The 115,343-nt window shown below is 60.5% G+C and carries 84 protein-coding genes and 7 pseudogenes (1 of these 91 only partly in view); 55 read left to right on the top strand and 36 right to left on the bottom strand.

Annotation, left to right across the window (positions count from 1 at the left end; genetic code table 11):
- Positions 1-746: 746 nt before the first annotated feature.
- The 6 genes from B0G71_RS07030 (at position 747) to B0G71_RS07005 (ending at position 10,275) form a co-directional block, all read left to right on the top strand.
- Positions 747-1,910 carry an ABC-three component system protein gene (locus B0G71_RS07030; RefSeq protein ID WP_116140676.1) on the top strand — a complete coding sequence of 388 codons (1,164 nt, stop codon included), beginning with the start codon at positions 747-749 and terminating at the stop codon, positions 1,908-1,910.
- Positions 1,907-2,416, top strand: a complete 510-nt coding sequence (locus tag B0G71_RS07025; RefSeq protein WP_116140674.1) for a three component ABC system middle component — start codon at positions 1,907-1,909, stop codon at positions 2,414-2,416. The genes B0G71_RS07030 and B0G71_RS07025 overlap by 4 nt, the downstream gene beginning before the upstream one ends.
- Positions 2,416-4,371 (top strand): DUF3732 domain-containing protein, encoded by a 1,956-nt coding sequence (locus tag B0G71_RS07020; protein WP_116140672.1) that lies wholly within the window; start codon positions 2,416-2,418, stop codon positions 4,369-4,371. Before B0G71_RS07025 ends, B0G71_RS07020 begins: the two co-directional genes overlap by 1 nt.
- Positions 4,372-4,833: 462 nt before the next feature.
- Positions 4,834-7,503: a KAP family NTPase gene (locus tag B0G71_RS07015; RefSeq protein ID WP_258875512.1), complete on the top strand. Its 2,670-nt coding sequence runs from the start codon at positions 4,834-4,836 to the stop codon at positions 7,501-7,503.
- 29 nt (positions 7,504-7,532) lie between these two features.
- Positions 7,533-8,767, top strand: a protein-coding gene (locus B0G71_RS07010) for an IS3 family transposase (protein ID WP_181916731.1) whose coding sequence is annotated in 2 segments (ribosomal slippage) — positions 7,533-7,887 and positions 7,887-8,767 — 1,236 coding nt in all. Because the reading frame shifts where the segments join, the coding sequence is not laid out codon by codon here.
- 20 nt (positions 8,768-8,787) lie between these two features.
- Positions 8,788-10,275, top strand: coding sequence for a hypothetical protein (locus B0G71_RS07005; RefSeq protein WP_258875511.1), 1,488 nt, complete (start codon positions 8,788-8,790; stop codon positions 10,273-10,275).
- Positions 10,276-10,374: 99 nt separating this feature from the next.
- On the opposite strand, the gene B0G71_RS07000 is transcribed toward B0G71_RS07005, so the two are convergent.
- Positions 10,375-11,040: a hypothetical protein gene (locus tag B0G71_RS07000; RefSeq protein WP_116140670.1), complete on the bottom strand. Its 666-nt coding sequence runs from the start codon at positions 11,038-11,040 to the stop codon at positions 10,375-10,377.
- 191 nt (positions 11,041-11,231) lie between these two features.
- Here B0G71_RS07000 and B0G71_RS06995 point away from each other — a divergent pair, with 191 nt between their 5' ends.
- From B0G71_RS06995 to B0G71_RS06985, 3 genes and pseudogenes are all read left to right on the top strand, one after another.
- Positions 11,232-12,209, top strand: a complete 978-nt coding sequence (locus B0G71_RS06995; RefSeq protein WP_116140668.1) for an IS5 family transposase — start codon at positions 11,232-11,234, stop codon at positions 12,207-12,209.
- 556 nt (positions 12,210-12,765) lie between these two features.
- A complete protein-coding gene (locus B0G71_RS06990; protein ID WP_116140666.1) occupies positions 12,766-13,599 on the top strand; it encodes a DUF932 domain-containing protein in 834 nt (277 codons plus the stop codon).
- Between the two features lie 124 nt (positions 13,600-13,723).
- A pseudogene (locus B0G71_RS06985) lies at positions 13,724-15,941 on the top strand (ParB N-terminal domain-containing protein).
- On the opposite strand, the gene B0G71_RS06980 reads toward B0G71_RS06985, so the two are convergent.
- The 4 genes from B0G71_RS06980 to B0G71_RS40895 all read right to left on the bottom strand — a co-directional run bounded on the left by B0G71_RS06980 (position 15,936) and on the right by B0G71_RS40895 (position 18,934).
- Positions 15,936-16,706: a hypothetical protein gene (locus tag B0G71_RS06980; protein WP_116140664.1), complete on the bottom strand. Its 771-nt coding sequence runs from the start codon at positions 16,704-16,706 to the stop codon at positions 15,936-15,938. The pseudogene B0G71_RS06985 and the gene B0G71_RS06980 overlap by 6 nt on opposite strands.
- On the bottom strand, positions 16,699-17,391 hold the full coding sequence (locus B0G71_RS06975; protein ID WP_116140662.1) for a protein mobD: 693 nt from the start codon (positions 17,389-17,391) through the stop codon (positions 16,699-16,701). The genes B0G71_RS06980 and B0G71_RS06975 overlap by 8 nt, the downstream gene beginning before the upstream one ends.
- Before the next feature lie 10 nt (positions 17,392-17,401).
- Positions 17,402-17,863: a hypothetical protein gene (locus B0G71_RS06970; protein WP_116148386.1), complete on the bottom strand. Its 462-nt coding sequence runs from the start codon at positions 17,861-17,863 to the stop codon at positions 17,402-17,404.
- A 768-nt stretch (positions 17,864-18,631) separates the two neighbouring features.
- Entirely contained in the window at positions 18,632-18,934 is a 303-nt protein-coding gene (locus B0G71_RS40895; protein ID WP_147308660.1) for a hypothetical protein, read from the bottom strand.
- A gap of 389 nt (positions 18,935-19,323) precedes the next feature.
- Between B0G71_RS40895 and B0G71_RS06965 the strand changes: the two genes are divergently transcribed.
- The 3 genes and pseudogenes from B0G71_RS06965 to B0G71_RS06955 all read left to right on the top strand — a co-directional run.
- Positions 19,324-20,424, top strand: coding sequence for an IS5 family transposase (locus B0G71_RS06965; protein ID WP_116140660.1), 1,101 nt, complete (start codon positions 19,324-19,326; stop codon positions 20,422-20,424).
- Positions 20,425-20,684: 260 nt separating this feature from the next.
- Positions 20,685-21,857 (top strand): annotated as a pseudogene (locus tag B0G71_RS06960) (tyrosine-type recombinase/integrase).
- Positions 21,858-22,037: 180 nt separating this feature from the next.
- Positions 22,038-22,766 (top strand): annotated as a pseudogene (locus B0G71_RS06955) (IS6 family transposase); the annotation flags it as partial.
- Between the two features lie 246 nt (positions 22,767-23,012).
- Here B0G71_RS06955 and B0G71_RS06950 read toward each other — a convergent pair.
- The 3 genes from B0G71_RS06950 to B0G71_RS06935 form a co-directional block, all read right to left on the bottom strand.
- Positions 23,013-23,468, bottom strand: coding sequence for a hypothetical protein (locus B0G71_RS06950; RefSeq protein ID WP_116140656.1), 456 nt, complete (start codon positions 23,466-23,468; stop codon positions 23,013-23,015).
- Positions 23,469-23,805: 337 nt separating this feature from the next.
- Positions 23,806-25,224 (bottom strand): DUF2252 domain-containing protein, encoded by a 1,419-nt coding sequence (locus B0G71_RS06945; protein WP_220377318.1) that lies wholly within the window; start codon positions 25,222-25,224, stop codon positions 23,806-23,808.
- Between the two features lie 911 nt (positions 25,225-26,135).
- Positions 26,136-27,092 (bottom strand): Na/Pi cotransporter family protein, encoded by a 957-nt coding sequence (locus B0G71_RS06935; RefSeq protein WP_116140651.1) that lies wholly within the window; start codon positions 27,090-27,092, stop codon positions 26,136-26,138.
- A gap of 1,015 nt (positions 27,093-28,107) precedes the next feature.
- On the opposite strand from B0G71_RS06935, the gene B0G71_RS06930 reads away from it, so the two are divergent.
- From B0G71_RS06930 to B0G71_RS06905, 6 genes are all read left to right on the top strand, one after another.
- Positions 28,108-29,205 (top strand): efflux RND transporter periplasmic adaptor subunit, encoded by a 1,098-nt coding sequence (locus B0G71_RS06930; RefSeq protein ID WP_116148384.1) that lies wholly within the window; start codon positions 28,108-28,110, stop codon positions 29,203-29,205.
- Entirely contained in the window at positions 29,202-32,273 is a 3,072-nt protein-coding gene (locus tag B0G71_RS06925) for an efflux RND transporter permease subunit (RefSeq protein ID WP_116140649.1), read from the top strand. The genes B0G71_RS06930 and B0G71_RS06925 overlap by 4 nt, the downstream gene beginning before the upstream one ends.
- Positions 32,266-33,747, top strand: coding sequence for an efflux transporter outer membrane subunit (locus tag B0G71_RS06920; protein ID WP_116140647.1), 1,482 nt, complete (start codon positions 32,266-32,268; stop codon positions 33,745-33,747). The genes B0G71_RS06925 and B0G71_RS06920 overlap by 8 nt, the downstream gene beginning before the upstream one ends.
- Positions 33,748-34,044: 297 nt before the next feature.
- Complete coding sequence (locus B0G71_RS06915) at positions 34,045-35,127, top strand: patatin-like phospholipase family protein (RefSeq protein ID WP_258875509.1); 1,083 nt, start codon at positions 34,045-34,047, stop codon at positions 35,125-35,127.
- Between the two features lie 270 nt (positions 35,128-35,397).
- Positions 35,398-36,900, top strand: a complete 1,503-nt coding sequence (locus B0G71_RS06910; protein ID WP_116140645.1) for a GntP family permease — start codon at positions 35,398-35,400, stop codon at positions 36,898-36,900.
- 362 nt (positions 36,901-37,262) lie between these two features.
- Complete coding sequence (locus B0G71_RS06905; RefSeq protein ID WP_116140643.1) at positions 37,263-38,828, top strand: carboxylesterase; 1,566 nt, start codon at positions 37,263-37,265, stop codon at positions 38,826-38,828.
- Between the two features lie 337 nt (positions 38,829-39,165).
- Here the strand turns inward: B0G71_RS06905 and B0G71_RS06900 are convergent, their stop codons facing one another.
- Positions 39,166-39,681, bottom strand: coding sequence for a hypothetical protein (locus tag B0G71_RS06900; RefSeq protein WP_116140641.1), 516 nt, complete (start codon positions 39,679-39,681; stop codon positions 39,166-39,168).
- A gap of 1,168 nt (positions 39,682-40,849) precedes the next feature.
- Between B0G71_RS06900 and B0G71_RS06890 the strand changes: the two genes are divergently transcribed.
- From B0G71_RS06890 to B0G71_RS06880, 3 genes are all read left to right on the top strand, one after another.
- Positions 40,850-41,284 (top strand): hypothetical protein, encoded by a 435-nt coding sequence (locus B0G71_RS06890; RefSeq protein WP_147308659.1) that lies wholly within the window; start codon positions 40,850-40,852, stop codon positions 41,282-41,284.
- Between the two features lie 538 nt (positions 41,285-41,822).
- The gene (gene nuoN / locus B0G71_RS06885) at positions 41,823-43,292 is read left to right on the top strand and encodes an NADH-quinone oxidoreductase subunit NuoN (RefSeq protein WP_116140637.1); all 1,470 of its coding nucleotides are present in this window, start codon (positions 41,823-41,825) and stop codon (positions 43,290-43,292) included.
- A 530-nt stretch (positions 43,293-43,822) separates the two neighbouring features.
- Positions 43,823-44,434 carry a hypothetical protein gene (locus tag B0G71_RS06880; RefSeq protein ID WP_147308658.1) on the top strand — a complete coding sequence of 204 codons (612 nt, stop codon included), beginning with the start codon at positions 43,823-43,825 and terminating at the stop codon, positions 44,432-44,434.
- 41 nt (positions 44,435-44,475) lie between these two features.
- On the opposite strand, the gene gltS is transcribed toward B0G71_RS06880, so the two are convergent.
- Both gltS and nhaA read right to left on the bottom strand, forming a co-directional pair.
- Positions 44,476-45,678: a sodium/glutamate symporter gene (gene gltS, locus B0G71_RS06875; RefSeq protein ID WP_116140633.1), complete on the bottom strand. Its 1,203-nt coding sequence runs from the start codon at positions 45,676-45,678 to the stop codon at positions 44,476-44,478.
- A gap of 24 nt (positions 45,679-45,702) precedes the next feature.
- Positions 45,703-46,893: a Na+/H+ antiporter NhaA gene (gene nhaA, locus B0G71_RS06870; protein ID WP_116148381.1), complete on the bottom strand. Its 1,191-nt coding sequence runs from the start codon at positions 46,891-46,893 to the stop codon at positions 45,703-45,705.
- 507 nt (positions 46,894-47,400) lie between these two features.
- Between nhaA and B0G71_RS06865 the strand changes: the two genes are divergently transcribed.
- Entirely contained in the window at positions 47,401-48,567 is a 1,167-nt protein-coding gene (locus tag B0G71_RS06865) for a radical SAM protein (protein ID WP_116140631.1), read from the top strand.
- Positions 48,568-50,130: 1,563 nt separating this feature from the next.
- Positions 50,131-50,718: a YSC84-related protein gene (locus tag B0G71_RS06860; RefSeq protein ID WP_116140629.1), complete on the top strand. Its 588-nt coding sequence runs from the start codon at positions 50,131-50,133 to the stop codon at positions 50,716-50,718.
- A 213-nt stretch (positions 50,719-50,931) separates the two neighbouring features.
- Here the strand turns inward: B0G71_RS06860 and B0G71_RS06855 are convergent.
- The 6 genes and pseudogenes from B0G71_RS06855 to B0G71_RS06830 all read right to left on the bottom strand — a co-directional run bounded on the left by B0G71_RS06855 (position 50,932) and on the right by B0G71_RS06830 (position 54,894).
- A pseudogene (locus tag B0G71_RS06855) lies at positions 50,932-51,651 on the bottom strand (IS6 family transposase).
- Between the two features lie 61 nt (positions 51,652-51,712).
- Positions 51,713-51,859, bottom strand: a pseudogene (locus tag B0G71_RS06850) (IS6 family transposase); the annotation flags it as partial.
- Positions 51,860-51,950: 91 nt separating this feature from the next.
- On the bottom strand, positions 51,951-52,826 hold the full coding sequence (locus B0G71_RS06845) for a lipid A biosynthesis lauroyl acyltransferase (RefSeq protein WP_116140627.1): 876 nt from the start codon (positions 52,824-52,826) through the stop codon (positions 51,951-51,953).
- A 535-nt stretch (positions 52,827-53,361) separates the two neighbouring features.
- Complete coding sequence (locus B0G71_RS06840) at positions 53,362-53,937, bottom strand: hypothetical protein (protein WP_116140625.1); 576 nt, start codon at positions 53,935-53,937, stop codon at positions 53,362-53,364.
- A 330-nt stretch (positions 53,938-54,267) separates the two neighbouring features.
- Positions 54,268-54,498, bottom strand: coding sequence for a hypothetical protein (locus tag B0G71_RS06835; RefSeq protein WP_116148380.1), 231 nt, complete (start codon positions 54,496-54,498; stop codon positions 54,268-54,270).
- A gap of 192 nt (positions 54,499-54,690) precedes the next feature.
- Complete coding sequence (locus B0G71_RS06830) at positions 54,691-54,894, bottom strand: cold-shock protein (RefSeq protein ID WP_025527573.1); 204 nt, start codon at positions 54,892-54,894, stop codon at positions 54,691-54,693.
- A gap of 531 nt (positions 54,895-55,425) precedes the next feature.
- Between B0G71_RS06830 and B0G71_RS41260 the strand changes: the two genes are divergently transcribed.
- Positions 55,426-55,866 (top strand): hypothetical protein, encoded by a 441-nt coding sequence (locus B0G71_RS41260; protein ID WP_181916730.1) that lies wholly within the window; start codon positions 55,426-55,428, stop codon positions 55,864-55,866.
- A 59-nt stretch (positions 55,867-55,925) separates the two neighbouring features.
- On the opposite strand, the gene B0G71_RS06815 is transcribed toward B0G71_RS41260, so the two are convergent.
- Positions 55,926-56,162, bottom strand: coding sequence for a hypothetical protein (locus tag B0G71_RS06815; protein ID WP_116140620.1), 237 nt, complete (start codon positions 56,160-56,162; stop codon positions 55,926-55,928).
- A gap of 500 nt (positions 56,163-56,662) precedes the next feature.
- Positions 56,663-56,911, bottom strand: coding sequence for a DUF1488 domain-containing protein (locus B0G71_RS06810; RefSeq protein ID WP_116140618.1), 249 nt, complete (start codon positions 56,909-56,911; stop codon positions 56,663-56,665).
- Positions 56,912-57,313: 402 nt separating this feature from the next.
- Between B0G71_RS06810 and B0G71_RS06800 the strand changes: the two genes are divergently transcribed.
- The 6 genes from B0G71_RS06800 (at position 57,314) to B0G71_RS06775 (ending at position 61,195) form a co-directional block, all read left to right on the top strand.
- On the top strand, positions 57,314-57,853 hold the full coding sequence (locus tag B0G71_RS06800) for a chemotaxis protein CheB (protein WP_116140614.1): 540 nt from the start codon (positions 57,314-57,316) through the stop codon (positions 57,851-57,853).
- A gap of 499 nt (positions 57,854-58,352) precedes the next feature.
- Positions 58,353-58,976, top strand: a complete 624-nt coding sequence (locus B0G71_RS06795; protein WP_116140612.1) for a response regulator transcription factor — start codon at positions 58,353-58,355, stop codon at positions 58,974-58,976.
- A 50-nt stretch (positions 58,977-59,026) separates the two neighbouring features.
- Positions 59,027-59,338, top strand: coding sequence for a hypothetical protein (locus tag B0G71_RS06790; RefSeq protein WP_116140610.1), 312 nt, complete (start codon positions 59,027-59,029; stop codon positions 59,336-59,338).
- Positions 59,339-59,536: 198 nt separating this feature from the next.
- Positions 59,537-59,803, top strand: a complete 267-nt coding sequence (locus B0G71_RS06785) for a hypothetical protein (RefSeq protein WP_116140608.1) — start codon at positions 59,537-59,539, stop codon at positions 59,801-59,803.
- Positions 59,793-60,239, top strand: a complete 447-nt coding sequence (locus B0G71_RS06780) for a hypothetical protein (RefSeq protein WP_116140606.1) — start codon at positions 59,793-59,795, stop codon at positions 60,237-60,239. Before B0G71_RS06785 ends, B0G71_RS06780 begins: the two co-directional genes overlap by 11 nt.
- Positions 60,236-61,195, top strand: coding sequence for a tyrosine-type recombinase/integrase (locus B0G71_RS06775; RefSeq protein WP_181916729.1), 960 nt, complete (start codon positions 60,236-60,238; stop codon positions 61,193-61,195). Before B0G71_RS06780 ends, B0G71_RS06775 begins: the two co-directional genes overlap by 4 nt.
- Before the next feature lie 68 nt (positions 61,196-61,263).
- Here B0G71_RS06775 and B0G71_RS06770 read toward each other — a convergent pair whose 3' ends face one another.
- Positions 61,264-62,016 (bottom strand): IS6 family transposase, encoded by a 753-nt coding sequence (locus tag B0G71_RS06770; protein WP_116140604.1) that lies wholly within the window; start codon positions 62,014-62,016, stop codon positions 61,264-61,266.
- A gap of 178 nt (positions 62,017-62,194) precedes the next feature.
- Between B0G71_RS06770 and B0G71_RS06765 the strand changes: the two genes are divergently transcribed.
- Positions 62,195-62,611, top strand: coding sequence for a universal stress protein (locus tag B0G71_RS06765; RefSeq protein WP_116140602.1), 417 nt, complete (start codon positions 62,195-62,197; stop codon positions 62,609-62,611).
- A gap of 23 nt (positions 62,612-62,634) precedes the next feature.
- On the opposite strand, the gene B0G71_RS06760 is transcribed toward B0G71_RS06765, so the two are convergent.
- A complete protein-coding gene (locus B0G71_RS06760; RefSeq protein WP_258875506.1) occupies positions 62,635-63,087 on the bottom strand; it encodes a cation:proton antiporter in 453 nt (150 codons plus the stop codon).
- Positions 63,088-63,133: 46 nt separating this feature from the next.
- A pseudogene (locus B0G71_RS41845) lies at positions 63,134-63,367 on the bottom strand (IS6 family transposase); the annotation flags it as partial.
- 293 nt (positions 63,368-63,660) lie between these two features.
- Here B0G71_RS41845 and B0G71_RS06750 point away from each other — a divergent pair.
- The 4 genes from B0G71_RS06750 (at position 63,661) to B0G71_RS06735 (ending at position 67,834) form a co-directional block, all read left to right on the top strand.
- Entirely contained in the window at positions 63,661-64,179 is a 519-nt protein-coding gene (locus tag B0G71_RS06750) for a hypothetical protein (protein ID WP_309546252.1), read from the top strand.
- Positions 64,176-66,182, top strand: a complete 2,007-nt coding sequence (locus tag B0G71_RS06745) for an integrase (protein WP_116140599.1) — start codon at positions 64,176-64,178, stop codon at positions 66,180-66,182. Before B0G71_RS06750 ends, B0G71_RS06745 begins: the two co-directional genes overlap by 4 nt.
- A gap of 25 nt (positions 66,183-66,207) precedes the next feature.
- On the top strand, positions 66,208-67,185 hold the full coding sequence (locus B0G71_RS06740; protein ID WP_116140597.1) for an ATP-binding protein: 978 nt from the start codon (positions 66,208-66,210) through the stop codon (positions 67,183-67,185).
- Between the two features lie 97 nt (positions 67,186-67,282).
- Positions 67,283-67,834, top strand: a complete 552-nt coding sequence (locus tag B0G71_RS06735) for a hypothetical protein (RefSeq protein ID WP_147308657.1) — start codon at positions 67,283-67,285, stop codon at positions 67,832-67,834.
- A gap of 115 nt (positions 67,835-67,949) precedes the next feature.
- On the opposite strand, the gene B0G71_RS06730 is transcribed toward B0G71_RS06735, so the two are convergent.
- Positions 67,950-68,735, bottom strand: coding sequence for a hypothetical protein (locus B0G71_RS06730; RefSeq protein ID WP_116140593.1), 786 nt, complete (start codon positions 68,733-68,735; stop codon positions 67,950-67,952).
- A 977-nt stretch (positions 68,736-69,712) separates the two neighbouring features.
- Here B0G71_RS06730 and B0G71_RS06725 point away from each other — a divergent pair.
- From B0G71_RS06725 to B0G71_RS41840, 11 genes and pseudogenes are all read left to right on the top strand, one after another.
- On the top strand, positions 69,713-70,300 hold the full coding sequence (locus B0G71_RS06725; protein ID WP_116140591.1) for a YSC84-related protein: 588 nt from the start codon (positions 69,713-69,715) through the stop codon (positions 70,298-70,300).
- A 399-nt stretch (positions 70,301-70,699) separates the two neighbouring features.
- The gene (locus tag B0G71_RS06720) at positions 70,700-71,554 is read left to right on the top strand and encodes a DUF2092 domain-containing protein (RefSeq protein WP_258875505.1); all 855 of its coding nucleotides are present in this window, start codon (positions 70,700-70,702) and stop codon (positions 71,552-71,554) included.
- Positions 71,555-71,803: 249 nt separating this feature from the next.
- Complete coding sequence (locus tag B0G71_RS06715) at positions 71,804-72,091, top strand: hypothetical protein (protein WP_404935322.1); 288 nt, start codon at positions 71,804-71,806, stop codon at positions 72,089-72,091.
- A 452-nt stretch (positions 72,092-72,543) separates the two neighbouring features.
- Positions 72,544-73,311 (top strand): hypothetical protein, encoded by a 768-nt coding sequence (locus tag B0G71_RS06710; protein WP_116140585.1) that lies wholly within the window; start codon positions 72,544-72,546, stop codon positions 73,309-73,311.
- Positions 73,312-73,650: 339 nt separating this feature from the next.
- The gene (locus tag B0G71_RS06705) at positions 73,651-75,549 is read left to right on the top strand and encodes an ATP-binding protein (RefSeq protein WP_181916728.1); all 1,899 of its coding nucleotides are present in this window, start codon (positions 73,651-73,653) and stop codon (positions 75,547-75,549) included.
- Positions 75,546-76,169: a response regulator transcription factor gene (locus B0G71_RS06700; protein ID WP_116140581.1), complete on the top strand. Its 624-nt coding sequence runs from the start codon at positions 75,546-75,548 to the stop codon at positions 76,167-76,169. Before B0G71_RS06705 ends, B0G71_RS06700 begins: the two co-directional genes overlap by 4 nt.
- 93 nt (positions 76,170-76,262) lie before the next feature.
- On the top strand, positions 76,263-76,640 hold the full coding sequence (locus B0G71_RS06695) for a response regulator transcription factor (RefSeq protein WP_181916727.1): 378 nt from the start codon (positions 76,263-76,265) through the stop codon (positions 76,638-76,640).
- A gap of 498 nt (positions 76,641-77,138) precedes the next feature.
- A complete protein-coding gene (locus tag B0G71_RS06690) occupies positions 77,139-86,705 on the top strand; it encodes a YDG domain-containing protein (RefSeq protein ID WP_116140577.1) in 9,567 nt (3,188 codons plus the stop codon).
- A 100-nt stretch (positions 86,706-86,805) separates the two neighbouring features.
- Positions 86,806-88,506, top strand: a complete 1,701-nt coding sequence (locus tag B0G71_RS06685) for a ShlB/FhaC/HecB family hemolysin secretion/activation protein (RefSeq protein ID WP_116140574.1) — start codon at positions 86,806-86,808, stop codon at positions 88,504-88,506.
- Positions 88,507-88,585: 79 nt separating this feature from the next.
- Positions 88,586-88,720 (top strand): annotated as a pseudogene (locus B0G71_RS42595) (hypothetical protein); the annotation flags it as partial.
- Positions 88,721-88,787: 67 nt separating this feature from the next.
- On the top strand, positions 88,788-88,946 hold the full coding sequence (locus B0G71_RS41840) for a hypothetical protein (protein WP_258875504.1): 159 nt from the start codon (positions 88,788-88,790) through the stop codon (positions 88,944-88,946).
- Positions 88,947-89,112: 166 nt separating this feature from the next.
- Here B0G71_RS41840 and B0G71_RS06675 read toward each other — a convergent pair whose 3' ends face one another.
- Both B0G71_RS06675 and B0G71_RS06670 read right to left on the bottom strand, forming a co-directional pair.
- A complete protein-coding gene (locus tag B0G71_RS06675; RefSeq protein WP_258875503.1) occupies positions 89,113-90,585 on the bottom strand; it encodes a DUF1254 domain-containing protein in 1,473 nt (490 codons plus the stop codon).
- Positions 90,586-90,618: 33 nt separating this feature from the next.
- A complete protein-coding gene (locus B0G71_RS06670) occupies positions 90,619-92,136 on the bottom strand; it encodes a DUF1254 domain-containing protein (RefSeq protein ID WP_258875502.1) in 1,518 nt (505 codons plus the stop codon).
- A 1,019-nt stretch (positions 92,137-93,155) separates the two neighbouring features.
- On the opposite strand from B0G71_RS06670, the gene B0G71_RS06660 reads away from it, so the two are divergent.
- The 6 genes from B0G71_RS06660 (at position 93,156) to tnpC (ending at position 99,678) form a co-directional block, all read left to right on the top strand.
- Positions 93,156-93,452 (top strand): hypothetical protein, encoded by a 297-nt coding sequence (locus B0G71_RS06660; protein ID WP_147308655.1) that lies wholly within the window; start codon positions 93,156-93,158, stop codon positions 93,450-93,452.
- A 492-nt stretch (positions 93,453-93,944) separates the two neighbouring features.
- Complete coding sequence (locus B0G71_RS06655) at positions 93,945-95,060, top strand: transglutaminase-like domain-containing protein (RefSeq protein WP_116140568.1); 1,116 nt, start codon at positions 93,945-93,947, stop codon at positions 95,058-95,060.
- A gap of 439 nt (positions 95,061-95,499) precedes the next feature.
- Complete coding sequence (locus tag B0G71_RS06650; RefSeq protein ID WP_116140566.1) at positions 95,500-97,083, top strand: EAL domain-containing protein; 1,584 nt, start codon at positions 95,500-95,502, stop codon at positions 97,081-97,083.
- Positions 97,084-97,496: 413 nt separating this feature from the next.
- Positions 97,497-97,913: an IS66 family insertion sequence element accessory protein TnpA gene (gene tnpA, locus B0G71_RS06645; protein WP_116138916.1), complete on the top strand. Its 417-nt coding sequence runs from the start codon at positions 97,497-97,499 to the stop codon at positions 97,911-97,913.
- Positions 97,907-98,254: an IS66 family insertion sequence element accessory protein TnpB gene (gene tnpB, locus B0G71_RS06640; RefSeq protein ID WP_116138918.1), complete on the top strand. Its 348-nt coding sequence runs from the start codon at positions 97,907-97,909 to the stop codon at positions 98,252-98,254. The genes tnpA and tnpB overlap by 7 nt, the downstream gene beginning before the upstream one ends.
- 65 nt (positions 98,255-98,319) lie before the next feature.
- The gene (tnpC, locus tag B0G71_RS06635; RefSeq protein WP_116140564.1) at positions 98,320-99,678 is read left to right on the top strand and encodes an IS66 family transposase; all 1,359 of its coding nucleotides are present in this window, start codon (positions 98,320-98,322) and stop codon (positions 99,676-99,678) included.
- 699 nt (positions 99,679-100,377) lie between these two features.
- Here the strand turns inward: tnpC and B0G71_RS06630 are convergent.
- The 4 genes from B0G71_RS06630 to guaB form a co-directional block, all read right to left on the bottom strand.
- Entirely contained in the window at positions 100,378-101,667 is a 1,290-nt protein-coding gene (locus tag B0G71_RS06630; protein ID WP_116140562.1) for a site-specific integrase, read from the bottom strand.
- Between the two features lie 222 nt (positions 101,668-101,889).
- Positions 101,890-103,473 (bottom strand): glutamine-hydrolyzing GMP synthase, encoded by a 1,584-nt coding sequence (gene guaA, locus B0G71_RS06625; protein ID WP_106279670.1) that lies wholly within the window; start codon positions 103,471-103,473, stop codon positions 101,890-101,892.
- A gap of 203 nt (positions 103,474-103,676) precedes the next feature.
- On the bottom strand, positions 103,677-104,414 hold the full coding sequence (locus tag B0G71_RS06615; protein ID WP_116140558.1) for a hypothetical protein: 738 nt from the start codon (positions 104,412-104,414) through the stop codon (positions 103,677-103,679).
- A 6-nt stretch (positions 104,415-104,420) separates the two neighbouring features.
- On the bottom strand, positions 104,421-105,881 hold the full coding sequence (gene guaB / locus B0G71_RS06610; RefSeq protein ID WP_106279664.1) for an IMP dehydrogenase: 1,461 nt from the start codon (positions 105,879-105,881) through the stop codon (positions 104,421-104,423).
- A 271-nt stretch (positions 105,882-106,152) separates the two neighbouring features.
- Here guaB and B0G71_RS06605 point away from each other — a divergent pair, with 271 nt between their 5' ends.
- A complete protein-coding gene (locus tag B0G71_RS06605) occupies positions 106,153-107,130 on the top strand; it encodes a DMT family transporter (protein ID WP_116140556.1) in 978 nt (325 codons plus the stop codon).
- Between the two features lie 43 nt (positions 107,131-107,173).
- On the opposite strand, the gene B0G71_RS06600 is transcribed toward B0G71_RS06605, so the two are convergent.
- Together B0G71_RS06600 and B0G71_RS06595 are read right to left on the bottom strand one after the other, a co-directional pair.
- Positions 107,174-107,506: an RnfH family protein gene (locus B0G71_RS06600; protein ID WP_116140554.1), complete on the bottom strand. Its 333-nt coding sequence runs from the start codon at positions 107,504-107,506 to the stop codon at positions 107,174-107,176.
- Complete coding sequence (locus B0G71_RS06595) at positions 107,503-107,940, bottom strand: type II toxin-antitoxin system RatA family toxin (protein WP_012433427.1); 438 nt, start codon at positions 107,938-107,940, stop codon at positions 107,503-107,505. Before B0G71_RS06595 ends, B0G71_RS06600 begins: the two co-directional genes overlap by 4 nt.
- 100 nt (positions 107,941-108,040) lie before the next feature.
- On the opposite strand from B0G71_RS06595, the gene smpB reads away from it, so the two are divergent.
- Positions 108,041-108,487, top strand: a complete 447-nt coding sequence (smpB, locus tag B0G71_RS06585; RefSeq protein ID WP_012433428.1) for an SsrA-binding protein SmpB — start codon at positions 108,041-108,043, stop codon at positions 108,485-108,487.
- 326 nt (positions 108,488-108,813) lie between these two features.
- Here the strand turns inward: smpB and B0G71_RS06580 are convergent, their stop codons facing one another.
- The 3 genes from B0G71_RS06580 to ppsA all read right to left on the bottom strand — a co-directional run bounded on the left by B0G71_RS06580 (position 108,814) and on the right by ppsA (position 112,835).
- A complete protein-coding gene (locus B0G71_RS06580; protein ID WP_106279656.1) occupies positions 108,814-109,746 on the bottom strand; it encodes an SPFH domain-containing protein in 933 nt (310 codons plus the stop codon).
- 61 nt (positions 109,747-109,807) lie between these two features.
- Entirely contained in the window at positions 109,808-110,263 is a 456-nt protein-coding gene (locus tag B0G71_RS06575) for an NfeD family protein (protein WP_116140552.1), read from the bottom strand.
- Positions 110,264-110,429: 166 nt separating this feature from the next.
- Positions 110,430-112,835: a phosphoenolpyruvate synthase gene (gene ppsA / locus B0G71_RS06570; RefSeq protein ID WP_116140550.1), complete on the bottom strand. Its 2,406-nt coding sequence runs from the start codon at positions 112,833-112,835 to the stop codon at positions 110,430-110,432.
- Between the two features lie 541 nt (positions 112,836-113,376).
- On the opposite strand from ppsA, the gene B0G71_RS06565 reads away from it, so the two are divergent.
- Positions 113,377-114,192 carry a pyruvate, water dikinase regulatory protein gene (locus tag B0G71_RS06565; protein ID WP_012433432.1) on the top strand — a complete coding sequence of 272 codons (816 nt, stop codon included), beginning with the start codon at positions 113,377-113,379 and terminating at the stop codon, positions 114,190-114,192.
- Between the two features lie 154 nt (positions 114,193-114,346).
- On the opposite strand, the gene B0G71_RS06560 is transcribed toward B0G71_RS06565, so the two are convergent.
- Entirely contained in the window at positions 114,347-115,132 is a 786-nt protein-coding gene (locus B0G71_RS06560; protein ID WP_116140548.1) for an RNA methyltransferase, read from the bottom strand.
- A gap of 74 nt (positions 115,133-115,206) precedes the next feature.
- Positions 115,207-115,343, bottom strand: partial view of a ribonuclease HII gene (rnhB, locus tag B0G71_RS06555; protein WP_116140546.1) — the 3' end only. It continues 610 nt past the right edge of the window; only the last 137 of its 747 coding nucleotides appear in the window; its start codon lies off the right edge, out of view; it ends in the stop codon at positions 115,207-115,209.

Here is a 115,343-nt window from a genome sequence, read left to right as displayed (position 1 = left end):
CGAACTGCTCGCACTCAATACCCTCTCCCGCTATATGCTGCACAGCCAGGGCAGCCAGCCGGGCGGCCCGGCATGATGTCGACGCACATCTAAGCAAGGATGCGATCCGGGGGGGCATCGATTATTGGATTGACAACCACGAACCTTCAATACGCCGATTTACACCGCATCATCTTCGTTCGACCATGAAGTCTCATATGCAGAAGCTAAGCATCAGCCGCGACGTATCGGAGATGTGCCTGCATCACAAGCTTCCCGGCGTCGAAGGAATCCACGATCAATACACGTACTGCGGCCAACGACGCCTTGCCCGGAACGATGGGCAGCATTCATCGAAGACTGCCGACAATCAAAGGCGGAGCTTGCCGAGTCCACAACAGAGACAGATTGCGACGACAGCGATCTTGATCTCATCGACGCGTTATCGGCGTGAGGGAGAGCATTCAACTCGCCAACGAGGCGCCGGCCCAGGTAGTCGGCGCGCCCACAATGATGGCGTTCGCCCACACCCCGAACACTGCTCCGTATCATGAGCTAAAGTCTCCCCCTACCAGGCCGTTAACCAAAGTGTGGCCGTTTAATCGGATATGATTCGATCGCAGGAGACCTAGATTGAGTGCCCTATGCGTAACAAATCGTGCAGACCAGCCGTAAGCTGAATTGCGCTGAGATTCGGGGAACATCATGGAGTTTACGACTTGCAGATGGGAAGCATTTCATAGTCGGGCAGGCCTGGGGCGGAGCGGATGACAGCCTTAGTCAAGCACAGCGCGCCTGGCCCCTATCTGGGTTTCTCATTGCAGCCAGTCCGGCTCTGCTACCACCTCCTCAGCAGCCCATCGGATTCGAGCGTTTCCTTAGAGCTTCTGGATGATGTCGCCGTTCACTACTCGGACGGAAATGTTCTTTTGGAACAGTGCAAGAGCGCACTGTCCCACAATGCACTCTCTGATTGGTCCGAGGACCTTTGGAAAACCATTGCGAATTGGCTTGTCGCGGTCGAGTCCAAGAAGGTGGACGGGAGCAAAGCAACATTTCGCCTGTACGTGACACCACCGAAGGCCGGAAAGGTAAGCTCTGCCATTCATGACGCAATGTCTGCCGATGCCGTAGACCGGCTGCTCAAACAGGTCAACGACAAACTCAGCAAGAAGGCCGAACCGCCGAAGTGCATGCCTCACGTGCAAAGATTTCTTGATGTGGCAACTGCTCTTCGCAATCAGGTCATTTGCAAGACGTCCATTTTCAGCAACGATGCAGATCCCATACAGCCTCTGCGAGCCCTGCTAGAGCCCACTGTTCCGGACGGGTCAATTGACGTCATTTGCGAAGCTGCCATTGGCATGGCACAGGCGAGAGCAGATCGCCTCATCCGTGACGGCATGCCGGCTCTGATTGGTGTCGGAGAGTTTCGGAAGAGCTTTCACGCCTTCGTTCAGCAGAACAACATGCCCGGCTACCTTGCCTCGCTATCCGCGGTTCCAACGACGGTTGACACGAAGGCAGTACTCTTGGGTAGACCGATGTTCGTGCGCCAACTTCAGTTAATCGAAGCTACAGAGGCGCAGCAACTTCGGGCGGCAAGTGATCTCATGCGAACGTCCGGCGACAAGGTGAAGTGGGCCGAAGCCGGATTCATCTACGACGACACCTTTAAGGATTGGGAAGACTCATTGCTGCGTCGGCACGAAGCGTTTGCCGGCGAGGTCAAAGATCTCTATTCAGACAAGCCGGAAGTCGTGCAAGGCCGACTCGTCTATGGCCGATGCTCGGTCTTGGAGGTGCCCATAGGTAGCCGCACGGTGCCGAACTATTTCACCCATGGAGCGTTCAACGATCTGGCGGACAAGCGAGAGCTTGGCTGGCATCCGGAGCACAAATCCCTTCTAGATGAGGATAACGAAACATGAGCGAAGTCGTTCAACTACGCCGCCTTAGCGAGGCTGCACTGGTTCAGAACGAGGCGCTCGGTGCATACGCCCTTTGGACGTTCGGACTTGGATACCAAGATCGTAATGGACACGCAGCGACGCTGCCCCTCGCATTCCTTGTCCTTCCGTTGATCCTGCATAGCCCAACCTTGGCGATGGTGCTGAGTACGCATAAAGCATCGGGCTTGCATCTGTTCGCCGGCAAGCTCGGGGATAAGCGGGAAGATCTCATTGCGATTCACAGTCGAGCAATGGCGCTAAGACGACTGACCTTGGACTCACTAGTGTCTGCGGAGCGAGCCGGTCTCGTTCGGATCGATCCGATGACAGCCACGATCTGGTCAAATGGCCCGTACGACGACTTGCGCATACCTGTGCTGCCGGAGCGAATTCGACGCCTTGGGCCTGCTTGCGAAAGAATCGGCTACTGGTTTGCTGGCCTCACCGATCAGCAGGTAGTGCACACACTGAAAGTGGGATTTTGATGTATTTTCAACTGCGACAACTCATTTTATGGCCACGACGCGGTGGCGAACCGCGCGTAGTGACGTTCGAGCCCGGCGTGGTCAACGTCATCAGCGGGGCATCGAAGACCGGCAAGTCGTCGGTGATACCGATAATTGACTACTGTCTGGGATCAGAAAAATGCACTATTCCAGTCGGCGTGATTCGCGAGAGTTGCTCATGGTTCGGTGTGCTGATCGATACCCTTGAGGGACAAAAGCTGATTGCCCGCCGGGAGCCTGGCGATTTGAAGGCCTCTGGCGACATCTTGCTTTTGGAGGGAGCGGAAATCGAGCCGCCGGCTGTCATCCAAGAGAAGAACCAGACAGTTGACTACGTCAAGGCAGTCCTGAATCGCCTCGCCAGCCTGTCAAACTTGCAATTTGAGCCTAGTAGCGAGGATCGGTTCAAGTCACGGCCAAGCTTTCGAGATCTGATGGCTTTCATTTTTCAGCCTCAGAATATCGTCGCGAACCCCGATGTCATGTTCTTCAAGGCGGACACCACGGAGCATCGCGAAAAGCTAAAAACCATCTTCCCTTACGTGCTTGGTGCAATCAGCCCAGAACTTCTGCAAGCGCGCCACGAATTGGAACGCATCGCACGACTGCTTCGCCGAAAGGAAGGCGAGTTGAAAGCCCGGCAGGCTTCCGGAGCTTCTTGGCAACGCGAGGGCTTCGCTTGGGTACGTCTTGCGATTGAGTACGGACTACTGCCGGCGGACACAACTGTACCGAACGACTGGTCCTCGATCGTAGACCTACTTCGAGCCGCAATGCAAAGCGACGCTCAAGCCGCGACTCCAACGCTCGCTTCTATGGACGTCATATTAGCGCGGCTCACTGAGCTACGGGTGGCTGAGTCCAAGCTCGTGATGGATCTTGATCAGTCTCGTAATCGTCTGCACGAATTGCGGCGCCTAGATGAGAGTAGTGATACGTTTCGGGATGGCCTCCACGTCCAGCGTGATCGGTTGGAATTGTCGAGATGGATTCGTGAATTGGCCACCGAACGTCCGGCGTCGGTACTTGAACCGAGCGATGCGGGACGAGCGCGGATTGATCAGCTTTGCGAGGCGCTTGACGGCATAGAACTTCGGCTGCGATCGCATCCGGGAGTTACGGAATCTTTGGGAAGAGAAACGCTTCGTCAGCGCGAAGGAGTGGATACGACCCTTGCAAATCTCGCGGCAGTTCGCCAAGAAATAAGGACACTGGAAGGTCGATCGGAAAAAGCGCGCAAGGTGACAACTCGTGGCGAGGAAATCTCCCGTTTCCTCGGCCGCCTAGAAGAAGCCCTGAGGTTGTACGAAACGCTCGACACGTCTTCAACACTTAATGAAGATATTTCCTCGCTAAGGACACAGGTTGAGGACCTGAACAAACTGATATCTGAACATGAGATAGGTCGGAAAACGGAAAACGCTCTGGATACGATCCAATCCATTTCATCACGACTAATTCCACAGCTTGATGGCGAGTGGCCAGATGCCCCTATTCGACTCAATATCCAAGATCTCACGGTAAAGGTTATTCGTGGTACGCGCGATGATTTCCTTTGGGAGATCGGTAGCGGTGCAAATTGGCTCGCATACCATGTCGCGCTCACCCTTGCTCTGCAAGGCTTTTTTCTGAGCAAGCTGAATCATCCAGTGCCGGGTTTGCTAATCTATGATCAACCAAGCCAAGTCTACTTTCCAACCCTACGAGCAGGAAAGGCATCAGATGCGAACTTAGACCCAGAATGGGACAACGAGGACGTAGCTGCTGTACGAAAAGTATTTACGCTTTTCGACGGCATCATCACAAAAACCGCAGGCCGATTGCAGATCGTCGTACTTGATCACGCTGATGAAGAAGTCTGGGGTGGACTCGCCAACGTCCATCGCGTCGAAGAGTGGCGCGGACAAGGCCTAGTGCCGACTGAATGGATCTAGATTCTCGGTATCACGGCGATACGTACTGCGATGGCCAGCCGCAACAGTAAATTCCGGCTTCTGAGAAACGCGCAGCCAATCACTTGCGCGGAGTGGCAAATACATGCGTTCAGCAAAAGGCTACGGTGGGCGCGCCTAGCGCCCGTCGGCTCCGCGACGACTCGGTTGTTTCCATCAGCGACGACAGACCGCAGTTTATGGCTGTCCATGTTGTCAGCTCATCGAATCCGGAGCCTCGTGGTGCGTTTATCGGGGCCCGCCGGAGTATTATGCCGTGTGACATACTTTGGCTCACACCTCCTGTACTGTCAAAACCTTTCGGGAGCGACTAGGTTCAAGCCGGGACTTTCGTCTGCCGGATGAACTGGGTCGCTCATTTCGATCGAGATCAAGTGGGCACAACCGAATCGAGCAGGTTTTCGATCGGTCTTCATGTCAAAAACGGCGCTAAAAAAATAGACCATGAAAAGAGAAACTCCCGCCTCCAGTGAAATGCCGTCCGTTTTAGACCGGGAAATCGCGGACGCGCAACTCGACGCGTTTGGTCACCGTCATTTCGCGCTTGCGTTACGCAGTCTGATCGAGTCGGAGGATCACCCGACCCCTTTCAGCATTGGCCTTCTCGGTGGCTGGGGCACGGGTAAGAGCAGTATCAAAGAGATGTACATGGCCGAGCTTCGAAACGATGCCACAAAGCATCAGGGCACGAGGCGATCGGAGAAGATCCAGTGCATAACTTTTAATGCATGGCGCTTTGGCGGGCGTGACCAGGACATCAAGCGGGCGCTCCTGCGCCACGTATTCCTTGAACTCGGAGGGCACGAGGAAAACCTGCAGGACAGGCTCTTCCGCCAGATCAGCCACATCACGGAGCAACCCAAACCGACGCTCAAATACTTTTGGGAAACGCTTCGCTCCTGGATGCTGCCGATTCCCGCTGTGCTGGCAGTCATGGTCGCATTCATCATCGTTCTCGCCGCCAGCAACTTGGTTTTTGGCGCCGGTCACGACGTGACCAAGGCGACGTTGACGTTGTGTGTGGCGATTCTCTTTGGATACGTGTTCAAGCACGTGAAACCACCAGAAGTGAAGGCAACGTCTGCCATGACGCGCGTGATGCTTCCGAGCACCAGTTCGGAGCAGTACGAGGACATGTTGGTTGGACAGCTTGCCCGCTACAAGGACGGAAAAGACGAGTCCCCTGACGGGCGGAGCGGGAAGAAATGCGAACGGCTGGTTGTCTTCGTTGATGATTTGGACAGGTTGTCGGCGGAAGAGATGGTGCTCGGTCTGGATGGCGTGCGCACGTTCATGGAGATTCCGAAAGGTCGCCTGCCGAAGGGACTAGGTCTCGTATTCGTCATCTCATGCGACGAAGGGAAGATTGCGGATGCGCTGGCCAAAGGCCGGCGCTCGGCCGACTTGCCCGCAACAGTGTTCAACCGCTTTGATGCCCGACGGTATCTCGACCGGATCTTCCAGTTTCGCCTGGAGATTCCACCGTCACCGCGTAACGACATGCGAGACTTTGCTACCCGGAAGCTGGAAAGCATGGGGGGCGTTGCGGCCGATCTCGCAGCGCGCGGCGTGCCTCTGGCGCCCGTTGTTGACCGAATGATTCACGCGGGCGTGCAGGATCCGCGAAATGCGCTGCAGATCGTCAACGCATTCGAGCAGTCGTGGTGGCTGGCAAAGAAGCGTGAAGCCGACGGGGTAGGAAGCGATCGCGCCGGTGGGTTGCACGAAGGGGCCGTCACCGATCATCCCATATCGCTAGGCGCGCTTTCAGCCCTGAAGGTGAGTTTTCCGGATTTTTATCGCGAGCTGCAGGACGACCCCGAGCTTCTTTTTCACTTCACAGAAGTGGTCGTGAGAGGGCAAAGTCTGTCGGAGCGCCCGGAATCCATCCAGCGAATCCTCGCCGACAAATACTTGTACGAGCCCGGTTCGGGTGGGCAGCAGGCTGCCGCTGAGCAGAAACCGCAACTGCGGCCGGAATACCGGCCACTACGTCAGTTTCTCGCCGGGCTCGTGGGCGTTCGATGGCCCCAGCCACTGGAAAGCCTGCTACTGCTCTCCGAAGACCCTGTCTCGCGACGACTGGGACCGAAGATTGCGCCCCTGCGAAACGCGTTTGTATCCGGCGACACAAACGGCGTTCTGGAGGGACTGGGCAGGCACCATGATGTTTCGCCATTGAGTTTGGAGCAGGCAAAGAACCTTTACAACCTCTTTGAAGATCTGAGAGGCGAAACGGAAGCACGCCGCACGAATGGCGCACGCGTGATGGCGGACGTAATCGAGCGGATTCCAGACCCACCTCTCACACAGGTGCTAAATGAGCTTTGCAGGACGCTTGACGACAGTCCGGACCTGCGTGCGCAACTGGGACCTGCACGAATCAGGGGGCTGCTCACCAAAGCGGCAGGCTCCGACCAACGTGCCGTGACTTCCCGACTCATTGGCGATGCGATGGTAGACGACGATCTGAGCCTCAAGCTTGACTCTGGCCAGACGCCGAGCTTGGACGAGGCAGTTGGGATGGTGAGAATCATTGTTGCGCTTGCCATCCGTGCGCGTGCGGAACAAGGCCTGGAAGCGAGGGAAGATGCGCTGTTCCTGGACTGGTTGCTTGCCCGAAATGTTCGTGTTCGCAACGCATCCAGACAGCTCGGTTTTGAGGAACTGGAGGCTTGGCTTTCTGACGACGCAGGCAGCATCGCCAGTTCGCTGGAGACGCGCTATGTGGACGCGCTTGCCGGTGAACTCGAAAAGGAAGAGCCGGCGACATTCGATATGGATGCCGCGATGCGACGCGCTGGCGGTGTGTTCTCCGAACAGATGGCGCTGGGAGAAGAGGCACGGCGCACAACGTGGCCAATGGTGTGCCGGTTTGTGGCCCTCACTCAGTCAGTTGCAGCGAGAACCGCCTGGCAGGTCACAGTATCTAATGAGGGGCTCGCCACGGACTTCGAAATCTCGTCGTTCGTCAGCGCCTTCGCCGCCCGCCTGCTGCACGACCTCACAGACAACAGTTCCGAGGTCGATGTTCATGAGGCATTCCCCGAACTGAAGAAGCTGGTTGTCGCACGGATAGTGGGCCGGCCCCCGCGAAAACCGGACACGAGGTAACGCTTAAACTTTGAGGTAGTCTTACGCCTATGTTTAAGCCCAGCTCTAACGTGGAACCCATTGAAGTTTTGACCCAGCCCGAACAGCGCCGCCGGCGCTCTGTCGAGGAGAAGCTCGCGATAGTGCGCGAGACCTTCGAGCCCGGCGCAACCGTTTCCGGAGTTGCCCGTCGTCATCAGGTGAATGCAAACCAGGTGTTCGCCTGGCGCAAGCTCTATCAGGACGGAAGTCTGTCAGCAGTCAGTGCCGGCGAGCAGGTGGTACCGGCATCCGACCTGGCCGAGGCGATGAAGCAGATTCGTGAACTCCAGCGACTGCTGGGCAAGAAGACGATGGAAGTGGAAATCCTCCGCGAAGCAGTGGAGTACGGCCGGGCAAAAAAATTGATTGCGCGCTCGCCATTGCTGCCGGGGGACGACCGATGAAGACGGTCTGTGAAGTCCTGGGTGTGTCGCGCTCTAATCTAGCGGTGAAATCAAAGCGCGAAGCTGAATGGGTCGACAAGCGCAAAACGCCCGCCCGTGACGACATGCCGCTCGTCGCGGAGCTTCAGGGGCTGGTTGCTGATTTGCCTACTTACGGCTATCGGCGTGCATGGGCCCTGCTGCGGCGAAACCGGGACGCGCAGGGACAGCCTCGCGTTAATGCAAAACGGGTTTATCGGGTTATGCATACCCACGGTCTGCTGCTCCAACGCCGGCCTCGCCATGCCCAGTCAACGCGCCGGCACGACGGCAAGGTCGCGGTGGACCGGAGCAATGCGCGCTGGTGCTCGGACGGCTTCGAATTCCGTTGTGATGACGGCTCGCCGTTGCGCGTCATCTTTGCACTGGACTGCTGCGACCGGGAGGCTATGAGCTGGGCTGCGACCACTGGAGGCTATACCGGTGACATGGTGCGTGATGTCATGCTTCAGGCTGTGGAAAACCGTTTCGATGGTGCGCTGAAGGCCGACAACGAAATCGAATGGCTCAGTGACAACGGTTCCTGCTACATTGCCGAGGAGACGCTGACGTTCTCGAAAAAAGTGGGCCTGAAACCCATCACGACGCCGGTCAGAAGTCCGCAGAGCAACGGGATGGCCGAGAGCTTCGTCAAAACTATGAAGAGAGACTACGTCTCGTGGATGCCCAAGCCGGACGCGAGAACGGCGTTGCAGAACCTGGCCATCGCGTTTGACCACTACAACGAGTCGCATCCGCACAGCGCCCTGAAATACTGCTCACCACGCGAGTTTCGCCAACGAGCAAATTCATCAACCTAAGCGTGACTGCATGTCCGGTCATGCAGGGGCAAGTCCAGATAGAGTCGCTCGACGACAGCGCGCTGCAGGGTCTGGTCGAGCTTGCAACAGCGTGGAGTCGCAACGATGCTCACGCCCAGCTCGCGTGCGACCTCGTCTCTCAACTGCGTCGGGTGAACACGGCGAAAGCCACGGCGGTGTTGATCACCTGGGCGCCGCGGATTATTTCGGACCTTCCGCTGCCGTGTCTTGAGATGCTGACCGAGCTTCTGCCCAAAGAGGATGACAGCCTCAAGGCCGCAGCCACCAACACAGTGACCACCATATTGAGCAAGGACACGATTAACGATTCCATGGCAGACGGTTACTCAGCATTCGTCACCGGGCTTCCCGCCTCCAGCTGGGGCAACGCCCCATTCAAGGCGCACCTAGACAATGCCTTGAGCAATCTTGCCAACCGGGCCTCGAACGAGAACTATCTTAAAGCGATCTTTCCGCCCATCGCAAAAGTGCTTGCTCATGCAACACCGACAACGCTTGGAAGCTCGCTGCAGCAACTCTTCCAGCAGGCCAGAAACTATCCGGGTCACTACGCGCTGCTACATCGACAGATGGTCGGTCGCTGGCCCGTGTCGGCCCCGACGCTCGCACCGTACGACCCCTCTGTCTTGTTTGAAGAGGCCTGTGCCACTTCAATCAGCCAGGCGGCCACCGTGAAAGACGATGTGCTCGCCTCCGTTTCCGACATGTTCGACCGCGGTGTGGTCGGGCAGGACAAGCGCGCGCGTCTCATCGAGGCCGCATGCGCCCTCTGGAAGGTCGAGCCGCGACTTGCGCTACCGTTCGTCTGTCGATATCCAGGCCTGTCGGTCGAGCAAATTGATGCGCTTGTGAGCACGTTGAATACCAACGAGCCGGAGCAGATAGCGACACTGAACGAGGCATGGCAGATCGTGTCACGACACATCGCGGATGATGCGCGTCGGGCGGTTACCGTTGCGCTGCTTCGTCGCGGAGCCATTCAGGCCAGTGGGGACGCAGACCTAGCCCTGAATGTGTGGCTTTCTTCTCAGGATGACAGCGGACGTGCGTTGCTGAACGACCTGCTCGTCGATGCCACCATTGCTGATGAACAACGGGCAAGACTCTGGCGACAAGCCATCTCACGCTCTGAGATATTTGGCAAAGGATTTTTTGTTGACGTGATTCCACGTTCCTTGGGCGTGCAGAACAGCGAGGCCACCTCGGCCGCTATTTTCGACAGCGAACAGACAGTTGAGAAGCTGATGCACGATGGCGAGGCACGTTGGGACCTGGCCCGTTGCCTGATGGGCCGGTTCCATGAGTTCGGAACGGAAACGATCAAGGGCGGCGCAAGTGCAATGGCAAATCGGCTGGTCGGCAACGTTGCGCTGAAAGGGCTGAGCATCGAGAGTCTAACGTCAAACGATGTTGCAATTCTCTCTGGCGCGTTTGGATCGTCCAAGGAGCTAGACCGGATCGGAGACAGGATCCATAAAGACACTTAGAAGCGTGCCGGCTCTCGCAAACTGTTCACGACTTTATCTGATCGTCCGAGCTAATCCGGTTTGTTAGAAACCAGATTGGCTCGTTAAACGATGGGAAAGTCACAGCACGTTAGAGTCAGGTCCATCGACAGTCATGTCGGCCGTCACCGCCTGCTGTTTCTTCTGGCAAGCCTCGCGCTTCTCACCTTGCGCTGCGATGTACTGCGTGAGTTCTCTTTCCAAATCAACATCCGTCACGCCGGGATCCCATGACGCAACGCCGTGCTTCGCACGCGTCAAACGTGAGAGTTCGAGCGCCTGTTTCGCCGCTTTTGCACACTCGAATTCCACCTCCACGCACCAATCGAGCGGATCACCATACTCCCATTCCGCAGCCAAGGACTGACGAACCGAATGCAGCGTGGCCGGAAACTCCCGGAGTTGCGAGGCCACCTTGTGGTTCAGCCATTTCCAGTCAATCGGCTCCGGAAATGTGAATTCGACAACGGAAACGCCTTTGAGCGGATCATAGCGTTGTTCGCGCGCGGCCTCCTGCCTTGCCCAATCTGCCCGATGCATCATCAAACGCGCGTCCCGCGCATAGCTCTCCAGCGAAATGGCTACGGTCAACGCCACATGCCGCACTTCGCGCCTGGTGGCCCTAGCTTCCCGAACGCCATTCCAGCCCAGCGTGATAACCGAACTGATGATGCTTGCGATACCCCCAACTTTCAGCAGATCCATCCAGCCGCTCTGCTTCAGATACCCCATCCACTGAAGCGCCATATCCGCTCCCCTGTTTTCACGTCGCTAACAGTATAAGGGGCGCCTGCTGTCTAGCCGTCCACCGCGCTCACGAGAAAAAGATATTCACCTCGTTGACGCCCAAAGTCTGATTAAGGCAACGCTGATTAAGTCCACCGATCCGGTACGTCAAGCGTTATAGAGATCGGATTGAATGAGGAAGGCGAACCAGGATGAAGCAGCAGACGCTGGCGATGGCAGCCGATCAAGGTGCGGGTTTTGAGACGCACCGCAAACGCACGCGGCGCGACGAGTTTCTCGACACGATGAATGCGATCGTGCCATGGGCGCAGTTGTGCGCGGTGATCGAGCCGCACTATCCGAAACGCGGCAATGGCCGCCCGCCAATTGGTCTGGAGCGCATGTTGCGGATTCACTTCATCCAGCACTGGTTCAATCTGGCCGACTTCGCCTGCGAAGAGGCACTGTACGACAGTGCTAGCCTGCGTCGCTTTGTGGGTATTGATCTGGGCTGCGAAGCCGTGCCGGACGCGACGACGCTGCTCAAATTCCGGCGCCTGCTGGAGACCCACCAACTGGGTGAGCAGCTCTTCGCCGAAGTGGGCCGGGTACTTCAGGCCAGCGGCATGAAGCTCAGGAGCGGCACCATCGTGGACGCCACGATCATCGGTGCGCCGAGCTCGACAAAGAATGAACAGAAGGCGCGCGACCCCGAGATGCATCAGACCCGCAAGGGTAAGCAGTGGTACTTCGGCATGAAGCTGCACATTGGTGTCGATAGCCAAAGCGGGCTGGCGCACAGCGCAGTGCTCACTCCGGCCAACGTGCATGACAAGCACCCGCTGCCGCAATTGCTGCACGGCCAGGAGCAGCGCGTCTACGGCGACAGCGCCTATGCGAGCCAGAAAGACCTGATTCACGGCAAGGCGCCGAAGGCACGCGACTTCACCAATCAGCGGACGCGTCGTGCGGGCGGAGAAGTCGACGAGGTGCAGCGCGGCAGGAATCGCAACAAGTCGAAGATCCGGGCCCGGGTCGAGCATGTCTTTGCGGTCGTGAAGCGACTATGGGGATTTACGAAGGTGCGCTATCGCGGGTTGGCAAAGAACGCCAACCGGGCGTTCGTCGCGCTCGCGCTGGCCAACGTCTACCTGTCGCGCAGGCAACTGACGGCATCGGTACGCCCATAGTGGGCCAAAGGCGGGCAAAGTGCCCGCCCACAAGGCCCGCGAGGGCCGCAAAGCAACGGCGCAAGCTCGGCCTCATGACTTGACGACGTTCAAATTGCTAACGCGTCGCCAATTTCGCGGCTTGTTCAGTGTAGCCTTAATTTCGTACTTGCGACTAACCTCGCAGGCAAATCCCATATCACTCAATTACTTGCGGTTTCGTCCATCAAGTTATCCACAGCGTTGCCCCCAAAAACTGTGAATAACCGAGGCTTCGCAGTCGTTCCCGCCGCACTCGTGCTCCGGCATCTGCCCGGCACCCAGTTTCCTGCCCTATCCCGCGACCGTAGTCGAAGGCGGGGCGGCGTCAAGGGGCGAGGGACCGTGTTGCCCGCACCCCTCCCTCGCCTCTTTCCTTGACACCGCCCCGCCTTCGACTCCTTGGGTCGCACGGGCAGGAAACCGGGCACCAGGCAAAAGCAGAAGCCAACCCCGAGTTCCACCGGGAAGGTTTCACGCGCAAGCGACAAGACCATCCCACAGCCCGTAATCAAACCCTTTTGCTGTGGAGAATGCCATGCAACTCGCTTCCTCTTTCCGTCACGGCTCCCCGATGCTGCGTGCCAATGCCCCCCTGTCGGATGACCAGATCCGCAGCGTCGCGCCGTCGATCTTTGCGGATGGCAAGCACGAAAGCCGCTCGGAACGCTACACCTACATTCCGACCATCGATGTGCTGCGCGGCCTGCGCAATGAAGGTTTCCAGCCGTTCATGGTCTGTCAGACCCGCGTGCGCGATGAAGGCAAGCGCGAATACACGAAGCATATGCTCCGGCTTCGCCACGCCGAGCAGATTATCGGCGACGAGGCCAACGAAATCGTGCTGCTGAACTCGCACGATGGCACGAGCAGCTATCAGATGCTAGCAGGCGTGCTGCGCTTCGTCTGTCAGAACGGAATGGTGGCGGGCGACAATGTCCGCGATATACGCGTGCCGCACAAAGGCAACATCGTCCAGAACGTCATCAATGGCGCATTCGACGTGCTCGACGGCTTTGATCTGATCCACGAGCAGAAGGACGGCATGCGTGCGGTCGAACTGAACCGCGACGAGCAGCACGCCTTCGCCCGTTCCGCGCTCGCACTGCGCTACGACCCGAGCGACGCCGAGGCACCAGCCCCGGTCACCGAAAGCCAACTACTCGCCCCGCGCCGCTTCGAGGATCGCCGCGACGACCTCTGGACCGTCTTCAACCGCGTCCAGGAAAACCTCACGAAAGGCGGCCTTCCTGGCCGTTCGCGCACGGGTCGCTCGATGTCCACCCGTCCCATCACCGGAATCGACCAAAACGTGAAGCTCAATCGTGCCCTCTGGATGCTCGCGGACGCAATGCGCCAGATGAAAGCGTAGCCACGACAGGGGCGGGAAAGCCGCCCCTTATTTTCATCTATCAGGACTCCTATCCGGGCCAAGTCCTGATGGAATCCTGTAGTGCCCGGCCCGGAACCTTCTTTTCTACTCTCTGGAGTCAGTCATGCAAGCCAAGTCCGAAACCACTATGGTAGACACCGCCGAACAAGCCACCATGCTCGAAACCCGCTTCGGTAACGAGCAACCCATCGTGACCGTGCCGTATTCCAACCTGCGACCGTCGCCACTCAATGCGCGCACGAAACCCCTGTCGGGCATTCCCGGCCTTGCCGCCAATATCCGGGCAAAGGGTCTGCTGCAAAATCTCATCGTCCACGAGATCAAGAGATCGCGCGGCAAGCAGCGCAAATATGGCGTGTGTGCCGGTCAGCGCCGCGAAGCCGCCCTCGACCTCCTGTTCGAACAGAAAGACATCGCCGCCGACTACCCGGTCCCCGTGCGCATCGTCAGTGAAGGCGAAGCCCTCGCCGGTTCTCTGATCGAAAATACCGAGCGCGAAGGACTCGATCCGTTCGACGTGCTGCGCGCGTACCGGCTGCTGGCAGAGGAAGGGCGAAGCGTCGACTACATCGCCGCGCTCTTTTCTGCCTCGCCGCTCACAGTCAAACGGCGCATGAAGCTCGCCAGCGTATCCCCAAAGCTGTTGGCCCTGCTGCGGGAGGACGCGATAACGCTAGACCAGCTTGCCGCACTCGCCCTCGCTGACAACCACGAAACGCAGGAACACATCTGGTTCGATGCGAACGAGTGGCAGCGCCAGCCCAACTATCTGCGGCAGGCGATCACGCGGTCCGAAATCGATGCGAGCCGCAGCCGCCTCGTGCGCTTTATTGGCCTCGACACCTACGAAGCAGCAGGCGGGTATGTACGCCGTGATCTCTTCAGCGACGACGGGAATGCGGGCTACATTGCCGATGCCGAACTGCTGCAGCGTCTCGTCGCGCAGAAACTCGACGTAGCCGCAGACGAAGTGCGCGCCGAGGGTTGGGGCTGGACAGAAACCCGAGTCGAGCGTGACATGCTGGAGCTTAACCGCTACGGCAAGCTGCGCCCCGTCCAGCGCCCCTTGACGGACGACGAGCAGCGCGAAGTGGATGCGCTTACCGCAGAAACTGGCCGGGAAGCTGGAGGCACTGTCCGAGGACGACGAAAGTGCCTATGAGGAAGCCGACCGCCTCGATGCTGAAATCGAACGAGTCAACGCCGCGATCGTCGCACTCGAAAGCCGCGCTCTCGTGTGGGATACACAGCAGATGGCGGAGGCGGGTGCGTTCGTGATCATCGATCCGCAGGGAAAACTGCTCATTGAGCGCGGTCTCGTGCGGCGCGAGAACAGTGCGGCACTGGACGCGACGGGTGCGACTGTCACCGGCACGCCGCAGGCGGAAGCGGCGGACCCGGCAGATGGTCCTGTACCAAGGACCAAACCAGTCCACAGCGCGAAACTCTGCCAGCGACTCACCGCGCACCGCACGGTCGCAGTCCACGCCGAAATGGTCGCGCAGCCCGCCGTCGCGCTCGCCGCCCTGTTGCGGCATCTCGTTCCGCAGGCATTGCCCGAGCACTATGGCTACACGTCCGCGCGCGATTATCTGGCGCTATCTGGCGACAACAATCGCGACAGCCTGCTGCGCGCGGCGGACGACCTGCCCACCAGTGCTGCATGGAACGCCGTCGAGGCACAACGCGCCCGATGGACCGCCGAGTTGCCCGCGAAACGCGCCGACCTGCTGCCGTGGCTCGCGAAGCAGGATCCCGGCACGACGCTGCTCGATCTGCTCGCCTTCTGCACCGGCACCCTGCTCGACGGCATCGCGGGCGAGGAAAAGCCGCAGGCGATCAGCGCGCTCGCGGGCGCGCTGAATCTGGACATGACCCGGTACTGGACGCCGACCCGCGCCACGTATTTTCATCACGTCAGTAAGGCGCGCATCGGGGAAGTCGTGTCCGTAGCCGTCTCCCCCAAGGTTGCAGCCGACCTCGGGAAAATGAAGAAGGTCGACGCCGCTGCCGCAGCCGAATTACGTCTGGCGAAGGTCGCATGGCTCCCGGAAATCCTCACCGATACGGAAATCCCTGTCACGCCGTCATGGGAAGCCCACGACGACGACGACGGAGAGGCCGGGGCGGACGAACACGACACGGACACCGGCAACGGTCCCGACGACGCTCAGGAGGATGACGACGGTGCCGCCGAGCCCGGGACCGATCATAGTGGCATCAACAACACGGCTTACGATGTGGTCGTATCTCCTGCCACAGCCGGCACGCAGCCGCCGTGGCCTTTCCCGACCGCAGCCGGCCTCGCTCATGCTTCATGATGCCCTCGCGTTCGTGAAAGGCGACACCGACGACGCATGACCCGCGCGTGCAGACGGCGAACCGTCTGCACGCACCGGATGACTGCCGGTGTACCGCCCCGCCAGCCCACCCACTGTCGCCGCGAATAGAATCGCGATCAGCGCCCCGACCACCAGTGCGCGGAACGCCTTCGTCGTACGTCGCGCGGCAATCTGGTCGATCTTCGCGGCACGCGCCGCCGCCGCGTTCATCTCGCGTTCAAACAGAGCTACCGCTGCGTCGAGTTGCCGCCGATGCTCGCGAGCCGCGACGGCTACCGCGCCCACCACGCGGTTTCCCGCGATGCGCGCAATACGATCAGCCGCGCGCCCCGCCTGCGCAACCAACGCCTGTTCATTCATTGCCGCGAGCGTCGCGCGATACCTCGCCTCGTGTTCAACGGCCATGCGTTCCGCGAGTTCGATTGTCGCCTTGCAGCGCGCGAGCGCGTCACGGTGCTGCGCCATGAGCGCGTCCGTCGCCTCACGTGCCTCATCGCGCATCGCGCCCAGACTGCCTTTGCCTGCCTGCTCAATGCGCTCCGGCATCGCTTCGTAAAGCCGCGCATAGTATTCGAGCACCGCCAGCACCGACCACAGCGCATCGTTGTCGCGCAGATTCAGAGCCGTCGACACCCGACGCATACGCAGCAGGATCGCGTCGTCCGGCTTTTCCCCGGTGACGTCATAAAAGAGCCGGGCGAGTGGATCGACAGGACGCCCGCGCCGCGCCCGCCGCTCAGGCATTGCCCGTCACCCCGACGAACATCGCGTCATAGAGCGCCCGCCAGCGCAGTAGTTCCGCGCGTTGCCCGATGGGCAGCGACTCCGCCGCCTTGCGAACTGACAGGCGCTGACTGCGCAGATCGTCCGCCACGCGATCCGCGAGTTCGGGAAAGTCGAGCGACTTGCCCTTCGCCTCGATACTCTTGCGGATTTTCGAGTCCTGATACAGCACGAACCTGTCCGGTGTGCCGTAGTGGCCATTGCGCACAACGTGTGTCATCGCGTCCGGGAAGGTTTCACCGAACTGACGCAGCAACTCCAGACTGTCGCGCTGCCGGTTGATCACCCAGAACACGACGAGCCGCCTGCCAAGCTCGCTCAGCGTGCTGGCCAGCGTCGCGCCGTAGCGGGCGATTCCATCCTGGTTGCGGGCTGCCGTGCTGACCACCACAACCGCGTCGCGATGCTCGTCGCAGTAGTTCACAAAATTGATCCACCCGTCCGCCTCGTCCAGATCGAACGCGGCGCAATCAATCTCGCCCTGCACGGCCTTCATCACGTCCGGGTTTGACGTGTCATTCTCAACCAGCACGGGCTTGACGCCGCGCCGCTGAAGATGATCGACCAGCGCGAGTGCGACGAGGCTCTTGCCAACGCCGCCCTTGCCGCCGCCCACGAGATAGATGGGATTGACTGCCGTATCCATCGCGACTCCTCTACAGATCGTCGGTATCGGGCCGGATCGCAAATCCGAGTGCACCCTGCACTGGCCCGGATTGCAGTCTGGCTTCCGTCTTTCCCCCATCCTTGCGAACATGCTTTGTCTGAGACGTCGCATCCTGCGCGCGCGATTGCGCCGTGAACACCTTCTCAGCGCCGGGCGCGCATGCACCTGGTGCTGGCCGCGCGGCTCCACCTGCGCTACCGCCTTTTCCGGTCGAGCGGAGCGCATAGCGAATGGTCCCAGCCGTGATGTCGAGTCCTTGCTGCTGCGCCTGCTCCGCGATCTGCTCAAGCGTATAGCCCTTCGCCTGCGCAGTCCGCACGCGCACACGCATGTCCTTCATCGCATCGCGCACCGTCACGCCACGTTCGGTATCCGGCTTCTCCGGCAGCGCGTCGAGTGCGCGACCAAACGCCTCCCATCGCGACTTCGTATAGACCTTCGCAACAGGCATCATTACCCTCCTGAACATCGCCTACGCATCGATGTGACACCATCGTGCGCACGTCCTGAGCGCGCGTCAACACGGTTTTTGCGCACGACTTTCCCGCGTAGGAACACACTGGCAGCGAAGGGAATGTTGGAGAACAACGCACTTTTTTACGTATGTGGTGCGCGCGCGACACGCTTCACCAACGCATCTAGGAACGCCGGGGTAGCGCTTGCCGTTCACTCCGGAAGCCATCACGTTGACGTCGGATTCTGGTTTCGGTGGTGTCACATGTGGGGATGCGGACTGTACACACCTAGCCGGGAACTGCTCACTGTGTTTCGCGCTCGCCTGCCCGTTCGATGCTCGCCCCATAGCGCACCGCTTGAATCGCACAGTCAACATGTTTTCACTCGTTCCGAGCGTTGCATCGGCTCCCAGCACACTCTCGTTTTGTATTTTCATGCGCCTTGCGAAGCGCAGCCATCAGCACATTTACCCAGCAAACCATTCGCATTTTGGTGAGCACCCAACGGGTGGCAGCGCGCATACTTCACACATTGAGTTCGCCACTGGTTGGCAGTTCATGACGCACTGGTTGCGCATCCCGTAACGCATCGTTTTACGCAATGCGTTGACTCACTCATCAACCCCACCTCGCAACGTCATCGCAATGACAACGCACGGCGTTTACTCTGGACCGCAAAAAATGCACTGAAAACAAGGGATGGCAGGATAGGCTTGCGCCGGTTTTGGGCGCCGACGGCGAGACTAGCAAGATTGATCTGGACACTAAAGCCATCGGCTTATACACAATATGAAGCGCGACCGCCGGCGCGTAACTTCTGCAATGTCCTGGCGGCGACATGAACCTCTTTGAATGCCATCCAAATAGCTTTCGCGCCGTGTTCGGCGTCGTACTTGCGGTCGAGGGATCTGCCCGAGCAAGCGACCATGCAGGATCTCGTTGGGCTCGGACCCGGCCGGCAGCTTGACGTCGGTCAGCACAGATGCGTCACGAATCTTGTCGATATCGAAGAATAGTTCGGCATCCAGATCGCGCAACCGCGGTGCTTCCCGGATCAGGGCGTTCACACAACGCAGCCGGAAAACGCTTGCCCCCCGCTAACCGGCTTTCACCGTAGACGATGGACTTACAGCAATAGTCTTGCGCCGTTGCGCCGGCACGTAAGAATGGCAACTCACATGTGCTTGCCCTGCCGAAAAGGAAAACCGCGCGCACAGACCTTGCTGCACTTCGGGAACCGGATCTTGAAATGGCCGACCTCGACGGCCAGCGCTGTATCGGGAGGAGCCATCGGGTCACTCACAAAGCACTTCGGCGGAACAGTTTCGCTAAAAATTACTACATAAACCACTCAGTTTTCTACGCCCTAGCAGGATGCGGAAATACCTCGGACTGAAGTCATCGCAGGAGATGACAAAAGCATTGATGTAAGAAGCTCACCCGCCCCCAGGAAACCATGCGCAGCACCGACACGTTCACCGAAAGTCTGTTTTCCGTACGCAAGCTGGACGATTTCGTTCCGACCTTGCATCCGCTGCGCTCGATTCGCGTCATGGCGAACGAGGCGCTGGCGAAGATGGATCGGATGTTTGCTGGGATGTACGAGGCCGACATCAAGGGAGGCCGGCCGAGCATCGCGCCGGAGAAGCTGCTCCGGGCGATGCTGCTGCAGGTGCTGTACAGCATCCGGTCTGAACGTCAGCTCATGGAGCAAACGCAATACAACCTGCTGTTTCGGTGGTTTATTGGTCTGTCGATGGACGATTCAGTCTGGGTGCCGACGGTGTTCACGAAGAATCGCGAGCGTCTTATCCGGCACGATGCGGTGGTCGAATTCTTCAACGAAGTGCTGTCCATCGCGCAGAAGAAGAACTGGTTGTCGGGCGAGCACTTCAGCGTGGACGGCACGCTGATCCAGGCGTGGGCGGGACACAAGAGCTTTGTGCGCAAGGACGGTGACGACCGGGATAACGACGGTGGCAGCGGCGAGAGCGACTTCAGGGGCAGCAAGCGGAGCAACGAAACGCACGAGTCGAAGACCGATCCCGATGCACGGCTTTACCGCAAGGGCAAAACAGCCAGCGAATTGCGCTACATGGGCCACACGCTGACCGACAACCGCCATGGGCTGGTCGTCAACGCCCGCGTCAGTTGTGCTGACGGACATGCCGAACGGGAAGCGGCCAAGGTCATGATCAACGATGCGCGGCAAGCAGCGACCGATGCGGCGGCGCAAATCACGCTGGGCGCGGACAAGGGTTACGACGCAGAGGAATTCATCGAAGCTTGCCAGCAGATGAAGGTCACGCCGCACGTGGCGCAGAACACGTCGGGTCGCCGTTCTGCCGTGCCCGACGAGATTGCGCGCAGCGTGGGCTACGCGATATCGCAGCAAAAGCGCAAGCTGATCGAACAAGGCTTTGGGTGGGCGAAGACCGTGGGGCGCATGCGTCAGGTGATGGTGCGCGGGTTGAAGAAAGTCGACCAGATGTTCGTGTTGAACATGGCCGCCTACAACCTCGTGCGCATGCGTTCGCTAGGACAGGTCCGCCCGTAGTGGCAGCAATTGCAGTAATCAGACGAGACCAGGCCTCAAACCGTCGAAAAACAGGCTGGATTTGCGTCGAAATTTCGCAATGCAGAAAATTGTGCAGCGGTAGTCGCGCAGAGCGAAGGATGTTGCTTCTGGATGGGTGTATTTCCGCAGCCTGCTAACTCAACATTTTTTACATTAATCCTGTAATGTTGAGATTCCGAGTGAGCGTCCGTGCATAATTACGTCACACCGCGAATTCTGCATCCGCCGCATCGTCGCTCATGAAAACTGCCGTGCCCGCCCTGCATCCTATTGATTCGGTCGAATTGCCCGCCGGTCTCGATGGCCACCACGGCACGACCCACGCAACCGTCGCATGCAGGTGGCCGCTACAACCGATCTCGACGCGATCCGCGTGTGGCTCGCCCGTTTCATCGATACGAAGCGACGTTCGACAATTAACGCAAGGAAGCCGAACGGCTGTTGCTGTGGTCTGCCCTGCAGATGGGCAACCGCTCTCCTCGCTCACGCACGAGGACCTGCTTGTCTATCAGCACTTTCTCGCCGATCCGCAACCCGCGGCCCGCTGGACCGCCGACGGCGGACCCAAGCATCCGCGCAACGATCCGCGCTGGCGGCCGTTCTATGGCCCCCTGTCGGAATCGAGCCAGCGCCAGGCCATGGTGATCCTCAACGTTATGTTTGCGTGGCTGGTGCAGGCCGGCTATCTGGCCGGCAATCCCCTGTCGTTATCGCGCCGGCGGGCACGCCGGGCCAAGCCGCGCATCGTCCGGTATCTGTCGCCCGAGTTGTGGCTTGACGTCAAAACGTTCATCCAGGGGATGCCCACGCAGAGCAGTCGCGAGCGTGAACATCACGCCCGCGTGCGCTGGCTTTTTACACTGCTTTATCTGGGTGGTCTGCGCATTACCGAAGTGGGCACCAACACGATGGGCCGGTTTTTCCGCCGGGGCGACGAAAACGGCAAGGATCGCTGGTGGCTCGAAGTGATGGGCAAAGGTAACAGGGATCGGCTGGTGCCCGCCACCTCGGAAATGATGACGGAACTCGGCGCGTACCGGCGAACCCGCGGATTGCCAGCACTCCCCTCGCCAGGCGAGGACATGCCGCTCGTGCTGCCGATCGGGCAGTCACGAAAACCCCTCACGCGCGCCGCGTTGCACCGGATCGTGAAGGACGTCTTCAGCGGCGCCGCAGAATCGTTGCGCGCGCAGGACGACGACCATGTGCAGCGCGCAGCCCGCCTTGAGCAGGCATCGGCACACTGGCTCCGTCACAGCGCAGGCTCCCACATGACAGACCAGCAACTCGATCTGCGACTCGTGCGCGATAACCTGGGGCATGCGTCACTGACGACAACCAGTCAGTATCTGCACATGGACGATGATCGCCGGCATCGCGAGACCGACGAGAAACACCGCATTGAGTGGTGACGGGCGGCAGCCAGAGGCCTACCGCCTGATCTCAAAATCCTCGGGAGTGAGCCTGACCGGTTCACCTGGACGCAGGCAGATTTTTCTCTCGGCAGCGGCGATAATTCGACGCCGTCCGTCAGCAAATACCTTGAGGCATTGTCACGTTACTGAGGCGGTCGCGTAAGATGTCGCGATGAAAAGACGAACTCGCTCTATCACGGTCACCGCTTTCCCGCCGCAGTCATCAGTTGCGCGGTGCGTTGGTATTTCCGCCTCCGACTGAGCCTGCGCGATATTGAGGAATTGCTGTTCGAACACGGCGTGGTCGTGAGCTACGAGACGATCCGCCGATGGTGCGACAAGTTCGGCGTGGGCTTCGCGCATCCCGTCATGGTTGCGCGCCGCAAACCGGGCAGCACCTGGCATCTCGATGAGATGTTTGTGACGCTGCGCGGTGAGCCATACCTGCTGTGGCGGGCCGTCGATGAGCATGGTGCCGAACTCGAGATCCTGTTGCAGAAGCGGCGCGACAAGGCTGCAGCCAAACGTTTCTTCAACCGCGTACTTCGCTCATGCCCTGTGCCGCGCAAGATCGTGACCGACCAGTTGCGCAGCTACCCGGCCGCAAAGGCCGACATTCCCGAATTGGCGAACGTCAAATACGTGTTCGTTAAAGCCGCCGCGCGCGTGAACAATCGAGCGGAGAACAGCCACCAACCTACCCGCGAACGCGAGCGTCGCATGCGGGGATTTCGCGACTGCAAACGCACGCAGGCATTCCTCTCGTGTTTCGGTCCGATACGGCAGCATTTCGCGCTCAAGCAGCATCTGCTGCGTGCTTCGCTCTATCGAAAACACCTCGCGGCTCGATTCGCGGCGTGGCACGAATTCACCGACCTCACCCAGAATCCGTCGAATGCTTGCTGAGCAATGATGACCTCTGCCACCATTTCGTCCCGCTACCGGCAAGTTGACAAAGCCCCATGTGTGATCGCGTGACAAAGCAAAGTGATTGACGACGCCGATTTCTACTTCCTTGAGCTTGGCCCGGTGAGTTGGTGCCGTCCCGCCGCCCGCCTTGTTACTTGAGGCGCCGGCGGAGCCTGTGCGCCGCGCTGTCGCCGTCGCTGAACCCATTGCCGGCACCGATTCACCAATAGTGGGCGGCGACAATTATCTCGGCTGGCGCATTGACTCAGGTTTTTTGTTACCGAGCTTGCCGTTCCTGAATATAAATGTCACCTGATCCTCGCCAGAGCCGCCGCCGGAATATATCCACCACGTTGCACCGTCCGCAGAGAGTTCCCTGAACGGATTGCCCATCTTCGCGAAGACCTTTTTTCTGTCGGTCCCGGCCGGAAACTGCCGTTCGATGCTGTCGCGCGTCCATCCATGCGCCTTAACGCTGTTATACGTTTGCGTGGTCACGCAGCCAGTCACGCCTGCAAGGCAGGCCCCGACCAAGGCTGCCTGTGTGATCCTCGCTTTCATCGCCAGCACATAGATTGCCGTCGCGGGATGACTCGCGCGCAAGCCTGCCCCGGAAAACCGGGCAGTTCCTTCGGCTTGCCTGCGACCAAAGGTACTCGACAGCGGCACAGCCAACGGGTTGGCACATACGCGAGACATTGGTTGATCTCCACTCGCAAAGCATCGACCCATCGCAATCACCTTGGATAGAAAATTTCAGCTGTCGTGAAAACCGACGGAGACGACCAAGTTCCCTAAACCAGAACGGACTTCGCTGGAGCAGATCGATGGTCGGTCCCGTCCATGCTCATGAGAAATGATCCCATCGTGGACATGCCGGTTGCGGGTCCATTCGCAGCTACAAGTGCCCTGTCGAGGCCATTCTTAAATGTTGTAGCGCTGGGGGCACCGGAACAAGCGAATTGGTCCCTTTCCCCGTGCCACCATCGGCAATACCGTTGAGGCAGGTGTGGCCCGGTGGGTGCTTACCCGCGATTCATCTCGGCTCGTCGAAGACGGCCCTGACCTTGCCGTTGTCGACCGCGCGCTTTAGCACTGCGTGGTCCGCTTCAGTCTGATCGGCGTACGTGACCGAAAAGGCTGCAAGCGCCTTGTCGAACGCGTCGCTCTTGCCCAGATATCCGCTGATCACGGAGGGATCCCCAGAGCGCGCGTGAGAAAGCGCAAGCGACCATCCGCACCAGTCAGCGAAAATGGTCATCTCGGCCTTACCAAACGTCTGGACTGCAAATTTGATCTTGACGTCCCGGAGCTGGCGCACATAGTAATTGCGCCCGCCCCTTCCCCCCGTCCACCCCAGAAAGATGTCACTCGATGGCTGCATGAGCCGGTGGCCATTTACGACGCGCTGGCCGTCGTATGGGTAGATACTTTTGCCCGCATAGGCCTCCAGAACTGACGCTCGCGCCTCCTTGACCTGAAGAAAGAGCGGATCGCCCGCGCCATCCATCAGCAGAAGCACCCAGCAGCGGTTGCCGACGCTCCCTACGCCGACCACCTTGAGCGCGGCATCCAGCAGCCTGTAGTGATCAAGCATCACGCGGCAGGCTGGCGTCAGACTTTCGCGGTAACGGACAAAGTCACTCAACATCCCGGGATGGATTTTCCCTGCACGTTGCCCTCTCAGGCGAAAGAGGGTTGGCGGCTGTTCCTTGAAGACCGCCGCGTGGCCCGAACCCTCCACGAGCTTGGGAAAGATGTCTTCCGCCAGGCTCGTCTCCCGTTCCTTTTCGAGCCCCCTGATGGCGCCGCGACGGATGGCCGGATCCGCTATTGTGGAGAGCAGCCTCCCAGCATCGAGGGCAAAGTACCAGCGGTCCAGCGATGTCATTCCGCTGAATTCGGCCATATGTTCGCGATAGGACCTGACACAGGTAAGGACCGTGTCCCTTGCCGTGGATTCGCTGAGACTATTCTCCCGGCAGGCGAGCACGAAGCTCGCGGCGAGGCGCTTCACATCCCACTCCCAGGGGGCGGGGAGAGTCTCGTCGAGATCGTTGATCGCGAAGATGACATTGCGCTCCGGTGTGGCAAAACCACGGAAGTTAACCAGGTGCGCGTCGCCGCAGCACTGGACAAGCGCGCCGGTACTCGGCATGGACGCCAGGTCCTCCGCCATGTTGAGGGCGGCCCCGCGGTAAAAGGTGAAGGGAGACAGGACCATGCGCCCATGGCGCAAGGGAACCAGGGCCGGCATACGCCCCTTGTCGGATTCCTGCACCAGCCGCACCGGGTCCGGCCGCCCGGACGGTGCGTTCCACGTCGCATGCAGCTCACGCGGAATTTTCTTTCGCAGGGTCTTCCCGATGGTATAGCGTTCCGCCCGCGAAAGATGGTGGGTGACGGCCGACGGCGGTTCCGATTCGCCCTGCTCTATGCCTTCAGGCAGTTCCAACGACTCCGTTTGCATTGCAAACCCCTGGGGCTTCCCACAACAATATAAGTCTAGGCTACGCTCCGGAATCGACGCAGATCTAGCGAACGGATGCACGGACCGCGTCGGGCCGCTGTCCACAGATGCGGACGGTTGTGCCAGCAGGACAGTTTCGCGGCCCCTTAGCGCTCAAGGCACGCCGCGAAAGCGGGAAGCGATATCCCGACCCCGAAGGCAAGTTGGTTCCGTCTTGCGTAGTCAAGGCTGCCTCCATCGGCGAACTTGCCCGTTCGCTGCAGCATCCCGCGCTCGGGAAAGCCCATGACCGGGTGCCCGGGTCGCACACATAATCGTCCAGGTTGGTGCGCCAATCAACGCAGACACACGGGGATAGCCATGGCGCACGTCGCTCGCAACATCGGGGGCGACCTGATGGGCCGTTTGCTGATCATCGGCGGGTAGCGAACGCGCATGCAGCGGATGGCGGGAATGGCCAAAGCGAAGGTGCGCGCGACCCGCGCTGTGACCTGAGGGAAGGCCTCGCGGAATTTTTGGCCCAGGAGGCAGCACGCGTCTGGGGGGCATCGACGTCGATTTCCGCGATCCGGTCGGGGCTGCTGACTCGGCAGTGCGGACAAGGTGGCCTCCGTTTCGCTTGGGCATCGCAGCCCTCTCCCTCCCTCGAAGACAGCGTGATCGACCTGCTCGGCATTCTGCAAGGGCAGGCCGTTGGTGAGGCATCCCGCATTTCGGGCGGCCGATCGGCCTGCTGTTTGGCGGCATGGTCGTGGGGCGCATTCTCGCTACGACCGGCGTGTTCGATGCTATAAAGCGCACGCGCAACCCGTCTGTCTCTGCATCGGTCGATGTGACGGATCGCATCGCATCGCCTCGCCTGAATCTCAGTGTGAGAAGTGGACACGGAGACCCAATCACGGCACGGATCCAAGGCCACCGGATTTCACATCGGCGCCGAGCCAGCTGCGCAGCGGGGGTTCAATCCAGTTCAGCGTGAGAAGGAAAATCAAAGCGACAGTAAGATTAAATATGAGGTGTGCCCACGCCACCGCCATTCCCGGGTTAGCGGTCAAGTCCGCGGCTGCTCGCGAAAAAGATCTCAGGAACGGGAGGTACACCAGCACGCCGGCGGCGTTAAACAGGAAGTTGGCAATCGCGGTCGCCCGGGCAACAGGGCGCATTCCGAGGCCCGCGATCAGGGCTGTCGACGTAGAGCCTACATTTGAACCAATCACGATTGGTATTGCCGCCTCTGGCGGAAGCACGCCTTGCTGGACGAGCAGAATGGCCAGCCCCGTGGTGACGCTGCTAGATTGAACAAGCGCGGTGAAGACAGCACCCGCAAGCACGCCCATCAGCGGAGCCTCGGCGAGGGCCAACCAATCCTTTAACTGCGCGCTGTTCTGCAGAGGTTTCAGCTCCGTCGAGATGAGATCGAGCGCGAAAAAGACCAATCCAAAGTAGCAGACAGCCTTCCCGATGACCTTTGCCCTGACGGGCAATATCGACAGCACAGCGCCCAATACAATGAACACCGGTCCAATACCGGTGAGTTTGAAGGAAACCAGCCAGGCGGTCGCCGTCGTCCCCACATTCGCCCCGAGTAAAACGCCCAGACTGGCCCGAAAGGGGATGACTGCCGCATCGACCAGGGTGACAGCGAGCGCTGTAGTTGCGCTGCTCGACTGCACGACGGCGGTGGCCAGAGCGCCGACGAGAAAACCGCGCCATCGACTTGCCGTCACGCGCGCCAGCCATGTCTGCAACGCGGTGCCTCCGACCGCCTGGAGCTCGCGGCTGAAGCCCTGAAGACCGTACAGGAAGAGAATCACTGCGGATATCGCGGAGAACAGTCCCTGCAATGGGCTCATGGCAAGCTCCTGGTCTGTGGGCAGTCGTTCCTAAAAAGGGGGACCTGCCTAATATTATGCGTCCATGGCAGATGAGCGATTGCGATAGTTCCGTCTTGTCCGCGTTTGCCCTGGTCGCAGCGGACAACTGGCACGGCCTCGGTCCTGCGAAAACGCCTGCTGCGGAGATTAATAGAGTGCGCGCCAAATGCAGCGCGTCCGACAATAGGTGCTTACCTGCTGGTCCCAAAGACGCCGACGCACAATCTTGCTAGCTGGCTTGATTCGGCGGATCCTCGTTGCCCGAGCGAGCGCACCGCCCGTGGCACCGAGCGCATGAAGGAACGCATCTCGAAAGCAGGATTGTCAGTTGAATCAAAACCGACATAGGCCAAAGATGCATATCGCCGCGGATGACGGCCAGAACTATGAAAGCACGCCATCCCAGTCATGCGCCATTGGACCAAAGTCCGATTGTGTGAAGGAGTCTCATCGGCAATACTTTATTTGGACCACACCGTACGGCCAGCGTTTTGACCGCCGTTCGGGAGACGAAAGCGGCGAACCGCACAATCAGTTCCCGTATGTGCCAGATAATTTATGAGTGACGCTGCATCAATTCAGGCAACAGATGACAAATGCAAAGTCCTCGGGGGCAGCTCGAAACGGCTTTGACGAAACGTCGACTTGAAATCGGTGGAGGCGTCTAATCAGGCGGGGCGGAGACGACGAGTTCGGGGCGTGCGATGGGTACCAGACCCGTCATCAGGGCCAGATATTGGCCCATGTCATCGCAGCCGTCAGGCCTTAGTGGCGTCAGCCCGAGAATGAACTGCTGTTCCACCGAACCTGCATTGCAAATTGTAAGTCTGGATGACCGGCGAATTGCCTTACCCAAAGGTCAACGTTTAGACCTGCTTGTGGCTGCTCGCGGTAAGCCGGGATCCCAGAGCCGGGAATCGCTGTGGCGTCGACCATGCGCGAAATGAGGCGTCTCTTGGAGAGGGATCAAGAGATTGCTCAACGAGGCCCCCCAATGCGCCAACAAACAGCACCGTTCACTTCTCTCCGCCCGGCGTTCCGCTTTAAAATCGCTGCCATTGTGGTATGTGGGCTATTGACTGCATGCGAGAAACAACCGGAAAAGGCAGCGACGACGGCTCCTCAGTTGGTGCAACTCGTTTCAGTAATGCCGACGGATTCACAAGCGTTGCGGGAATTTTCGGGTCGCGTTGAACAGACAAGTATTTCGCCGCTGGCGTTCGAGGTGACAGGGCGTATCGTACAGATCGCTGTCCTTGACGGTAGCATCGTTCGCAAGGGGCAACTGATCGCCCGAATCGATCCTGAGCCGTTTGAGCTGCAACTGCGTCGCGCGGAAGCCCAATATACGCAACTGTCTGACGACCTCAAGCGTAAGGCAGTCCTTCATGACCAGGGGATATTGTCGGGCGCTGCGTTCGACCAGTTGAAAGCCGCAGCAGACATGGCCGGTGCGCAGCGCGATCTTGCCCTCAGGGACATGCGCAATACACGTCTCATTGCGCCGTTCGACGGTCGCCTTTCACGACGTAATGTCGAAACACAACAGACAGTTCAGGCTGGGATGCCCGTCTTCGATCTGGAAAATGTCGAGCGCATCGCAATCGGCATTGAACTACCGCAGGGTATCGCGGAGCGTCTGTCCAACGAGAACACACTGCACGCTCAGGCGTGGTTGCCCGAGCGGCCGCGTGACGTATTCGATCTTGTCTATCGCGAGCGGGCGATGCAGGCGACGGCATCATCCAATTCCTACCGGTTTTTGTTCAGCGTTAAACAGCCCATAAACCTATCGCTACTGCCCGGCATGGCCGTGCGGGTGCGCATGGAGGTCGCACAGCCGCAGGCGGCGAACACTAGATTTTCCGTTCCGGTCTCCGCGCTGTCGCTGACGCCAGACGGCCACGATAGATTGTGGCGCTACGACAGCAAGAGCGGACACGTACATGCCGTGCCGATTACCCTGCAGGAGATCCGCGACGACTCAGCCGTGGTTGAGGGAGCACTGCAACCGGGGGATCAGGTCGTTGGAGGCGGATCGCAGCTCGTTACAGAGGGCCAGGCAGTTCGGTCAACGGACGCGAGCCCATGAAGCTCGCACGCCGGCTCATCGAAAAGCCGTTGATCGCGTGGGTGATCACGCTGCTATCCCTACTGGGCGGAGTATTCGCCTATTTCAACATTGGTCGCCTTGAGGATCCGAAATTTACCATCAAGACAGCGCTTGTTGTCACGCAGTATCCCGGTGCGAGTGCTGCGGAAGTCGAAAACGAGGTGACCGACAGGCTCGAGAGCTCGATACAGCAGATGGAGCAGGTGGATTTTCTCCGTTCACGATCGATGCCCGGCTATTCGGAGATACAGGTCCAGATCAGGGACCGGTATCCGTCTGCGGAGTTGCCTCAGGTTTGGGATGAACTGCGGCGTCAGGTCAGCGACGTACAACCCCGCTTGCCGCCGGGTGCCGGACCCACCCTGGTGCTCGACAGATTCGGCGACGTCTATGGACTGTTCTACGCGCTCACTGGCGACGGCTACACGCCCGCCCAACTCTACGAATATGCGCGCGAGCTGCGCAAGCAGCTACTCACCTTGCCGGATGTTTCGGACGTCGTGATCTCCGGAAACCTGCAGGAACAGATCACGGTGGCGGTCGACCAGTCCCAGCTGATTGCGAACAACCTCTCGACCGATAGTCTGTCGCAAGCACTGCTTGTGCAAAATGAAGTCCGTCCCGCAGGACGCGAGCGGGTGGGCGATCTGATGATGCGTGCCGCACCGACAGGGGCGCTTGACTCGTTGCAGGCGATCAGATCGTTGCCCATTGGCGCGACGTCAGGGCCGCTTTTGCTTGGCGATCTGGCGCAGGTATCGCACGGCTATGCAGGGATTCCCACCCAACTGATTCACTATGACGGCAAGCCGGCGCTGACCGTCGGAATTAGCGCCCGCGCCAAAGTGGACGTGGTGAAAGTCGGCGAGCAGATCAAGGCAAAGCTGGGCGAACTGGAGCAGACCGCCCCGCCCGGTATCAGGTTGCATGCACTCTACGATCAGCCGGATATCGTCGATGCCAGCGTCAAGGGCTTTATTTTCGATGTATTCCTATCGGTCGCGATCGTTGGCATTTCGCTTGGGATTGCGCTTGGCTGGCGAGCCGGATTGATTCTCGGTGCGGAACTCATGTTGTCCATTCTCGGCACGCTGGCAGTCATGTATGCGGCGGGAATTGAACTGCAGAGAATTTCGCTGGGGGCACTGATCATCGTAATGGGAATGCTCACCGACAACACGATCGTTGTATGCGAGGGCATGCTGGTACGGGTTCAGAATGGAATGTCGCATATCGACGCCGCCGGCGAAGTGCTTGGGCAAGGCACCTGGATTTTGCTGGGTTCGACGGTCGTCGGGATTCTTGCATTCTCAGGAATCGGTTTGTCTCCCGATGCCGTCGGCGAGTTCTGTTCGTCGCTGTTTGCTGTCGCAGCGATCTCGTTATTGTTTAGCTGGGTCGTGGCGATCGGTCTGACTCCGTTGTTTGGCAGCTATCTCTTCAAGCCTGTCCACGGGGAGCAGCCGGATCCGTTCAAGTCGCGCATTTATCTGGCATTCAAGCGGTTGCTGATACGGGTTGGGCATTTCCGTGTGCCTGTCGTGGTGCTTCTTGCCGTGATAACGGCCTTTAGCGTCTGGGGCTTCCGCTTTGTTGGACGAAGTTTCTTTCCCGCTTCGACCACCCCGGTATTCTATGCGGACATGCGATTGCCGCGCGGCTCGGATATCCGCGCTGTCCAGGCGAAAAGCCGGGGCGTGGAGCAGTACCTTCTGGGGTTGAAGGGCGTGACGAACGTGGGCACGTATATCGGTGGCGGCGCCACCCGGTTTTCACTGATTTACGGTCCAGAAACGCGCGACGAAACCTATGCGCAATTCCTCATAACTGTGGACGATGTGAAAGACATCGACAGCCTGATTCCCACCGTCCTCAACCAGCTCGAAAGACGGTTTCCTGACGTGCGCTGGTCGGTAACCCGTCCAAACTTTGGACCCAATAACGGAGCCAAGATTCAGGCGCGCTTTCTCGGTCCCGATCCGACCGTACTGCGCAGCCTGAGCCGCCAGACGCAAAAGATCATGCAGGCTGACGGAGGGATCGTCGCTATTCGCGATAACTGGGAAGAACCCGTTCATGTCTTGCGTCCAATTTTCGACGATGCGCGCGCTCGTTCCATGGGGGTCACACGTCGCCAGGTCAGCGATGTCCTGGCCTATTCGACTGACGGTATTACAACCGGAATCTATCGCGAGCGAGACCAGCTATTGCCGATTGTCCTTGAGGCCCCGCCAGCCGAACGAGGGATGGAGCGTTTGCTCGACGTGCAGGTCTACAGCGCCGGTTTGCAGCGCTATATCCCGATCGCTGACGTGCTCGACGGGATTGTGCCGCAAACGGAAGAGGGCATGATTTCGCGGGAAGATCGCATTCGCGCGTTGACCGTATCTGCCGAAGCGACCTACGGCACCAGTAGCGCTCAGGCGTTCGGGCGTATCAGCCACGCGGTGGAAGCGATACCCCTGCCACCTGGCTATCGATTCGAGTGGGGCGGCGAGCAGGAATCTTCAAGCAAGGCACAGGCGAGTCTTTTTCGCCAGTTGCCCATCGGATTCATCGGTATGGTCTTACTGGTGCTAATGATGTTCGGCCGTCTCAAACCGGCGCTTGTTGTGCTACTGGTTGTCCCCATGTCGATTTGCGGCGTCACGCTTGGGTTGCTCTTATTCCGGGGAGCGTTTGGCTTCATGGCGTTGCTGGGCCTGTTGAGTCTCGTCGGTATGCTGATCAAGAACGGGGTCGTACTGGTGGAGGACATAGAAGCCCGAATCGCTGACGGTGCCCCACGTATGCAGGCGGTGACATTCGGTGCGATGAGTCGGCTGCGGCCTGTTGCGCTCGCATCCGGGACAACGATACTTGGCATGATTCCGCTGCTATGGGATCCCTTTTTCAAGGACATGGCGATTACCCTGATGGCCGGCCTCGCTTTCGCGACGGTGCTCACGATGATCGCAGTTCCTGCGCTATATGTACTGCTCTTCTCGATCAAGGACTCCGAATGGGACGCGGGTTTGCAGCCCGGAGGTCGAGATGGGAATGGCTGATCGTCACTCGCTCATTGCCGGCTGTCGCCAGTTGCTGGCATTTCTGCTCGCGGGAGTCCTATGTGCCTGTACGGGGTCATTGAAACTCAACGAGCCAACGCAACTCCCCGAACGTTTCTATGAAGCGACGCGCGCTCCGTCTGAAGGTGCCGTGTCCATCAGTGATGCACAACTGGCGCAGTGGTGGACACAATACGATGACCCTGTGCTTTCGGATCTGATCGGTCGGGCGCTCGAACGCAGTTACGACATCGCGATCGCGGCTACCCGGATCGATCAGGCCCGTGCGGGGGTGGTTGCCGCTCGATCCCAGCTGTTGCCATCGGTCGGGGCCGGTGTTGAAGGGGGCGCATACCACGGGGGGCCGGTGGCGCTTGAGTTTCAGGAACTGTTGGGCGTCAACGACCTCAATGCAAGCTACTGGCGCGCAGGTCTGCAAACCCAATGGGAAATCGACGTGTTCGGCCGTGGCCGCGCACGTCTGGCCGCCGCGCATGCGTTGACCTCCGCAGCAGCCGGCGACGCACAAGCCGTGAGGCTCAGCATCATTGCAACCGTTGCGGACCTGTACATGACCTACCGGGGACTGCAGCAGCAGCGTGCGCTGCTCGTGCAGAGCCATCAGATTGCAGCTGATTTTGTTGTCATCGCCGAGCGGAGCTTTACGGCCGGTGTGACGCTGAGCACGGATACCGATGTCGCTCGCGCCGGTCTGGCGCAAGTTCAAGCGCGGCAGCAGGATGTCGAAGCGGCGATTTCAGGAGCGCGGCTCGCAATCGAGAATCTGTGCGTTGTCGCACCGGGTAGCTTGAAAGACGAACTCGAGTCGAACTCAGCGCTTCCGAAGTTGCTGCCTGACATCACGCCCGGCCAGCCGGTCGATCTGTTGATGCGTCGTCCCGATCTGATCGCGGCCCGGGAGCGTCTGCTGGCCAGTGTGAAGCAATCGGATGTCGCCCGCCTGAACTACTGGCCCACCGTCTCGTTGAGTGGGCTGCTTGCGCGCAATGGCTGGATGTTGGCAGGTCAAAATCTCGGCGCGAGTACATTCTGGCTGTTCGGCGCGGCGCTATCGTTGCCACTGATCGATTTCGGAGCCCGCGAATCGCAGGTACAGGCTTCCGACGCACAGGCGCAGCAGGCGCTCCTCGCCTATGAAAAAGCCGCCTCAGAGGCGTTGTATGACGTGGAGCAGGCGCTGGCCCGTCTAAAACAGCGCCAGCAGTTGCTGGCAGCGCGCAACGAGGAAGTTTCCCGGCGTCAGGAAGTATTGAGGAAAACCACGCAGCAATACAAAGTCGGGGATCTCGGGCGCGTCGATATCGATCAGGCCCGCGTCGCTCTGCTCGAGAGCCAGACGGCCCTGGTAAGGGAGGAGGTTGAACTGGTTCGATCCCAGGTCGCTTTATTTCGTGCCATGGGAGGAGGTTGGCAGGTGGCTGGCACAACTACCGAGGTATCTCCTGCGCAGTAAGTGCCGGGACGCTCTGCGGCGACTCGCATACATGCAATGCGAAGTAGTTGTTTTGAGGTCGATGCCTGAAGCGAGTGAAGAGCATATCTTCAGCTAGTGCTGGACGTGGCGCGCCGACGGTTGCAACGCTTTGCCCTGGCCTCGGGCGATCAGTGTTTTGGGTGCCGCGCATCCTTAAATATCTTTGACATGGTGTCGCGTGTCCAATAGCTATGGCGCGCGTCCCGCCTGGACCTGACAGGCAGCTGGCTGCTGATATCCCGCAACGTTCGGATCAAGACGAATAAGGTGAAGACAATGGTGATGCAACAGCACGACGGCCCTGAAGCATCTGCGACAAGCCGCAATCCCCTTCCGATCGATCTTGCCTTGCAGGGCGGCGGTGCTCATGGTGCCTTTACATGGGGAGTGCTTGATCGGGTGCTGGAGATACCGTGGCTAAAAATTGAAAGCATCACCGGTACGTCTGCCGGAGCGATGAACGCTCTCGCTCTCGTCGATGGATATACGCGGGACGGCGCAGAAGGCGCGAAGGCGGCTCTTGAGCAGTTCTGGCGGCGGGTGAGCGATTCGGCGCGGTACAGCCCAATCCAGCGGACGCCAGTCGACGTGCTGAGGGGCAACTGGTCACTCGATAACAGCCCAGCCTACGTTTTCTTCGATCTTTTCAGCCGGCTGTTCTCTCCGTATCAGACCAACCCGGCGAACTACGATCCGCTACGGACTCTCCTGGAGGAAAGCATCGACTTCGATCGGTTGAAAGGATCGCCGATCAAGCTGTTCGTCACCGCGACCAATGTCCGCACGGGCCTCCCGCGCGTTTTCCGCAATGCGAACATCACTGTCGAAGCGGTGCTCGCTTCAGCATGCCTGCCGCTGGTACATCAGGCAATCGAGATAGATGGCGATCCCTACTGGGATGGCGGCTTTTCCGGTAACCCGTTGCTAACGCCGGTTATCCGGGAAAGCAAGGCGCGCGACATTCTGCTTGTCCAGATCAATCCGATTGAGCGGCCTGGCGTACCCAGAACGGCGTCCGAAATACTTAACCGGTTAAACGAGATTTCATTCAATTCGAGCCTCAAGAAGGAGCTGCGCGGCATCGCGATGTTCCAGCGTCTTTTTGTAGACGAGGGCCCGGGGCATGCCGACTGGGCAGAACAGTGGGCTTCCACGCGCATCCACCGCATCGCGAGCCCGCGAATGATCGAACTCGGTGTGTCGTCCAAGCTCAACGCAGAGTGGGAGTTTCTCAGCATGTTGCGAGAAGAGGGGCGCAATTGCACGGACGTCTTCCTGAAGGAGCATGCCGGTGACCTCGGCAGTCGATCGACTTTCGATCTTGACGCCCTTCTCGATTCGGTTCTTGAACAGACATGAAACCGCCGGATCTGCAGTTCGTCTTTCGTGTTGCGGCGTGTTCGATGGGGCCCTTGCACATGGAGTCAAGTGCGCTCGTCTTGCGCCCGGGGACACCAGGCAACCGGATGAACTGTTCGTGACGTAGCGCGGCGAACGTTAGCTGCGGCCTGTCAGGGGGACCTCATTCTGAACGCGGAGGCCGGCTGGACCGAGCGGCATCGAGCCCGTCCGCCGCGCCTGAATGTCCTCGACGATTTGATCTGAACGAGCTCTTGCTGGAGCCTGACCATGAACGCTGTCGCACTCACTCCTCTCGCCCTGGGCCTCGGACTGGCCGGCATGCTGGTCAGCCTTGGCCTGCTGATCTTCTTCGCCTATCGCGGCTGGAGTGTGCTGCTGCTAGCGCCGTTCGCCGCGATGCTGGCGGCCGGCATCTCCGGAGAGCCGGTCCTTGCACATTGGACCCAGACTTTCATGAACAGCGGGGCGCGATTTCTCGCGCAGTTCTTTCCGCTCTTCCTGCTTGGTGCACTATTCGGCAAGCTGATGGAAGATAGCGGATCCGTGCAGGCCATCGCGGGCTTCATGAACAGGCGGCTCGGCGCGCGCCGCGCAATCCTGGCGGTGGTGATCGGCGGTGCGCTCGTTACCTACGGTGGCGTGAGTCTCTTTGTCGCCTTTTTTGTGCTGGCACCCATGGCGCAGGCACTCTTTCTGGAAGGGAATATTCCGCGCCGGCTGATGCCTGCGACCATCGCGCTCGGCACGTCGACCTTCACGATGTCGGCGTTGCCGGGCACGCCGGCAATCCAGAACGCGATTCCTATGCCGTTCTTTGGCACGACACCGTTTGCCGCACCTGGGCTCGGCGTGATCGCGAGCCTGGTAATGGCGGGGTTTGGACTGTGGTGGCTGGGTAGACAGGAAGCCCGGGCGCGCGCGCTGGGTGAAGGCTTTACGACCGACAAAGCTGAACCCGCCATCGCGGAATTGGGGGCTTCGCATGACCAGGAACTGGTGCGCGAACGAGCAACCGTCTCGCAGAGCTTTGACCCTGTGGAAATTGGTCACGGCCACGTATCCCCAATCCTGCCGTCGATCGGAATCGCCATTGCCCCGTTGGCGCTTGTCGTCGGCGTGAACTTCCTCATGAATGTCGTCGTACTGCCGCGGCTGGATGCGTCGTATCTGGCCGAAGCGCGTTGGGGGGCGACATCGCTGGCGGCTGTTGGTGGTGTGTGGGGCGTTTGCGTCGCACTGGGCGTGGCAATTGTTGCTCTCGTACTGCTCAATCGGGCGCGGCTCCCAGCGCTGCGCGAAAGCGTCGATGCCGGCGCGAACGCGGCGGTGCTACCGGTGCTCAGTGTTGGCAGCCTCGTCGGATACGGTGCGGTCATTGCGGCGCTCCCCGCATTCGCGCTGGTCCGCGAATGGGTGCTCGGCATCGGCGGCGGTCCGTTGGTGTCGCTCGCGGTGGCGACCAACCTGCTGGCCGCCCTCACCGGGTCGGCGTCAGGCGGCATGACGATCGCGCTCGATGCACTCGGTAGGACGTACCTGGAACTGGCTGCGCAGCATCACATCGATCCGGCGTTGCTGCATCGCGTCGCAGTGATTTCCTCCGGTACGCTCGACAGCCTGCCGCACAATGGTGCGGTCGTCACCCTGCTGGCAGTGTGCGGCTCGACGCATCGCGAGAGCTATCGCGATATCGTAATGGTGGGCATCGTCGGCGCGCTGCTCGCGCTTATCGTGGTGATCGCAATCGGATCGGCGGTGGGATCGTTTTAGTGATGCTTTCCGCTCTACGGCAACGCTCCCCGCGGGGAGCGACATCGCGAACGTGATGCCGGGATATTTCCACGCTCACGTCTTCGTGCAATGGGTCGACGCGGGACGAAGTCGTAGCGGCGCCTGACAACCTCGCAGCCGGGTCCGATTCGCAATTCCAGCACAAAAGGTGTCGTCACATCATCCGCAATTTCGGCCGTTGCACGATGTCCGGTCCCGTGCGCCGGAAACAGGCAGTCTTGACCCTGTTGAATCACCTGGTTCAAAGTTGACCCACAGCCCGCTTTCTGCATGATGGCTAGTCTCGTTACAGGCAAAATTGCGATGTGAGTCATCGGTGCGACCTCAATGAGAGGGCATGAATGCGACGCACTTCACTCAAGTGGGCAAAGATAAGCGTACTCGCCGTTGTCCTGCTGCTCATATCAGCGCTTGGTTCACGCGCGTGGTATTCGCTGCGAGGACCGGGCCTCGCGGTCTGGCATACCTACGTGCCGCGCGAAATGACGGTCAGGGAAATGGACGCCAGCAACTGGAACGGGTACATGGCGGCGGAGTCGAGGGTCTTCGACGACGTTCACACAAACGTTGTCGAGAAACTGGACGCGGCTTCGCGGGTCCCTACAAACCGCTACTACGAGGGCTCGCCCGTGTACCCGGAGCACTTCGCCCAGAACTGGAACCGGTCATACGTGCTCGAACCGGACGGTAAACCGGTGGGTGCAGTTGTACTGCTGCACGGCCTCACCGATTCGCCATATAGTCTGCGTCACATCGCACGGCACTACCGGGATCGTGGTTTCGTGGCTATCGGGATCCGCCTGCCGGGACACGGAACTGTTCCCGCAGCACTGACCGAGGTCGAATGGCGCGATTGGGCCGCTGCGACGCGACTCGCCGTACGTGAGGCACGCCGGCGCGTCGGTCCTGATGTGCCGCTGGAACTGGTGGGATTTTCGAATGGAGCAGCACTCGCACTGCAATATTCTATGGACGCCATCGAGGATAAATCTCTCACACGCCCCACCCGCCTCGTGCTTATCTCGCCGATGATTGGTGTGACCCGCTACGCCCGCTTCGCAGGGCTCGCCGGGCTTCCTGCATTTTTCCCGGCGTTCGCGAAGGCGGCCTGGCTCGGGATCATCCCGGAGTTCAATCCCTTTAAATACAACTCGTTTCCCGTCAACGGCGCACGTCAGTCGTACCTGCTGACGCATGCCATAAAGGTGCAGATCCTAAGGCTGCAGCGCGAGAACCGGCTGGCCGATTTGCCGCCCGTGCTGACGTTCCAGTCAGTCATCGATTTCACCGTGAGCGTGCCTGCCGTGATGTCGGCGCTCTACGATCAACTCCCCGAGAACGGCAGCGAGATTGTGCTGTTCGATGTCAACCGCAGCGAGAAATTCCGCACGTTTCTGCGCGCATCGTCATACGGCGCGCTCGATCGGCTTCTACGTACCGGGCCGCAGAACTACCGGACCACCGTCATTGCTAACGCAAGCCCGGACTCGTGCCAAACCGTTGAACGTACCATCGAGCCAGGTGAAGTGAAAGAGCACATGCGGTCATTGGGAATCGACTATCCGCAGGATATTTTTTCGTTGTCACACGTCGCCATTCCATTCCCGGTGACTGATTCGCTTTACGGAACGTCACCCGGGACGGACGAAAATTTCAACGCGAACTTTGGTACGCTCGCGCCTCGCGGCGAGCGTGGCACATTGATCGTGACGCTCGATTCGATGTTCCGCATCGCATCTAATCCGTTTTTCCCGTATGTCGCGCAGCGGATCGACGAAGGCGCGGGAAAGATGCCGGGCCCCGTCATCAAGGCGCCTGTACGATCTCACGAAACCGCAGTAGGCGTGACGGACGAACCGACCGACGAATTGCACGACATCGAGCCGGAGGAGTCGTATGAGCCGTGAAAACGTGAAGCGATCCTTGATTGTATGTTTCGCTTGAGCACGGTCTATGTTCGGCGAACTAGCTTGCGATGAACTCGGTTCTGCCAAGGCCCGTCTCAATGCAGCTTGCCCGAAATCCAATAGGCAAGGACCACACCGCCCCTTAATGCGCTTCAACCGGCTCGCGTGCATGTCCCGACCCTTCGTCCACGAGCGCTGGTTAAGGGGCTAAGGATACGAACGGGACGGTGATGGGTGCGAGAACACGTACCGTCCATACGGCGGCAGTACGAGCCGTTTGCGAGTGATTCGCCACTCCGGATACCCAATTTAGCTGCGGTCAGCCGCATACTTCAGATTAAAAGCCGTGGCGGACGGAAAGGGTCGCGCCCGTACTGTGCGAGTGGAGAACCGCTACACGCGCCGTTGCAGAGAAGTCCCAGTCGTCAACAGTCAACGACAGCCTTCGCTGCGGTTGTGAACCGATCGCTAATGTCGCGTTCGGCAAATCGACGATTGATAAGTGCCGCGCCGTCGACGAACCAATGTGGAAAGAATCCGATGCCGGCGGCGCTACCTCGGGCGCTGTCGTGGTTCTTCCGGCGCCGAACCGGAAGTCATGCGTCACCTGCGCGCTGTAGAAGTTCTCGCTTTGCGGGTAAAACGGTCCACCCTGACTCGACTGATATTCCATTTCATAGCGCTGCAAATAGCGTTGCGGTCCCGGAATGGGCGGAGCAAGTTCCAGTTGCAGAGGCGCGATGTTCTCAACCGTCATCTCTTCGTGCGAGTCGACGACAAGGCCACCTGCGAACGAAAATCCGCTCAGCATAAAAAGGATCGTGCCGACAATTCTTTCGTCAGGGTGGGTCATAGGCGCGCCTCCAATGAAAAAATTGAATCGTGATCCTTATGTCCAGACTAGCCGAGTCTAAACCCTGCATCTGAACAATCGCCTTTGCGGGCTTCGCTTGCACACTTATTGTAGTCAGTGTTTTGCGTGTGGCCACCTCAATGTCTGGATCGTCCGCCATGCTCCGGGCGATCCATGCTCGGGACACCTTACTGCGTGGTCTGCGGATGAAGGGCCGACGAACGACGTCGAGAGTGGCAGGACGGCCGCGCCGTCCATGACAACACGGTCATAACCGCGTGGTTCGGCACACCGAACGGAGAACGATTTGCAATCAGCGATTGACCGCAGGTGCGCCGCGGCGGTCCTGGTCGACCGGTGATGACCGGTGGACGTGAGTGGCAGCGGGAGTACGCGCCGGCTAGATGGCTGTTACACGCGCACGACGTCAGTCGGTGGCTGTCATGGCGCGAGTTCAACGGCAGCAGATCGCTGATGTCGGCGTCCGGCGCACGATGCGGCAGTTCGTTCAGCGCGTACAGCAGGTATGCGAATGGCGCCGCTCAGATCGGTTGAATTACTTCGCCGCGACTGGTAATTTCCATCTCGGGCGTCAATGCAACCGGATTTAGACGGGACTGAAAGCCGATCGGCGGGTCGTCGGGAAATTCACTTCACGCGTATCTTTCGCCTCACCAGCCGATGGAAGGAGGATGGATGTCTTGATGCCACGTTCAAACAGCCCGTGTTCGGGAGTCGTCAAGACGGTCGCCCGGACAAAAATGCGTCGTCGATGGGAATGGCACCACGAACTATCAAGAGACGCTTGACTATGGTGAGAGGCCGCCGATTTGGAATGCAGCAGCGCCGTTCCACGCGCGCCCACTGGCTTCCGCCACGTAGCTGCGGGGGGTTATACGAGCGGGCGATGTGCATGTGAAAAAGACGTTTACTTCCTCCTTGTCCCGGCTTATTTTGACCCGGTAGGATTCGAGTCCCTCGTGCGTCCGGTTTTCGTTCGTCTGCCGGCTCGACTTGACACCTTACAAACTTTGCGCACGCCGGGCAGCACAGGTTGAGATTGGTGCCGTCGCGCGAAGCTGTGCTTATTCCCCGGAATCAGGTATCCCAATGCGGAATGTTGGGGATTCGAGCGTACTAACAGGGCAACAGGATGCACGGGAGATTGATGACAGTATTGTTTGTCGCTTTTAGCGGCATGCTGTCGGCGTGCGCAGGCCGCCTGTCTCCCAGCGCAGAGGTCATGCGTAACGCCGACTATGGCCCCTACCCGGCCGACTACAGAACGATCATCGAGAGATATCGCGAGGCACGGTTCGAGAACACAACAACCGGAAACGTACAGTACCTCAGCGTGCCGCAAAAGTCGTGGGGCGGGTTCAGTTTCCATCCGTACTTCGGTTATGTCGTGTGCCTGGCCGTGAACGCCAAGGACGGTTTTGGCAGTCTCAAAGAAAGCAGGTTGACGGGCGTGTTTATCAGGGATGGGCAGGTGGTGGCCTATCGTTCTGCAGACCATACGCCCGACGGCACGGACCTGGCCGTGCGCGACATGTGCAAAGAAGTGATCGGCAGATTCGATACCCCCGCTAACTTGAATTGACGGGGCAAATTAACTTCGGACTAACCTGGAGTGGCATCGGAGATGCCCGTGCAAACTCCATGAACAGACCTCCCGGCGAGTTCCTTCAGCCTGCAAACGTTTCTCCAGCCGGTCCCATGAGATTACTGTAAATGTCCGTCGCACGGCCTGGCGGGCGATCCGGCCTACATGGCAGGTTGGATCTCTCACTGTACGGGCGTCGAAGAAGCTTGATGCGGGACAGCAAGTCGAAGTCAGCTAATGCGCGCCCAGCCGGATCCGCCAGATGAACGGATATCGGTGACCCGGGTTGATGTCGGCTCAGTCGTGGCAGTGATGAGAATTCCTCTTTACTGCCGCTTGCGTGATACTTTCATCAAGTGCTTTCGCTACCTGCGGCACTAACCTGCGGGGCGCCACGGCATGGACGGATTAAAAAGCCTTCAGGCCACATCCGGGGTGCATGACGGAGAAATTCTGCACGGACAGGTCCCATCTTCTCCTTGACCAGTTCGCATGTGGCGTAACCGACTCTAACTTCCCAAGAGCCATAAAGATCATGCAAAACGCACATATGCTGCTGCCTGACGCGCTTGTAGTGCTCGGCTTCGTAATCGCCTCCCGGGTCGGGGATTTCTGCTCTGAAGCAACGAACCGGCGTCTTACTTACCTCATCGCCCTCCTGTCGTCGACCGCGGCGGGCGTCTGGTTCGCGATCCAGTCGTCAGATCCGCATCACTACTATTTCTTCTCGCGGATGATCGTGATTGATCCGTTCGGCAGCGTGATGAAGGCAGCGGTTTCGCTCGGCTTCGCTATCTCGCTTGTCTATTCGCGTAGATATCTGGAAGATCGCGACCTGTTTCGCGACCACGTGTTCCTGCTGGGCATGTTCTCGCTGCTCGGCCAGTTGGTCATGATCTCGGGCAACCATTTCCTGATGTTGTACCTCGGTCTTGAACTGATGTCGCTGTCATTGTACGCAATGGTGGCACTGCGTCGCGACGTCGCGCAATCGAGCGAAGCGGCGATGAAGTACTACGTGCTTGGCGCACTGGCTACGGGTTTCCTCCTTTACGGCATCTCGATGCTTTATGGCGCCACGGGCTCGCTTGAATTGGACGAGGTGCTGAAAGCCGTCGCTTCCGGCCACATCAACGACGTCGTGCTGCTGTTTGGCGTGGTCTTCATCGTTGCAGGCGTTGCATTCAAGATGGGCGTGGCGCCGTTCCATATGTGGGTGCCGGATGTCTATCAGGGCGCGCCGACCGCGATGACGCTGTTCGTCGGCGGCGGTCCGAAGGCCGCGGCGTTCGCGTGGGGTCTGCGCTTCCTCGTGATGGGGCTGCTGCCGCTCGCCGTTGGCTGGCAGGAAATGCTGGTGATACTCGCGGCACTTTCGCTGGTTGTCGGCAACATCACGGGTATCGTGCAACGCAATGTGAAGCGGATGCTTGCCTATTCGACCGTCTCGAATATGGGCTTCGTGCTGCTCGGCCTGCTGGCTGGCGTCGTGGACGGCAAGACGGGTTCGGCGGCAAGTGCCTACGGTTCGGCGACCTTCTACAGCATCATCTATCTGGTCACGACGCTCGGTTCGTTTGGCGTGGTGATGCTGCTCGCGCGCCGCGATTTCGAAGCCGAGTTGCTCGACGACTTCAAGGGCCTCAACCAGCGCAGCCCGGTGTCCGCGTTCGTGATGATGGTGATGATGTTCTCACTCGCCGGTATTCCTCCGACCGTCGGCTTTTACGCCAAGCTTGCCGTGCTCGAAGCGACGGTGAACGCGGGCCTGACGTGGCTCGCAGTGCTGGCCGTGGTGACGTCGCTGTTCGGCGCGTTCTACTACCTGCGTATCGTGAAGCTGATGTACTTCGACGACCCGCAAGACACGTCGCCGATCTCGGCCGGTGTCTGCAACCGTGCGCTGCTTGCGCTGAACGGCGTGGCCGTGGTGGTGCTGGGTATCGTGCCGGGTCCGCTGATGACGGTCTGCCTGAAGGCAATCACGCAGACGCTGCCGCTGTGATGCCGAAGGTGGGCTGGTGTCAGCACGCTGCTGGCGCCGGTCGGCGTCAACCTGCCATTCGTGAATCAGTTGCCGCTGGAACGAACCCTAGGCGCACCGGACAGGAAGCCATGCTGGCATGGGTGTCAGGAGGAGCGCCGGAACGGGATTTCAGGGAAATTCTTCGCCGAACTGCCCCCCGTCGTGCGACGCGTCCAGCGGCGCGCATCCCCTGAGCGACAAAGGTCACCGGCGCGTGGCCCGGTCGATGACTTCGATTCCGGTTTTTTGGGCCGATGGATTGCTGTTCTGCCTTGTGGAAGGTCGCCTAAGCTATACAGTACAAAGTGCGTCGTAAAACCGTGTGGCGAGAAGCGATCAGGAGGATCGGGAGATTCGCGTGCCGGCCGATCGCCGTAAGCTGGGCCGCCGCTTTCGCCTTTTATTGCGCCCCTAAGCCAAGGCTGCCGCAGCGGCCCGGAATGTTTTTCACGCGATATCGCAGTCTCGCTTACGGATCGATTCTAAACACACACACCTATCGGACTGCCATGGCCTTCACCTGCGGAAAATGGAATCTGAAGTCTGTGCTGCTTCGCGCAATGTTGGCCGCAATACCCGTTCTGAGTTTGAGCTTACCGCCAGTTGAAGCATCGGCGCAGGTGCCGGCGGTCACTGAAGAAATCTGCATGCCTGCAGGAACGTACGCCATGGCTGGCGGTGGGACCACCGTCTTCTCGCGCGACAGGACCTGCTTTAGCCGCCCTGCAACGACTCCTTACCCGTGGGAGAAGAAAATCGCGCGCGCGAAGCAGAGCGCCCCGGACCGTTTCAATGGTGCCCGGGTGGTGCGGTACGACTACCACGACGCGCTGTATCACTGTGCGAAGCGCCGGATGCGGCTACCGACGGTCGAAGAACTGAAGGCGGTCTTTGCCTTCGCAAACTCGGGTAACGGTACAGCGACCGGAAACAGATACGCGATCGTCGCGCCAAAAGACGATTTGCGTTATCCCGGTGGCCTCTATGGCTGGGGAGGCGGTAGCACGTATTGGTCACACACCTTCGCCGGTAACCGGGTTCACAAGGTGGTGAATCTTGCCGGCGGTCAGGTGAGCATAGATCACGACGCGCACAGGAATTATGTATCGTGCGTGCGCTGAAGGACCGCGCCGCGCTCCGCGTGACGGCCGAACGGGTGCCGTTACCCGTAAATGGGCAGCAGCAGAAACAGCTTGATGACGATTGCGTTGGCGATGTCGATAAAGAATGCGCCCACCATCGGCACCACCAGAAAGGCCAGATGGGACGGTCCGAAGCGCTCCGTAATGGCTTGCATGTTGGCGATCGCAGTCGGCGTGGCGCCGAGGCCGAACCCACAGTGCCCGGCGGCCAGCACCGCGGCGTCATAGTTGCGGCCCATCACGCGGAAGGTAATGAAGATCGCATAGGCTGCCATCGCGAGCGCCTGCACGACCAGGATCGCGAGAAGCGGTAGCGCAAGCGAAGCGAGATCCCACAAACGCAGACTCATCAGCGCGATGGCGAGAAACAGCGCAAGGCTGACGTTGCCCAGCAGCGACACGGCAAGTTCGAAGGGCTGATACCAGCCGGGCAGCGCCAGACCATTGCGCAGAATGACGCCGACGAACAAAACACACACAAACGTGGGTAGCTCGAACGCGGTGCCGGTCAACCAGGACGAGAGCACCGCGCCGACCGAGAGACAGACCGCAATCAGCGCCACGGTTTCGATGACGGCCTCCACCGTGATCGGCCGCACTGCCTTGGGTTGTTCAAACCCGGTTGTGTCCACGGCGCTGGCCTCGGGGGCGGGGGCGAGGCTATGCCGAGTAATGAGAAAGCGTGCGACCGGGCCGCCAATCAAACCCCCGAGGATCAGGCCGAACGTTGCGCAGGCAAGCGCAATCTCCGTTGCCGATGCGAGCCCGTGGCGCTCCGCGAACACCTTGGCCCATGCCGCGCCGGTGCCATGACCGCCCGACAGGGTAACCGACGCTCCGAGCAGGCCGAGAAGGCGTTCCTGTCCCAACGCCCAGGCGAGGCCGATTCCGAGCGCATCCTGCATCACGAGCAGGCCGACCACCACCCCCAGAAAGACAATCAGCGCCCGCCCACCCGCTTTAAGGCTCCCCAGATCGGCGTTAAGACCGATGGTGGCGAAGAAAGTGAGCATGAGGGGCGCCTGAAGGGTCGTGTCGAAATGCACTTCGATTCGCAAGGCGCTACGTAACGCAAACACGAGCAGCGCGACGAGCAAGCCGCCGACCACCGGTTCGGGGATGGTGTAGACGCGCAACACGCGCACCCTGGCAAGGATCAGCCGCCCAAGCAGAAGAACCAGGGCCGCGGCCATCAGCGTTTCCGGCGTGTCGAGTCTGAGCATGTTCGTCTCCAGTCGGGAGGTCGATCAGCCAGCCCCGTGAGGTGGGGCTGTACTGGAATGACCCGACGCGAACCTGAGAAGCAGATAGCCGGTAACGCCCGATAGCACTGAGCCTGCGATCACGCCTAACCGGAGTGGCGTGAAATACTCGGGGCCTTCGAAAGCGAGGGAGCCAATGAACAGGCTCATGGTGAAGCCGACCCCGCACAGTGCGGCGACGCCGGCAAGCTGGGGCCAGTTTGCGCCCTCCGGAAGTCTGGCCAGGCCGAACCTGACCAGCGCGGCGCTCGCACCGAAGACACCGACGAGCTTCCCGACGAAAAGCCCTGCAGCGATGCCGAGCGGCAGCGGCTCTGCAAGCGCGGCAAGCGTGACGCCAGCGAACGAGACGCCGGCGTTGGCGAACGCGAAGATCGGCAAAACCGCAAACGCTACCCAGGAGTGGAGGCCGTGTTCAAGCAGGTGCAGGGGAGCGTGACCTTGGCCGTCCTTCGCCTTCAACGGTATAGCGAACGCGATGGCAACTCCTGCCAGGGTTGCGTGGACGCCGGATTTCAGAACGAATACCCACAAGATCACGCCGACAACAACGTATGGCGCGATACGGGTGACTTTCAGCAGGTTCAGGATAATTAGCGCCGCGATTGCCACAACCGCGAAAATCAGCATCTGGACAGAAAGATCGGCCGTATAGAACAGTGCAATGATGACGATTGCGCCCAGGTCATCCGCAATTGCCACGGCGGTCAAAAATATTTTCAGCGACACGGGCACGCGGCGACCCAGAAGGGAGACGATGCCGAGTGCAAACGCGATGTCCGTGGCGGTAGGGATGGCCCAGCCGTTCAGGGCCGCTGCGTTTCCGCGACAGATCAGGAAATAGATGAGTGCCGGCACCACCATTCCGCCGGCTCCGGCCGCAACGGGGAGCACGATCTGGGCGGGCGTCGATAGTTCGCCTTCGAGCACCTCGCGCTTGACCTCAAGGCCGACCAGGAGGAAGAAGATGGCCATCAATCCGTCGTTGATCCAGAGCAGGAGCGGCTTCGCGATGACGAATGATCCGAAGCGCATCTCCACAGGGATCTTCAGAAGATCGTCGTAAGCCTGTCGAAGCGGTGAGTTGCTGCAGATCAGCGCGAGTATCGCGGCGGCGGCAAGCAGCAAGCCGCCTGCCGATTCCAGTCGGAGAAACTCGGTCAGGCGATCGGTCATCTTTCGAATCGCGTTGTCGATCACGATGCCGGATCCGTTCTGTGTTTGTCTGTTTGTCTGCATCCAGCGGCGGCCGACGCTGAATGCCGTTGTTCGCTTCGTCAACGTGCGCCTTCTCAAATGATCATAGTCGGCGCGCGGGGCCATTGAAACCCAATTTTGGATTCTGGTCGAGATGCGCCGCCAACATCGAATGATGGAAAAACGAAAGACGGACCGTTATTGGTCGCATGTAGATTGCCGGGCGGACAGGCGCCCAGAACGTTCCGGCGTCGCAATCGGGCCGGCGAACGAAACCGCTCGCGCGGTAGAGAGCCCCGGCCAGGAAGAGACGTCCGTCAGCGGACTCCGGATGGCCGTCTTCCGCTTACACCGTTCCCCCGCAGTCTCCACCGCTTCAGTCCGCCCCTAGCTGACCCCATACCCGCATCTATCGCGCACAGGCTAGCGTGTGAAGCGTATGCTTGGATCCTTCGTGCCGGATTCGTCAGCCGACTGTGAGGGTTCATGGATATGACAGAGCGGATCATTAAATGGCGCAATCTGCGTCACGCAGACGGCGTTGCCAGCGAGTCGCGCAATCCATTGCCTGCGGTCTGCGACGTATCGGTAACGAACGTTTGCAACGCCGCATGCGACTTCTGCGGGTTCTCGCGCGACAAAAACCTGGCAGGCCCCCGGCGCTATCTGGATCCTGATGAGTTCGCGCGTGCGCTGCCGATCCTGCGCAGACGCCGGATTCGCTACATGACGCTCCAGGGGGGCGAGCCGCTGGTTCACCCGAAGATCGAATCGCTAGTGGCCTCGGCCACGAAAGCCGGCATCGATTGCGGTCTGATCACGAACGGCTGGTTCCTCCCCCGCCACATCAAGCAACTGGCCGCGGCCGGCCTCAAGCGTCTCCTGATATCGATCGATAGCGCGGACATGGGCGAGCACGAGCGCAATCGTGGCCTGCGCGGTCTGGAGGCCCGCATCCGCGATGGAATCGCCCAGGCGCGCGCCTTTGGCATCCCGGTCTGCGCATCGGTCACGGTGAGTCGCCTGGTCCATTACGCGTCGCTTCCAGAGACGCTCAACCGGCTTGGCTTCGATGCCGTCGCGTTTTCCTATCCAAGGCGCGAAACGCTCGGTTCCACATCGCTCGTTTACGACGAAACATCGGCGCTCGTCGACCTAAGCCGTGACGAACTACTCGAAGCGTTGAGCGCAATCGGCCGCCTCAAAAAGCGCTTCCGTGTAATGGACCCGAGCGCTGCGCTGGCCGAGGTCGGGCGGTTCGTGCGCGGTGAACAGCAACTGATCCCATGTATCGGCGGCAGCAAGTATTTTTATATCGACTGGAACCTCGATGTCTGGCGTTGTGAGGCGTGGCCCGAGCCAATGGGTTCCGTCTTCGACCTCGACCGCCTGCCCGATCAACGGGAGCCCTGCAATGACTGCATGATGGGGTGCTACCGGCATGCCAGCGTCCTGATGCACGGCGCCATTGCCGTGACCGACTCGGTATACGCGCTGGGCAGGGGCGAGCTTCGCGCTGCTGTCGGTACGTTGTTCCAGCGCAGCGTCGCATATTCGCTGTGGGCGCTTTCAGTTGAAGAATTACCCCGAGCGGCGCTTACCTCATTAGCAGGACGGAATGGCGGACGCCGTTCGCCACCGCAAAGCTCATAAGCCCGATCTGCCGCAACTGAGGCTCCGGATGGGAGGCTGCGTCGCCGGTTCGAATTCAAACGGACGTTCTTGGGGCGATCGTGGTCGTCTTTAACGGCCGGCCTAAGGTTGCTATGCGCCGGCGGTCACGCGGCCACTTCCCAGAGCTCAGCCATTCGAAGACCGGTAGTCAATCTGGCTCCAGGAAACCTCAAGGAAACTGATGCGATCGGACTCGCTCAGCTTCCTTATTGGGCCTCATCTAACAGCCCCTTGGCCGGGAGCCTCGATTTCAATCTGATCAAGGCGGACGGCAGGTGCTCAGCGGCACAGGCAACGTTCTTGCGCGAAGGCTGCCGATACAGGGATACGAAAGCACGGTCGCACGTGCACATCTCCCTGCGCGGGGGGAGATGTGTCTAGCGCGCCGCGATCCCTTGTGCCCCCGGCGGTACGCCGGTGACTGAACCAAGTGGCTCGAGTGTTCCGTCTGGCATCACGCGAAAGCCACTTACAGCGCCGTTACCTTCCCGAACGTAGAGGAATTTGCTGTGACGACTGAGCGCCATGTCAGGGGGACACTGAGCGTGCCCGCAGTCGGATTGAGCAAGCGTACTGTACCGTCCGCCGCAATCCGCAGACTGCTGATCGAGCCGCTACCGGCATTGGCCGTGTAGGCAAAACGTCCATCGCGCCGTGGTGACAAGCCAGTAAGGGGCGCTCTGGCCCAAGGGACTTGCTGCACTGATCGAAGTCAGATGTTTGCTGTCCTCACAACAGCGGCTTACGGCGGGGACCCGCAGCCCCCGAAGGTCGTCGAGGGCTTTGCCACGATAAAAAAGACGAGCCGAATAAATGCCGATATGATGAGGACTCCTTACACGGATAACGAATCGAACTGCAGGCGGACGTCTGCGCGAAGCACCGGTCTTTCATCTGGCTTTCGACGACCATGTGCATGAACTCAATCCCGCCTAGAATAACGCATGCGTGTAGTCACCCATATGAGCGTCGGGTTCAGACGCCAGATAAGCGCTACTGCTCCTCTCTCGGGTGTCAGCGAGTGCGGACGTCATGGCAAAAGGGGGGTTGCGTGTTGATTGGGACTACCGTGAGAATCAGGCGAGAGCATGAGCGACATGGCTCGAGCGCAATCCGGAATACTGGGACAAGTATCGGGAGGCGCGTCCCGACTACGTGAAGAAGACCAGACAGCAGCAAAAAAGTCCGCAACGCGCAACGGTCCATTGTTGCAAATACGGACGCGGCGCTTCAATGACAGTAACGAAGCATCGCTCAGGATGTGCTGAACCGGTTGTTGTTGTGCGCGACTACGCTTCGAAGCTCCTGTAGAACGCCGCAGTGTCAACCTTGCCAACGTATCGCGACGCCCCAGAGAACCATGCGCCTGCGAGGCGGGTTCTGACCTTTTGCACGTCCAGACGGCAAGCGCTTGAAGTGAGTGAACGGAACGCTGAACCGTGTCGCGCTGAGTCTTCACAGTGTTGGGAGAACTGGATCGAAGGGCGTAGCGGCCAGATCATGTACCGGGGATTCGCCTCGGAACCATGATGGAGAACGACAATGAACAGACGGAACTTTGCGCTTAAAGCGGCGGCTGCCATGGCTGCGGCGGGTCTGACGCTGACTGGCTGTACGATGACCGCTGGCGGTGGAAAGAGCCCGGAAACCGATGCATCGAAGCGCCAGGCGATCGACGCGAGCGTGGACGGGACGATGTCGCGGCTCTTTTCGACCGTGGGGGGCTCGCATGAACTCGTATCGAAGGCCGAAGGGGTGTTGGTGTTTCCGTCGGTGAAGAAGGCGGCGTTCATCGCCGGCGCCGAGTACGGAGAAGGGGCATTGAGAGTTGGCGGCGAGACAGCCGGCTATTACAGCACGTCCTCGGGTTCATTTGGATTCCAGGCCGGGGTGCAGTCGACGGCAATCATCTTCCTTTTCATGACGAAAGACGCGCTCGACAGTTTCCGCAATTCCGCAGGCTGGTCGGTTGGGGGGAATGTAGCGGTTTCGATCATAAAAGTGGGCGCAAATGGTTCGATCGACACGACCTCAGTTTCCTCGCAGGTCGCGGTCATCGTGCTCACCAATACCGGTCTGATGGCCGATGCTTCGCTTGCCGGGACGAAGGTGACCCGGCTCAACCTGTGAACGCGAAGTCGGGTTTGCCCTTAACCTCGCAAACCGCCTGAGCGCTACGGCGCAAGTGCCGATCAGCGCGTACATCGCGGCTGTCCGTTGTCCGTCGCTGCAGGAGCCAGCAAATTGAAATGTTTCCGACAATGCAATTATGTGCATTGTCGGAAGCGCGGTTGTGGTGCAAATTCGGCAGGCGGGCGAGAAATCGCCCACTTTTCAGGGACCTCAACCATCTGAAAGAACCGCCATCCAGATCGAGGGCGAAGTGGTATCTTTGAGGTGCACGCCGGTGAGATCAAACTGGCCTTTGCGAATGCGATGCATCAGTTCGATGCCGGAGAGGGTCACGACCGCGTTCCGGAACCGCTTGAACCCGAGCATCACGTTCACCCGCGATTTGATGTGGCGGTGATCCTGTTCGATCAGGTTATTCAGGTACTTCGAGGATCGCTATTTCGTTGGCCTGGGTAGCGACCCGTCAGTCTTCATCTCGCGGACTGCCCGATGAGATGCCGCGTAGCCGTCCAGTGTGATCGTTCCAGGAGCGCGTCCCTGAGTTCTGATTGCCTTCGCGAAGAACGCCTTTGCTGCCGCCACGTCGCGCCTCGCGCTGAGGCGAAAATCGATCGTCTTTCCCGCTCGGTCAACAGCGCGGTAAAGATAGGCCCATTTGCCACGAATCTTCACGTAGGTCTCGTCGACTCGCCACGACTGACCGGCTGTCGTGGCCAACCGATTCCAACGTTTGACGAACTCCGGCGTGTAGCGCTTCACCCAACGCAGGATCGTCGTGTGCGCCATCGACAGACCGCGCTCGGCCATCATTTCAGCGAGATCTCGAAAGCTGAGCTTGTAACGCAGATACCAACGCACGCAAAGGACAATAACTTCGCGATCGAAGTGGCGCCCGTTGAATAATCCGTCAATGTCTTTCAGCTTACGCATTGGCACGCCCGTCAAAAACTCGAGCGTAACAGACCAGCGCATCCCAATTGCACCACTACCCCAGCGACAAACCGCGCTCGGCCATCATCTCGACCAGATCGCGCAGGCTGAGCTTGTAGCGAAGGTACCAGCGCACGCAGAGAATGATGATCTCCCGATCAAAATGCCGCCCATCAAACAACGCCTCCAGGCCTTTGCTCTTGCTCATCACCGACCACCAGAGTGTTGGACTGAATACTTTAACCGATTCGTCGAGCCTATTTGCACCACAACCAAAACGAGCCCGGCCCACTGCACTATCAATACACCGCAGGCATTCCCGGTGGACGATGTTTGAAGCGTCGATGCACCCAGTAGTACTGGGCTGGGAATTTCAGTATCTGTGTCTCGAGAAACGCATTCATGCAACGCGCGTCATCCGTGTCGCTTTTCGATGGGAAATCGCTGAGCGGCGCAAAGACGGTCATCCGATACCCTTTGAAATCCGGCAGTACTTCCGTGACGAACGGCACAACCCGCGCGCCCCCCATTCTCGCAAGTCGCGAGACAGAAGTCAGAGTGCACGCAGGGACGCTAAAAAAAGGCACAAAAACAGAATTTTCGATGCCATGGTCCATGTCCGCAGCAAGCATGACCGGCTTGCCCTGCCGAAGGAGTCTCACGATCTTTTTGGCGCTTGTCGAGCGTTCGACCATCTCGGCGCCGAATCGGCCGCGCTGCCGTTTGGCTAGGTCGCAAAGACGCGTGTTCGACATGTGCGTGTACAAGGAAGCGGCAGGCATTTTCAGCGAGTAAAGGATGCACCCGATTTCGATGCCCACGAAATGAAACCCCAAAAAGATGGTAGGCGGAGTATTCCTGTCTTCGAGATCAATCGCGCTTTCGATCTGGACGAGATTTTTTATCCTTTGCGCGCTACCGAACCATTGAACACCTCGTTCGAGATAGCTGCGGACGACATGCCGGAAGTGCTCCCTCGCAAGCTCATCGTACTCACGTACCGACTTTTCCGGAAAGCAGAGGCGCAGGTTGACAAGGACTATGTGTTTGCGACGGCTGGGAAGCGTGTACAGCGCCGCGCCGAGCGCGCTGCCGAACCTCGCGACCAATGGGTACGGAAGTATTGAGAGCGCGCGAAGTAAAGCTACGACGAGAAAATGACCGAGTTGATCCAAGCCCCGCTCCTGTGTGGCGGTCGGCTATGCCACGGGAAAACTTCTGTCAATGCCCACTTTGCGACGAGGTCAGGCATGTTCATGCCGTGCTCGGCAAACTTGAGTTCGCTTTCGAAATGAACAACGACCGTTACTGCCAATGACGCGGTAGCGGCACTCGATAGTGCGGACCATTCAGCCCAATTTCAATTTCTGACGTTGTTTAATAATTTACGCCAAACAATTCTGCCCCGTTTGTCGCAATTGGATCAATTTATCGAACAACGCGACGAACGTCAATGCACGGGAGCAGCGAGACTCATCAAAATCTGGGAGCAAGCACCGGTTAGCGGACCCGCGGCGCGGACGGCCGTTCGCCCCTGAAAGCCGTTCGAGACAGACGGGCGGATGAGATCAGGCATTCCTGTAAAGTATTTTGCCGGTGCTTCTCTCACTCGCCCCATACGGGAGGCGAGGTGCAGTGTGAAACCGCGCCGGCCTGCGGGCATGTACCGCATGAGGCCTTTATATCCGTAGCTGCGCCCTGGATAACGCTTTACAGATACTGGACAGCTGTCGCGTACGACTTCGCCGCTTCCTTCAGTTGCAGGGCCGCGGTCTGTACGGGCGTCGGCAGCTCATTCAGCGCGAGCAGGGTGTCCGCACCGTCCAGCCGTCTGCGAAGCTCGATCACGAGATCCATGACGCTGGCGTCACCCACCCGCCGGCGATTGCTTTGTCTGGAACTCACCATGGAGCAGTCGACCAGGCGATCAATCTTGCGGAAGTAGGCCTGGGAAGCTACGCGATGCCTCGCATACAGCGAGGCAACATTTGACTTTGAAAGACAGTCTTTAACGACCTCGGGATTCATGTCGAAATGAACCTGCAGCGCGTCGGCGGCGTCTGCCCGGTGGAAACATGCCACCTGATCGAACAGCGTCTCGCCGTCCCGGTCGATGAGATCGATCCAGACTTCACCGTCTTCGAGGATCTGGCCGGCGCGATGGATCACCCGCTCGTCCTCATTTGCGCGGGCGAGCATCCGGTGTCCGTCGACATCATCTACCGGCATCTCGAACACCTCCACCAGTTCCCCACTCACTGCGACCTGCATGACCAACAAAGCCATCTCTGCTCCTTGTGATGGGAATAACTGGAATACACCGCAGCGCAGTTTAAGCGATCCAAACTGGCGATATGAGTGCATTGGGGGAGATGAGGCGTGAGCCCGACATCTTCGCGGTTCTTCCGTGCGACTTTTCACGACAATCTGGTTGACGTGGCACGTGATCCCGGCGGCACCGGCACCGGCACCTGAACGGAAAGTAGCATCTCGGGGGTCATGAGACTGCGCCGGTCGAGGGCCGGCGATATGGCTGCGCGCATTGCGATGACGCACGTTTCAATCAGACCGGTGAGCGCCACATATGGCCGCTCGTGTGCTGCAGGCCATGCTGACTTAACCGCGACTGTCGACCCAGCCGCGCGCCCATGCTGCAGCGTGCCCCACAGCCTGTGTTTCGTTATCGAAATAGTCGAGCGCATCAAACTGGTAGGAGACCGGCTCAGCGCCGAGCGCGTCACCTCTGGTGAGCAGGAGATTTGCAGCGAACCAGCCGTCCGGTAACCGGTGAGCGGACGGCGAGACCGAATAACCGTTGTAATGGTCAATGTGTTTATTATTTTGCATAAGCGATAACCGACCGCACGACATCATGTCGTACAGGCTGAATGAACTGAAAAACGGGGCGAGACGGATCGTGTCGAAAAGACAAATGATGCGCACGTTGAAACGCGGCGATCAGATCGGGAGCGCATGGCTCCGCGAGGATGCTAGTCAGGCTGACAGGCAAAGGGTCGGCAGACCGGCCCTTGAAATACGTTACTGCGGCGAGATATTCGCGGCCTGCATACCCTTCGGGCCGCGCTTTGTCTCGTAGCTCACCTTCTGGTTTTCTGCGAGCGTCTTGAAACCGTCGCCGCGAACTTCCGAGAAGTGCGCGAAGAGATCGTCGCCGCCAGCGTCAGGAGTAATGAAGCCAAAGCCTTTGCTATCGTTGAACCACTTGACAGTACCGGTATCCATGAGAATTCCCTGAAATAAAAATAACAGCTCCGTTGCGGAGCGACAAAAACTTCAAGGAAGAAGAGAGGACAGCGAGTACCGCACAGATGAGGCGGAAAATGGTGATCAGCAATCGAGCTTCTTGAATATTTCGACGCTCACGGTATAGTGCCATAACGCGCCTGTCAATGCTTTTCGTAAGGAGCCCTTTCTCACCTGACAGTATCCCAAGGATATTGACTCCGCCGCTGGCTCCCCGAACGTCGCGCTGCCATACCGCAATTGCAGTGCTGCGACCAACTCCTTGCGTGTCGTCATGCTGATTCGCCTCGTCACCTCGCGTCGCTCCTGCCGGACAATCCGGCTGGTAGCAAACTACGTGAGGCAACGGGTCACCACGAGTTGCAATTCTGATGAGTCAATGCGCCAGCCAAGATGGTTGTCGGTAAACCGGACTTCGTGCTTGACGCTTTTCCCCCCCCATTAGGCCGAGCTCCAGCCGGTTGACCGGAGGGGTGGACGGAAGATCGCGTGTGTCGCGGGCATCAAGCCGTGAGCTGTTCGATCGCATTCCAGATCAACCTGCTGTCGTTGAACGCGGCCGTCGAGACCGTGCGCGCCATGGCGCCGGTCACGGCTGCGCGATACGCAGCGTATAACGCGTACCTTGATCTCCCTGATCGCGTCAGAAAGCTAAAGGTTGGCGAGCAACGCAAGTTGATGTCTGGTTTCGCTGCCTCCCACCAACGAGTAAGAGCACAAACACTTCCGTTCGACGGACGAGAACCCGTACTCCCGGGAGAAGCTATCCCATCGGGCGTCTTCGATCGACATCGGTTTGCTGTGCGCGCGCGCGAACGCGTTCATCATGGGACTTGCCTGGCGGCGAATCAGCACGCGCTCCCGGTCCAGAACGTACGATTCGTGTTCGGCGCGAAGAATAAGGTAGTGAGGAATTTCGTGCATTTTGCCACCCTGTGGGCCGTCAACTGACCCATGGCCGCACCCGCTCCGCTCGCACAGCGTACGGAGTGGAGGAAACGGGGATGGGATCAGTCAACTGGGCCAAGCAACACGTCGATTGCCGCTTGTCCGGCAATTTCGGCAACCAGGTAGGCCCATCGTTCAGTGAAAGGGCCGTTGCGCAACGGTATGCGGCCTCCCCGGGCGCCGAGCACATCGAGGTTGGTGCCGCCTTTTATCTGAAAAGTCACGTCAAACATGTCCTTAGCAGCCGGAGTCAATTCGACATGAATCTCGAAACTGCGATACACGATCATTCGGTGCATGAAAGACTCCGATCGGTCATTGGAGGCTAGCACGAAAGACAGCCTTGAATGGTTGGGGCCAGCTGCCGGGCATGTGTTCATGCATGCGCCTACCTCACCGCCCTCGGAAGTCTGTTCTCCGCAGGCACCCTTAGGAACCAATAACGGATCTGGTCAAGTGCGCGCCGATTGTTGACGATCCAACGGAGGTGCCGAACGTCCAGAACTGCTGCCTGGTGTCCGTTCGTACCGCTGGAGCCACGTAACGAGCGACGCTTTCGCAGATGACAGTCCCGCGTTGCGAATGTCAAAGATTCGCCAAGACTTTGAGTCACCGAACGTAAAGCGATCTTGCCCTGATGCCGTCGCATCCAGGGTAGAACTTCGTTTGATACGTGAGTGGCGGCAAAACGAAGTATTTGACGTCTGCCCCGGCCCAAGCGAAGGTAGTTCTGTTATGACGGCGTTTCTCGCTTGCTAAGCTGTCGGCTACCCGTTGGAGAAAAAGCTGTGGAATTTCATCAAATCGAATATCGATTCTGGGGGCCACGGACATACTGCCTTGTCGCCATTTCAAGTAGCTTCCCGCGAAATTCGTCAAATGCCACAAGAACCGACCGTTCGTCTGATCCGAGCGCCGGTTGCAGGCCTTTTAGCGTTGCACTGTCGACCTGAAACGTGATTTCCCGGGAATCATCATATCCCCAGAAAAGTACACACTGCCGCGTGGCATCGTAGCTACGGCTCGGATTCGGAAAATGGAGCGCCACGATCAGTTTTTTTCAATCTGCGCTGGATATCGCCACTTGCCCACGGTGGAATCGATGAGTGAATAGCTGATAGGCCTCTGTTCTGCCCGGTTAGCGTCCGTCGCTTCAAGCAGAAGAGCCTGCGCCCGGTGATCCCGATTGTAAGCGGTCTCGTTTGCCGCAAAAGAAATGGATTTCTTGGTATCTGATCGCACGAACTATCTCCGAAAGGCCAGTCTAGAACACCACTCTGCTCACTGTATACCCTTCGCGCCGTCGGAACTCCTTTTATTACCTTGGCCTTATAGGTCCAGTGCTGCTCTGGCGCGGCTTGAAAGGGCGGTGTCGACGCCAAGGTACGGACCATAACGCCGGTGTGAATGGCAGGATCGTCGACGATCTTACAAAAATGTAGAAGGTCCGTTGTTGTCCGGCGTCGTAGTTGACGCGCTCCAGGCCGATTCTTGCCTGTCTCAGACGGGTGTCTCGGGTAGGCGCCAACCGATCTCCGCGTCAACGGTCTATGTGGCGCCCCCCGACCGGCACATGCTGATGCGCGACGGCTTGATTATTCTGTCGACTGGACCCAAGGAAAACTTTGCGCGCCCGGCCGCTGATCCCCTGTTCCGTTCCGCAGCGGTCGAGTACGGCCCCCGCGCGATCGGCGTTATCCTGACAGGAAGACTCGACGATGGCGCCGCAGGACTGAAGGCTGTCGGCGCCTGCGGTGGTTTTACGATCGTTCAGGAGCCGTCGTCCTGCGTCGCACCGGAAATGCCGAAGGCGGCCCTCCAGGCCGTCTCACCGAACAGGGTTGTGCCGACTGAAGACATCGCGGCATCCATCGTCGGCGCGCTGAGAGACGATTTGGGTAAGGGAGTCAGCATGGACGAACGCGGGCGGATCCCCTCGTTGGCCTGGACCCGTCGTGCAGTCCATGGCGCGAGGCGCCCGATGGAATAGTGTTGACGATCTCATAAAACGACTCCAGTACGCGTGTGTCGCCGTACCTCCCGTGCCTGGTTGCCTCTCACGGAAAACCGACGTCAGACAGCGACCGTGAAGGCAAGGCGTTATTTTGTCCGAAACTGCCTAGCGGGCGACCCGTCGGTTCCGCTAGAACAGTAGCTGCCCCCTTAACGGAAGCGCGCCATGGAACGGATCTATCAGGCAACCGTGAGTCAGCTGGGCGACGCTGGACCGTGCTGATCAACGAACTCAACCGGTAGCAGAGTCCAATCCCGATCCGCTTAGCGCCGATGTTCTCCGGCTTACTCGCGAAACCGAGCGGCTGGTCAGGCCGGATCGGTTCGAGCGAGACCTTATACTGACCGCCCGTGCTCTTGTGAACATGGCGACCTGAAGGTCGCCGTGTTCAAGCTGAATGATGTGATTGCCGGGCGCCCGGGCGGCCGCTTCCAGCGCAGAGCACGGACGAGGAAACCGACCCGCCAGGAAAATCATGAACAAGCCGGCTTTCTTGGTGTACGTGGTCGATGACGACGAACACGTCTGCAGGGCCCTCGCGCGGCTGCTACGCCTAGCCGGCCATCGGGTGGAGACGTTCGGGAGCGCCGAAGCGTTTATCGAACATGCGGATCTCGCGGCCGGTCCGGCATGCTTGCTGCTTGATCTGCAACTTCCGACACTGAGCGGGCTGGCTCTGCAAGGTCGAATCGGCACAATGCTTCCCATTATCTTCATTTCCGGCCAAGGCACTCTGGAATTGGCTGTCGCCGCGATGAAAGCGGGAGCAGCGGACTTTCTGTCGAAACCAATCGCCGAAAGCACCTTGCTGCAAGCGATCGAGCGGGTGTTCGAGCGTGCGTGGAAAATGTTCGAATGGCGTGCCGAGCGGGCCGAAATCCGGCGCCGCGTCGACCATCTCACACGGCGTGAGCGGCAAGTAATGGCCCTGGTGATTGAGGGTCGTTTGAACAAACAGATCGCGAGCGAACTGGGAGCGGCCGAGAAGACGATAAAGATCCATCGCGCGCGGGTGATGGAAAAGATGAAAGCACGCTCGCTTGCGGAACTGGTTCGCCTTGGCGACAGGCACCGATCCAATCCAACCGAGGACGACTAACTGACACGCATCGCCTTAAAGCCAACAAAAATATCAATGAGAGGGCCAGCATGCCGCGGAAAAATATCATCGAAGCCACGCTGACGCAGGCCCGGTTGACTTACATGCTGGAGCTGGCGAGGGGCAGTTCGCATATCGCCAGCACACGGACGCCGGAGACGTTGAACCGTGCCATCACCGAAGTCGTGGACGGCTTTTGTCAGGTGCACGGCCTGCAGGCATTGGGCATCTTCCGGGAACTCCTCGCCCTGGATGTCGGGCACCGCGGCAATCAGGATGCCGCACTGGCGGTACGCTGTTTTGCGCCGGAGTTGAGCGGCCGAAAAAAAACCGGCCCGCGCGGGCCGGCGCAAAAGCCCTGACCTTTCCTCCGAGGGGAAAAATACGGTCAGGACCTGAGAGCGCGGTCCGGCTGCTAGGCAGGACTGCCTCTGGCGATGGCGACCGGAGCGATAACCCGGGTTAACGGCGGCAGGTCAGTTTTCTTCAGCCATTCTGCATCTGCGCACCGGTTGTCTTATATATGATAATGTCCTTATCAGATATAGGAGCCTGGACAGATGAGCGAAGGACTGGACGGTTTGGTGCGACAGCTGAAGGACGCGGCGCGGGCGTTCGAATCGCTGAACGGGGACATTGCCCAGGTCCCGGTCGTGCCGGGGGATCAGGCCAGTGTGCAGGCAGCAATCGGACAGATGGAGGCGGCCATTGACCGGAAGGCCGCGCCCTATCGCGGCAATCCGTTCGTGGACCCGGTCGTCAAGGTCCTCAAGGAAAAGTACCGCGAGCACATCATTGAACGTGGCCGGGAGCAGCATGAAGCGTGACATGGACCTGATCCAAGGGCTGGATGCTGGCAAAAGGCAACCTCAGCGAAACATGGCACCTATGCTGACCTTGGCCGCATCACTAGTCCTTGCAGGCTGCGCTACTCAACCTGTTGCCGACAGCAAGGCCGAGCGGGTAACCGCCCCTGCCTTTGGCCGCAGCGATGCAGCAGACACCGTCATTGTCATCACCCACGACAGCGGCTTTTCCAATGGCGGCAGTAACGCCCACATCCTGATTGATGGACGAGATGCCATCCGGTTGCGCCCCTCACAGCAGGTGCGTCTCTATGTGAGTGCCGGCGAACACCTCGTCGCAGTGGCCCAGAACGACGACAACGTGCAGTCAGCGGCAGAAACGGTCACCCGGCTAGGGAGTGAGCGACGCTTCCGCATTAGCGCCCAGCCAGGCAGGTTCGACCTGATCCCGCAATGAAGACAGCAGGTGCACTCGTCACGGCAGCGCCCCTTCCCGCACTGGTGACCTGCGCTGGCGAGCAGGCCAGCATCCGATTTCTGGAATTCTTCGCGTCGGCGATCCGCAATCCGCACACGCGCCGCGCGTATGCACGGGCCGCGGGGGACTTCCTCGCCTGGTGCGCCGGCGCCGGCGTGACGTCGATTACGGCCGTGCAGCCGCTACACGTGGCCGCGTGGATCGAACTGCAGACACAAAGGTCCTCGGCGCCGACCGTCAAGCAGCGGCTCGCCGCGATCCGCCACCTGTTCGACTGGCTTGTCACCGGCCAGATCGTGCCGCACAACCCGGCCGCGTCGGTCCGTGGCCCCAGCCATTCCACGAAAAGGGGTAAAACGCCGGTGCTCGATGCGGCGGAGGCGCGGCAGCTGCTCGACAGCATCGATGCGACCACGCCGATCGGCCTCAGGGACCGCGCGCTGATTGCGCTGATGGTGTTTTCGTTCGCACGGGTGGGGGCAGCGCTCGCGATGCGGGTCGACGACGTCTACGTGCAGCACCGGCGCCTGTGGGTGCGCCTGCGTGAAAAAGGCGGCAAGGCGCACGCGATGCCGTGTCATCACACGCTGGAGGCGTACCTGCACGCCTACCTCGACGGCACAGGGATCGGTGCCGATCCGAAGGGGCCGCTGTTCCGCACGATCGCACGCGGCACCGGGCAGCTGAGCACCACGCCGCTGCCGCAGGCCAATGCGTACGCAATGGTGCGGCGTCGTGCGCTCGCCGCGGGCATCGGCACGGCGATCGGCAATCACACATTCCGCGCGACCGGGATCACCGCCTACCTGAAAAACGGCGGCACGCTCGAGAACGCGGCGGCGATGGCCAACCACGCGTCGACCCGCACCACCCAGCTGTATGACCGGCGCCACGACGACATCAGCCTCGATGAGGTGGAGCGGATCCGCGTGTAAGACACGGCGGCATTGTCAACTTGTCGAATGACGTGCATGCGAAAACGCATGACATTAGTATTACTAATCTAACCGGCAAGGCGATCCAGCATCGGATTTCCAGTCACGGCCTGCCATGCCTCGAAGGCCTCCTTGCGTGTCTGCCGCTTCCGCTGCGCGTTCGTGTTGTACCGGCAGCGCATGAACACGTTACTCACCTGATCATGGACCGACGTGAATCGTTGTAGATGGCGCGCTGATTTGAAGCGGCGCATCACTTTCTCGCGCACTCGCGTTGGCTGGTGCGAGTTCTCCGCCCGGTTGTTCAATCCTTTGTGCTGTCGGTGTTCCACGTTCAGCCCGAGATCCTTGTTCGCTGCTGCGTAGCTGCGCAATTTGTCGGTGATCAGAACACGCGGAGCGCGGCCGTGCTTCCTGAGCAGCTTACGCATGAGGCGTCTCGCCGCATGCCGGTCGCGCCGGCTTTGCACCAGTACATCGAGCACCGCGCCATGCTGGTCCACCACGCGCCACAGCCGGTGCTTCTTGCCGTTGATCGTGACCACCACTTCGTCGAGGTGCCACTTGTCGCCCCGGGCCAACACGGTGGCCCGGATGCGTCGGGCAATGCCCAGCCCGAACTTCACCGACCAGCGTCGCACCGTTTCGTACGTGAGTTCAATGCCGCGCGCAGCCAGCAACTCCTCGACCATGCGAAGGCTCAGCGGAAAACGGTAGTACAGCCACACCGCATAGCCGATCACGTCGGGCGGAAATCGGTAGCCGGCATAAGAAATGGCGTCGGTGGCAGGTGTGTTGTGTTGCAGGGCGGTTCGTTTCATACCCGAAATTCTCGCCGCAATCCCGTCAACATGCCAGCAACGTGACAATACCTACGCTGGCCATCGTCATCTTATTGATGACATTTTTACGCACTGCCCGCGTGCTTTTATAGCGTTCGGATGATGCCCGTGCTTCAATCAAGCTAGTAACGCTCGATGCGTGGATTGGAGGCCTGCTTTGCTGAAACTGCTGATTCCCGTGCTAGGTGCCAAAGAGGCAACCGAAGCGGCTCGACACGGAGCGTTCCTGTTTGCTGAGAAATGCGCGTCCGAGGTGGAAGTCGTCGAAGTACTCGATGACCTGGCAAAAGGCCGCGCAGGCGCGTTTCATTCGCGCTCCATGTTGCATAGATCCCAGAAGGAGCGAGCACGGGATGCACTGATTCTAACCTGTGCGATCCTCGACGATGCTGGTGTGCCATACAAGTGGAAGCGTGTTTTCGGGCCCCCGGAGCGGACGATCGCGCAGTACGCGGTCAAGGATCATGCCGATATCGTCGTCGTCGACGCGAGTCATCTTGGCTTTTTTCACAGATGGAGCGTTCTCGCGAAGCTGTGGCGCTGGTCTTCGGTACCGGTCACGATGCTGCACTGACGCGATACTGGGTTCCTGGGTCCCTACATGATTCGCAATCGCCGTAGAAGTGCTGTGATCGTTGTGCCCTGAACGAAGACTGAAAAAGCCACCACGGCAAAGCGCACGGTCACGATTCCTTCGCGACGAGGCACGCCGGGCGGTAGTCCCATCGCGAGAGCCAACGCCAGAGCGCCACGAAGCCCTCCCCAGAACAGTATGTGTTGATGTCGCATCTCTATGCGCAGCGACGAGCGTGAGAAAAGGACACAACACGGGTACACAGCTGCGACGCGAGCCAGCATCACCACCACCACCACCACCACGGCGATGCCGATCGATACCCACAGCGTGTCGTACGTCCGACGAGCCTGCTGAATTCCAATGAAGAGGAAAATGAACGAATTCGCGGCGAACACCGTGTATTCGAGCACGGTCTCGACAGCTTTCCGCCCTCTCACCGTCATCGGATCGACCGCATTGCGTGGCTTTGTCAAGTTGACGGCTGTAGGTTACCTTTTTGGCTAAAGCGTAGTTATCCTATTAAATAGTTTTCTGAGATGCGGCAGTGACAGTCCAAACATGCCATGTGGCGAAGCGTTCCTGGAGTACGGCACGATGACATGCCGCGTTCATCCGATGTCTGGGCAGCGCGAAGTGCTGCCGGATCGGGCCAAAGCATGAGAGAAACGCCTGCGTGCGCCGCGCATCGCGAAAGCCGCACATCTGGCGTTCGCGTCTGCGGGTTGGCTGGTGGCTGTTCTCGGCACGGTTGTCGTAGACCGCATTAAATGTGTCACCGCCCGTACCTTGACAATTCGCGCCGACGAACCGCAGCTGTGACAACTTTGCTTGCAGTCCGAACGAAATAAAACCGTCAATTCGCAAAAGTCCGCATTAAATTTGTCACTTCGCGTCCTACACTTCGAAGCCCGTCCGTAAGGCCTTGAACTTATGGAAAATTCCCTGCACATTGCAGAGCCGGTTGCGCTTGCTCGCTGCGTGGCGCACACCGGTTCGAAGGCTTCAGTCCGAAGCTGGCGCGACGCCTGACGTTCTACAGACGCGACGTGCTTGAGCAGTGGATTCTGTTCGAGGCGGATCCTGCGGTAATCGTCTTCTGCGAGCGGCCCGGTTGTGTGAATGTCAGCGGGAAGGAGCGTCTTGCCGATTTTTGGGTCCGCTACGTTGATCGCCAGGAGTTAGTTATCCTTGATGATACGGTTGATAATGAAAACACAAGCATATCCCATCGTCAACTCGATGGAGCAGCACTGCCCGTCCGGAAAGTTTCGCCTGCAGCCCTCGCGGCTGCGCGGGTGTGGATCGACAACTGGCAGCGCATACTGCCGTGCATTGTGGCGAACAGAAACCTCGTTTCGCCGTCCTTGCAGCGTGCGATCGAGCGTTTTCTGGTTCGTCCCAGGACGTTGCTTCAGATCGAGCGGGAGGTCACGATTGGGGACCCGGTTCTCGTCCGCACAGCCGTTTTTTGCATGTTGCATGCCGGACGACTCAGTGCGCCGGATCTGCGCACGCAGGCTCTATCGCTGCTCACTTCGTTTATCGCCGCGGAGACAAAAACGTGAACCGCCGCCGGCCGGAGTTTCAGGCAATTGACCTCGCGGCATGGCCGACTGTTGCCTACACCGAATTCGATCATGAAACACGCCGCACTTTCGAGGCGCGGATGCAGGCGCTTCTATGGTACGTACGCGGCGAATCGCTCAAACAGATCGAGCGGTCTACCGGCGTCGATCGACGCCAGTTGTATCGCTGGCTTGAACGGGCTCTGTCGCCGCATCCGGACGGACGGCCGTTTGGGTTTCGCGCGCTGGTCAGCTACATACGGGTCTCGGAGTATGCTCGTCTAAGTCCAGTGCGGGTACGTGGTGAGCGCGGAAGTTGCGGTGCGGCAGGCGCCCTGTCGCAGCTCTTTGAGCGCTACCCTACCCTCGCCGCATGGCTATTGCTCCAAGTCAAACAGCGCCGCGTGTTGCTCGAGCAGATCAACACCGACGGGCGTTTACGGACGCGCTTGCGTGGGCTGCAGCCACTGCATGACGAATTCCTCCGCCATTGTCGCGCAGTCGGTCTCACGGCGGCCGACTACCCGTTCAATACGGCGGGGCGCGCGATCCGTTCGCTATCGCACCGGCTGAAAGCGGAAATGCTGCGCAGCTTCGGCGCTGCTGCACGTTCGGCGGGTGCTGCGCACCTGAAGGGCTTGCCGCCCAGGGCGGACGGCGTGGGAAGTCCCGCGGCAACACGTCCGTATCAGGTGGTGGAGTTTGACGGTCACCGGCTCGATATCCGCCTGAAAGTGGTCGTGCGCGACCCGCTGGGCTTTGAACACGAGTTTGAAATAGAGCGAGTGTGGCTGCTGGTGATTATCGATGTGTGCACTCGCGTTGTGCTTGCTTACCACCTCGTGCTGGCGCGCGAGTACAGCCGCTATGACGTGATCAAGACCCTTGAGAAAACGCTGGAGCCGCATCGTGCCCGCCCTTTCACCATAGAGGGGCTCAGCTACGGACCGCAGGACGGTTTTGCATCACAGCGGTTGCCGGAACTGGCGTATGTCACCTGGGAATGGATGAAGCTTGACAACGCAAAAGCGAATCTCGCGGCCGACACCTTGACTGCGTTATGTGAATTCGTCGGTTGTCTCGTCGACGCGGGACCGTTGTACAGCCCGGACGAGCGGCCGTACATCGAGCGCTTCTTCGGCACGATCGCCAGCCGGTTGTCTTCGCGCCTGCCGGGCTATACGGGTTCTCATCCGCGCGATCTGCGCCGTGCCCTCGCCGATCCGAAAGGCAACCTCCGTCTGTATGTGTCGCTCGATGAGCTGGAGGAGCTTATCGAGTATGCGATCGCTGGTTACAACGGCACGCCGCACGGCGGCTTGAATAACGCCACGCCGCTCGAGGCGATGGAGTATTTTATCCGCGGCAAGCAGATCATGGTCGCATGGCTCGCGGAACATCATCGACGCACTCTGTGCCTGATGCAGTCGGCACGCCGCTGTCCCGTGCGCGCGTATCTTGACCAGGGCGTGCGTCCACATATCAATCTGCATGGCGTGCGCTATACGAGCGACGTGCTGGCAGCCAGCACGCGTCTGATCGGCGAACGTCTGTTGATCTACATGAACGCCGACGACCTGCGTTGCGTGCGGGCGTTCCTGCCCGACGGAACCGAACTGGGCGTGCTCGATGCACAAGGGGCATGGCGTGTGGTGCCTCACAATCTCAAACTGCGTCAGGAAATTCGCAGGCTTAAGGGGCAGCGCCGCGGCAGCACGATGGTCGGCGCCAATCCGATTGAGGCTTACGTTCAGACGAAACTCGAGCAGGCCAGGAAGACACGCAAGGCAGCCACGGAACTCGCGCACGCAGTCAAGTTGCTGGCGTCAGCGCCGACAGTGCGCACCCCCGTGGGTCCGGCGCGGCCAGTGGAAACCGGGAAGGCGGCATCGACAGCGAGCGAGACAGCGCCTGCATCACCAATGGTGACCGTCGTCGAGCTTGCGGCTCGCGCGCCAGTCCGGCCAAGGAAACTTTCCATCGGTACCGGTCAGGTCTTTTAACCCCGTCGTTTGCATGGGAGGCACCATGTCGCTTCAGATACCGCGTCCTATCGATCCGTTGCTGCATCCGCTTGCCACCGGCAACTATCGGATTGCCACCCCAGCAATTGAGGCGTTCTATGATCTCGTGGCCCGATGTCTGCACTACCGGATCACGGGTGCGCTGATCTATGGACCATCGCGGATCGGCAAGACCCGCGCGATCGAATACGTGCGACTGCTGCTCGCCCACAACTATTCCCGGATAACCAGCTATCACGCGCAGTGCGAACACAAACCGCGCCACGCCGAAGGGCCGTTCTTTGCCAACCTGATTGAGGCGGTCGGAGATCCTGACCCAAACGCCGGCTCCAACCCGTCCAAGCGGCTGCGCTTGTCGTTGAGGATTCGCGAGGCGGTCGCCCGTTCTGGCGGTGGTACGGTATTGCTCTTTTGCGACGAGGCGCAGCGCTACAACGAGAATGAGTACGAGTGGCTGCGTGACGTACACGACGCGCTCGACCGGCAGCAGATCAAGCTGTTTACTTTCCTCGTTGGTCAGGAGGAGTTGCTCGCACAGAAGACCAGTCTGCAGATTGCTCACAAGACGCAGATCGTTGCGCGTTTAATGGTCGAAGAGCTCTCTTTCTCTGGCATCGGCAACGCACAGGATGTCGCCACCTGCATGAACGGCTACGATCAGACCGCGTATCCGGAGGGCACCCCATGGACCTTCACGCGTTTTTATGTCCCACAGGCATTCGACGCCGGTTATCGGCTATTAGACGACGCGGGCCTGTTATGGCAGGCGTTCGAGGCTGCACACCACAAAGCGAGTCTGCCGGGTAAGCTCGAAATCCCGATGGAGTCATTCGTGCGCGCCATCGAGATTGTGCTTAAGGAAAGTGAGCTAAAGGACGCGCCGGGTTATTGTCCCGAGGCTGCGTTGTGGACCTACGCAGTGCACCACTGCGGCTACGTTCAGTCCCGCCATGCCACCGGACGCACGCTTGCCACGGCGTAACGCCGCGGCGATCAAGCGCCCACGCTTTCCGATTCTGCCATTTGACGAGTGGCGAATCTCGCTCGCGCGAGGCAGTGCCCTCAGCCTCGGATTGTTGATGCCTGGCGAATCGCTTGTCTCGATTCTGTGGAAGTTCGCCTGCGCCAACGCGCTCCCCGGCCACGCCCTGCTCCATCTGATCAGTCCCGAAGTGGATCCACAAGAAGGCTGGGCGCCGGTGCGGGACGCCATCGACCTGAAGCGGTTGTGCCGCATGCTCCGCGTGCCCTCGAGCATGCTGAGTGCATCGTTGTCTGGCGCCGCGCCGCATGACCGGTATCACGAGGTCTTCCGGTATTGCCGACAGTGCGCAGCGCACGGCTACCACAGCGTGTTGTTCCAGCGTGAGGATGAAAATCTCTGTCCGGCGCATCACCAATCGCTCCAGACGCGTTGTCCGCATTGCAACGGTGAGACGCCTTACATATTAAACGCCGGCGTGATCGGAGCGCCGTTTCGATGTGGCTGGTGCCATTCGCACTACAGCTACGGGCGGCTTTCGCTGCTCTCGACAACGTCTGCGATGCGCCGGCAGGACCGCATCGCTATCAGTCGCCGATTGCGCCTCGGTTCGGCCGGCGGTGACACCTGCATAGAGACTAGCCAGTGACACAATTAATTCGTTTTGGCAAGCTGTTGATTTTAAGATGATTTACTTAGCCGTCCGGGCGACGCGCTGTGAAGTGACAGATTTACTCGCGAAGTAGTGACAAATTTATTGCGGTCTACGACGCCGCCGCGACCGTTGATATGGCAAACGCAACCGGACTAAAGATGAAAGTTAGTCTTTCGACAAAACCAAGTCCAGCCATCCGGTCTGGGTGGCTCGGAACGAGCGAGAGAGGAAAACGGGAAAGCTTCCGGACCAGAATGAACACCAGACAGGCTCGCCATAGCCACGCTAGTAGCAAAGCAGTGAAAAGTGGTCTGATCACAATGACGAACCACCAGCCGCCGAATGTCAGACCAGCCGCTGCGCCTTCGTCGTTCATCCAGGATATGTCTTCGAGGCGGTTAAAGACCGCCCCCGCAGTGGCCCATGCGACGACGAGGCCGAAAATGACAATCCACGGCAACACGCTATCCCTGATACGCACTATGCTCGCGACCAGCGCCCTGAACTGCGGGATCCTGTCAGCGGGCACAAGACCGGATTCGACACAGTAACACAACCACGGCGGGACTGATTTTTGCGCAATGCCTTCCGCAATCACAAGCATGGGAATTGCGATAAGACATCGGGCATGAATGCCGAAGTGGGAGTAAAAACTGTCGTGACCGACTCCCTCTCCGAGGCGTCCGGTCAGCAATGACCATATTACAAGCGGTAACCAGCTGATGGCCGCAAAAATAACTGCGCGCCTCGCCGTTCCCATTCCTTTGACCGGAATCAGGCCGAGTCGCTTCTGAATCCGGAAACCGACGTCGTCACGCACAAGAGAAAGCTCGAGGTCGGAGATTTCGGGCAGAAGGTTATGCTCGCCGGCACTGCTTTCTTCAGATAGGCCCATGGCCAGTTCCTTGGTCGCGCCCGTCGCTTTGTGAGAACACCAGGACTAAACGTAATCCGAGACGCTTTGAGGCAGATCCGCTTGCGATACTGATATTTCGCGAGCTTAGCGAACTGGCCGGTTCCGACCAGCCAAGCCGTAGAATGAGTATCTGATATAAAAATGCTTTCAAAACATCCCGGGGACAAGCGCCACACTTTTCCTCAAACTGGCCAACCATGGATGGCGTGATCAACAGCTCAAGCAATGGCGAGCTTGGTCATTAACGTCGCACTGTGAACAATCATCGACCGCTACTTCAGGAATCCAGACAGCATCGCAAACGGATAACTTGAGCGACTGCCGTCATGATTCAAGTCGGCAGCCACCGACCGACATCTGTCGCACGACCTGCCTGAAGACATTCCACCAATTTACGGCATACGTGGCCTGTCCCTTCGCCAGCCCAGGGACGTTTACACGTGTGCCTACGATTCCTATGCTCACATCCGCACGCTCCCCGAATGGGAGATAGGCTGCTCGGCCAGGGGGCGCCCCGCACATCGCGTCGGCCTCGGAACATGTCGCCTGGTCGTCGAACGAACTTACTCGTAGCTCCATGCTTGCGTCGTCTTCGCGTTCGCTTTCATCGGCAGTTGAACGCGGCATCACACCTCAATGAATCGTCGATCGAATTATCGTGCTGTATTCGCGTCGGCGCTATAAGGGTGCGGGGCAATGAAATTGCCCTTCGGGGCAATTTGAATAGTGAGATGATTTAGCTAAGCTCCCGTTGTGCACTGGGTCCGGAATATTGCGGGCCTGGAAGACGATCTGTCCTGTTTTCTTCACATTAGAAGACATGGCGCATGACTTGATAGAAACAGCGTGCTCGCGGCCATCATGGATTTTTCAGTACCAACATAGTACAAAAACCTCAAAGCTGTTCGCGTCAGACCTGGCTCAGACAACCATTCGACTACACCAGAGAACTTTCAATGCAAAGACGACACTTCCTTTCGACGGCCACCTCCTCGCTCGGGCTTGTTGCGTTCACGCTGGCAGGCTGTACCACATCGTCCGGATCTAATTCATCTGCGGCCACCGATGCGTCCAAGCGTCAGTCGATTGACGCGAGCGTTGACGGAACCATGTCTCACTTATATTCAAGCGTCAAGGGCTCACACGAACTGGTAGCGAAAGCACGCGGTGTACTCGTTTTCCCGTCGGTGCTGCAGGTGGGATTCGTTGTCGGCGGACAGTATGGCGAAGGCGCACTGCGCGTCAACGGCAACGCCGCGGGCTACTACAGCACGCTGTCTGGTTCGTTCGGACTGCAAGCGGGCGCCCAATCCAAAGCCATCATCTTCCTGTTCATGACGCAGGAATCGCTGGATGGTTTCCGTAACTCGGCAGGTTGGTCGGCCGGCGGCGACGCATCCGTTGCACTGATCAAAGTCGGTGCGAACGGCGCCGTCGACACGACCACGGCTACTGCACCGGTCGAGGTATTCGTACTCACGAACGGAGGGCTGATGGCCGATGTTTCACTGGCCGGAACAAAAGTCACGCCACTGAAGATTTAAGGTGATTCGATGCCTACGCTTGCCAGCTACCGGAGGTGTGATTCAGATTCACGCCTGAGCACGCTCTGCAGATGGCGCCAGGAGAATTTCATCCGTCGGTGGCGTGTACGCCTCTTCAGGCCTCTGCTGGCACGGTGGGCGGTCACTGTGGCAGCCTTCCATCCACTATGAGCCTACCCGTGTCATCAACCGGGTGGGGCCGATCGATGCCTGCCGCAGACAGAAGCCCTGCCGAACAGCTTGCGCTGACTGCCTGCACAGGCTTGCGAAGATGAATTTTCCGCACATGCGCCTGCCCGTCACCAGGTACGCGGAGCAATCCGATGCCCCGTGGGGCAACATCAGAGTCAGTCCGTTCCTTTCACAGGGATGGTCAGTACATTACGGTCCGCAAGCATCTTGTGGAACGCCGTCAGACACCTGCCGCCGACACCTTCCAGTTCGGGCGGCTTTCTCTCACAAATTGGGGAGAGCACGATGAAAAAACGCGTTTTAGCCATGTTCATGGTGGCCGGGACGATCCTCGCGCCCCACCTTCAGGCGCAGACCGCGCCAGCGAGCGCGGCGAGCAGTCCCACAGCCCCGGTGGACCCGGCGGCTATTCAGGCACTCCAGAAGATGGGGGAACATTTGCAATCGCTCAAACGGTTCAGTGTCTCGATCGACCTGACCGGTGAGCGGGTGCTTGAAGACGGACAGAAACTCCAGCATACCGCCACCGCGGAGCTACTGGTCGACAGGCCAAACCGGATTCGCGCTGTTATGAGCAGCGCGAGAAGCGAACGGGAGATCGTCTTCGATGGCAAAACGGTCACGCTTTATTCGCCCGCGCAGAAGTACTACTCGAGCGTCGCGTTCGACGGCAATATTTCTGCGCTGATTGACCGGCTGCGCGATCGCTATGGCGTCGAATTCCCGCTGGCGGATCTGTTCGTCTGGGGCACGCCGGACGCGCCGACCGACCAGTTCGAGTCGGCGATGTTCGCGGGCCAGGACTTTATCGGTTCGGACGTGTGCGATCACTATGCGTTCCGGCAAAAAGATGTCGACTGGCAGATCTGGATCACGACAGGCGCGAAACCCCTGCCACGCAAGCTCGTGATCACGCGGCGAGACGACGATGCCCGTCCGCAGTCGGTATCGATAGTGGACTGGACGACCTCGCCCACCTTCAAGGACTCCGTGTTCACCTTCCGGGCGCCGGAAGGTTCGAAGAAGGTCGAGCTTGTCCCGGTCGGCGAGAAAAAGGAGTAAGCCATGAAGCGCGGAATTCAGCAGAACCGGTTACTGTTTCCTGTCCTTGTCAGTGCGTGCGTGGCCCTTTGCACCCCATCGTTAGCCGACGCAGCGGGGCGAGGCGGCGGTCATATGGAACGGGGCGCGCATGGTGGGGGCGCAGCTCGAGGGGGTGGCGCGCCGCATGGGGGTGGAGCACATGGAGGGGGCGCCCAGTTAAACAACGCCCACGCGGACAAGCGCACTAACAATGTCCGCAACACCAGCGTGAACAACGTCAACGTTAATCGCAATGTCAACGTCAATGCGAACGGCGGCGGCCACCATGACGATTATCACCATGGCGGCTGGGACAACGACTACCACCCGATCGCCACGGCGGCGGCCGTAACGGCGACGGTCGCGGTCACCTCGGCGATCGTGGGGTCGGTCGTGCGTTCGGTCCCGCCCAATTGCGTTCCCGTGAACTACGGCGGCATGATTTACCAGCAGTGCGGCAGTGCCTGGTATCAGCCACAGGGCGCGCAATACGTCGTTGTCAATGCGCCGTACTAACTTGATGCAGTGTTTGCGCCGGCCGCGCTGAAACAGAGGGACACGAACATCGCGATGGCGGCCGCCGTGGTCGGACGGTTTCGCCATCATAACGGCAAGCCATGTTCTGTGGTCCACTGCGCCCAGCGTAACTAATGCGTCACTGTGCCACGAAGCGCGCTTGCGAGCGCCAGCCAGCCCGGGACGGCCCCACCGCGCGTTACCGCTAGGTTTGTCGTTTCGATTGTCGCGTCCCTTCGGAGGACATCCTTTATGCAGCGGACGGGCGGCGGCCGTTCGGATGCGACGCGGCAGTCGCACACCGCATTTCCGCGACTCGCAACGCTACCGGCCGTCCTGTTGAAGCGTCGGCACGCCACGGCTGAAGCGCGGTGCGTCGTCCGTTCCGGCCGTCACGATTCGCCGGACCGGGCAACGCCACCGGGCGGGCAGCGCTTTCAAAGGAGCGATACATGCAACAACTCATACGGCATCCGATCATCCTGTTCGTCGTGGTGTTTGCGCTGATGTCGGCGGCTGGCTGGATAGGCAACGTCGTGTTACGGCCGCGCATGCCGATCGCCGACGATTCGCGAGACGACTTCAAGCTGGTTCAATCCGCCACGTTGACGCTGCTCGCGCTGGTTATCGGCTTCAGCCTTTCAATGGCGGTAGGCCGCTACGATCAGCGGAAAAATTATGAAGAAGAAGAAGCCAATGCTATCGGGACTGAATTCCTGCGCGCGGATCTTCTGCCGACGGCCCAGGCCACTGCGGTTCGCTCGCTTCTGAGCCACTACCTCGCCTTGCGCCTCGAGTATTACCAGACTCGCGACCTGCAACGTGTCGAGCGGATCGACGCGGCCACCGCGGAGCTGCAAGGCAGGTTGTGGATCGCGGCGAGAGACGGCGCCACCGCCCAGGCATCTCCTATTACGGCCCTCGCGGTGGCGGGCATGAACGACGTCATCAACGCGCAGGGCTACACCCAGGCAGCATGGTGGAATCGCATTCCGGTTGCCGCCTGGATCCTGATGATCACGATTGGCGTGTTCTCCAACGTGCTGGTGGGCTACGGTGCGGAAAATACGAAGGGCAAAAGCCGCCTCTTATTCATCATGCCTATCACCGTGTCCCTCTCGTTCATGCTGATTGCAGACATCGACAGTCCGCGCAACGGCGTTATCAGGGTGGTGCCGCAAAATCTCATCAGCCTGGCGCAATCGCTGCCCAAACCCTGATGTCTGCATCCCGGAATCTGGTAGTTCACAAATGATGGCGTCGCCCGCTTTAACAGCCAGTAAATTACTCGGCTCGCGAATTTCCGATCTATTCTGCATAGTTGGGTAATCTATCGGGTTATTTTTACCTATTTAAATCCGGACGATAGATAGAGTCGGTAAATCCTGATTTCACGATTTTGTCTTTATCGGATTTTTTTACGAATCTCTATTCGGATTATCAGGTAGTCTGGCATAGTATCCGCGACGCTAGGCTTCGCAGATACCATGAGAGAGGAAAGCGCCTCAAGGAACTTTGCAGCCCATTGCATGCAGTGTGTCACTGTGCGCAATGGGGCTATGCGCTGGCTTTTGCTTCTGATGTTCGGGTTATCTACGTGCGCGTTTGCGGCACATCCCTGGCGGGTTGTCATTCTGCCTGGCGCCGACCCAACGCAGCCTGCCGCCCAGGAACAGATTCGTGCAATACGCAGCTCACTTGTTGCGGCTGCGCCGGACGGCGTGGAATTTTATACCGATCCGTTAGACGACCTGCGATTCGAGTCCGCAGCGTTGATGCCGGATTTTCTGGCCCTGCTGAAAAGAAAGTACCACGGTCAGCCAGTCGATATTGTGATCGGTCTAGCCGATTTCGCATTGGATTTCACCAGGAATTATCACAGCGATATCTGGCCGGATGCGCCGGTGTTGATTTCCAGTGTCGCCGACACACAGCAAAAGGATATTCCGCCCGGGTTTGCGTATGTGCCGGTCCATTTCGATATGGACGGCACGCTGGATCTGGCGGAAAGGCTGCAGCCGAACGCGCGGCATCTGGTGGTGGTGTCGGGTGTGGGCAAGCTGGATCTTCGATTCGCGCAGCGCGCCGTCGATACGGCGCGCGCGCACCGGTCCCGCAAGTGGGCGGTCGATGTCTGGAGTGGTTTGCCTGTACCGGAATTGCAGCGACGCCTGGCAAAGCTTGACCGCGACACGGCCGTGCTCTACACGACGATGTACCGGGACCGCACCGGAAGAACCTTCTTTCCTTACGAAGTCGTCGCCCCAATGACGAAAGCATCGAACGCCCCCATCTACGGCTGGTATCCCACGTACCTTGGGCATGGCCTCGCGGCAGGATCGATGCTCACCTTCGAGGCCAACGGACGTCTCATCGGCACCCTCGCCGCGTCGATTCTGCTCGGCAAGGTGCCGTCGCAGGGCGCCACCACGGCGGCCGCCCCTTCCCGTTGCATCGCCGACGTCGGGGCCATCGAACGGTTTGGGCTACAGGCAGATGCATTGCCCGACGACTGCGAACTGATCGGCATACCTCCTTCGCTCTGGCGGGAATATCGGGGAATCGCGTTGATCGCGTTTGCGGTGGTCCTGCTGCAGGCACTCACCATCGCCGCTCTGCTCTGGCAGCGGCGCCGCCGCCGGGGCGCCGAAGACGAGGTCAGGCTGAGACTGGGCGAACTGGCCCGCGCGGCGCGCTTCGCTGCGGCAGGCGAATTGAGCGCGTCGATCGCTCACGAGGTCGGACAGCCACTCGGCGCGATTTTCAGTAACGCCGACGCGGCCGGAATGATCCTGTCCGACGCGCCTGCGAACAGCGAGCTTCACTCCATTCTGGCCGACATACGCCGTGATGCGCTGCGCGCGCATCAGGTCGTACAGCGATTGCGAGCGCTATTGCAAAAAGACTCCCTGGGGTTGGTCGTGCTCGACCTGAATTCGGCGGTCGAAGAAGCGCTCGCGCTACTCTGCTCCGAAGCCCGACGGCGCAACATCGTCATCGAGTCCGATCCGGCGGCGTACGAGGCCTGCGTGCTGGGCGACCGCGTGCAGCTACAGCAGGTCTTTCTCAACCTCGCCATCAATGCCATGGATGCGATGGAGCACACGCCAGCCGGCAGCCGTGTATTGTCCATCGCAACGCGGGCGGTAGAAGGTGGCCACGAACTGACCGTAGCGGATCGGGGACACGGCTTTCCGGCTGGCGCCGAAGAGCGCGTGTTCGACTCCCTGTACACCACCAAACCGCATGGCATGGGGCTGGGGCTGTCCATCGTCCGCACCATCGTCGCGAGTCTTGGGGGGCGCATCTCAGCCGCGGCCCGGGAGGGCGGCGGCAGTGTGTTCACCGTGTGGCTGCCGTCGGCGGCGAAACGCTCGATGACGCGGGTTGCGCCCAGATTCGAAAGCGCCGGCGTGACTCTCGAAGTCAGGCACATGTCACAAGGAGGCCATCCGTGAGTAATCAGGCCGAATACGTCGTTCACGTGGTCGACGACGACGATGCGATACGTACCGCGTTAATGCGGCTACTGACCCATGCCGGGTTCACAGCGAGAACCTACGCGAGCGCCGGGGAGTTTCTCGTGGCCGCGCCCGACGCGTTGCCGGGATGTCTGCTGCTGGACCTGGAGCTACCTGGCCCGAGCGGGCTGGATTTGCAGCACGCCCTGCAAAGGCTGGGTAAGCCAATACCGATCGTGTTCATCAGCGCGCACCATGACATTCCCGCTACGGTCCTCGCCATCAAGGCCGGCGCGAGCGATTTCCTTCTCAAGCCAATCGATTCGCAAGCGCTGTTCGCCGCAATCGAAAGCGCGGTTGCCACTGTGTCTGCTGGATCTTCGCTCGCTCGGCAAAGCGCAGAAGCCAGCACCGTCGATCTGAACGAACGCGAGCAGGTCGTGCTGCGTGGCGTTGTGGCAGGCCGGCTCAACAAGCAGATCGCCGCCGAACTGGCCTTAAGCGAGCGAACCGTCAAGTCGTGCCGCGCCGACCTGATGCGTAAGCTACAGGCACGCTCGCTCGCCGATCTCGTCAGACGGGCTGAACCGATGGTGCGTGCTCCCCTGCCGGGTTGATCCGTATCTGCCCCAAGGGGCAACCGTATTGCCCCATACCCCGATAGCGTCGGATTGCGCCACGCGCGATACTTGACGCAAGGGATGTGGCCAATGAAAGATACCGGACAGTTGATCGTAGTCGTCGAAGACGATGCCGGCATGCGTCGCGCGTTGCAGCGCCTGCTGCGTGTGTCGGGTTTCGACACGCTGGAGTTCGAGAGCGCGGAAGCGTTCCTGGGCGCCAGCATCGGACAGGGGCCGTACTGCCTCGTGCTGGACGTTCAACTGCCCGGCTTGTCTGGTCCGCGACTTTACGAGCAACTGGGTCACCGGCGCCCGCCTGCCGTGTTCATTACCTCGCACGACAGTCAGGCGACGCGCGCTGCGATCGAGAAGGCCCGTGGCGAGGAACTGTTGATCAAGCCATTCGTGACGCAAGATCTATTGAACGCGATTTCAAGGGCGATGCAGCGAGGCTCGCCGCCCTGAGTGGTCATTGATTCGGTGAAAGCTGGTTCTTTGCTCAATAGCTCACCGGGATGACGATTCGGTCGCCCCCCTCCATGGGAGAAACGTCCCGCAGGCCCGCCGGAATGGTTCCGGCAGGCCACGTCGGTGATATATGAAACTCCAGACCGACTCAGGCGTACTTCTGACCTGAGTGAGCCGGATATTTCGTTAGCAACGGCCCGTATTTTTTCGCGGGTTACGCAGAATTCAAGCCATATCCATTTCTTTTCGCGTCAATGGATCGAGGCGGTGTTGTACGTGAACGGCATGCGTTTTTACGCATTGCCCTTTCTCCGTATGGCCAAACGCCGGCGAATGATTCAAAAATAGGGGATGGGCCACTGGATCAAGCGCCTTGAATATGGCCAGTGGGTTTAAACGTGTGGGTTTCCGGCACGCCGCGTCGCGGTTCCATGTCGGGATGGCCTCGATGCCGCGGAAGGGTTGTTCCTTCTCCCACCGAAGTTGGGCGATGCCATGAACCACATCTACCGCTTGTGCTGGAACCGGTCTCTCGGACAATGGGTCGTCGCGTCGGAACTCGCCAGCCGATGCTCGGGCAGCGGCACGCACCGGACACGCGGCCCGCGACGCGGCGCGGCATTCGTCATTGCGTGGACGCTGTTTCTGTGCTCGGGCGTGGTATTTGCCGCGGGCGCCCCGACGGGCGGCCAGATCGTTTCCGGGGTCGGCTCGATCAGCCAGTCGGCAACCACGACCACGATCCAGCAGGGCAGCCGCACGCTTCAACTGAACTGGAAAAGTTTCGACGTCGGCGCTGGCCAGACGGTGAATTTCATTCAACCGGGAGCGAGCGCACTCGCGGTCAATCGCATCTCCAGCAGCACGGCCAGCCAGATTTTCGGACACCTGAACGCCAACGGTCAGGTCTGGCTCATCAATCCGAACGGCGTGCTGTTCGGGCCCTCGGCGCGGGTGAACGTCGGCGGCATTGTCGCCTCCACGCTCGATCCCGATGCGAGCACGCTCGACGGCAATAACCGCCGTTTCTCCGGCAACGGCAAAGGTTCGATCGTCAATCAGGGGACCATCGTCGCGGCCGATGGCGGCTATGTCGCCCTGCTCGGCAACCGGGTGTCCAATCAGGGCATCGTGCGTGCGCGGCTCGGCACGATCGCGCTGGCCGCCGGGAGCGCCGCCACGCTCACGTTCGACGGTTCACAACTGGTTCATATCCAGGTGGACGCAAGCACGCTCGACAATCTCGCGGAGAACCGGCAACTGCTGGTGGCGGACGGCGGGCAGGTAATCATGACGGCCGGGGCGAAAGACGCACTGCTCGCCAGCGCGGTGAACAACACCGGCAAGATCCGCGCGCAGACCGTCGAGGACCACGCGGGCAAGATCGTCCTGCTCGGCGGCATGGAAGCGGGCTCGGTCAACGTGGGCGGCACGCTGGACGCCAGCGCGCCGAACGGCGGCAACGGCGGCTCGATCGAGACCTCGGCCGCGCACTTCAGCATCGCACCGGACACGCACATTACGGCAGCCGCGCCGTCCGGGCGCGCGGGCACATGGCTCGTCGACCCGACCAACCTGACCATCGAAGCCACCGCCGCCAGCCAGATCTCCAGCACGCTAAACGGCGGCACCAACGTCGTCGAGCAGACCACGGCGTCGGGTGCGTCGGGCGCGGGCCAGCAGACGACGGGCGCGGGCGATATCAACGTCAATTCGGCGATCAGCTGGACCAACGCGTCCGCGAGCCTGACGCTGGACGCGCTCAACGCCATCAACGTGAACGCATCCGTGGCCGGCGCGGGTGCGGTGACCATGCAGGCCGGCACCGGCAACCTGACCATCGCGGCGGGCGCGGCGATCACGGGCGGTGCGGGCGTCACGCTGGCGACCGGCGCGAATTTTGTCAACAACGCGGGCAGCGCGGCGCTCAGCACGGGTACGTCGGCGGCCTGGCGAATCTATTCGACCAACCCGACGCTCGACACCGCGGGCGGACTCGCGCCCTCCTTCGTCCAGTACAACGCGCCTCACGGCACCACGCCCGCGGCGTCGGGCAACGGCTTCCTGTACAGCCTCGCGCCGACCATCACCCTCACGGGACTGACCGGCAGCGTGACCAAGGTCTACGACGGCACCGACGCCGCCCCCCTGACCGGCGCGAATCTGCAGACGACCGGACTTGTCAATGGCGACGTCATTGCCAGCGCAACCGGTACCTATGCGAACGCCAATGCGGGCACGGGCATCACGGTCAACTCGCCGACGACGTTTGCAGGCGTCGTCGTCAACACGTCGGGCGGCATTCCGGCTTACGGTTACCAGGCGAGAGGCCTTGCGTCGGCGGGCATCGGCACCATTACGCCCGCGCCGCTCACCGCCAGCATTGTCGGCAACCCGACGAAGGTCTACGACGGCACCACCTCGGCGCCGCTCACGGCCGGCAATTACAGCTTCACGGGTTTCGTCGCTGGTCAGGGGGCGAGCGTCGATCAGGCAAGCTCCGTGTCGTATGCGAGCGTCAATGCCGGCACGGGCATCGCCGTCAACGCAACCCTCACGTCGACCAATTTCGTCGCCAACGGTGGCACGAATCTGGCGAACTACACGCTGCCGACCTCGGCCATTGGGACCGGCACCATCACGCCCGCGCCGCTTCTGATCAGCGGGCTGATCGCCAACAACAAGGTCTACGACGGAACGCGCGCTGCCACGCTCAATTCAAGCGACGCCTCGCTATTCGGCGTGATTAGCGCGGACAGCGGACAGGTTTCGCTCGTGACGAACGGCGCGGCGGGCACATTCGTTTCGCCCAACGTGGGCAACCAGATTTCGGTCGTGCCGTCAGGTTTCACGTTGACGGGAGCCAAGGCGGGCAACTACGAAATTTCAGTGCCGGCCTACCTCGCCGCCAACATCACGCCGAAATCCGTGACGATTACCGGCGTGAGCGCTAACGACAAGGTGTACGACGCCACCACCACAGCGTCGCTCAACCTCGGTAGCGCCACGATCTCGGGACTCGTGCCCGCGGACGCGGGTAACGTGACGCTTGCGACGGGCACCGCCACCGGGACGTTCAGCCAGTCCAACGTGGGCAACAGCCTGCCGGTCTCGGCAAACGGCTTCACGCTGGGTGGCTCGGCGGCGGGAAATTATTCCGTGGCCGCGATTGCCGGCCTTACCGGGAACATCACGCCCGCGCCGCTCACGATCACCTTTATCGGTTCGCCGACCAAGGTCTACGACGGCAGCGCCAACGCCTCGCTGACCCAGTCCAACTACACGATCTCCGGCTTCGTGGGCGACCAGAGCGCGACCCTCAGCCAGAATTCGGCAACTTACGCCACGCCCAATGCCGGCACGGGCATTGCCATAACCGCCGCGCTCAGACCGTCGGATTTCGTGCCGGCAGCGGGCACGTCCATGTCGAACTACACGTTTCCCACTGTCGTGACGTCATCGACCGGCATCATCACGCCCGCGCCCGTCGAAGTAAACATCATCAACAATCCGACCAAGGTCTACGACGGTAACAATACCGCTTCGCTCGGCACCGGCAACTACGAGTTACTCGGTCCAATCCCCGGCCAGTCCATCGCACTGAGCCCCTCGCCGACAACCGGCGCCTATGCGACGCCGAATGTCGGCTACCAGGGCGTGAGCACGTCACTCACCACGGGCAACTTCTCGGCCGGACCGAACACGCTGCTTTCCAACTACGCATTGCCGGTCCTCGCCACAGGCATGGGCACGATCGTCAAACGTCCGGTCAACGGCGAACTGTCGGCATCCATCACGAACAATCCATCGAAGACCTACGACGGCAATACGATCGCCACGATTCCCGCGAGCGACTTTACGTTCACCGGCTTCGTCGGCACCGACAGCGCCTCGGTGTCGCACACCATCACCGGCCAGTACGCGACGAAGAACGCGGGCTCGCAGGGCGTTACCGCCGCGCTCGCCGCGGTGGACCTCACCCCGGGTGCCGGCACGAACCTGAACAACTACTCGTTCCCGATCACCGCGTACGGAACGGGCACGATTCTCCCCGCGCAGCTCACGGTCACGATCATCGGCAATCCGACCAAGGTCTACAACGGCGACGCGATCGCGCGCGTGAACAGCGGCAACCTGCAGGTCGGCGGGCTGGTGAGCGGCGAGAGCGCGACCATCGCGCCGACCGCGCAGTTCAACTACGGCCAAGCCAACGCGGGCAACTGGACCGTGAGCGGCGCACTCGTGCCGGGCAACTACACAGCGGGCAACGGCACGCTGCTCAGCAACTATCTGCTGCCCACGTCCGCCTCCGGTCCCGGCGCGATCACCCCGGCGCCGCTTTACGTCATCAACGCGAACGCCACCAATAAGGTCTACGACACGACGACCGCCGATACCCTCGACGTGAGCAGCGCCTCGCTGTCGGGCGTGGTTTCGACCGACGCGGGCAACGTCACGCTCCACACCTCAACGACCGGCACGTTTGCGCAGTCCAACGTAGGCAGCGGCATCGCCGTGACCGCGAGCGGCTTCAGCGTGTCCGGCAGCGCCGCAGGCAACTACACTTTGCAGCCGCTCACCGGACTGACTGCGAACATCACGCCCGCGCCGCTCACCATCAGCGGCGCGGTGGCTAACAACAAGGTCTACGACGCCACCACGGCCGCCACCATCAACAGTGGCAGTGCGACGCTCGCGGGCGTGCTCGGCACCGATAACGTCACGCTCGCATCGGGCAGCGCGGCGGGCCAGTTCGCCACGCCGAACGCCGGGACGAACCTCCAGGTCACCGCGAGCGGCTTCACGCTGGGCGGCGCCCAGGCGGGTAATTACACGGTCGCGCAGCCATCGAACCTGTTCGCGAATATCACGCCCGCGCCGCTCACGGTGACGATCACGGGCAACCCCGTGAAGGCTTACGACGGCACGACGTCGGTGTTGCTGGGGGCGTCGGACTTCACCATTACGGGCCTGGTGGGCAACCAGAGCGCCACGGTCGCGCAAACCGCCTCGAGCGGCTACCTCTCGCCGAACGTGGGCAAGAACGTCGGTATTGGCGCGACGCTGGAACCATCGGATTACACGTCGGCACTGGGCACCAATCTGTCCAACTACAATCTGCCGACCCAGGCCACCGGCACGCTTGGCGAGATCACGGCGAAGATCATCAACCTGACCGGCACGCGCGTCTACGATGCGACGACGGCCGCCAACGCGGACCTGTTCTCGAGCGCCGGACAGGTTAGCGGCGTTAACGGCGAGACGCTGACCCTCACCGGCAGCGGCACGCTGACGGGCAAGAACGTCGGCGCGCAGATTCCGTTTTCGGGTCCCGGCACGCTGACACTCGGCAACGGCACCGGACTCGCGAGCAACTATTCACTGACCGGTGGCACCGACTGGGTGACCATCACGCCCGCCACGCTCACGGTGCTCAACACGGTGGCGCTCAACAAGGTCTACGACGGCACGACCACCGCCGCCTTGCAGAACGCGCTGCTTTCGGGCGTGCTGGGCAGCGACAGCGTGGTACTGGGAAACGACGCGACGGGCAACTTCAACAACAAGAACGTGGGGACTGCCAAGCCGGTGAGTACCAGCATGACGATCTCCGGCACGGACGCGGGCAATTATGTGCTGGCGCAACCTACGGGCGTGACAGCCGACATCACCGCGACGCTGATCCGGGTGACGGCGAGCGGCATCGACAAACAGTACGACGGCACGACCGCCGCGCAGGTCAACCTCGCCAGCACCGGTCTCGTGACCACCGACGCCGTGAGCTTCTCCGGCTACGCGGCCAATTTCTCCCAGGCCAACGTGGCGAACAACCTGCCCGTCACCGTGACGGGCATCGGGCTGAGCGGCGCCGACGCGGGCAACTACACGCTCGTCGACTCGACGGCCAATACCATCGCGAATATCCTGCCCCGCGTGCTGAATCTGCAGGGCACACGGGTCTACGACACCACGCCCAATGCCGCGTCTACCCTCTTCGCGCCGAGCGGCTCGATCAATGGCGTCAATGGCGAGTCGTTGACTCTGAGCGGCACCGGCACGCTCCCCAGCAAGAATGTCGGCACCCAGGTGCCGCTCTCCAGTTTCGGTACGCTCGCGCTCAGCAGCGGCACCGGCCTCGCCAGCAACTACACGCTCACGGGTGGCACGGATTGGGTGACGGTCACGCCGGCTACGCTGACCGTGGCAAACACCATTGCTCAAAACAAGCCATACGACGGCAACGCCAACGCCCAGTTGACCGGGGCAACGCTGCAAGGCGTACTGGGATCGGATACCGTCGCCCTCGGCAACGACACAGTCGGCCAGTTCAACGACAAGAACGTCGGCACCAACAAGCCTGTCACCACCAGCATGACGGTCTCCGGCACGGACGCCGGCAACTACCTGCTGGTGCAGCCGGCCGGCCTCACGGCCAGCATTTCGACACTGCCGATTCTCGTGGTCACGGCCACCGGCAACAACAAGGTCTACGACGGCAACACGACGGCGACGGTCGCCCTGACGAGCGCTACCGTCGTGCCGGGCGACAACGTCACCTTCAGCGACACCGCCGCCGATTTCGCCACGAAAAACGTCGGCAACAACATCACCATTTCGGTGTCGGGCATCGCCAAGGGCGGTACCGATGCAAACAATTACACGTTGTCGACCACCACCGCGACGACCAGCGCCAACATCACGCCGTTCGTGCTGAACCTGCAGGGTACGCGCGTCTATGACTCGGCCACCAACGCCAACGCAAACCTGTTCGGTACCAACGGTGTGCTTACGGGCGCCGCAGGCGAGACGCTGGCGCTGTCCGGCACCGGCACGCTCGCCAGCAAGAACGTGAACGCCACGCAGCCCTTTGCCGCGAACGGTCTGGCCGGCTTCACGCTCACGGGTATTAGCGGCGCGTTGCCCGGCAACTACACGTTCGCGGGCGGCACCGACTGGGTCAACATCACCCCCGCGGCGCTCGGCGTGATCGGCACGACGGTCAACACGAAGGTCTACAACAGCACGACAGCCGCCACCCTGAGCGGCGCGACCCTTGCCGGCGTCTTCACGAACGACAACGTGGTGCTGGGCAACGACACCACCGGCACGTTCATCGACAAGAACGTGGGTAACGGCAAGGCCGTCACGCCGTCGACGATGACCATCAGCGGCACCGACGCCAGCAACTACGTGCTCACGCAACCCGCCGGTCTCACGGGCAACATCACGCCGCTCGGCATCACGGTGAATGCAACAGCGCAGAACAAGACCTACGACGGCACCACGGCTGCCACGGCAAGCGTCGCCAGTACCGGCGTGCTGCCAGGCGACACCGTGAACTTCAGCTTCACGCCCGGCAATGCAAACTTCGCCACACCGAACGCGGCCAACGGTATCCAGGTCTCCGTCAACAACATCGCGAAAAGTGGCACAGACGCGGGCAACTACACGTACAACGCCGCCGCGACGACCACCGCGAACATCCTGCCTTTCGTGCTGAACCTCACCGGCACACGCACTTACGACAGCACCGCCGGCGCCAATGCCGGCCTGTTCGGCAGCAACGGCGTGCTGACCGGCGCGAACGGCGAAACCCTGACACTCTCCGGCACGGGTACGCTCTCGACGAAAAATGCCGGCACCCAGGTGCCGTTCGCGACCACTGGACTCACGGGCTTCGCGCTCACGGGCAATAACGGCGCGCTGCCAGCCAACTACACCTTCACGGGCGGAACCGACTGGGTGACGATCGATCCGCTGGCCGTCACGGTCGGCGCAACGGCGGCGAGCCGCTACTACAACGGGACCACCGGCGCCACCGCGACGCTCACGCCCACGGGCGTACTGGCCGGCGATACCGTCAACTTCGGTTTCAGCGGCGCGAATTTCGCCACGCCGAATGCGGGCAACGGCATCGCGGTCACCGTGAGCGGCATTTCGGCGAGCGGCGCGGATGCACGCAACTACACCTTCAACGCAACCGCCACGACCGCTGCGGACATCCTGCCGTACATCCTGGTCCTGCAAGGCACGCGCGTCTACGACGGCACGACCGGTGCCAATGCCGCCCTCTTTGGAAACAACGGCGTGCTCGCGGGCGTGAACGGCGAAACGCTGACGCTCTCGGGTAGCGGCACGCTCGCGAGCAAGAATGTGAACCCGCAGCAGCCGTTCGCGGCGAACGGCCTCGCAGGCTATACGCTAGCGGGCAATAACGGTTCGCTGTCCAGCAACTACACACTCGGCAGCGGAGTCGGCGATTCAGTCAACATCACGCCCAAAGCCATCTCGATCACGGCCGTCGGCGAGAACAAGATCTACGACGGCACGACGGCCGCGCAACTCGCCAGCTTTACCGTCAACGGCCTCGTGGCCGGCGACGATGCGTCGGTCGGCTATAGCTCGGCCAACTTCGTCACGCGCAACGTCGGCACTGGCATTCCGGTGGCGGTCGGCCTCTACGGCGGCGGGAGCGATATCAGCAATTACACGTTCGGCAGCCGCGTGATCGTGACGAGCGCCGACATCACCCCGCGCGCGCTCACGATCACGGCCAGCGCCCAGAACAAGACCTACGACGCCACCACCACCGCGGTGCTCAACGGCCTCACGGTGAGCGGCCTCGTCGCGGGCGATACCGCCTCGTTCACAGCCGGCAGTGCGAACTTCGTCTCGCCGAACGCGGGCAACAACATCGAGGTCGACGTGGCGGGCATCGCGGGTCTCGGCAGCGATCTCGGCAACTACACGTGGAACGCCGCCGCGACCACTTCCGCCAATATCACCCCGGCCGTGCTGAACCTGACCGGCAGCCGCGTCTACGACGGCAGCAATCTGGCTGGCGCCAGCCTCTTCGGCGACGGCGGCCAACTGCACGGCGTGGCGGACCAAACCCTCACGCTCTCGGGCACCGGCACGCTCTCGACGCGCAATGCCGGCGCGCAGCAGCCGTTCGCCGCAGGCGGCCTCGGGGGCTACTCGCTGACCGGCAACGGCGCGGCGCTCGCGAGCAATTACACGCTGGCAGGCGGCGTCGACTGGGTGACCATTACGCCGCTCGCGGTGACGGTCGGCGCAACCGGCGCAAACAAGGTGTACGACGCGACGCGCGCGGCTTCGGTGAGTCTGGGCAGCAGCGGCGTGCTGAGCGGAGACAACGTCAGCTTCAGCGCGCAATCGGCCAGCTTCGTCACGCCGAACGCCGGCAACGGTATTCCCATCGCGGTCGCGGGCATTTCGGCCGGCGGCGCCGATGCCGGCAACTACACGTTCAACACGACGGCGCTCACGTCCGCGTCCATCACGCCGTTCGTCCTCGATCTCAACGGCACTCGCGTGTACGACGCGAGCACGAGCGCGGCGGCAAGCCTCTTCGGCGCGAACGGCGTGCTGCAGGGCGTGAGCGGCGAAACGCTGACGCTGTCCGGCAACGGTACGCTCGCGACGAAAAACGTCGGCAACCAGGGCGGCTTCGCGCCCGGCGGGCTGGGCGGCTACACACTGAACGGCAACGGTGCGGCGCTCGCCAGCAATTACACGCTCCTCGGCGGCGTGGACTGGGTGAGCATCACGCCCGCCACGCTCACGGTGGTCGGGACGCGCACGACCAATCGGCCTTATGACGGCACCGTCAACGACGCGCTGTCAGGCGACCGGCTGCAGGGCGTGCTCGGCAACGACAGCGTGACGCTCGGCAACGACAGCGTCGGGTACTTCAACAATCCCAACGTGGGCTTCAACAAGCCGGTGCATACCGCGATGACGATCGGCGGCGTAGACGCCGGCAATTACACGCTCGTGCAGCCCACGGGCCTGACCGCCGACGTCATTACGCCGATCGCGCCGGTGCCGCCGGGCACGCTCGCGGCGGTTCAGGCGCCGATGGGCGACGCGGGTATCGAAACGCCGTACGGCACCGCGGCCGCCACCGCGCAGGGCCATTACACGGGCAACCAGATGCAGGAAAACGTGCCCAATCAGCGCAACGTGGCGCGCCCGGATTTCCGTCCGGGCCTGGCGCTCACGGTACTCAACGGCGGTGTGCGCCTGCCCCCGAATTGATGACGCCCGTGGGAGCCGGGAACGCAAAGGAGCACGGCGGGAACACGACGCAAACTTTCACGCGCGCGCGCACGACCCACGACATCTTCGAACCGAGACCATGATCGAGAACCGCTCGAAGTGCCTGCGCAGAACCCGACTCTGTCTAGCCATCGCTTTCGCCACGGCGGCGTTCGCCGCGTACGGACAAGCCCGCGCGCCTGCGGTCAACGGCGGTGGTCAATTGCTTCAGCAGGTGCCGCAACCTTCGCTGCAGCCGCCCCCGTCGAATCTCGATCTGACGATCCAGCCGCCGCAAAACGCACCGGCGGACAACACCAAAACCTTCCCGGTGCGCAGGATCGACATCACCGGCAATACGGAACTGCCTACGAACCTGCTGCATGACGCGGTGGCGCAAGGCGAAGGCAGGGACCTCACGCTAAGCGATCTGAACGCGCTGGCCGAGCGCATCAGCGACGTCTATCACCAGCACGGCTTTCCGCTCGCCACGGCCTATGTGCCCGCGCAGACCATCGAGAGCGGCGTCGTGCGCATCGACGTGGCCGAGGCGCGCTTTGGCGCAGTGTCGTTGAATAATGAGAGCCGCGTGTCGAACCGCGTGCTCGGCAATACGCTGTCGGCACTGCAGACGGGGCAGCCGGTCAGCGAATTCGAACTGGAGCGCACGCTGCTGCTGATGCAGGACATTCCCGGCGCGGTGGTGGGCTCGACACTGCGGCCCGGCGAACAGGTGGGCACCTCCGACCTGCTGGTCAACGTCACCTCGCAGCAGCGCGTGACCGGCGACGCGGGCGTGGACAACTTCGGCGATCCGTATAGCGGCCGGGTGCGCGGCAGCGGCAACTTGAACATCAACGGACTGTTCGATCAGGGCGATCTGCTGGATTTCAGCGCGCTCACGTCGGGTCACGGCATGACGTATGGGCGCATGGATTACCGCTATCTGCTCAATGGTCAAGGCACGACGCTGGGCGCCACGGTGTCGGGGCTCGACTATCATCTCGGCAGCGATCTCACCGAACTGGAGTCGCACGGTTCGGCGTTCGTGGGCGGCGTAGTGCTCGCCCAGCCGCTGATCCGCAACACGCGTGGCAATCTCTACGGCCAGCTCGAATACGACTTCAGGCGGCTGAACGACAACATCGACGTGATCGGCCTGCAGAACGACCGCCACACGAACAGTCTGACGACTACCCTAGCGGGCGACGAACTCGATTCGATGGGCGTGGTCAATGCGCACCTCGCGATGACCTGGGGCGTGCTTTCCGCCAACAATTTACAGACCGATATCGTCGATCAGCTGGGCGCAGATACCGCGGGTCACTATGTCAAGCTGTCCTTGTCGTTATCGCGACTCCAGCAGCTCACGCGCAACGACGCGCTTTACTTCGGCTTCTCCGGGCAGATGGCGAGCAAGAATCTCGACACGTCCGAGCAGTTCTATCTGGGCGGCCCGGATAGCGTGCGGGGCTACGACGTCGGCGTGCTGTCTGGCTCGCGCGGTTATCTGGCGACATTCGAATACCGCCGCGACGAGACCTTCCAGGCTATCCCCGGGATCTGGCAGTTCTCCGCATTCGTCGATACCGGCTGGGTGCAGCAATTCAAGAATGTGTTCGTGCCCGGGCCCAACACCGGCCAGTTGAGCAGCGCGGGATTCAGCGTGCAGTGGAACGGGCCTGACAAGCTGCTGGTGACGGCGAGCGTCGCGCTTCCGTTCGGACGCACGCCGGAGATACTTAGCGCGAACGCCAACACGTCGGTGCACTGCTGGCTGCAACTGCGCAAAGGATTCTAGACGGGCTGTCCGGCTGGCTAGTCAGGATCAACTTCTCGCGACCACTGGCGATATCGCGACGATCGATGTGAACGGCTGCATGCGCATCACCGATCGTGTGAAGGATGTAATCAAGTCCGGTGGCGAATGGATCAGCTCGATCGATCTCGAAAGCGCGGCTATGGCGCACCCGCAGGTGGCGCTCGCGGCGTCGATTGGCGTGCCGCACCCGAAGTGGGCGGAGCGTCCTTATCTGTACATCGTTCGTCGTCCGGGAACGGCCATCGACACTGGCGAGATGCGTGCGTTTTTCTCGAGCAGCGCGTCGCCAGGGGGTGCCGGAAGGTATCGAGTTCGTCGAAGAAATGCCGATCGGTGCGACCGGCAGGGTCCAGAAGCAGATATTGCGCAAGCGCTATATCGAGCGGTTCAGTCCCGGCGCGAAGTCTGCACAGGGGTAGCGTTGAAGTTATCGGATCTTCCCCGGCGAATCGCGCTTGCCTTCCCGGACTGCTCCAGCATCTGCCCCGAACGAATTGACAGAATGCTCCAACGGCAGCCTGGTAATACGCAGGCTGCCGTCAGCCGGTCTTGGGCTCTCGTCGAGTTTGCTTCAATACGAGCAGATCAGGGAACCCGTTTCAGATCCGGAATCTGCCATTTCCCGCTCAGGATGTCGTCGTTCGGCTGGTACATGCGAAGAATGACGTAGAATCCGCCTTCCGGTGCCGGTAACCAGTTTGCCGCCGCATCTCCGGTAGGTTTGGTGTGCTGGATCGGGACCGTCACTGAGCCGTCTGCCGCTTTGACAAGACCTTGCGTATCGGAGCCAACCTTGTAACGCTTGATCTCGTTGGGCACCAGCATCTTGTCGCCGGCGTTGTACATGGTGATCGACCAGAACGCGTTGACCGGTGGGAGCGTATCGAACTTGATCACGTACTTGTTGGCGCCACTCAGCGCTTTGCCTTCGCTGTCCGAGTAGCGGATCGGGTACATCGCTTCCTTTTCGCCGTTGCCGCCAAGGTAAGGGCCGGCAACCACAGCACGAAGCGGGTAGTTGTAGCCGAAGCTGTCCAGGCCTGTTACCCAGTCCCAGCCGTTGCGCTTGCTGGAGGTGCTCGCGAGTGAAGCAACGGCCACCGCAGGCGCATCCGCAAGCCCGCGCACCATGCCCTTCCGTACTGCCGGATCAAGCTTGGACGGATCGAAGCCTTGCTTGGTCAGGCCGATGCGTGCGAACTGTGCGAACAAAGCCTTGTCGGCCGGCTTGATCGGGTTGACCTTGACTGCTTCTCCCAGATGCACGAAAAAGCCGAGGTCATCGCCATCGATGGCAGGCAATGGCTCGAGAGACGCCTTCGGTGGCATGTAATTCGTTTTATTGATTGCACTTAGAGGCACGAGCTTGAACTGCTTTTGCAGAGCCGTCAGATGAGTCGGCGACTCGCCAGGCAGGACCCGCAGGCGGCCCCAAAGCCATACCTTATCGGTACTGACGTCCAGCCTCTTGACGCCAGCAGGCAGCGTTCCCTTCCAGCCGGGCGGCACGAGCGCGAAACGCCCCGCCTTCGTGCCCGTGGTGCGACGGCCGATATAGTGTTCGAGTTCCTGGTACATGTCGAAAACGTCGACCACGTAGTAGCGGTCATGCGTGTCAGGCACCGTTAAAATCCACGGTTCATCGAGCTTCACCACGGCACTCATGTAGTAGGTGTCATTGTTCGCGGTCGGCATGTCTTTCGCGTCGGGCGATGCCAGTTCGGTGGCCCAGCCGATGGTGTCCATCGGTGCGCGATAGCTGGTTGGCGGCTTCGGCGAAGGTACGTCGGTGTACTCGCGCATCGTTCGCTCCATGCGAACAAGCGGATAGCCCCAGACATAAGCCGAAACTGCCAGTTGATAGCCATCGGTCTCCAGGCCTTTGGCCACGACATCAGGCGTGCCCGGTGTGGTCAGAAGGGTATCCGGGAATAAGGCTGCCAGTGCGCCTGTTTGCCCCGCGAGCACAGCGGCAAGCACTGCCATGGTGACGAGCGACAGTGGCGCAGAGGTATATTTCGATGCACCCGAAACAGAGGGACGGAAGTTCAGCATCATTGCTCCTTGAATATGCGTAGCGTGGAAGTTCTTTCAGGCAGGCTGAAAGTCCGGTAACTTGAAGGTCTTGCTGTTAAGCGCTTCCGTTGGCCCGTACAAACGCATGGCGGGCAACGGGCGCTTTCCGGCGGTCGGAATCCAGTTGGCTTCAAATCCGTCCGGTGCATTTGGGCCCACGTAAATCGTGACGCCGCCGTCCGCATTTTTCTTCATCTTGTCGAGGTCATAGGAAGAAAGCGTTGTACGGTTGGACTCGCTGTAGATAAACGCATTCGTGGCCCGGTCATAGACAGTCAACGCCCAGAACTGCTTGACCGGCATCTGCGCAGGAACATCAAGCTTGTATAGCTTGCCGGCCTCAAGCAGATTTCCATTACTGTCTGCCACTGCCATCAGATACTGCGTTGCGGGATCAGCGCTCAAGACCTTCGGCATATAGGTACACCAGAAGTACTCGGCCGCTCGGTTGATCAGGTCGATCCGGTCATCGTAAGAAAAAGTAAAGGTCTTGTTCTGGTCGGCCTGTAGAAGCGAGGCATAATGCCGATCCGGCCAGAAAAGTTTCTCGTGCGGAAAATGGTCGTACCAGTACTGCAGATAAAACCACGCGTCGATTGCCGCCTGGCGCATCGCTTTCTTCGTCGTCGCATCGGGCGTGAAAGGCTTGCCTTTTTCTATTCCTAGCGACGTGAGCATCCCCATCATCACCTTGTCCTGGGTGTTGACGGGCTCGACGCTTATGATCGCGTGCATATCGTCGAAGTAACGTTCATCGTAAAACGGAAGCGTCGGGTAACGCTCGTCGATCGGGTCGATGAAACGCTGTCTGGGCGGATTCGCGGCTTCGGAAAGATAGTACATCCGCAGTCTTTGCGCGTATTTGTAGGCGTCCGTCGCGGTTTTGCCGGGCGCACGCACCGAGCGGAACGCCAGCGCGATCCTGAAGTTCGGCGAGGCGACATGAAGGTATCCTTTGGGAATGGAGCCCTTGTAGCCCGGCCCCGTGAAAAGAAAGCGCGCTCCTTTACCCTTGTCGATTCCGGACGGGCCGACATCTGCGATCGTGAGTTGCCAGGCATCGACGACCTGTCCGTAGACGCTTCCCTCGGCGCTTGCGGCGGGCACCTCCAGAACGACCGGCCCCTTTCGCAAGTCTGTAAAAGCGGTGATGTAAGGCGTCGTGCTGTTAGCCGTAATCGCTTCGAGCTTTGGCGTAGCCGGAGCAGAGTAGGCAATGATGTCGTTATCTTTAACACCGAGATCGGTAAACGCTGCCCTTCGGAACGTGTAAATCGCGTTCGCGGGCAAATTCCATAGAACCGACTCGAATGCACGTTGATACTTGATCTGGTAGTCGAAGTCCTTGACCGAAGCGGTCGATTGAGGCGGCGGCTGGCCGCCGAGCGGCTCGGACGGGCTGCCCGCACCTGATGCCAGAGGCGTTGTCGCCTGTTGGGCCGAGACGTTCAGGGTTTTTCCGGCGGTCGCTATACCCGCCATCGTCAGCATGGTCACCCGGTGAAAATCTCTGCGCGAAACAGTCATCGTCATGCTCTCCCAAGGTATTTCTAGCGTTGCCCAACCTTTGTATAGTCGGATACTCCAGTTGAATTGACCATTAGGGTTACGGGCAACAGGATTGCCCATCAGGGCAACGATGTGTGCAGGCCGGTGCAGAACAGGGACGCGTCTGAAGTCGGTGCGCAACGTAGTAATCGTGTGAATTCGTCGACTCAACCGAATTGCACGAAAGGGAAATTCGGTTGCCCTAAACCCCTATGGCATCCGACCGGGTGCTCGCGCAAAAATCCAGCGACTGGCGCTCGAAGCGGGCAGAGTGATCTGGAAAATCTGCGCTTCCGCCCCCAATCTAACCGTGGGAAAGCGAATGCCTCATTGCAGATGGCTTGTCTGGGCGGCCGGCAGCATCGCTGCGCTGGCAGCGACTTCCTGCTATGCCCAAAGCGATTCCGACCTGGCAAAGCAACTGAGCAATCCGGTTGCCGCTCTGCCAACATCAATGGCGATGCGGGCGTACAGGCTATGGAATCGAACGTCGTGCGCGGGCTCGAGCAGATGGTTGCAGGATGGAGTCGGTCCCACATGGTGGAGCGCGTTAAGGACCCTAAGAAGGTCCGGCCAATCAATCCGTTTGCACCAATCGCATTGACTGGGAGTTTGGTGCTACATCACGCGCTCTAGGTAAAGTCTCGGCTGCAAGTGGCTGAACCGAACTGCGGTCAAGGAGCAGCTGTGAAGAAAATTGGACTTGCTTTACTGGTGGTCGCGGCCGCGCCGGGCGCGTTCGACGGTCAATACGTACACGCAGGTTTGGAATCCGCTATGGGCTCGCGAGACGAGGCTCCGTCACGTCAGGTTTGCACACAAGTCCACGAATCAGATAACCGCGGCTGACTGCGGATAAGACACGTTCGATTGCCCGCGCCCTCAGCCGGCTTCACGGGGCCAGTGTTTATTGGGACACGCTAGGTGAGCGAGAAAGGCAGCACTAGCGAGGCGGACACTATCGGAGCTGGCGTTGCGCGAGCGATGCCGTACATGTCAAGAAAATGCATCAGCGCAGCGTGGACGTCCGCGCTCGTTCTCCGGCACTGCGGCGCGCACTGACAATGGGGCAGATGTTCCTGGATGAAGCGCTCGATCAGAGCATCGCCGACATCGTGAAAGGCAGCATGTTGTTGTACGGCCCAGTGCAAAAAATGCGCGACACAGCGGAAGTAGCATTCCACGGTCGGTACGGCATATCCATGTTCCGTCAAATAGCGAATGTACGCATCGGCATGCGCTTCCAGGCCAGCCTCGGCGAACCATCGCCTGGCAAGAATATGGCCAGATCTGAGGCGTGAGCATTTTGGCATGGCGACTCTCCTCGAAAAATGAAACCGCACGAGGAAATTAATGCAAATTATGGAAGGTTGCGGCGCTTGCCATGCACGCATCAGGCCCTGCAAACAGATGCCACCGCTGTCACTTCGGCGCTACCCTTCGATAACTACAAAGTAGCGATAGGAGCCATCTGTTGCTGTCGATCCCAACGCAGATGCTGTTGCTTCGGCCGCGCGTGGAACCCAACTTCGCTCAGGGCAAAGTGTGCGGGTGACGCTAACAGGTATCGCGTGTCTGTTGGGCGGCGGGCGTCACGAGGCGTTTTCAGCACGCTGCCCGCAAAGACAATTTCTTGTTTAATCAATGGCGTAGAGCGATACGACGGATTGGCACGTCGCATGCAATGTTGGTTTCAAGCCAGCGTTGCCTTGCGCGCATAGCGTAAAACGGCATCGGGAGGCTTCGAAACACCAGGCGCATCGGCGCCCGGTGTGGCTTCCGGGAGTTTACATATGCCGCTCGCTCGACTGCTCCTCTGCTTTCTCCAGTGCTCGTTCGCGGCCGCGATGCTTTTGCCCGCCGTCGTGGGCGCCGCGAACCTGCCGGCCCCATCGCAACGCTATGCATCCGGCACGCACGACGCGGGCCCCGGCGATTCGGCCACGCCTCACACACTGAAAGCTGGTATCGAGCGCCTGCGCACCGGGACGTGGTGGGAAGCCAACCGCAAGATCCGCCCGGAGCTCGCGCAAGTCGGAGACCTGATGTTCCTCCTGCCGCTTGCCGACACGAAGCTCGAACCATCGTCTGACGCGATCGGCCGCGTGCAGCGCCTGCGCGAAGCGCTGCGCACCCACCTGACGCGCGAACCCGCCGGCTGGACCCGCCTCGTTGCGCAAGTGCGGGCAGAGCGTGTCAAGGCCGGCGATGCGTCAGCCGTGCTGCTCGCCGACGCGCTCGTCAACCAGGTTCGCTACCGCGACGGAACCGACGGCAGCGACTACGCGCCGGCGCGGTTCTTCGCCGAAAGCGGCGTGTGCAAGGATTTCGCCGTCGCCAAATACCTCCTGCTGCGCGACGCGGGTTTCGACATCGCGCGGCTGCGTCTCGCCTCGCTCGCGCCACGCTACAACAACACGCCGGACGACTGGCATGTCATCCTTGTCGTGCAGATCGACGTCGCAAGCGAACCGCTCGCACTCGATTCACCGAGCGCGCCGACCGCCAAGCGCACCGGCGATACGACCAATGTAGCATCGGCTTCGAGCGGTCCGTCCGCGCTGCTCGGCGCGATCCTCGCTGGCCGAGAGCCCGCCGACGCGGTGCTGCGCGCGCCCGCGGGACCGCTTGCCACGCCGCTCAGCCGGTCGGGCCAGGCGCGGCGGCCGCTTGCGACAGTGTTCAATGAACAGGGGAGCCGGTCATTCGAACGCGCCGCGCCGGGCGCACTGCGGCGCGCGCCGGCGGCCGGCCGAAACTCGAACGCGATGTATGTCGACGAAATGGGTAAGCCATGGAAAGTCGACGGCTCAGGGACGTTTCCGAAGTGGCGCGTCGCCGATGATCAGGCAGATGAGCTGGCGAAGCCGGGTCCGGCGGCTGGGCTGATACGCGTGGTGGCACGCTGACTGAAGCATGCATGGCGGGCGCCCGACGCCGCCGCGATAAGGGTACTCACGAGAACGTACCTGCATGCCGTCCCGGTGTTGGAACGGACTTCGGCCTTTGCCGACGTTGAAGGTGGCTGAATCCTGTGTCGGCAGCTTGCCGGGTTGCCGACGTCGGTGATGTCGCGCGGCCGGACTTCGGTTGCTTCATTAGCGAACTCACACTTACGACCCGAAGCGGACTCAGGCGACTAAGCTATAAACGCCCACTGCCCGTCGAAGATCGGCCGTTCGCATTCGCCTTGGCGCGGATAGAGGGCGCATTAATCAGACGCATTGAAAAAATAGCTCCAGATACTATCCTTCATGCTGACATCGTAATTCCACCCGTTCGCCCCTGAGCATGCCGCACCTGGGGCGCGAAGCCTCCCTTACGGTCATTCACGATGAGACTTGCGAGATGATCAAGCGGCTGTCGCTTATTTCTGCTTCCATCGCACTGGGCTGCATAGTTACAGTTGCCCCAGTACTGACCAGCATCTATATCGCCGACGAGGATGCAGAACGTCGCGAGCAGGAAGATCTGCAGCAGTTCGCCGCGAAAGCTGTGATGCGTGTGGAGCTTGTCACCTACCAGGCATTCGCCGCTATTGCTGACATGGAGGCGCTCCGCGGCGATCTCTGCTGTCCCGACCAGGTTGCACAGTTTGCCCGCGTGGTTTTCAATTACCGGTACGTGCAGGATGCTGGTGCTTACGGTGGCGGACAATATCTGTGCTCACCGCTTTCAGGCGACGTTCGGGCGCAACAACTGACGATGCCTCCGCCCGATCGGAGGACCAAAGACGGCTATCTGATCTGGTTCAGGCATAAGAACCCCCTCAGCGGCGAGCGTCAGGATATCCAGATCGGCCGCAACGGACGCTATGTCTCAATTGACCCGCAGTCCTTCGTCGATGTTATCGACCCCGCTAAAAGACCGATCGCGGTGGTCAATGTCGAGACGAACACAATCCTTGCGTCGTCACCTGGTGCGGACGCCGACGACATGCTCAATGCATGGAAGGTGGCTGGGCACATGAACAATGAACAGTGGCACTACGCTGTCGCCCGTTCGTCAAGCCGGCCCCTCGGTGTGGTAGTCAAGTCTCCGCGCAGTAGCCTCGTGGGCCACTGGCCTGGTTTGCTCGTGATGTGGCTTTCGATTGGTGTCGTTGTCGGAGGTGGGCTTGGTTGGCTTGCGTTCAGGCGAATCTCTCGGCAACTCTCCTTCCCAGCGACGCTCGGATGGGCTATAGCACGCAAGAAACTCGACGTGGTTTTCCAGCCGATCGTCCGCATCACGACCGGCGAATGCGTTGGCGTGGAAGCGCTCGTCAGGTGGAACCTGAACGGACGCTACATCTCGCCGGAAATCTTTGTCGCGGTCGCCGAGCAAAACGGCCTTATTCAGCAATTGACGGACCTCGTACTGGATAAGACGATTGATGAGTTGTCGAAGCTGTTGCGCTCGCGGCCTTCGTTCTACGTCTCAATCAACGTGAGTAGCGAGGATTTGCGGACGCGCCGTTTCCTGAACGTTCTTACGGCCCGGTTGCAGGAGACGGGTATCCGACCTGCTCAGGTCAGAATCGAAGCAACGGAGCGAAGCTTCATGGATGCCGAAGCAACGCAGCAAACAATAGCTGCATTCAGGGACGCTGGCCACCCTGTCTATATCGATGATTTTGGAACCGGGTATTCCAGCCTGTCGTATCTGCAAACCTTTACGATCGATGTCCTGAAAATCGACAAGTCATTTATCGACACCATTGCACAAGATGCAGCATCCAGCGTCGTCGCGCCTCATATCATCGAGATGGCACACGAACTGGGGGTGGAAATCGTGGCGGAAGGCGTCGAGCGCGATGTCCAGATCGAATATCTGGTGCAGAGAGGCGTCCAGTATGGACAGGGCTGGTTGTTTGCGAAGGCCATGCGGGTCAATGAACTTATCGTCTGGCTTAACGAAAGCAGATCGACGCTTCAGCCGCTCCATCAATAATCCTGGTGCGCAATGCAATACCACGCGTGCCCAATGCACCTACGAACCGCAACTGCCCGACGACACCACTTTCCGGGGGATGCTGAAAACCGATCGTCTCTTGTACCTGGAACAGCAGACGTCTCCGAGTCTGATCCGCGGGTCGGAAAATGGCCGAGAGCACGAGTTCGTCTAGAGATCAGGATGCCTTATTGAGCTGACGAGATCGCATTCCAGACCGCGGGCGCAGTGGAATTCATAAGGCCGAGTTTCGCAAGGTTGAACTGGCGTTTGCAAATGTTGCATCAGCTCGGTGCCGGCCAACGTGGTCGCCGCGCTCCTGAAACGTTTGTGACGTATCCGTCAGCGCATCCCGTCTTGAATGCACGTAAGCGCGGTGCGAAGGTGATGCCATCGTAACGAGGAGCAATGCGATGGACGACGCAACGGGAGAGGCCGCCGTACCGACGGGCGCACGACGCCCCCGCCAAGGCGAAGCCTTCTGGCGCGAGATGGTCATGGCGTGGACCACAAGCGGACTGGGCCTTCGACGTTTCTGTCGTGAGCAGGGGCTCGCCGTCAGTACCTTCGGCCTGTGGCGCAAGAAGCTCTCGAGCGAGCCACGTGCAGAGGCGCACCCGCTCGCGTTCACACCAGACGCGGCATTTATCGTTTCCCATCCGGACGCCGCGCCAGCCACACCTGCTCCACCGTCGACGGCGGACGCTTTGTCGTCTTCGCGTGATCGGGTGACGTTGTCGCTCGCCGGTGTTCGCATCGAGCTGACCGGTGCTCATGCCGAGCGCATCGTGCGTTTCGTGCTCGGACAGCTCGGCGGTAGCCGGTGCTGATCGCAGCGGAGGTCCGTGCGTATATCTGCCGTGAGCCGGTCGACATGCGCAAATCCATCGACGCCCTGTCGTATCTGGTCGAACCACTGCTTGCCCAGAACCCTGTCTCGGGCAATCTGTTCGTGTTCGTCGGGCGGGACCGCTCGAAAGTCAAATGCCTATACTGGGATCGCACCGGCTTCGCACTCTGGTACAAGCGCCTTGAACGGGGCCGCTTTCCATCGCCGTTGGCGCTCGCGCAACGCGGCTTCACGCTCGCCGAACTCAACGCCTGGCTCGAAGGCATTGAGATCCCGGCGCGCGAGCCGCATCGCGCCATCGCGGTGACGCGCGTGAGCTGAACACGCTGTCACCTGCGCAGATACGACGCTCCCCGATCTTGTAAACGTAGCGCGAGTTGGGCATCATGATAGCCATGCCGCCCACCGCTATCACTGTCGCGGAATTGCCGGTCGAGCCCGACGCACTGCAAGCCTTCGCGCTCGAACAGAACCGGCTGGCATGCGTGCTGTGGGAGCAGCTGGAAGCGCTGCAGCACCAGATTGCCCAGGCGAACCGTGCCCGCTTCGGGGTCAGCTCCGAGCGGCTGGCGGGCCAGGCGGAACTGTTCGATGCCACCACGGTGTTACCCGTTCCGCCCGAGCCCGCCGAGGTTCCGGTCGCAGGCCACACCCGCAAGGGACGTCCGGCCCTGCCGAAGGACCTGCCGCGCAAGCACGTTGAATATGATCTAAGCGATGAGCAGAAGGCGGCATTCGATACGCTCGAGCGCATCGGCGAAGAGCGCAGCGAGACGCTGCACTACGAGCCGTCCACGCTCACCGTTATTGAGCATATCCGTTTCAAGTACGCGGCGAAGAAGGATGGCGAGTCGACCATCGTGACCGCAAGTGCCCAGCCCTCGCCGCTGCCGAAGAGCAATGCGAGCGCGAGCCTGCTGGCTAACATCCTGGTCAACACCTACGTCGATCACCTGCCTTTGAACCGGCAGGAGATGCGCTATGCACGACGCGGTGTGCACCTGCCCCGGGCAACGCTGTGCGAATGGAAGCTGGCGGCAGCCGAACTGCTCGAAGTGCTGCTGCCACCGCTACGGGCTCACCAGTTGCAGGCCCCCCGCATGCACGTGGATGACACGACGTTGCCGTTACTCGAGAAGGGTCGCACGGCGACGCGCACCGCGCGATTATGGGGCTATCTTGGCGCCGGCCAACGCGAAGAGAATGGTGTCTGGGTCGACCACCCGCCGGCGGTCGTGTTCGAGTTCGCCGAATCGCGCTCCGGTTCGCATCCGCTGCGGTACCTGCAGAAGTACAAAGGTTACCTGCAGGCGGACGCATACAGCGGGCATGGCGCACTTTACGAAACCGGAAACATCGTCGAGGTCGGATGCTGGGCCCATTGCCGCCGACGCTTCTTTGAAATCGCGAAGGCGCAGAGCAAACCGGGACTCGCGGCGCAGGCGCTGCAGTGGATTGCCCGCCTGTACGCGATCGAGTCGCGGATCAAAGACCACACGCCCAACATCAAATACGCGGCGCGGCAAACCGAGGCGCTGCCGGTGCTCATGCAGTTCCGGCAATGGCTGGAAGGTAACGTCATCGGTTTGCCGGCTCAGGCGCCGCTCGCGAAAGCCTTCGGCTATGCGTTACGTCACTGGCAGGCCCTGATTCGCTACACCGATAGCGGTATCCTGCTGCCGGACAACAACGCTGTTCATGCCGCTAGCGGCATGAATGACGCTGTTATCAATAGGCCGTACTAGTATCCAACGCGCATTCCTGGTTTTCCTAAGCGAATGAACTACTGCTCCGCCGCCCTACAGTTGGACCGCTGGCAGCCCCCGAGCCGTCAGAAATGGGACTGCGTTACCAGTAAACAGGTTGTCGCGAGCACAGTTCGCGCATTGATGTACGAGTCTCAATCTCGTGAGCAGCGAATGCGCGCCGGCCCCTCGACGCGACCCAAAATTCCGCTTTGTTCCCGGGAGAGCCGTCCGTCCTGTGGGGGCAAACGTGGGGGCAAAATCGCCCCAAAACGAAAAAGGCTCTCAGAGCCGAAGCCATGAGAGGCTTATATCTATTGGTCGGGGCGAGAGGATTTGAACCTCCTACCACCTGCACCCCATTAAAGGATCGATCTTAAAGCCACAGCGCCTGCTCCCTTGCCCGTTCCGAGCCTCCGTCTTAGTTTAGATCCTGTGTGATCCCAGCGTTTTACGTATACGAATACGTATACGCGCTGAAAGCTCAGAATACTTCCTGTTTGAAATTAGTGACTTAAGTTATATATTCGAGTCCTCTCCTGGCACCAAGCAGTGTTTGACATGATAAATAGGAATTCGACTCATGAAGAGCATTTCCTACGTAGTACAAAATTCTTTTTGTTGCCGTCCAGCGGTGAACATGGCGATTCAAGTGCGAACGGGTATTCTTGAGCACACAGAAGTTCGAGCTCAAGCGATCTACTCACGAGTCTTGGCTGTCTGTGCCAGCACTAGGACGCTCGCCTTTGAATTCGTAGCAATCCAGCCGTCCAGCATATCTGCCCACGCCTGGAGCATCGCCCTCCTCTGCTCTGCATACTCCGCCTTGTTGTAGACCGCGCGCACGCCGCGCTGTTCGTGAGCGAGGCATTTCTCGATCCAGTCGGTGTTGAACCCTGCTTCGTGCAACAGCGTGCTGGCCGTCCGACGCAGATCATGTACTGTGAAAGGATCAAAATCTGTCCCGCCGTCGCGTATCAGCTTGACCGCGCTGTCAATAACGCGGTTCAGAGTCGCCATACTTATTGGGGAGGCCGTCTCATAGCGGCCAGGATGCACGTACGAACTCGCTCCGAAGCACGTCTTGAATGCGACCAGAATGTCCAGAGCCTGTTGGCTCAGATAGACAATGTGGGGGCGACCGGCCTTCATCCGTTCCTTCGGAATTGTCCAGACTGCGGCGTCGAAATCTATCTCACCCCACATCGCCAGAATGAACTCGGACTTGCGCACCAGCGTGAGCAGCATGAATCTGATAGCGAGGCGCAGCGTAGGCATCGTCGGCGTCTGTTCCAGTGCACTGAAAAACACATGGATTTCGGCAGGCGACAGTGTCCGATCTCGCGGCTTGAAGCTGGCGATCGCAGACGGGCGGATGGCCTCCGCAGGATTGTCTACCTTTAGTCCCCGCGCCTGCACGAAACGGTAAACCTGCAGAACGATGTCACGCGACTGCACGGCAGGGGCCGCAGCACCCCTCTCTTTGATCTTCTCACAGCGCGCCATCAATCGTGCGGGCGTGATTTCTTCCAACTTCAGCCGGCCAAATTCCGACGCGAGATTCCGCTCGTACACCGATTTGCGCATTGCTCGTGTGGAGTCGGCAAGAGTGGTCTCCACAAAGTATTTCTCCGCCCACTTACCAAACGTGAGCGCCTCGATCGCCTCGACCCTTTTCTCGACTTTCGCACGTGACGGGCTTTCGCCGCGTTGGATCGTGCCGTACGCATGGTCGCGTAGAAGCCGGGCTTCCGGGAGGCTAATAGCCATTCCGAATCCGAGTTCGTCTGGCTTGCGTGGCTTCCGCGCGGAAAGTGATGGATCGTACCGGCCGATAACCAGCGTTTCCCGGCGACCGTTCACCCGGTAGTCGTATCGGAAGCTCACTGCGCCTGAAGGCGTCACTGCCGCATATAGTCCACGCTGATCGGCAACCTTGTAAATCTTCTGAGCCGGCTTTAGCGCTCGCAACTGCATGTCTGTGAGCATAGGGACTCCTCGAACGTATACCGTCAACCGATACCGTCAGACTGATTTGACGGTATCGGACAAGGCCGTCCGAGGAAGAAATGTCGGGTACCGTCACCGATACCGACATTTCCATCTGGCATCGCCCGGATCACAGCGGACCACACCGGACAATAACCCCATGTTTTAAAAGGAAAAACATAGAAAACCGGACCTCCCGGAACGACTTGGGAGCAGTCTAAATTATTCCCACTCAATCGTCGCCGGCGGCTTCCCCGAGATGTCATATACCACCCGGTTAATCCCGCGCACTTCGTTGATGATCCGATTCGACACATGCCCCAGCAGCTCATGCGGCAGATGCGCCCAATGCGCCGTCATGAAGTCCAGCGTCTGCACGGCACGCAGCGCAACGACGTACTCGTACGTACGCCCGTCGCCCATCACGCCGACGCTCTTCACCGGCAGAAACACCGCGAACGCCTGGCTCGTCAGATCGTACCAGGACTTGCCGGTTTCCTTGTCGATGAAGGTACGCAGCGTCTCGATGAAAATCGCGTCCGCGCGGCGCAGCAGGTCCGCGAAATCGCGCTTCACTTCGCCGAGAATCCGCACGCCCAGGCCCGGGCCCGGGAACGGATGGCGATACACCATGGCCGGCGGCAAACCGAGCTTGACGCCGAGTTCGCGCACTTCGTCCTTGAACAGTTCGCGCAGCGGTTCGAGCAGCTTCAGATTCAGCGTCTCAGGCAGGCCGCCCACGTTGTGGTGGCTCTTGATGGTCTGCGCGCCCTTCTTGCCCTTGCCGGCCGATTCGATCACGTCCGGATAGATCGTGCCCTGAGCCAGCCATTTCGCATCGGTCAGTCGTCCGGCTTCAGCCTGGAAGACTTCGACGAATTCCGCGCCGATGATCTTGCGCTTCGCCTCCGGATCGGTCACACCGGCCAGCTTGCGCAGGAACACATCGCTGGCGTCCACATGAATCACCTTCACGCCCAGGTGATCGGCGAAGGTCGCCATCACCTGTTCGGCTTCGTTCAAACGCAACAGGCCGTGATCGACGAACACACAGGTCAGCTGATCGCCGATCGCGCGATGCAACAGCGCCGCGGCCACCGACGAATCCACGCCGCCCGAGAGCCCCAGAATCACGTGCTCGTTGCCGACCTGCTCGCGAATCTTCGCGACGGCTTCGTCGATATAGTTGCCCATTTCCCAGTCGGGCCGCGCGCCGCAAATCTGCAGCACGAAGCGTTCGAGCATGGCGCGGCCCTGCACGGTGTGCGTGACTTCCGGATGCCACTGCAGGCCGTAGAAATGGCGCTTTTCGTCGGCCATGGCCGCAATCGGACACGATTCCGTCGACGCCATCAGCGCGAAGCCCGGCGGCATTTCCAGCACCTTGTCGCCGTGGCTCATCCACACCTTCAGCATGCCGTGACCTTCCGGCGTGGTGAAGTCGCTGATGCCTTCGAGCAGGCTCGTGTGATTGCGCGCGCGGACTTCGGCATAACCGAACTCACGCAGGTGGCCGATATCGACCTTGCCACCCAGCTGCTCGGCCATGGCCTGCATGCCGTAGCAGATTCCGAGCACCGGCACGCCGAGTTCGAACACGGCTTGCGGCACGCGCGGCGTATCCGTTTCGGTGACCGAGCTCGGGCCGCCGGACAGGATCACGCCCTTCGGCGCGAAGTCGCGAATGAACGATGCATCGACGTCGTAGGGATGAATTTCCGAATACACGTTGGCCTCGCGAACGCGACGTGCAATCAGTTGGGTGACTTGCGAACCGAAGTCGAGGATCAGGATCTTGTCATGCATGGCAGCGGACGGAGTCAAAAGTGAGCGGATACGGAATGCCGCGCGCGATGCGCGGCGTTGAATTCAAAGCGGTCCACGTGGGAACGATCGAGCATGAAACGTAACGATGCAGCGGGTTGGCGCGGGCCGCGTCGCAGGTGCTTGCCCACGGCGCACGCAAACGAAATCCGGGTGCTTCAGCGGATGGCGTAGCGCGCAGCGCGTCACCCATGAAACGGCGGCCGGGGCGCGCCAGGCGCGTCAGCGTCGCCATTGCGCGCTTCGTCGCGCGCGGCGGCGGCTTCAGCCCGCGCTGCGCGTTCGGAGGGCGTCAGACCGGCTTCGTCGACGACCGGATGAAGCGGCGCCCCTGCAACCGGACTCGTGGCACTGACAGGCCGCGTAACCGGCACGACAGGCTCCACGGCCGGCTCGGCGTGATAGACCGGAAAGCCCGCCGTGACGCGGCCGGGCTCGCGCCGGTTGGCCGCGTCTTTCGCGGCGTCTTTGGCAGCCTGCTTCTCGGCGCGCTCGGCAGCGGCGGCTTCAGCGAGCCTCACTCTTTCACGGCGCCGCACCGCGCCCGCCAGACGCACGCCGCCCAGACCGATCACCAGCAGCACCACGCCCGTCAACACCGCGACGATCTGCCCGAAACCGGTCAGCGCCGGCGTATGCAGACCGAGCAGCCAGATCAGCATCAGCACGCCGGTCAACCAGTTCACGTGCCCGACCACCTTGGCGACAGTGGTGGTAAGCGCGCCGTCGATCGACGCGTGAAAGGCCAGCCATGCCAGCCCGACCAGCGCCACGCCAAACCCCTGGCCGACCAGAGCCGGCTGGGTTTGCACCAGAAGCAGCGCGTTGTACAGCGAAGTCCACGGCGTCAGCAGAAACAGCAGGCCGAACGCAAGCAGCAGCAAGGCATCGAGGATGAGTACAGCGCGCAGCAATGGCTTCATTGGCGTTTAGTCCACGTGGTAGTTGGGCGCTTCCTTGGTGATTTGCACGTCATGCACATGCGACTCGCGCAGGCCCGCGCCCGTGATCTGCACGAACTCGGCCTTGTCGTTCATCTCGGTGATGGTGCGGCAGCCGCAGTAGCCCATGCTGGCGCGCACGCCGCCGATCAGCTGGAACAGAATCGCGTTGACCGAGCCCTTGTAGGCGACGCGGCCTTCGATACCTTCCGGCACCAGCTTGTCGATGTTCGCGGAGTTGTCCTGGAAGTAGCGGTCCGCAGCGCCGTCTTTCATCGCGCCGACCGAGCCCATGCCACGGTAAGACTTGTACTGGCGGCCCTGATACAGGAACACGTCGCCCGGCGCTTCTTCGGTGCCGGCGAACATGCTGCCCATCATCACGGCATTCGCGCCGGCGGCCAGCGCCTTGCTGACGTCGCCCGAGAAGCGCACGCCGCCGTCGGCGATGACCGGCACGCCCGTGCCCTTCAGCGCTTCGGACACGTTGGAGATCGCGGTGACCTGCGGCACACCCACGCCGGCGACGATCCGCGTCGTGCAGATCGAGCCCGGGCCGATACCGACCTTCACGCCGTCCGCGCCGTATTCGACGAGCGCCTTGGCGGCCGCCGCGGTAGCGATGTTGCCGCCGATCACCTCGACGTGCGGGAAGTTCTGCTTGACCCACTTGACGCGCTCGAGCACGCCCTGGCTGTGGCCGTGCGCGGTATCGACGACGATCACGTCGACGCCCGCCTGCACCAGCAGTTCGACGCGCTCTTCATTGTCAGCGCCCACACCGACCGCCGCGCCCGCACGCAGCTTGCCGTGTTCGTCTTTACACGCGTCCGGGTGTTCGGTCTGCTTGGTGATGTCCTTGACGGTCATCAGGCCGCGCAGTTCGAATGCGTCGTTGATGACCAGCACGCGCTCGAGGCGATGGCTGTGCATCAGCGCCTTGGCTTCGGCGAGCGGCGTGCCTTCCTTGACGGTGACGAGGCGCTCGCGCGGCGTCATGATGTTGCGCACCGGCTCGTCCAGACGCTCTTCGAAACGCAGGTCGCGGTTCGTCACAATACCGATGAGTTGCGCGCCTTCGACGACCGGGAAGCCCGAAATGCCATGCTGCTGCGACAATGCGATCACGTCGCGCACTTTCATTTGCGGCGGCACCGTGATCGGATCGCGCACCACGCCCGATTCGAAACGCTTGACCTTGGCCACTTCACGCGCCTGCTCGGCCGCGGTGAGATTCTTGTGGATGATGCCCACGCCACCCATTTGCGCCATCGCAATGGCGAGGCGTGCTTCGGTGACGGTGTCCATGGCGGCGGACACGAGCGGCATATTCAGGGAAATGTTGCGGGTCAGCCGGGTCTTGAGGCTGGTGTCGCGCGGCAAAACATCGGAGAAAGCCGGGACGAGGAGCACGTCATCGAACGTGAGTGCTGTTTGGATCAGACGCATGGCAAATCCTATAGGCGCAAAAGCGAATTATACGCGATACCTCCCTGGTTTTCACTGCACGAACAGCAGCTTAGCGAATTCGGGCGATTTTTTTTCATGCAATCGGGCCCCTGGATTTCGCTTGGCTGTTCGCCTCGGGTTCGATCGGGTTTCGTTTGCGCGTTCGGGCGCAACGGGGCGCCGGCGGGCTCGAATTGCAGGATCGAACAAGACGCCCGGGCCGCCAACCGGCTATTCTGCCGACCAGTCCAGTTTTTTGCAGGGGCAGTCGATGCAGCGCGGTGTGGCGTATGGAGTAATGGCCGGGGCCTTATGGGGCATGGTTTTTCTGGTGCCGCGCGTGCTGCCGGACTTTTCGCCGCTGCTTCTGAGCGCGGGCCGCTACACGATGTATGGCATCGTCTCCGTGGCCGCCGCACTGCCCATGGCGCGCTCGCTGATCAAACGCCTGACCCGCGAAGATCTCGGCGCACTGGTGAAGCTGGCCCTGGCCGGCAACCTCCTCTATTACCTGCTGCTGACGGCGGCCGTGCACCTGATCGGCATCGCGCCGGCGTCGCTGATCGTCGGCGTGCTGCCCGTCACGGTGACGCTGCTGGGCCGGCGCGATCACGGCGCCGTGCCGCTCGCGCGCCTCGCCTGGCCGCTCGCGATGGTGATGGCGGGCATCGCCTGCATCAACATCGATGTATTTACGGTAGCGGACAGCACGCCCGTCAGCGTCATCACCAAGCTGATCGGGCTGGCCTGCGCGGTCGGCGCGTTGGGATGCTGGACGTGGTTCGCGGTCGAAAACGCCCGCTATCTGCAGCGCCAGACGCATTTCAGCGGCAACGAGTGGTCAGTCTTGTGGGGCGTGGTGACGGGCGCGCTCGGCGCCGCGCTGTGGCTCGTCATCGCCGTGCTGCCGGCGGGCGGCCCGCATGGCGAACTGGCCGACGGACGCTGGCACACCTTCTGGATGCTCAATCTGGGGCTCGCGATCGGCGCATCGTGGCTCGGCAACGGGCTGTGGAATGCCGCATCGAAACGGCTGCCGCTGACGCTCTCGGGTCAGATGATCGTGTTCGAGACGCTTTTTGCGCTGCTTTACGCGTTCATTTATGACCAGCGATTGCCGCGCCCGCTCGAACTGGCGGCGATTCTGCTGCTGGTGGCCGGCGTGTGCTGGTCGGTGCGCCAGCATGCGGACGACGATACGTCCGGGGTTGCCCGGATCAAGGACAAGCCGCAGGCGTCGGCGCCTTGAGGCGCAGGGCGTCCTCGCCCGTCTCCGCCTACGCGAGATCCGCTTACCGCGAATCCTTGTTCTGCCAGCGACGCCCTTCGATCGAGCCCGCCTTGCGGGTCTTTTCAACGCGCCGCTGACGCGACACCTTGGGATCGACCAGCAGCGGCCGGTAAATCTCCACCCGGTCATGATCGGCCAGCACCGCGTCGAGCGGCTTGAGCTTGCCGAACACGCCCACTTTCTGCGTGCCGAGATCGATCTGCGGGAACCGCCGCAAGATGCCGCTCGCGTCCAGCGCCTGCTGCAGCGTGGCGCCCGCGGGCAGCTCAACGGCAATCAATGCCTGCTCGCTCGGCGACGCGTAGCAGACTTCAATCGACAAGCGCCCGCTCATGCCTTACCGTAGCGCTGATCGGCGCGCTTCACGAACGACTCGACGAAGGTGTTGGCGATGTGGTTGAACACCGGGCCAATGATTTTCTCGAGAATGATATTGGTGAATTCGTAGTGCAACGCGAATTCGATCTTGCAGGCATCGGCGCGCAATGGCGTAAAACGCCAGAAGCCCGTGAACTTGCGAAACGGGCCGTCCGCGAACTCCATATCGATGCGCGTGGGCCGCTCCATGCTGTTACGCGTGGCGAAATGCTGCTTGATGCCCTTGAAGTTGATATCGATCTTCGCCTCCATGCCGGTTTCGTCCCGGCGGCGGATTTCGACTCCCCCGCACCACGGCAGGAAGTTGGGGTAATCGGCGACGTCGGTGACGAGGTCGAACATCTGTTCCGCCGAATGGCGGATCAATACGGTTTTCTGGACATCTGCCATAAATTGAACAGCGCGTGGCAAGGGTGGACGAGCGCAGCGGGCTTTCCTTGCCCCGCTTTGCTAAAATCGTGATTTTAAACGAGTTGGGCACTTTCCATTCATGAGCATTATCGACAACAGAAAAGCCTTCTACGACTACTCGGTCGAAGAACGCTATGAAGCAGGGCTCGTGCTCGAAGGATGGGAGGTCAAGGCGCTGCGCGCCGGGCGCGGCCAGATCAAGGAAGGGTACGTCGTTATCAAGAATAACGAACTGTTCCTGATCGGCACGCACATCAGCCCGCTGCCCGAAGCCTCGACCCATATCAATCCCGATCCGGTACGCACGCGCAAGCTGCTGTTGCACAGCGAAGAGATCAGCAAACTGATCGGCAAGGTCGAGCAGCGCGGCTACACGCTCGTGCCGCTGAATTTTCACTACAAGGGCGGCCGCGTCAAATGCGAGATCGGTCTTGCCAAGGGTAAGAAGCAGCACGACAAGCGCGAGACCGAGAAAAAGCGCGATTGGGAGCGTGAAAAGGCGCGGTTGATGCGCTCGCCGACTTGATGGCAGGTCTGGTTTGATCGACGGTTGATGGCAGGCGGCGTGCTGTTTTGCCGCGTTTCGTCTGCCAACGTTCGCTGCGACTGGATCGCGGGTGGCAAGGAAGCGTGCCTCACAAGCGCTGAAAGGCAAATGGCCCGCACAGTCCGCGGGCCATTTCTTTTTGCAAGCCGGCAAACGCCCCGAGCAACGCTTTCGGTGCTTTCGGTGCTTTCGGTACAGCCTACGCAGTCACGCGCTCGACGGAAACCGGGATGGTCAGGACATTCGCGACATTGCGCCTGGCCCATCCGTTCCCGCTGCCGGCGCGTTGAGCGCAGCCGGCCTGTTCAACGCACCTCGGTCACGCCCTTCCCTTTATTCACAATCGTCAGCGCCGACGCGATCATCGAACTCATGTCCGCGAGATTGCCGGGCACGATCAGCGTGGTGCCCTGCTTCGCCAGATTGCCGAACGCATTCACATATTGCTCGGCCACCTTGAGGTTCACCGCTTCCATCCCGCCGTTCGATTGAATGGCCGCCGCGATCTTCTGAATCGCCTGCGAATTGGCTTCGGCCACGGCCAGAATCGCCGACGCCTGACCTTGCGCCTGATTGATCGCCGCCTGCCGCTCGCCTTCAGACTTCTGGATCGCCGCTTCGCGCCCGCCGGACGCGATATTGATCTGCTCCTGCTTACGCCCTTCCGATGCCGCAATCAGCGCGCGCTTCTCGCGCTCGGCGGTGATTTGCGCCTGCATTGCGTGGAGAATTTCCTTGGGCGGCGTCAGATCCTTGATTTCGTAGCGCAGCACCTTCACACCCCAGTTCGTCGCAGCTTGATCGAGCGACGACACGATGCTGTGGTTGATGAAGTCGCGTTCCTCGAAAGTCTTGTCGAGTTCGAGCTTGCCGATCACCGAGCGCAGCGTGGTTTGCGACAGTTGCGTGATCGCGAACACGAAGTTGCTCGACCCGTACGACGCCTTCATGGGATCGGTGACCTGAAAGTACAGCACGCCGTCCACCTGCAACTGCGTGTTGTCGCGCGTGATACAGACCTGGCTCGGCACTTCGAGCGGAATTTCCTTGAGGATGTGCTTATAGGCGATCCGGTCGACGAACGGAAACGCGAAGCTCAAGCCCGGCGTCAGCGTACGGTGATAGCGGCCGAGCCGCTCCAGCACCCACGCATGCTGCTGCGGCACGATCTTGATAGTCTGCGCCGCCAGTACGATCACGATGATCAGAAGCACCGCCCCGACGATGGTCGAATCCATTACTGCCCTCCGGTCCGTAGTTCGAATAGTTGTGTGTGATGCGCGTATGACGCGTTGGTGCTCAGGCCGTGGTGGCCCGGGTGTTTGAATGACGCGCCGCCACGACGACGAGGCAACTGCCGCGCAACTCCGTGATTTCGTAGAGCGGCGCGTCTTCTGGCTCGCCCGCGGCCAGCTCGACGTCCCATGCCGCGCCGCGATAATCGGCGCGTGCCCGCCGCTCGTGCCACGCCGGCACGACGAGTGTTTGACCGATGTCGAGATTGACGTCCGGGTTGCGCGACGCCTCTTTGCGCGTTCTGCGGCCGAACCGCGAACGCCTGAGCAGCAGCACCGCCGCCAGCGCCACCACGGCCGCGACCGCGAACTGCACGTCGGCTGCGGCGCCTGCAAGGTGCGCAATCGCGGCCGCGACGCAGCCCAATGCGATCATCAGCAGGTAGAAGGTGCCGCTGAGCAACTCCAGCACGACCAGCACACCCGCCCCGATCCACCAGAACAATCCACCTGGCGCCACGTCGACCTCCACAAAGCAAAACACCCCGGATCTACCGGGGTGTTTATAGCACGAAGCGAGCGCGTTCAACGGGCGATACAGCACGGTTTCACGTGCATTCGACGCGCGCTTGACCTACCGCATCGCACGTTATGCATGCCGCTTAGGAAGCGGCATGCCGTTCGCCTTACTGCTTCGCCGACTTGGCCAGTTGCTGCCACGTCTCGACGATCGTGTCGGGGTTCAGCGAGATCGACTTGATGCCTTCATCGGTCAGCCACTGCGCAAAGTCCGAATGATCCGACGGGCCCTGGCCGCAAATACCGACGTACTTGTCCAGGCGCAGACACGTGTCGATTGCGCGCTTCAACAGGAACTTGACTGCCAAATCGCGTTCATCGAAATCCACCGCCAGCAGTTCCATGCCGGAGTCGCGATCGAGGCCGAGCGTGAGCTGCGTCAGGTCGTTCGAACCGATCGAGAAGCCGTCGAAGAATTGCAGGAATTCTTCGGCCAGAATCGCGTTCGACGGCACTTCGCACATCATGATCAGGCGCAGGCCATTCTCGCCGCGCTTCAGGCCGTACTTGCCCAGCAGCCCGACCACGCGCTCCGCCTGCTTCAGCGTACGCACGAACGGCACCATGATCTCGACGTTGTCGAGGCCCATCTCTTCGCGCACCTTCTTCAGCGCGATGCATTCCATCTGGAACGCTTCGGCGAAGTCGTCCGCGATGTAGCGCGACGCGCCGCGGAAACCGAGCATCGGGTTTTCTTCGTCCGGCTCGTAGCGCGAACCGCCGATCAGCTTCTTGTACTCGTTCGACTTGAAGTCCGACAGACGCACAATCACGGGCTTCGGATAGAACGCCGCCGCGATCGTGGCGATACCTTCGGTCAGCTTGTCGACGTAGAACGCGCGCGGCGAGGCGTGACCGCGAGCAACGCTTTCCACGGCCTTCTTCAGGTCCTGATCGATGTTCGGGTACTCGAGAATCGCCTTCGGGTGAACGCCGATGTTGTTGTTGATGATGAACTCGAGACGCGCGAGACCCACGCCTGCGTTCGGCAGTTGCGAGAAGTCGAAGGCCAGTTGCGGATTGCCCACGTTCATCATGATCTTTACCGGAATGGGCGGCAGTTCGCCGCGCTGCACTTCGGTGATTTCGGTTTCGAGCAGGCCGTCGTAGATTCTGCCTTCGTCGCCTTCCGCGCACGATACGGTGACGAGCGCGCCTTCCTTCAGCACGTCCGTCGCGTCGCCGCAGCCGACCACCGCCGGCACGCCCAGCTCACGCGCAATAATCGCCGCGTGGCAGGTGCGGCCGCCACGGTTCGTGACGATTGCCGAAGCGCGCTTCATGACCGGTTCCCAGTTCGGATCGGTCATGTCGGCGACCAGCACGTCGCCCGGCTGCACACGGTCCATTTCCGACGGATCGTGAATCACGCGCACGGGACCCGCGCCGATCTTCTGGCCGATCGCGCGGCCGGTGGCCAGCACGTTCGATTGGCCCTTCAGCTTGAAGCGCTGCTCGGCCTTGCCCGCCGCCTGGCTCTTCACCGTCTCCGGGCGCGCCTGCAGAATGAAGATCTTGCCGTCGCGGCCGTCCTTGCCCCACTCGATGTCCATGGGACGCTCGTAGTGCTTTTCGATGATGACGGCGTATTTGGCCAGTTCGATCACGTCTTCGTCCGTGATCGAAAAGCGGTTGCGCTGCTCGTGCGCCACGTCGACGGTCTTCACGCGGCCTTCTTCGCCCGCCTTGGTGAATTCCATCTTGATCAGCTTCGAGCCGATCGAGCGGCGGATGATCGGGTACTTGCCTTGCGCGAGCGTGGTCTTGTAGACGTAGAACTCGTCCGGATTCACCGCGCCTTGCACCACGGTTTCGCCGAGGCCATAGCTCGACGTGATGAAGACAGCGTCCTTGAAGCCCGATTCGGTGTCCAGCGTGAACATCACGCCGGCTGCGCCGACGTCCGAGCGCACCATGCGCTGCACACCCGCCGACAACGCGACTTCAGCGTGAGTGAAGCCCTTGTGGACGCGATAGGAGATAGCGCGGTCGTTGTACAGCGACGCGAACACGTGCTTCATGCGGTCGAGCACCTCTTCGATGCCGACTACGTTGAGGTAGCTTTCCTGCTGACCCGCGAACGATGCGTCCGGCAAGTCTTCCGCCGTGGCCGACGAACGCACGGCGAACGACAGCTCTTCAGGCGAGCTGTTTTGCAGGGTGTCGAAGCCCGCGCGGATATCCGACTCGAGTTGCGGCTGGAACGGCGCGTCGACGATCCATTGACGGATCTCCTTGCCCGCTTCGGCGAGCGACTTCACGTCGTCGACGTCGAGCGTTTCGAGACGTTTGGCGATGCGTTCGGTCAGATTGTTGTGATGCAGGAAGTCGCGGAAAGCCAGCGCCGTGGTGGCGAAACCGGTCGGCACGCGCACGCCTGCTTCAGCGAGCTGACTGATCATCTCGCCAAGCGACGCGTTTTTGCCACCGACGATTTCCACGTCGGTCATCCGCAACTGCTCGAACGGAACTACATACGCCTTATCCTTTGCGACGGTAACTGCGTTAGTCATACAAGCCCCTAAGTGTGAAAGAAATTCACGGCTGTGCAAGTGGGCTCGAACGCGAGACGCCCATTGGGAGCGTAACCTCGCGTCTTGCACAACCTGTTGGAGAAGCAATCGCCTGGAAAAGCCCGAGCGCGGCTTGCGCTCGATATGCGACGAAGCACGCGAATGGACGATTTTACCGATCGATCCCTCGCGTTGACTGCCGCTTGGCGACCAGAAATACCGACCAAAAGCGAGGTGTTGAACGACCGTTCACGGTAAGTTAGCCGCCAATCGCCCGCAATTGCTTATCCAACAGGTTGCCGCTATTCTACCGTGCCGACTCTCGAAATGTGACAGTCGGACGAGAATTGCGCCTCGAATCGCGCCCCGGACCGGCCAGCGGGCTTTTGCGAGGCCCCGGCGCCATCCGGGCGCAATTGCGGTGCCCACGGCGCGCTGGTCGGACGCTGCTGCAATCTCCGGTTAGCCACCGGGCAGCGCCGTCCGCACAGCGATGTTTCTTTCGAGCGCTTTTTTTCGCTCACGTTCCCCTGCCCCACTGATGCCGCCCACCGTATTCATCGTCTCCGACGGTACCGGGATCACTGCCGAAACCTTCGCGCATTCGATCCTCTCCCAGTTCGACCAGAAATTCCGCCTGGTTCGCGTGCCCTTTGTCGACTCGACCGAGAAGGCCTACGCCACGCTCGAAAAGATCAACGAAGCGATCGTGCAGGACGGCCGCCGTCCGATCGTCTTCACCACGCTGGTGGACAGCGCGTCGAATCAGATCGTCAAAGGCTCGAATGCGCTGGTGCTGGACATGTTTCAGACTTTCGTCGAGCCGCTTGAACAGGAACTGGAACTGAAGTCGAGCCACGCGATGGGCCGCGGCCACCAGAACGCCGACACCGAGGAGTACAAGAACCGGATCGAGGCGATCAACTTCTCGCTCGCTCACGACGACGGTCAATCGAACCGTAATCTGGCGGACGCCGACGTGATTCTGGTCGGCGTGTCGCGCAGCGGCAAGACGCCGACGAGCCTCTATCTGGCCATGCAGTATGGCGTGAAGGCGGCCAACTATCCGCTGATTCCGGAAGATTTCGAACGCGGCAAATTGCCGACGCCGTTGCTGGCGCATCGGCAGAAGATGTTCGGTTTGTCGATCGATCCGCAGCGGCTTTCGGAGATTCGCAACGAGCGCCGGCCCGGCAGCAAGTACGCCGCGCCGGAGAATTGCCGTTATGAGATCAACGAAGCCGAAGCGATGATGCGGCGTGAAGGGATCAAGTGGTTGTCGTCGACGCACAAGTCGATCGAAGAGATCGCGACGACGATCCTGCAGGAAATCAAGCTGGATAGACCTTCTTATTGAGTCTGTGCACGTGGGTCGCGCAAGCCCGGCGGCCTTGAACATGGACACGCGCGAGAACATGCGTGTCGTCGACCAACGGCATAGGCACGATCAGCGCCCCGCGGCCTGAAACAACCTCGAGTGCGGACAAACGCGGGAGCGCAGGTCTGCTGCTTTAGCTACGGCCGCGCTGCTGGCGGCACTGCTCGAACACGCACACAGCCGCCGCGGCCGCTACATTCAGCGACTCCATGCCGCCCGGCTGGGGAATCGTCACCCGCAACGAAACCTTGTCGCGCCAGATTTGCGAGACGCCCGCGCCTTCGTTGCCGAACACCCACGCGAGCGGTCCGCTCAGGTCGCAATCGTAGATCGCCTCGGCGCCGTGCGAATCTGTAATCACGATCGGCAGCGCGAGGCGCTCGATCAGCGTCTGCGCTTCCACGTCCTCGTGAATCTGCAGCAGGAAATGCGCGCCCATGCCCGAGCGCAAGACTTTCGACGACCACGCGTACGCCGTGCCCGGCGCGCAGAACACCTGCTGAATGCCCGCCGCCGCCGCGCTGCGCAGAATCGAGCCGACGTTGCCCGCGTCCTGTACGCCGTCGAGCACGAGGCAGGTTTGCGCGACCGTGTCGGGTAGCGGCGTGCCGAGCTTTTCAACCAGCAGCAGAATGCCCACACCGTGCACGACATTCGACAACTGCCCGAACAATGCGTCCGGCAGCGTCATGACACGATGATCTTCGATGCGCGAAACGATCGCCTGCGCTTCGTCGTGGCGCAGCGCGCCTTCAGTGACGACGCACATTTCCGGTTGCCCGGCGACGTCGAGATAGGCGCTCGCGAGATGAAACCCTTCGAGCAGCGCGTGGCCGCTCTTGCGCTGTTGATGCGTCGAGCCGGCCAGTGCCTTCAGGCGCTTGTAGAGCGGATTGTCCCGCGAGGTGATGGCTTTCACAGGCAGCGAAGAAGACAGTGAGAATGAGGAAAGAACGGGTCACGCGCAGCGCTCATGAGGCGCTCGTGTGAAGCTCAGGCGGCGCTGCCGCGTTCGCCGAAGGCGTCGTCGTCGAACATCACTTCGGACACGACGATCACTTCACCCGCCGGCAGCGGCACGCCCGTGCCAAGGCGCAGATGCGCCTCACGCACCGGTGCGAATGAACGCC

Origin of the sequence: Paraburkholderia sp. BL27I4N3 (assembly GCF_003386115.1) — a bacterium.
Taxonomy (GTDB): domain Bacteria; phylum Pseudomonadota; class Gammaproteobacteria; order Burkholderiales; family Burkholderiaceae; genus Paraburkholderia.
The sequence above is the reverse complement of the archived record's forward strand: the minus strand, read 5'-3'. Positions and strand labels throughout refer to the sequence as shown.

Bases quoted from the DNA above. Each gene is read 5' to 3' on its own strand.
- B0G71_RS06775 (WP_181916729.1), top strand. From the start codon at position 60,236: ATGAAGACAGCAGGTGCACTCGTCACGGCAGCGCCCCTTCCCGCACTG.
- B0G71_RS07030 (WP_116140676.1), top strand. From the start codon at position 747: ATGACAGCCTTAGTCAAGCACAGCGCGCCTGGCCCCTATCTGGGTTTC.
- B0G71_RS06600 (WP_116140554.1), bottom strand. From the start codon at position 107,506: ATGAGCGGGCGCTTGTCGATTGAAGTCTGCTACGCGTCGCCGAGCGAG.
- B0G71_RS06900 (WP_116140641.1), bottom strand. From the start codon at position 39,681: ATGACCCACCCTGACGAAAGAATTGTCGGCACGATCCTTTTTATGCTG.
- B0G71_RS06830 (WP_025527573.1), bottom strand. From the start codon at position 54,894: ATGGATACCGGTACTGTCAAGTGGTTCAACGATAGCAAAGGCTTTGGC.
- B0G71_RS06650 (WP_116140566.1), top strand. From the start codon at position 95,500: ATGATCAAGCGGCTGTCGCTTATTTCTGCTTCCATCGCACTGGGCTGC.
- B0G71_RS06995 (WP_116140668.1), top strand. From the start codon at position 11,232: ATGAAGCAGCAGACGCTGGCGATGGCAGCCGATCAAGGTGCGGGTTTT.
- B0G71_RS07025 (WP_116140674.1), top strand. From the start codon at position 1,907: ATGAGCGAAGTCGTTCAACTACGCCGCCTTAGCGAGGCTGCACTGGTT.
- B0G71_RS06975 (WP_116140662.1), bottom strand. From the start codon at position 17,391: ATGGATACGGCAGTCAATCCCATCTATCTCGTGGGCGGCGGCAAGGGC.
- B0G71_RS06970 (WP_116148386.1), bottom strand. From the start codon at position 17,863: ATGCCTGTTGCGAAGGTCTATACGAAGTCGCGATGGGAGGCGTTTGGT.
- B0G71_RS06785 (WP_116140608.1), top strand. From the start codon at position 59,537: ATGAGCGAAGGACTGGACGGTTTGGTGCGACAGCTGAAGGACGCGGCG.
- B0G71_RS06920 (WP_116140647.1), top strand. From the start codon at position 32,266: ATGGCTGATCGTCACTCGCTCATTGCCGGCTGTCGCCAGTTGCTGGCA.
- B0G71_RS06860 (WP_116140629.1), top strand. From the start codon at position 50,131: ATGAACAGACGGAACTTTGCGCTTAAAGCGGCGGCTGCCATGGCTGCG.
- B0G71_RS07005 (WP_258875511.1), top strand. From the start codon at position 8,788: ATGCAGGGGCAAGTCCAGATAGAGTCGCTCGACGACAGCGCGCTGCAG.
- B0G71_RS06880 (WP_147308658.1), top strand. From the start codon at position 43,823: ATGGCCTTCACCTGCGGAAAATGGAATCTGAAGTCTGTGCTGCTTCGC.
- B0G71_RS06980 (WP_116140664.1), bottom strand. From the start codon at position 16,706: ATGCCTGAGCGGCGGGCGCGGCGCGGGCGTCCTGTCGATCCACTCGCC.
- B0G71_RS06710 (WP_116140585.1), top strand. From the start codon at position 72,544: ATGCAACAACTCATACGGCATCCGATCATCCTGTTCGTCGTGGTGTTT.
- guaB (WP_106279664.1), bottom strand. From the start codon at position 105,881: ATGCGTCTGATCCAAACAGCACTCACGTTCGATGACGTGCTCCTCGTC.
- B0G71_RS06865 (WP_116140631.1), top strand. From the start codon at position 47,401: ATGGATATGACAGAGCGGATCATTAAATGGCGCAATCTGCGTCACGCA.
- tnpC (WP_116140564.1), top strand. From the start codon at position 98,320: ATGATAGCCATGCCGCCCACCGCTATCACTGTCGCGGAATTGCCGGTC.
- tnpA (WP_116138916.1), top strand. From the start codon at position 97,497: ATGGACGACGCAACGGGAGAGGCCGCCGTACCGACGGGCGCACGACGC.
- B0G71_RS06890 (WP_147308659.1), top strand. From the start codon at position 40,850: ATGACAGTATTGTTTGTCGCTTTTAGCGGCATGCTGTCGGCGTGCGCA.
- B0G71_RS06950 (WP_116140656.1), bottom strand. From the start codon at position 23,468: ATGTCTCGCGTATGTGCCAACCCGTTGGCTGTGCCGCTGTCGAGTACC.
- guaA (WP_106279670.1), bottom strand. From the start codon at position 103,473: ATGCATGACAAGATCCTGATCCTCGACTTCGGTTCGCAAGTCACCCAA.
- B0G71_RS06905 (WP_116140643.1), top strand. From the start codon at position 37,263: ATGCGACGCACTTCACTCAAGTGGGCAAAGATAAGCGTACTCGCCGTT.
- B0G71_RS07000 (WP_116140670.1), bottom strand. From the start codon at position 11,040: ATGGCGCTTCAGTGGATGGGGTATCTGAAGCAGAGCGGCTGGATGGAT.
- ppsA (WP_116140550.1), bottom strand. From the start codon at position 112,835: ATGACTAACGCAGTTACCGTCGCAAAGGATAAGGCGTATGTAGTTCCG.
- B0G71_RS06815 (WP_116140620.1), bottom strand. From the start codon at position 56,162: ATGCACCGAATGATCGTGTATCGCAGTTTCGAGATTCATGTCGAATTG.
- B0G71_RS06795 (WP_116140612.1), top strand. From the start codon at position 58,353: ATGAACAAGCCGGCTTTCTTGGTGTACGTGGTCGATGACGACGAACAC.
- B0G71_RS06605 (WP_116140556.1), top strand. From the start codon at position 106,153: ATGCAGCGCGGTGTGGCGTATGGAGTAATGGCCGGGGCCTTATGGGGC.
- B0G71_RS06615 (WP_116140558.1), bottom strand. From the start codon at position 104,414: ATGAAGCCATTGCTGCGCGCTGTACTCATCCTCGATGCCTTGCTGCTG.
- B0G71_RS06705 (WP_181916728.1), top strand. From the start codon at position 73,651: ATGCGCTGGCTTTTGCTTCTGATGTTCGGGTTATCTACGTGCGCGTTT.
- B0G71_RS06695 (WP_181916727.1), top strand. From the start codon at position 76,263: ATGAAAGATACCGGACAGTTGATCGTAGTCGTCGAAGACGATGCCGGC.
- nuoN (WP_116140637.1), top strand. From the start codon at position 41,823: ATGCAAAACGCACATATGCTGCTGCCTGACGCGCTTGTAGTGCTCGGC.
- B0G71_RS06675 (WP_258875503.1), bottom strand. From the start codon at position 90,585: ATGATGCTGAACTTCCGTCCCTCTGTTTCGGGTGCATCGAAATATACC.
- B0G71_RS06725 (WP_116140591.1), top strand. From the start codon at position 69,713: ATGCAAAGACGACACTTCCTTTCGACGGCCACCTCCTCGCTCGGGCTT.
- B0G71_RS06690 (WP_116140577.1), top strand. From the start codon at position 77,139: ATGAACCACATCTACCGCTTGTGCTGGAACCGGTCTCTCGGACAATGG.
- B0G71_RS06740 (WP_116140597.1), top strand. From the start codon at position 66,208: ATGTCGCTTCAGATACCGCGTCCTATCGATCCGTTGCTGCATCCGCTT.
- B0G71_RS06595 (WP_012433427.1), bottom strand. From the start codon at position 107,940: ATGGCAGATGTCCAGAAAACCGTATTGATCCGCCATTCGGCGGAACAG.
- smpB (WP_012433428.1), top strand. From the start codon at position 108,041: ATGAGCATTATCGACAACAGAAAAGCCTTCTACGACTACTCGGTCGAA.
- B0G71_RS06735 (WP_147308657.1), top strand. From the start codon at position 67,283: ATGCCTGGCGAATCGCTTGTCTCGATTCTGTGGAAGTTCGCCTGCGCC.
- B0G71_RS06670 (WP_258875502.1), bottom strand. From the start codon at position 92,136: ATGACGATGACTGTTTCGCGCAGAGATTTTCACCGGGTGACCATGCTG.
- B0G71_RS06770 (WP_116140604.1), bottom strand. From the start codon at position 62,016: ATGAAACGAACCGCCCTGCAACACAACACACCTGCCACCGACGCCATT.
- B0G71_RS06965 (WP_116140660.1), top strand. From the start codon at position 19,324: ATGCGCAGCACCGACACGTTCACCGAAAGTCTGTTTTCCGTACGCAAG.
- B0G71_RS06930 (WP_116148384.1), top strand. From the start codon at position 28,108: ATGCGCCAACAAACAGCACCGTTCACTTCTCTCCGCCCGGCGTTCCGC.
- B0G71_RS07020 (WP_116140672.1), top strand. From the start codon at position 2,416: ATGTATTTTCAACTGCGACAACTCATTTTATGGCCACGACGCGGTGGC.
- B0G71_RS06925 (WP_116140649.1), top strand. From the start codon at position 29,202: ATGAAGCTCGCACGCCGGCTCATCGAAAAGCCGTTGATCGCGTGGGTG.
- nhaA (WP_116148381.1), bottom strand. From the start codon at position 46,893: ATGACCGATCGCCTGACCGAGTTTCTCCGACTGGAATCGGCAGGCGGC.
- B0G71_RS06910 (WP_116140645.1), top strand. From the start codon at position 35,398: ATGAACGCTGTCGCACTCACTCCTCTCGCCCTGGGCCTCGGACTGGCC.
- B0G71_RS06990 (WP_116140666.1), top strand. From the start codon at position 12,766: ATGCAACTCGCTTCCTCTTTCCGTCACGGCTCCCCGATGCTGCGTGCC.
- B0G71_RS07015 (WP_258875512.1), top strand. From the start codon at position 4,834: ATGAAAAGAGAAACTCCCGCCTCCAGTGAAATGCCGTCCGTTTTAGAC.
- B0G71_RS06780 (WP_116140606.1), top strand. From the start codon at position 59,793: ATGAAGCGTGACATGGACCTGATCCAAGGGCTGGATGCTGGCAAAAGG.
- gltS (WP_116140633.1), bottom strand. From the start codon at position 45,678: ATGCTCAGACTCGACACGCCGGAAACGCTGATGGCCGCGGCCCTGGTT.
- B0G71_RS06660 (WP_147308655.1), top strand. From the start codon at position 93,156: ATGCATCAGCGCAGCGTGGACGTCCGCGCTCGTTCTCCGGCACTGCGG.
- B0G71_RS06685 (WP_116140574.1), top strand. From the start codon at position 86,806: ATGATCGAGAACCGCTCGAAGTGCCTGCGCAGAACCCGACTCTGTCTA.
- B0G71_RS06915 (WP_258875509.1), top strand. From the start codon at position 34,045: ATGGTGATGCAACAGCACGACGGCCCTGAAGCATCTGCGACAAGCCGC.
- B0G71_RS06790 (WP_116140610.1), top strand. From the start codon at position 59,027: ATGCCGCGGAAAAATATCATCGAAGCCACGCTGACGCAGGCCCGGTTG.
- B0G71_RS06580 (WP_106279656.1), bottom strand. From the start codon at position 109,746: ATGGATTCGACCATCGTCGGGGCGGTGCTTCTGATCATCGTGATCGTA.
- B0G71_RS06835 (WP_116148380.1), bottom strand. From the start codon at position 54,498: ATGCAAAATAATAAACACATTGACCATTACAACGGTTATTCGGTCTCG.
- B0G71_RS06935 (WP_116140651.1), bottom strand. From the start codon at position 27,092: ATGAGCCCATTGCAGGGACTGTTCTCCGCGATATCCGCAGTGATTCTC.
- B0G71_RS06565 (WP_012433432.1), top strand. From the start codon at position 113,377: ATGCCGCCCACCGTATTCATCGTCTCCGACGGTACCGGGATCACTGCC.
- B0G71_RS06840 (WP_116140625.1), bottom strand. From the start codon at position 53,937: ATGGCTTTGTTGGTCATGCAGGTCGCAGTGAGTGGGGAACTGGTGGAG.
- B0G71_RS06655 (WP_116140568.1), top strand. From the start codon at position 93,945: ATGCCGCTCGCTCGACTGCTCCTCTGCTTTCTCCAGTGCTCGTTCGCG.
- B0G71_RS06630 (WP_116140562.1), bottom strand. From the start codon at position 101,667: ATGCTCACAGACATGCAGTTGCGAGCGCTAAAGCCGGCTCAGAAGATT.
- B0G71_RS06730 (WP_116140593.1), bottom strand. From the start codon at position 68,735: ATGGGCCTATCTGAAGAAAGCAGTGCCGGCGAGCATAACCTTCTGCCC.